Below are 115,343 nucleotides of genomic sequence, written 5' to 3'. Positions count from 1 at the left end.
CTGGTGGTGGAGCAATGGTAACACATACGAAAGAATTAAAAGATAAAGCGGTTTTTTTATCTACTCAAGCCAGAGACAATGCGCCACATTACCAACATTCAGAAATTGGTTATAATTATCGAATGAGTAATATTTGTGCTGGAATTGGTCGTGGACAAATGGAAGTTTTAGATAAACATGTCAATTTTAGAAGAGCGAATCATCAGTTTTATTGCGATATTTTTTCCAAGATTAATGATGTAGTACTATTAACAGAACCTAATTCTGATTTTTATTCGAATCATTGGTTATCTGCCATTTTATTAAAATCTTTCGAGCAAAGAGAAGCTTTAAGGTTAGCCTTCGAAGCCGAGAATATAGAAACAAGACCTTTATGGAAACCCATGCATTTACAACCCGTTTTTGAGAATGCACCTTATTATGGTGAAAAAGTTTCAGAAAGTTTATTTGAAAAGGGTTTGTGTTTGCCTTCAGGTTCTAATTTAACCGATTCAGACAGAGCAAGAATTTCAAATGTAATTGATGATTTCTTTACTTAATAAAATCGTAATGTTTGATTGGTTTTTATTACATTTGTAACCCAAATTTTAACAGTGAAAAACAATAAAACATCTAATAAATCTATATTTTCAGAAGTATTCTTAAAAGATAAGATGCTGCATTTTGGTTATTTACCAAGATGGATTATTTTTTCTATTGATATTTTTATTGTCATTTTCGCTAATATTGTAACGTATTTTTTAATTTCTCTATTAACGTTCAAATATTACAATACACTTGATTTAACAAGTAGAATAATAATAATTTTAGCCACACAGTCTTTTTTCTTTTTTGTGTTTAAAACCTATGCAGGAATTATAAGACATTCTACTTTAAATGATGGCTACAACTTATTTAAATCAACATTTAGTTCGTTTTTAGCATTATCAGCCTTAAATTATATTCATTTTTATTTAGCTGGTGCGAAAATATTTTTAATGCCCGCTTTGTTGCTTACATTTTTGTTTTCCTTCATTTTTTTATTGTTTTTTAGAATTGTGGTAAAAGTGGTGTATCAAGTTTATCTTGATGCTGGAAATCAGAATAATTTGGAGAATATTGTTATTTATGGTACAGATTCGAATGCCATTTCGTTAGCTAATGCCATAAATGCAGAATACCCAAAAAGATATAAATTGGTAGGTTTTGCTGATAATTCTAAAAAAAATGTTGCCAAACAGATTTTAGGATTGCCAATTTATTACCACAATAAAAATATTAAAACAATTCTTTCCGACTTAAATGCAAAAGTGCTTATTATCTCAAATAATGTTTTTTCTAAAAGTGAGCAATTAGTTTTGGTTGATGAATGTTTAGAAAACAATATTAAGTTATTAACTGTTCCTGTAATTGCAGATTGGAATTCACAAAAAAATATTTCTAAAAAAATTAAATCTTTTGAAATTCAAGATTTATTGAATAGGGATGAAATTGTTTTAGATACCATAAATATTTCTAATAAAGTTTCTAATAAAGTGGTGTTAATTACTGGTGCTGCAGGTTCTATTGGAAGTGAAATAGTAAGGCAAATTATTTATTTTTCTCCTTCAAAAATAATTTTATTAGATCAAGCTGAAACGCCTTTACATCAGTTGTCACTAGAGTTAAATCAAGTATATTTAGAAATAATTCCAGTAATTGCAGATGTGCGAAATAAAGAGCAGTTAGATGTTGTTTTTCAAGAATACAACCCAGAATTTGTATTTCATGCTGCAGCATACAAACATGTGCCGTTAATGGAGAAAAATCCAAATCAAGCAATTTTTACAAATGTATTAGGTACAAAAAATTTAGCAGATTTAGCGGTTAAATATAAAGTGGAACGTTTCGTATTAATTTCTACAGATAAAGCCGTTAATCCTAGTAATATTATGGGAGCAAGCAAACGTATTGCGGAAAAATATGTGCAGTCCTTGTCTATTTATTTAGATCAAATGGGCGAATCATCTACCAAATTTATTACCACTCGTTTTGGAAATGTTTTAGGTTCTAATGGCTCGGTTGTACCCTTGTTTACTAAGCAAATTAATGCTGGCGGTCCAATAACAATTACGCATCCAGATATAATAAGATATTTTATGACCATTCCGGAAGCTTGTCAATTGGTATTGGAAGCAGGAACAATGGGGAATGGAAGTGAAATTTTTATTTTTGATATGGGTGAACCCGTAAAAATTATAGACTTAGCCCATAAAATGATAAAACTTGCAGGTTTTATTCCTGAAGTGGAAATTAGAATAAAAGTTGTAGGCTTAAGACCTGGAGAGAAATTATATGAAGAATTATTGACAAACGCTTCAACAACTTTACCAACGTATCATCAAAAAATTATGATTGCAAAAGATAGTTCGGAAAATTATATTTCTCTAAATGAAGATATTCTAGAATTGATTGATTTGTCAAAAGAAAATAATTCAGATGCATTGGTAATTAAAATGAAACAGATTGTACCTGAGTTTGTTAGTTTAAATTCTAAATTTGAAAAGTTCGATAATTAGTCGAAAAAGAACATTTATCAGTAAAAAAATTATCTTTGTAAAAAAAGCACCTAATGAATAAGCATTTATACTGTCTCTTAGTAGTTTTCATAACATTAGTTTCTTGCACGTCGCCATCAAAAATGGTGTATTTAAATAGTACAGGTAACTTAGATTCGAATGTGAAATTCGAAACAACTTTACAACCTGATGATCAATTATTAATAATTGTTTCTTCTGAAAATGCGGAAGCAGCTTCGCCTTATAATTTAAAAACTGTTGCTTATCAAGGTAATTCAGAAAATATAATCGCACAAGAAAGAAATCAAGCCTACATTGTTGACCAAGATGGAAATATTGAATTTCCAATGTTGGGAACGATTAAAGTTGGTGGCTTAACACGAATTGAAACCACAAATAAAATAAAAGCTCTTTTAAAAAATGGACATATTTCAGATCCAATTGTAAATGTGAGATTGTTAAATTTTAAAGTTTCGGTTTTAGGAGAAGTGGCTAAACCGGGTGTCTTTTCTATTTCTGGAGAAAGAGTTACTTTAGTAGAAGCTTTGGCTTTGGCAGGTGATTTAACTATATACGGAAAAAGAAATAGCATTTTATTAATTAGAGAAAAAAACGGGGTCAAAACTTACGAAAAAATAGATATTACAAAAACAGATTTTATTAATTCACCAAATTATTATCTATCTCAAAATGATGTGATTTATGTAGAACCAAATAAAACTAAATTGAATTCTTCTGCAGTTGGACCCAACTTAACAATTGGTATTTCGGCACTTTCATTAGTAGTTACCATTTTGGCATTAACCTTAAAATAAAATATGCAAAAATACAGTCAAAATTTTGATGAAGATTTAGATCAAAACATCAATATTAGAGAGCAATTAGAAAAGTACTTAATCCACTGGAAATGGTTTGTATTTGGGGTAATTGTGTCCTTGTTTTTGGCATTTTTATATTTAAGATATGCGGTTCCGATGTACAACGCCACTTCTACTATTTTAGTAAAAGATGACAGGAAAGGTGGTCTAGCTTCAGAACTTTCGGCTTTTTCCGATTTAGGGATGTTAAAAGGTGCAAAGAGCAATGTTGACAATGAAATTGAAGTTATAAAATCCAGAAAACTAATTAAGAAAACACTTAACGAATTAGGTTTCAATGTTATTTACATCAATGAAGGAAGAATAAAAGACGGTGAAATTTATAATAATTGTCCAATTAAAATTTTATTCTACAACCAGAATTCTAATTTTTATAACGAGTTTCATCAGTTTAGAGTGATTTCTTTAACGTCAAATTCATTTGAAGTTTTTATTGGTTCCAAACTTTTCGGAACATTTAAATACGGAGAATCAATTAAATATTTAACTGGGAATTTCACTGTTGTTAAAGATAAAGTCAATACAAAAGATGCTTTGAAAGATTTTTCTATTCGTGTGGAAGTTTTACCAATTGAAGGTTTATCGGATAATTATAGAGGTCGACTAAAAGTCATGACGCTGAGTAAAAACACTAGTGTTATTGAACTGAATTTTGTAGACCCAATTCACTTTAGAGCCAAAGATTTCTTAAATGCTTTAGTGAAAAACTATAATCAAGATGCGATAGAAGATAAAAACTTCATTGCAGAAAATACCTCTAAATTTATTGAACAACGTTTGCGTTTAATTTATGGCGAATTAGAAGGTGTAGAAAAAGACGCAGAAAGTTTTAAGAAAACGAATCGTGTAACAGATATTACTTCTGAAGCTGGACTGTTTTTAGAAAATGCTAGCGAGTTTGAAAAACGTGAAATTGAAACCGAAACGCAATTGAAGGTTGTCAATACGATGATTGATTATTTAAAAGCGAACAAAGTAGAAAATTTAATTCCTGCAAATATTTTAACGGCTGATGTTGATGCTTCAGATGTTATCAATCAGTACAATAATTTAGTTTTAGAAAGAAACAGATTGCTAAAAACAGCTGGTGAAAAAAATGCAGTTGTTTTGGCTGTTGATAAAAAAATAGAATCGCTTCGTTATACCGTTAGTGCCAGTTTACAACAATTGAAAACATCGTTACAAATTAAAAAGAACGATTTAGCGCGACAAAATGCTATTGTTGAAGGCAGAATTTCTCAAATTCCAACGCAAGAAAAAGAATTTAGAATTATTGCCAGACAACAACAAGTCAAAGAAGCTTTGTATTTATATCTGTTAGAAAAAAGAGAAGAAACAGCCATTTCATTAGCAGTTACCGAACCAAATGCTAAAGTTATTGATGACGCCAATTCATCAAATAGTCCGGTTTCTCCTAATAGAACGGTGATTTATTTAATTGCATTGGTTTTAGGTGGACTAATTCCGTTTGGTGTTATTTACTTAATTAATTTCTTCGATAATAAAGTCAAATCAAGATTAGATATTGAACGAAATACTACGATTCCTTTCATTGGTGATGTGCCAAAAGCAGATAATCCGAATGAAATTATTCAATTAAATAGTAGAACCAATACGGCTGAAGCCATTCGTATCATAAGAACTAATTTAGAGTTTTTATTAAAAGATGTGCCCGAAGGTATTGCGAAAACAATATTTGTAACGTCTACTTTTCCAAAAGAAGGAAAAACCTTTGTTTCTGTAAATTTAGCTTCTACAATTGCGTTGTCTGATAAGAAGGTTTTGTTGGTTGGTTTGGATATTAGAAACCCAAAAATTGATAATTACTTACAAGTTCCAAATGTTGGATTTACTAATTTTTTATCGTCAAATAAATATAATTCTATTGATGAATTAATTGTAAAGATTGATAATTATTCTAATTTTTATGTGCTTCCTGCTGGAATTATTCCTCCAAATCCTGCTGAATTATTAATGGATAAGAAAGTAGGGAAGTTGTTTGAAGAACTTAGAACTAAATTCGATTATATTGTAGTGGATACCGCGCCTGTTAGTTTAGTTACGGATACGCTTATTATTGGTCACTTGGCTGATGCTTTTGTATATGTAACTCGAGCAAATTACCTTGACAAGCGTATGCTGAAATTACCACAACAATTATACAACGAATCGAAATTACCAAACATGTCTATTTTAATTAACGATACCGATTCTCAAAAAGGATATGGATATGGTTATGGCTACGGGTATGGGTACGGCGTTGAAATTGAAAAAAAATCTTGGTGGAAGAGGGTTTTGGGTAGATAGGTTGTGGGTTTTGGGTTGTGGGTTTTGGGTTTTGAGTTGTGGGTTTTGAGTTTTGGGTTGTGGGTTTTGGGTTGTGAGTTTTGGGTTTTGGGTTGTGAGTTTTGAGTTTTGAGTTTTGGGTTTTGAGTTTTGGGTTTTGGGTTTTGGGTTTTGGGTTTTGGGTTGTGAGTTTTGGGTTGTGGGTTTTGAGTTGTGGGTGATGGGGAGATTGGGTGATGGGGAGATTGGGTGATTGGAAAAGTGTTTTGTTTTCATAAGGACTTCGACAGGCTCAGTCTGACAGTGGTTGTGAGTTGTGAGTTTTGGGTTTTGGGTTTTGGATTTCTTGAGGACTTCGACTTCGCTCAGTCTGATTAAATTTACGATTTGAGATTTACGATTTTGGTTTCATGAGGTGTTCGGGTCTGCTCTGTCTGACTAAATTTTTGATTCCTATTATGGTGGTGGTGTTCCATTTTTTGTGTAAGGGTATTGCGTTTCTTCGTTCTTTATATGAAAATCCTATAAACAGATAGGCTATCCAAAGGTCTTTTGTTTGGAGTTGTTCTAATTTGAAGTCTATTGTTTTTTTTGTATTTTCTTTTTCTAAAATGATTTCGTTGCTGTATTGGTTTTCAAATTCGTCATCTTTGCAATTCCAATTTGCAATAGCTAATTGCAGGTGTATTTGATTGGCTTCTTGTTCTGGCCAAAGGATATCTTGTTCTACATTTATTGAAGTTAGATTGCATTTGTTTTGTTTCCAATCGAATGTGATTTCTTTCTTTAAAACCTTTTTTAATGGTCGTAATTTATTGCCTTCGAAATGCACAAGTATTTCGTCTATTTCTGGAATTTGTAGGCCGTTTTCTATTTTTCTTTCTCCAATTTTATTCGTAGTGTCTTCTTGTAAGATTTCAAATAGCAGTTTGTTTACTCTTCCTGCAAAGGATACTTCTTTAGCTTTGTCATAAAATTGTTTAGCCAGTAAACGAAATACTTTAGATTTTTGACTACAGCTGCCGAATTCGGAACTTTGTTGTCTGATTCTATCAAAAATTGGATTTTTAGCAAATTGTTCTTTGGTTATACCAGAATTGCCTTTTTGTCTCACTAGATTTTCTTCCGAAGCAATATAAAAACTCAAATCATCCAATGTGCCTTTAATCTTAAATGGTGCTTTTACTTTTGCCATACTTTTCTTGTTTAAATTTTTCTATAAATTTAAAATAAGATATTCATTTACACAAGGCATGTTTTGCATCGTTTTGTATTGTTTTGACTGGTTTTTATGGGTTTTTTTGGAGAGGGGAGGAGAGAATAGATGATTGGGAGATTGGGTGATTGGGTTGTGGGTTGAGGGTTTTGAGTTGTGGGTTTTGGGTTGAGGGTTTTGAGTTGTGGGTTGTGGGTTTTGGGTTTTGGGTTGTGGGTTTTGGGTTTTGGGTGATGGGTTTTGGGTTTTGGGTTTTGAGTTGTGGGTGATGGGTTGTGAGTTGTGGGTGATGGGTTTTGGGTTTTGGGTGATGGGTTGTGAGTTTTGGGTTTTGAGTTGTGGGTGATGGGTTGTGGGTGATGGGTTGTGGGTGATGGGTTGTGAGTTGTGGGTTGTGGGTTTTGGGTTTTGGGTTGTGAGTTTTGGGTTGTGAGTTGTGGGTGATGGGTTGTGGGTTTTGGGTTTTGGGTTTTGGGTTGTGGGTGATGGGTTGTGGGTGATGGGTTGTGAGTTGTGGGTTGTGAGTTGTGAGTTGTGGGTGATGGGTTGTGAGTTGTGGTTTTTGGGTTGTGAGTTTTGGGTTGTGAGTTTTGGGTTGTGGGTTTTGGGTTGTGGGTTTTGGGTTTTGGGTTGTGAGTTGTGGGTGATGGGTTGTGAGTTTTGGGTTGTGGGTTTTGGGTTGTGGGTTTTGGGTTGTGAGTTTTTGTTAGGACTTCGATAGGTTCAGTCTGACAACGTAATTTAATAGAATACCTGTTTTATGGGAGGTAAATTACTTACAAGAAAAACTGATTGTTTTCTATCGCAGTTTCAAAGGCTTTAGTTTCTTTAATAGCAACTTTTCTTGTGAAAGAATCTATGTGTTGTTTGTGGTGAATATCTGAACCTACAAAATCAATAAAGCCAGCTTTTAATAGGTTGTCTGAAGCTTTGGTTGCATCAGGACCGTAATAACCTACGCTTGATAACAAATTCATCTGAAATTTTAATCCCATTTTTTTTAGCTTTTCAAAATCTTTGAAGTTGGAATGATAAAATGAATAGCGTTCCGGATGTGCTAAAACGGGTTGGTAACCTGCTAGTTGTAACTCAAATAAGTATTCGTGAAGTTGAATTGGTGGATTTAAAAAAGACATTTCTACCAAAACATAATTGTCTTTAATTGTCAGTAATGGATTTGATTTGAAATTTTCAATAAAATTTTCGTCAATATAATATTCTGAAGCGGCTTTTAAATCTAATTTTTTTGCTAATTCAGGTAATTCATTTTCAACTCTTTCTTTGGCATTGTTTATAGATTCTATCGTGTTGTTGTACACATTTGCCATTGTATGCGGCGAAGTAATAGATTTTTTAAATCCTAAACTTAACATCGATTCCATTAAAAACTTACTGTCTTTAAGGTTTTTCGCACCATCATCAATTCCAGGTAAAAGATGCGAATGAATATCTACATAATTAGTAGGAATTAATGCTGCTAAAGTAGGCTTTGCTTTAAAAAAGGATAACATAACTATTTTTTTTGTAAAGATAGTTTTGTTTTTTGATTTTCGAATTACGATTTTGGATTTATGATTCGGGATTTGGGATTTGGGATTTACGATTTGGGATTTACGATTTGGGATTTATGATTTGGAAATTGGGTGATTTGGGGATTGGGTGATTTGGTGTGACTTCGACAGGCTCAGTCTGACAGTAGTGGTGAGTTGTGGGATTTGGGAATTACAATTTTGGATTCACTAATTTAGATTTTTTTGATTTAGAATATTGAAAATGTTTTAATGTTAGCGGCTTTCATTTTGTTGGTGTATTTAAAAAGGTTATTTTTGAATGATAATTATTAAACTCAACAAAGTATTTTTAGATGTTAAAAAAAATTAAAAAAGAAGTAAAACGATTATTTAGAGGTAAAAGCAAAAAATTTGTAATGAGTCCTAACGATATCATACAAACGGAAAGAGTTAAACCTTGGTTTGCTGATAACGGAGATCAAACTTTAAGATTAGATTATGATTTAAACGAAAATTCGGTTGTTTTAGATATTGGAGGGTATAAAGGTGAATTTGCCGTTGATATTTTTTGTAAATACAATGCTACTATTTATGTTTTTGAACCTATAGAATCTTTCTTTAAAATTATTCAAAAAAAGTTCGTTAATAATCCAAAGATTAAAGTTTATAATTTTGGCTTAGCAGGAAAAGACGAACAAATGGAGATTAGTATGACGGATAATGCTTCATCTGTATTTCTAAAAACAGAAGATTCAGAAACGATACAATTAAAATCAATTGTAAATTTCCTTCAAAAAAATAACATTCAATTTGTAGATTTAATTAAGATTAATATTGAAGGTGGTGAATATGAACTTTTAGAATCATTAATTGAAAATAACTTATTAAGTAATTTTAAAAATATTCAAGTTCAATTTCATGATTTCTTATTAGATGATGGAAAAGAAAGAATGAATAAAATACAAGAACACCTTGCTAAAACTCATACTATTACTTATCAGTATGAATTTGTTTGGGAAAATTGGGAATTAAAATAAGCAAGAATGATTGTAATAAAAATTAAAGGTGGATTAGGCAATCAACTCTTTCAATATGCCATTGCAAAAGCATTTTCTTTAGAAACAAAAAGAAAATTTAAATTAGATATTTCTATTTTTGAATGGTATAAATTGCACAATTACGGTTTACATCATTTTAATATTCGTCCTGAATTTTATACGCCAGAATCAAAATGGAAAATGAAATTAAAAAAACTTTTTAATAAAGTTGTTTTTTATAACGAAGACCTTCATCCCTTCCATCATAATCCTGATTTAATTCATACCAAATCCGATTTTTTATTTTTAGAAGGTTATTATCAATCACAAAAATATTTCATCAAATACGAAAAGGAAATACGAAATGATTTTCAAATCATCACTCCATTAAAGCAACAAACTTCAGACATGGTTGCTTATATGCAATCAGTAAATGCCGTTTCCATTCATTTCAGAAGAGGGGATTATGTTGGTAATGCAGTTCATGAAACGGACAAAACAGCATACTACAAAGAAGCCATGCAAATTATTGAAAGTAAAGTAGATAATCCTGTTTATTTTTTATTTTCTGACGATATTCCTTGGGTGAAAGAAAATTTTACCACCAATTTCGAAACGCATTATGTAGATTTTAATGATGCGTCAACCAATTTTGAAGATATACAATTAATGTCATCATGTAAGCACAATATTATGGCTAATAGTAGTTTTAGTTGGTGGGGCGCATGGTTAAATCCTAACCCCAATAAAATAGTTATTGCGCCTCAATTATGGTTCAATGATGAAAAAGTGAATACAAATGATGTAGTTCCAGAGAACTGGATAAGGTTGTAATGTTTTTTATCAGATAAATAGGGCTTTTTATATTGAAAACAAAAATATTAACAAAATGTTTTAATGATAATGAGTTTCATTTTGTTGGTGTATTTAAAAAGGTTATTTTTGGCCGATAATTAATATAATAAAAATGAATACAGGCAAATATTCAGAAGAGGAATGGTTGTACGAAATAAAACCAAAAGATAATTTCTTTTCCTTGAATTTAAAGGAAGTTTGGAATTATCGTGATTTGCTGTTTTTATTTGTAAAAAGAGATGTGGTAACCGTTTATAAGCAAACTATTTTAGGACCACTTTGGTATTTAATTCAACCTTTGTTTACAGCCATTACTTTTACTATTATTTTTAATAATGTTGCGGGAATAAAAACTGGAGAAACGCCTCCGTTTTTGTATAATTTAGCAGGTATTATTGTATGGAATTATTTCACCACTTGTTTAAATGAGACTTCTGATACCTTTAAAAAAAATGCAGGAATTTTTGGGAAAGTATATTTTCCAAGATTAATTATGCCTTTGTCTATTGTTGTTTCTAACTTATTAAAATTGTCCATTCAAATTTTAATATTTGTTGGGTTTTATATGTATTACTATTTCATTGGAGTAAATTTATCCCTTAATTCATTTGTGGTTTTATTTCCTGTTTTGGTTTTGTTAATGGGCGTTTTAGGCTTAGGACTTGGAATGATTATTTCTTCATTAGTCACAAAATATAGAGATTTGTCTTTTCTTATTGGCTTTGGAGTGCAGTTATTAATGTATGTTTCCGCAGTAATGTATCCAATTGCTTTAATAAAAGAAAAATTACCAGAATATGGTTGGTTGGTCGAATACAATCCGTTAGCTTATGTAATTGAAGCCTCAAGATTTATGTTACTTAACGAAGGAGAAGTTTCCTTATTTGGCGTTTTATATACAGTTAGTATTACTATTTTAGTGTTTTTTATTGGATTGCTAATTTTTAATAAAACTGAAAAAAGTTTTATAGATACCGTTTAGTCAATCCCGATTGCAACGGGACTAGTTATGCCAATTGGCAATATAAAAATTATAAAAATTAAATGAATCAAAATAAAGTAATATTAAAAGCGGAAAATATATCTAAACAATACCGATTAGGTACGGTTGGAACAGGTACGTTAAGTCATGACTTAAATCGTTTTTGGCATACTATCCGTGGAAAGGAAGATCCGTATTTAAAAATTGGTGAAACCAACGACAGAAGTTCTAAAGGAACCAGTCAATACGTTTGGGCCTTACAAGATATTAATTTTGATATTCATGCGGGTGAAGTTGTAGGGATTATCGGTAAAAACGGAGCAGGAAAATCTACTTTATTAAAAATATTATCCAAAGTTACTGCGCCAACAACTGGTGTGATTAAAACGAAAGGAAGAATTGCATCCCTACTTGAAGTTGGTACAGGATTTAATCCAGAACTTACAGGTAGAGAAAACATTTATTTAAATGGTGCCATTTTAGGAATGACCAAAAAGGAAATCACTTCTAAATTAGATGAGATTATTACTTTTTCAGGTTGTGAACGTTATATTGATACGCCAACTAAACGCTATAGTAGTGGAATGACCGTGCGTTTGGCTTTTGCAGTTGCTGCCTTTTTAGAGCCAGAAATTTTGGTTGTAGATGAGGTTTTAGCTGTTGGAGATGCCGAATTTCAGAAAAAAGCGATAGGTAAAATGCAAGATATTTCTAAAACAGAAGGAAGAACTGTTTTATTTGTAAGTCATAATATGGCTGCAGTGAAAAGTTTGTGTACACGTGGTATTGTTTTAGAAAATGGAAAACTAAAATTTGATGGTAAAGTTGATGAGGCTTTGGATGTATATTCAGATATAAGTAAATCACTAGAATATAAAGTTGTTTTTGATGCAGAAACGGTTAGAAGTGGGAATAAAAATATTGAATTTCAGTCTATTGAGATTTTAAATCAAAATAATAAAAACACTCAGGAATATTCTATTGGTGACGATTTAATTATTAAAATCAAAATTAAAAATAATTCTGGAGAAAAAAGAAGTGAAATGGGAATTCAGGTATTTACAACTGAAGAAATGCCTATTTTTCATATGATGCCGCGTGATTCTAATTTTGAAATTCATCATGAAAATGAAATAGAGGAATTTGAAATTAATTTAAACGATATCAGACTTTTTCCCGGCTTGTATTATATTACAATTACATCATCAAGTACAACAGGACATCAAGTTTTTGATTGTATTAATTACGCGATAACATTTGAAATTATTGACGGTGGAAACTATACAACAAGAAGTTTACCACGTGCTGCAGGTTTGTTTTTTATGAATCCAGAATGGAAAAAAATATAAAAAATGATTATTGTTAAGCTAACATATAATTATAATTGGCCATTGTTTAGACAAACGGAAAATAATTCTCAAGTTTGGGGTAATTATAAATTTATTATAGATGAAAATTTAAAAGAATGTGATTTTTGGATTGTTTACACCGATTATAATTTAAAAGCTGAAAAAATTAAGTGTAATCCCGAAAATATAATTTTTATACCAGCTGAATGTTTTAATACAAGTCCGAAATTTAACCAGAATTTTTTAAATCAATTCGGATTAATTATTACCGTTCAAAGAGAATTAAAACATAGAAATATAATATATACACATAATGCTAATCCCTGGTTTGTTGGCAAGTCTTATGATGAATTACAGAATAATTTAGTTTCAGATAAAACAAAATTAATTTCGGTTGTATCCTCTAATAAAGCGTTTACAGATGGGCATAGAAAAAGATTAGAATTTGTTCAAAAATTAAAAAATCATTTTGGAGATCAATTAGACATTTTCGGAAGAGGAATAAATGATTTTGATGATAAATGGGATGTTTTAGCAGATTATAAATACACTATTGCTATTGAAAATGATTTTTGTGAAGATTGGGTTACTGAAAAATATTTTGATTGTATTTATGCCAACACTTTGCCTTTTTATTATGGTTGTCCAAATTTAGAGGAAATTGTAAATAAAGATTCATTTATCAGAATAGATATTAATAATTTAGAACAATCAATAAAAATTATTGAATATGCAATTATTTCAAATGAGTTTGAAAACAGAAAAAATCTTGTTCAGAGTCAAAAAATAAAAAGTTTAAATGAAGATCAGTTTTTTCCTTGGATTGTTTCAATTTTAGAATCTAAAAATACTAATCTTAAAAAAAGAGTTGTCCAACTAAAATTAAATACTAAAAGAAAAAACGTTTTTTTTAAAGTAATGAAAAGTATATATTTTAGAATTAAATCAATAATATGATAACAAGAATTAAAAAAGCTTTAAAAATTCTTATCAATTATGATAATAAGAAAAATAAGAATAATTTAATTAATCAAAAATTAAATTATGTGATTATGCATAATTCGATTTTATCTGGTGAAAATTGTATTGGAAACGAAACTTATATTGGATTTAATTGTATAATTACAAAATCTACAATTGGCAGATATTGTTCGATAGCTAATAATGTAAGTATAGGAATTGGTGAGCATAAGGTTAAAAGAGTTTCAACTTCAAGTTTGTTTTATGAAACTCCATTTCAAACTTTAACAGAAAAAGATTGTATTGTTGGCAATGATGTTTGGATAGGAAGCAATGTTGTAATTCGAAGAGGAGTTAAAATTGGTAATGGAGCAATAATTGGAGCAAATTCATTTGTAAATAAAGATGTTAAAGATTTTGAAATTGTCGGAGGAATTCCTGCAAAATTGATAAAAATGCGGTTTGATGAAAAAACTATTCAGTTAATTAATGATTCCAAATGGTGGCTTTTTGACTTAGAACAAGCAAGAATGAAAATTTCAGAATTAGAAAAAAGTGGTTTATTCGAAACAAATAAAATAAATCTTTAATGATTGTAATAAAAATTAAAGGTGGTTTAGGCAATCAAATGTTTCAATATGCCATTGCAAAAGCATTTTCATTAGAAACGAAACGACCATTTAAATTAGATATTTCTATTTTTGAAAGTTATAAGTTACATGATTTTGGTTTGCATCATTTTAATATCCAATCGAACTTTTATTTGCCAGAATCTATATGGAAAATAAGGCTCAAAAAATTATTTCATAAAGTAGTTTTTTATAATGAAGACCATCATGCTTTTAATTTTAACCCCAATTTAATTCAAACTAAATCAGATATTCTGTTTTTAGAAGGCTATTATCAATCTCAAAAATATTTTTTAAAATACGAAAAAGAAATTCGTGCTGATTTTGAAATAGTTTCTCCTTTAAAACAACAAACCATAGAAACGGTTGCCTATATGCAAACTGTGAATTCAGTTTCTATTCATTTCAGACGAGGTGATTATATTGGAAACCCTGTACACGAAACGGATAACACAACATACTATAAAGATGCAATTCAACTTATTGAAAGTAAGATAGAACATCCTGTATATTTTTTGTTTTCTGATGATATTCCTTGGGTGAAAGAAAATTTTACGTCTAATTTTGAAACCCATTTTGTTGATTTTAATGACGCTTCTACTAATTTTGAAGATCTTAAATTAATGGCTTCATGTAAACACAATATCATTGCCAATAGTAGTTTTAGTTGGTGGGGTGCATGGTTAAATAAAAATCCAAATAAAATTGTTATTGCTCCTAAAAAATGGTTCAATACAGAAAAAGTAAATACGAGTGATATCCTTCCAGAAAACTGGATTCAATTATAAATCTATGAATAAGATTGAAACTTTTAATTCTACAAAATTTGTTACAGGTTTAAGAGCCTATGCAGCATTAAGTGTTTATTTAATTCATTCTGGTGGATTTGGATTAAGAGAAATGTCGGTTTTTACAAACAGAATAGTTGATTTCGGAAAATATGGTGTTACTGTTTTTTTTGTTCTTTCTGCTTTTACAATATGTATGAGTATTGATAGACTCAATAAATTTGAGATTAAAAATTATTTAATTAGACGGTTTTTTAGAGTTGCGCCATTATATTATGTTATTTTAATTATAGCTTTTTTATTAGGTGGAAATGACTATTATTTAAAATTATACAACGTTGAGAATAATTTTTCGTCTTTATTATTACACTTTTCATTTTTAAATGTTTTTACTTATAAATATCAAAATAATATTATTGGTTTAGAATGGACTGTACCAATAGAATTTTTTTATTATTTGATTATACCTTTTGTTTTTTTTTATTATAATAAAACTAATAGAATTATAATAGGTTTTTTAGTTTCCTCAATCCTAACTTTATTTGCTAGTGTTATTTATCAATATTTTTTCTCTCAACTTTTCTTTAACTGGTCAATATTTAAATATGTTTTTAGTTTTAATTTTGGAATTCTAATTTACATTTTATTTAAAAAAAATATTTTAGTCAGTACAAAGGATAACAATTTGATTTTAATTCTATTATTTTTGATTTTAGGAATATATATAGTATTTGATTTTGATTATAAAGATTTATTTGTAACCATTTTTACAGGAATTTTAATCTTATTGTTTCAAAATGAATCTAAAATAAAAGAAATGTTTTTTGAAAATAGAATAATATTATTTTTAGGTAAAATTAGTTATTCAATTTATTTAATTCACTTTTTGTTTTTTTATCATTTGAAAAATTATTTATATTCTAATAATCCAATTTTTATTCTAAGTTTGGTTATAGTAAGTAGTACCATTTCATACTACCTAATTGAGAAACCATTTATTAACTTGAGTAGTAAAATAATTAATAATAAATAAATGAATATTCCTAAAATATCTGTTTTAATGCCAGTATACAATTCTGAATTGTATATTAAAGAAGCTATTGATAGTATTTTAAACCAAACCTTTACCGATTTTGAATTGATAATTATTGACGATGCTTCTACAGATAAATCAGTAGAAATCATACAATCTTATACTGACTCAAGAATACAATTAATTGTAAAACCCCAAAATTCAGGCTATACAAATAGTTTAAATTACGGACTGACTATTGCAAAAGGTGAATATATAGCCCGAATGGATAGTGATGATATTAGTATGCCAGAGCGTTTTGCTAAACAAGTTGGTTTTTTAGAAGCAAACAAGGATGTGGTGGTATGTGGATCAGTATTTAATATTATTGGTACAGGTGAAATAATAAATGTTCCTGAAGAGCATGAAGATATTAAATTCGGAATGTTGTTAAGATGTCGGATAGGTCATCCTACTGTAATGATCCGAAAAAGAGTATTGATTGAAAACAACATAAATTATAATCATGAAATGGAACCAGCAGAAGATTATGACTTATGGGTTAGATTATCTGAAATTGGGAAATTATATAATTTAAAAGAACCTTTATTAAGTTATAGGATACACCAGAATCAAGTATCGACTAGTAGAAATGAAAAGCAAAAAGAGGCATCTAAAAAGGTGAAAATAAGGCAATTAAAAGCACTTGATGATTCTGTTAATCTAATTCAGCAAGAGGTTTTTGTGAAAGCAACAGATGGCTTACAAGAGATTGATTTTAATGATTTTAAGGTATTAGTTAGTTTGAAAAAGCAAATTATTTCAAAAAATAAGAGCTCTTTTAATACTCAGTTGTTTTTATTTTATTGGAGTCAAATTGAAGACAAATTTTTAAGATATTATTTCAAATATAGAGTGCAATTTAATATAAAAATATTTTTTCAGTATATGAATGTTTGCCATAAATTAGATTCAAAACTGAGTACTTATGAAATAATTAAATTGTTTGTAAAATCTTTAATAAATTATAGAGTAGTATGAATCCATTAATTTCTATAATAGTTCCATGCTATAACCATGCTAAATATTTAGAACTATCTTTGCAATCTGTATTATCTCAAACTTATACTAATTGGGAATGTATTATTGTAAACGATGGAAGTCAAGACAATACAGAAAATATTTCTGAGAAATGGTGTGGCTTTGATAGCCGATTCAGTTATATATACCAAGAAAACAAAGGTCCGTCATGTGCTAGAAATAAAGCAATTAAAGAGTCAAAAGGAGAGTTTATTCTTCCATTAGACGCTGATGATTGTATTTCTACTGATTTTTTGGAAAAGTTAGTCCCAGAGTTGTTAAACGATGCGTCTTTAGGAATTGTTTCATGTTACACTAAATTTTTTACTGAGACTATTGAGAAAACATTTTTTGATTTAAAACCTATGGGTACAGATTGGAAGTATCTATTATATACAAATCAATTAATAGCGACTTCATTGTTTAGAAAAAAATGCTGGGAAGAAGTTGGCGGTTATGATGAAATTATGAGAAATGGTTTTGAGGATTGGGAATTTTGGATAGCAATTACAAAAACAGGTTGGAACTATAAAATAATTCCAGATTTTTTGTTTTTTTATAGAAAAGCAAAAGTATCAAGACAGGTTAATGCTCTAAAAGAATACTTTGAATCATCAAGAGAATATATCTATAAAAAACATAAAGAACTTTATATTAAAGATTTTGATAATTGTATGACTGTTCTTTTTTTTGAAATAAATCAGCAAAGAGAAGGTAAATTAATTATTAAAAATTCTATCGAATATAAAATTGCAAAAGTAATAACTAAGCCATTTCGTATTTTGTCAAATATTTTTCATAAAGTTTAAAGTATGATTTCAGTAGTAATAAGAAATAAAAATGAACAAGAAGCGTTAGGTTTTTTATTAAAAAACCTAACCGAAAGATACCGTAATGATATTGGAGAAATTATTGTTGTTGATAATTTGTCTACTGATAAAAGTGAACAAATTACCAATAAATACGGAGCACGTTTTGTTACTATTGAAAAGTTTAGTTTTGGAGGAAGTGCAAATTTGTGTGCATCAGAAGCAAAAGGAGATATTGTAGTTGTTTTTAGTGCTCATTCCTATCCAGTTAGTCATGACTTTTTCTCATTGATTTCAGAAAAATTTAAAAAAAATCCTAATTTGGCCGGTGTAAGATGTCTGCATAGTCCAAATGATTATAAAAACTATATTAACGGAATTTCTGTAATGCAAGATCCTAATAAGTCCGGATTAATTTTTTCAGGTTCCGCTTTTAATAAAAATGTGTGGGAAAAAATTCCATTTCGTGAAGATGTACCCACTTTTGAAGACAAAGAATGGACTACTAGAGTTTTGAAGCAAGGATATGAAATTGATTTTGTTCCTTCGATTTTTTGCTATGAAGTTACACGAACAAAAAAACAGCTTTTTTTTAGATATAAAAATGATGTAGTGGGGAATTATCAATTGTGGCATCAAGACATTACTTTTAAAAATGTTATCAATACTACAGTAATGTCAATACTAAGATTGTTTAAAAACTTTTTTATTGACCTTTATTATATTTTTGCTAAAATTTATTTTCTTTTAAAATTTATTTTCAACAAACCTAAAAAATTTTAAAATGAAAAACAATAATAATTTTGATTTTTTACGATTTTTATTTGCCATATTAGTTGTTGTTTCACATTCATTTCCCTTATCAGGAAGTCCAGAAACTAATCAATGGATTTCGCAAGTTACTAATAATCAATTGTCTTATTCAGCAATAGGTTTAGATGGTTTTTTTGTTATAAGTGGATTTTTTATTTTTCAAAGCGTCCAAAAAAGTGAATCAATTTTAGATTTTTTCAAAAAAAGAATTTCTCGAATTTTTCCAGGTTTATTTGTAGCATTAGTTTTGTCTACAATTTTTGCTATTTGTTTTTTATATGAAGGAAAAACACCTTGGTTTAAAAATTTGGAAGTATATACTTATATTCCCTATAATTTATCTATGTTCCATTTTCAGTCAGGGATAAAAGGTGTTTTTGATACTAATTTCTATCATTCAATAAATGGCTCATTATGGACAATTAGATATGAATTTGCCTTATATGTTTTTTCATCGTTTATATTCTTTTTTAAGGACAAAATAAATTTAATAAGATGGGTATTATTTATAACATCTCTTTTCTTATTAATATGTTTTAACTTTTTTTTAGATGTTTTTGCAGGTGTTCAAAAGTTAGGTTTTTTAGGGATAAATGTTTTGAATTTAGGAACCTTTTTTGTTATTGGTAGTTTGTTGTCATCATTTAAAATTAATACAATTCCACACAAAAAAATATATGTTTTTGTTTTAATGATTTTGCTTTTGTTTGCCATTCATTTCTGTTTTTTTTCAAATGTGGTTCATGTTGTTCTATCGTTTGCTATCTTGTTTTTTGGGTTTTCACCTATAAAAGGCATAAAGGATTTTGGTAAGTACGGAGATCCATCCTACGGGATTTATATTTATAGTTTTCCAATACAACAAATTTTAGTTTATTATTTTAAACTAAATGCTATAAATTTGTGTATTATATCTCTTTCGCTTTCTATAATATTCGGTTATTTGTCGTGGCATTTAATTGAGAAAAAGTTTATAAAAAGATTGAAACTAAATGAAGTAATGAGATGAAAAAAAACGTTTTAATATTAGGACCAATTTCAGATTTTGGAGGTAGGGAAGTTGAAACTAAGATCATTGCATCAGCTTTAGTGTCAAGTTGTAATGTTTCTGTTTTGTCAACTATTAAAATGACGATTAATTCTGTTGCTTTACTTGATCATTCTAATTTTCAATGGAATACTATAGATAAAATTATTAGTGAAAATGTTTTAGTTTCTTTTGTTAATCAAGTTTGTAAAAAAAAATATTCCATAAACGAACCTGCATATTGTTTAACGAAAAATAAAATAAATAAAATTTATATTAATTTTCACCAACGTTATTTACAAATATTAGAGAAACAAGTTCAAAAAAATGATTGTATTGTTTTTATGGGTGAAGTGGATTCAAAGTGGTTAGCTGATTTAACTTTTTTTTGTAAAAAACATGATAAAAAAATTATATTGAGAACAACGGGTACTGTTTCTAATGTGCCTACTGAAAATGATTATTTAAAAAATATTGATACCATTTTAATTCATTCTCATTCTAATTCAATAAAACTAAAAGAGAATTTAATACATAATTTAACCCTAATAGATCAAACCACTTTAAACGAAGAAAAATTACTGAAATTGCCTATCGATAGCAATGTAAATAATCTGGTTTTTGGTTATTTAGGAAGATTTTCTAAAGAGAAAGGAATTTTAGAATTACTAAATGCCTTTTCTAAAATTGAAAATAAACTAATTATTGCTGGTAATGGCGATTTAAAAAATGAAGTTGATAGTATAGTTAGTACAACAAATACTATATTAAATCTGGGTGAATTTAAAGCGGATGAAATTCATTTGTTTTTTGATAAAATAGATGTTTTACTACTACCATCTTTGGAAGAAGCTGGTCCATTAGTTGGTATTGAAGCAATGGCTGCAGGTAAATTGATTTTATCAACTAAAGTAGGTGCTATGATGGAGCGTTTAACAGCTACTAAAAATCAATTTTGGTTTGATTCTAATGATGAAAATTCATTACTTAATTTAATACATAAATTATCTCTATTACATTCTGAAGAGCTAAATTTAATAAGAGAAGGTAATAGAAAAGTATATTTGGAAAAATATTCCATAAATTCTATTTCATCAAATTACATCCAACTTTTAAATAAAATTTAATTAGAAAGTTATATGAAAATCCTCATGGTAGCCATTCCAAATCATCATTTTTTTCAATGGGTCAACCAATTGGAACAGGCTGGTCATGAAGTGCATTGGTTTGATATTACTGATGGTGCTGGATTTTCAAATAAAATAAAATGGGTAAAACAATGTAATGGTTGGAAACTAAAATGGGATTTTCCTTTTCGTTCTACTATTAAAAATAAGCTGCCAAAACTTTATAGTTTTATTCAGAAATTTAACGAAAGAAAATTAGAATCCGTTTTTCAAAATTATTTAGACCAAATTCAACCGGATATTGTTCATTCTTTTGAAATGAAATTATCCTGCTTACCAATTTTAAACGTTATGCAAAAAAATACTATTCCCTGGGTCTATTCGTCATGGGGAAGTGATGTTTTTTATTATCAAGAACTTGGTGTTTCAACAGCTGAAGTAACTACTTGTTTAAAAAGAGTGAATTATTTAATTACTGATTGTAAAAGAGATTATCATTTGTTAAAACAATTGGGCTATGAAAATACGTTTTTAGGCGTTTTTCCAGGTAATGGTGGTATTTCTTTTGTTGATTATGCAATCCAGCCTTATAATCAAAGAAAATATATTTTAATTAAAGGTTATGAAGATGGAGTTGGAAAAGCCATTGCCGTTTTAAAAGCCTTTCAATATAACTTATGGCAACTTATTAGTACCTATGAAATTGTTATATTTAGTGCAGATAAAGCGGTCATAGATTTTGTAGAAAGCTCTAGATTTTACCAAGAGTTTCCACCTTTAATTTTTTCTAGAAATGAATTTATACCAAATGAAACACTTCTGAAAATGATGAATGATAGCGTTATTTATATAGGAAATAGTATTTCAGACGGTATGCCCAATTCTTTATTAGAAGCTATGGGAATGGGTGCATTTCCTATTCAATCCAATCCTGGGGGCGTTACTGAAGAAGTAATTACGCACGGGGAAAATGGTTTTTTAATATCGGATTGTTTGGATAGTGAGGCTCTTTCGAAATTGATTTCTGAAGCGTTACATAATGCAACTTTAAGACAAACTGCACAAGAATATAATACCCGTTTCATTTTAGATAATTACGATAGAAATCAACTGAAAAATAAAATTGTAACCTTATTTCATTCTTTGCAAAATAATTAATTATGGACGTTTCAATTGTAATAGTTACCAAAAATAGGGCAGAGGCCCTTGCATTTACTTTAGAAAAAATCCAAAAATTAATGGATCATTCTAAGCATGAAGTTTTGGTTTTTATTGATGGTTGTGAAGCTACAGAATTCATAAAAAAAGATTTTGCTTGGGTGAAATGGTTTGGCGTGACTAAAAGTATCGGAGCATCGCCAGCTAGAAATCAATTGTATAAAAATGCAACAGGAGCTATATTAATTGGTTTAGATGATGATGCACATCCCATTACTGCTATTTTTATTGAAAAATGCATGACTTTATTTCATGCCAATTCAAAACTAGGAATTATTGCCTTTCAGGAAGTTAGAGGTGTTTTTGAATCAGATGATTTAGCCTTAGAACAAGCCGAAAAAGAGGTAATTCACTATCAAACCAATGATTTTATTGGTTGCGGATTTGCCATAAAAAAGGAGGTGTACCAAAAAACAAATGGTTTTCCTTTATGGATGGATATTTATGGTGAAGAAACTTGTGTCGCTTATGAAGTTTTAGATGCTGATTATGAAATTATTTATGATAATTTTATTATTGTAAATCATAGAGTGAATAAATTACAAAGACAACAACAAGGTAAATATTACTTTAGGTTTCAAAAGCAATTGAAAAACACCATTTTCATTTTTCTGGTTTATCGTAAGCATCCTTTAAAACTGATTTTAAAAACAATTCTGCATAATTTTAGAAAGTATGCTTTAAAAGATTTAACCTATTTCAGATTGTTTTGGGTAGCCCTATTTCAAGTACTATTTCATTTTTTTTCCGTTTTAAAATATAGAAAACCAATAAAAAATGCAACTTTGCAAAAAATTAAACAATTACAAGGTTTAAAATATTAATATTCAAAAGCCTTTAACCCAAAACCTATAACCATTAACCCGACTTATGCTTTTTAACTCTATCAATTTTGCTATTTTCTTACCAATAGTTTTTCTATTGTATTGGTTTGTAGCAAAAAATAATTTGAAATTTCAGAATGTTCTATTATTGGTTGCCAGTTATTATTTTTATGCTTGTTGGGATTTTCGTTTTTTGTTTTTACTTATCTTTTCAACTCTTCTAGATTATTATTCTGGGATTAAAATTGAAAATAGCACTTCAGAAAAAAATAGAAAATTTTGGTTTTGGTTAAGTATAGGTATCAATTTAGGGTTTTTAGGCGTATTTAAATATTATAACTTTTTTGTAGATTCCATTCAGGATGTAGTTTCTGTATTTGGACATAAAATTGATATGTGGACTATAAAAGTAATTTTACCCGTAGGAATTTCTTTTTACACTTTTCACGGACTTTCGTATGTGATTGATATTTATAAAAAACGAATTGCAGCAGAGAGCAACTTTATCAATTATGCCGTATTTGTTTGCTATTTCCCCTTGTTAGTTGCTGGTCCAATTGAACGTGCCACACATTTATTACCACAAATAAAAAAGAAAAGAACTTTTAATTATACACAAGCTGTTGATGGCTTACGACAAATTTTATGGGGTTTGTTTAAGAAAATTGTTATTGCAGATAACTGTGCCGAGTATGCCAATTTAATTTTTAATACTTCTGACGATTATTCTGGTTCCACATTAATTATGGGTGCCTTGTTTTTTTCGTTTCAAATTTATGGCGACTTTTCAGGTTATTCTGATATCGCCTTAGGAACGTCTCGTTTGTTCGGAATGGAATTATTAAAAAACTTTAATTTTCCTTATTTCTCCAGAGATATTGCCGAGTTTTGGCGTCGTTGGCACATTTCCCTTTCTTCTTGGTTTAAAGATTATTTATATATTCCACTTGGCGGAAGTGTTGGTGGATTAAAAATGAAAATTAGAAATACATTTATCATTTTTTTAGTAAGTGGATTTTGGCATGGTGCCAACTGGACTTTTATTGTTTGGGGCGCTTTAAATGCCTTATATTTCTTACCCTCTTTATTATCAAATACGAATAGAAATCACATGGAAATTGTCGCGTTTAACAGAAATCTTCCAACTTTTAAAGAGTTGCTTTCCATTTTAGTCACATTCGGATTAACGGTTTTCGCTTGGATTTTTTTTAGAGCAACTTCTTTATCACATGCCATTTCATATATTAAAGGAATTTTTACAAAAAGCTTGATTTCATTGCCAGCAGTTAGACCTTCTTATGTTATTATTTTAATTTTAATTTTTGTGTTAATAGAATGGATTGGAAGAAGAGATAATTTTGCAATTGAAAAGTTGTTTTTGAAAAAAAACATACTGATAAGTTGGGTTTTTTATATAATTCTAATAATGCTTTGTTTTATCTTTAATACTAAAGAACAAGTTTTTATTTATTTTCAATTTTAACGATATGACGAAATTTTTTAAAACCCTAATTCTGTTTTTTATTCTATTTTTTATTGTTGATAAATTATTCTATTTTAAACTTAATAAATTACCAAATCAAGAAAATGATAAACGATTAGAATTGTTAATTAATGGAGAAATAAATAAAGAAATTATTATTTTAGGATCGTCTCGTGCTCAAAATAACATATTTGCCTATTTAATTGAAAAGAAAACAAATATGTCTTGTTTTAACCTAGGCTATCAAGGTTCAAATTTAGACTTTCAACTATTTGTTTTAAAAACATTGCTGAAATATAATGCAAAACCTAAACATTTGCTTTTAGTTTTAGACGATGAAAAGGAATTGTATAATGATAAGTCATTGAATTTTAGGTTTGATAGATTGTTTCCTTTAGTAAAGTATAATTATTATTATCAAGAATTGATTGAAAGAAAGCAAATTTCCCTTTTTGCTAATTTTTTTTATTCTGCAAGATTGAATAAAAATAGTTTTAAATTTCTTAGGTCTTTTGATCATATAGATAAACTTTTGCCATGCGGCTCTGCATCTTTAGATACGATTTCACCAAATCCTAATTTTAATTTTATAAAGAATAAAAATTATGATGAAAAACAAGAGCTTCCAGAAAAATTAATCCAGTTTCAAGAGATTCAACAAATATGTAAAAATAAAGGAATTAAGTTAACCTATATTTTTCCACCTAATTTTAAATATTTAAATAAACAATTTGAAAATCGTATTGATAAATTAAAATTTTCTACAACGAATAAATATGTTTATAATAAAAATGATAAAAGATATTTGGAAAAACCTTATTTTTATAATGAATCTCATTTAAACGATAGAGGTGCCAAAGTTTTCACTAATGAAATTGCTGAATTTTTAAATAAAAATCATGAAAAAAGTAGCCATTATACCCATAAGAAAAGGATCTAAAGGAATTCCAGGTAAAAACAAAAAGAAAATGTTAGGTCGTCCTTTGTTTTCATGGGTTTTGGGCGAAGCCATTTTTTCCGATTTAGATGAAGTATACGTTTTTACAGACGATGAAGAAACACTTGCTTTTCTTGCCAAAGAATATGCTTGGTCACCAAAAGTAAAAGGTTTACTTCGTAATGAAGATAACGCTAATGATACCGCTTCCACCGAAAGTGCGATGTTAGAATTTGCTGAAAAAATAAACTTTGATTTTGATATGTTGTGCTTATTGCAGGCGACTTCTCCGATGACAACTTCTGCCAATATTAATGAGGCTATTGCCAATATGTATGTTGCCAATACTGTTTCTGTTTTATCAGTAGTAAAAACACATCGTTTTACTTGGAATGAAGATGGAACTTCGCAAAATTACGATGTTTTCAACAGACCACGTCGCCAAGATTTTAAAGGTTTATTAATGGAAAATGGCGCCATTTACATGACTACTAAAGAAGCGTTTTTAGCTTCCAAAAATAGAGTTAGTGGCAAAATTGGCTTAATTGAAATGCCTGAAGAAACTTTACATGAAATTGATACACTTTCAGATTGGACTATACTTGAAAATTTATTAGCGAACAGACAAAAGAATCAAAAACAACAGCAACAAATTACCTATTTAGTTTTAGATGTGGATGGAGTTTTTACAGATGGTTGTGTGTATTATGGAGCTGAAGGTGAATTGATGAAAAAATTTGATATGCGGGACGGAATGGGCTTGGAAATTTTACGTCAGAATTCTGTTGAAGTTGTGGTAATCACTTCTGAAAACTCTGATTTAGTCGCTAAACGAATGCAAAAACTGCAAATTAAACACACTTTTTTAGGTGTTAAAGACAAATATTCTTTTCTTCAAAATTTTGTGAATGAACAAAAGACTACTTGGGGCAATTTAGCTTACGTGGGCGATGATGTAAATGATTTGGCTAATTTATGTACGGTTGGTTGGTCGTTTGCGCCCAATAATGCGACGTCGATTGTAAAACATCACGTGGATGTAGTTTTAAATAATAATTCCGCTGATGGAGCCATAAGAGAAGTTTGCGAATGGATTATGAAATATAATACTAGATTTTAGTTAATTCTTTGTTTTTATTGTCAAGCTGAGCTTGTGGGTTTTGAGTTGTGGGTTGTGGGTTGTGAGTTGTGGGTTGTGAGTTGTGAGTTGTGAGTTTTGGGTTTTGGGTTTTGGGTTGTGTGTTGTGGGTTGTGGGTTTTGGGTTGTGAGTTGTGAGTTTTGGGTTTTGGGTTTTGGGTTGTGTGTTGTGGGTTTTGGGTTGTGGGTTTTGGGTTGTGAGTTTTGGGTTTTGGGTTGTGTGTTGTGGGGTTTGAGTTTTGGGTTTTGGGTTTTGGGTTGTGTGTTGTGGGGTTTGAGTTTTGGGTTTTGGGTTTTGAGTTGTGGGTTGTGGGTTGTGGGTTTTGGGTTTTGGGTTTTGGGTTGTGTGTTGTGGGGTTTGAGTTGTGGGTTGTGGGTTTTGAGTTTTGGGTTTTATTGATTGTAAACATAAATTATAATTAATTGTATCATAATATTCAAGGCTATTAAAATTAAATAAATTTTTCCTATTTTTGCTTTTCTAATAAAATGAAAATGAATACATATAAAATACCTTATGTCATTGCCGAAATTGGTTGTAACCACAAAGGTGACATGGAAATAGCTAAAGAATTAATTAAAATAGCCAAGATATTTTCTAATGCTGATGCTGTAAAGTTCCAGAAAAGAAATAATATTGAATTGTTAACAGAAGAACAATATAATGCTCCACATCCAAATCCGTCTAATTCATACGGTGATACGTATGGCGCTCATAGAGAATTTTTAGAATTTGATGTACAACAACACGCGGAGTTAAAAGCGTATTGTGAAGAAATCGGTATTGTGTATTCAACATCAGTTTGGGATACTACTTCTGCAAAAGAAATTGCTTCTTTAGATCCAGAATTTATTAAAATTCCATCTGCTTGTAATAATAATTTCGACATGCTAACTTGGTTATGTGAAAATTATAAAGGAGAAATTCATATTTCTACTGGGATGACAACTAAAAACGAAACAGATGAATTAGTTGCTTTCTTCACTGAAAAAGGAAGAAACAAAGATTTAGTACTTTATAATTGTACTTCTGGTTACCCTGTTCCTTTTGAAGATGTTTGTTTGTTAGATATCAATTTATTAATTGAAAAATATGGTGATAAAGTTAAACATATTGGTTTTTCTGGACATCATTTAGGAATTGCTGTAGATATGGCAGCTTATACTTTAGGAGCCAATATTATAGAAAGACATTATACAATTGATAGAACCTGGAAAGGAACTGATCATGCCGCTTCATTAGAACCAGAAGGTTTGCGTAAGTTGTGTAGAGATGTTAGAGCAGTTCATAAAGCTTTAACCTTTAAGAGTCAAGATATTTTGCCAATTGAGCAAGTACAAAGAGATAAACTTAAAAACCAAAAAGTTTAATTGTATAGAAAAGTCCCTTTTACGAGGGATTTTTTTTGGGGGATGGTGATAGGGAGATGAGGAGATTGGTAGATGGGGTGATTTGTTTGAAATTAGTTTTTTCAAACTTTTTTGGCTTTGAAAAGGAAAATAATAAATACTATATTTGCAGGCATTTAATAGATAAAAATGAAGAAAAAAATATTTATATTTTTACCAGATGGTGTAGGTTTACGAAACTTTGCCTTAACTAATTTTAAACAGATTGGTGAGCAACACGGTTTCGATATTACGTATTGGAACAACACTCCCTTTTCTATTGAAAAAGAAATTGGTTTTAAAGAAATTAAGCTAGAAAATAATAAAACAAATCCGTTAACTACCATTTTTACTAGAGCTCGTAAAAGAGCCGAATTAAATTGGTTTGACAAGAAGTTTAACGAGAAAGTATATAACACCTATAACTTCCCGCAATCTTATGGTTCGTTAAAGGAAGCTGTAAAAAGTATCATGGTTGATGTTTTAGTAGCTACTTGTTCCCACGCTAAAGGTGTTTCGTTTATACGAAATCAAATTACGAAATTAGAACGTAAAAGTCCAAAATATAACTATTGTAAAGCACAATTGGCTGCGGAAAAACCAGATTTTATTTTCTGTACCAATCAACGTCCGAGTCAAGCTATAGCTCCTATTTTAGCCGCTCAAGATTTAGGAATTCCGACCGCCACTTTTATCTTCTCATGGGATAATTTACCAAAAGCTACTACTTTAGTAGAAACCGATTATTATTTTGTGTGGAGCGAACACATGAAAAAAGAAGTACTGATGTATTGTCCGTATGTGCCTGCCGATAAGGTTTTAGTTACTGGAACACCACAATTTGAAAGCCATTTTGATACAAGTTTATTATTAACCAAAGAAGCTTTTTTTGCGCAACATAATTTAGATATACATAAAAAATACATCTGCTATTCTGGAGATGACATTGTAACTTCTCCATTAGATCAGTTTTATGTGGAAGATTTGGCTATTTCGGTAAGAGAATTAAATGCAAAAGGATATAATTTAGGAATTATTTATAGAAAATGTCCTGTTGATTTTACTGATAGATATGAAGCTATCTTAAAAAAATATAGTGATGTGATTGTAAATATGGACCCATTATGGCGACCAGTGGGAACCAGTTGGAATGAAATTATGCCATCCAAAGAAGATTTTGCCTTACAAGCTAACATTTGCGAATATACAGAATTTGTTGCCAATGTGGCTTCATCTATGGTTTTTGACTTTGTGGCTCATAATAAATCATGTTTGTTTTTTGATTACGAACAACCACAATTGAAAAAAGGCATTCGTGATATTGGACAAAATTATCATTATATTCATTTCCGTTCTATGCCAAGTAAAAATGCTGCTTTGTGGTCTTTTGATAAAACAGGATTAACACAAACGGTTCAAGATATTATTGATGGTAAACTATCCAATGTTCCAGAAGGGCAACTTTGGTTTGAAACCATTGTGGGAAACAATCCAACAGAAGCTTCTCAGAATATTTGGAAGGAAATTAAAAACATAATTTGATGAAGCAATTTTGTTTTTATTTGTTGAAAATAATTTTCATTGTATTGCTTGTTTCAATAACTTTTGATAAGTTATATACTTATGTTTATTATGAATATACAAATACAAACAGGTTTCAATATTTTAGAAATCAAAAAAATAAAAAGTTTGATTATTTGTTTTTGGGTTCGTCAAGAGTTGTAAATGATGTTAATCCTAATATTATAGATAGTTTGTTAAATGTTAAAACTATAAATTTCGGAATAATGGATGCTCGTCCAAAAGATATTTTAACGATTTTAAAATTATTAAAAGCTTATAATATTCAATCAGATAAAGTTTTTATTCAAACAGATTACTATTACAATAATACGGGTAAATCAAATTTTTTATATGTTGAAATGTTGCCTTATATCAATGAAAATAATATTATATCCAATTATTATTCTGAGGATAATGATTTTTTCGAGTTAAAATATGTGCCTTTTTATAAATATTCTAAAAATAACTTTATTTTAGGTATAAGAAATTTAATTTCTTCCACATTAAAAAAGAAGAATGTTTTAAATGCAACTAAAGGTTTTGAACCACTTTTTGGAAATGAAACTTCTTTTTGGTCAAGGGAATTACCAAGAAAAATTGTGAAAAACAACAAGCATAATTCAGAAATGCTAGCGTATTTAGAAAAAAACAATACAAATCATCAGTTTTTTATTTCTCCTTTTAGAAGTGATACAAAGAATATTTCATATATCAATCTATTAAAAAAACAATATAACGAGATATGGGATTTTTCAACATCAATTTCTAATGTGAATTATTTTAAAAATGGTTATCACCTTAATAAAAATGGAGCACATAAATTTTCAGAACTATTATCAAATCACATAAAAAAAATAAAAAAATAAAACTAAAATGAATAAATTCACCAAACTATCTATAGTCATACCAGTGTTTAATGAAGGGGCAACTATTCATTTAATATTGGATAAAATTAAGAATGTTGTTTTGTTAAACAATATTGCTAAAGAAATTATTATAGTAAATGATTGTTCCTCTGATAATACAGAAGATTCTATTAATACTTATTTGAGTAACAATAGGGATTTAGATATTGTATATTTAAAACATAGTGAAAATAGAGGTAAAGGCGCGGCCCTGCATACAGGCATTGAAAAAGCTAGTGGTGAATATTTAATTATTCAAGATGCTGATTTGGAATATGATCCTCAGGAGTTTAATATTTTAATTAAACCTATTATTGATGGCTTTGCAGATGTTGTTTATGGTAGTAGGTTTATGGGAGGAAAACCACATAGAGTTTTGTTTTTTTGGCATACTATTGGAAATAAGTTTTTAACATTTTTATCCAATATGATGACTAATTTAAATCTAACAGATATGGAAACTTGTTATAAAATGTTTAACGTGAAGTATTTACAATCGTTAAAATTAACTGAAAAAAGATTTGGGTTTGAGCCTGAAGTTACTTCAAAAATTTCAAAAATTCCTAAAATTAGAATTTATGAAGTTGGTATTTCTTATTATGGACGTACTTATGAAGAAGGAAAAAAAATTGGTTGGAAAGATGGTTTTAGAGCTATTTATTGTATTCTTAAGTATAAAATAAAATAAACTGTGAAAAAAACTTTTATAATTTTAGCAATACTAGGAGTTGTATTTCGGTTTTATGTTCAATTTATTAGTCCTTATTTTAATGTAGATGAAATTTCATTAGGTAGTAATATTAAAGAAAATACTTTTTTGGAACTGCTCTTACCAATGGAACGAGGTCAAAGTGCACCTCCTTTGTTTTTATTTTTAGAGAAATTTATTATTAGTTTTTTTCCTTTTTCTTTCTGGGTGAATATAAAACTATTAAGTTTTTTTAGTTCTATTTTTATTGTTTTATTGCTTTATAGATTTGTAGAAAAATATAATTTTTCTAAAGAACTACTAATAATGTTTGTCATAGTTTTATTTAACCCCTTTTTTTTAACAAACACATTAACAGTTAAACAATATACATTTGATTTATTAGGTATTTTGTTTTTGATAAATTATTTCAACCATAAATGGTTTTTAAAATATAATATAATCTTTTTTTTTATTTGGAGTTTTTTATCAAATGTTGCTTTGTTTTCATGTGTGAGTTACTTAATGTATTTATATTTTGCAGTAAACAAAAAGCTAAGTTTATATTTAGTTTTAAAGTTTATTAAAAAAAATTTTTTAACAATATTGGCTCCTTTACCATATGTTTTTTATTTTATATGGTTTATGAATCAGGAAGGAGCAATTGAGCTAAAAAATTATATGACTTCTTATTGGTTTGGTAATTTTATGCCTTTAAATGGCGGGATTTTTAAGTTCTTAATTTCTTTGTTTCATAGTTTTTGGGTGTTTTTTTATAGTATGAATGAAGTTGTTGGTCTTTTGCTTTTTTTACTATCAATTTTATCTTTTTTTTATTTTAAAAAAGCTAATAAATATAAAGCAGAAGTTGTAATTATTGGAGGTACTATGCTAATACATTTATTGCTAAATATTTTACATTTATATCCTATTTCTGATAGATTATTTTTATATATGGGAATGTTTTTCTTGTTATTATTAAGTAGTACTATGAATTCTTTATCACAGATTAATAGGATTAGTAACTATTTAAATCATAGTGAAATAATTATATCTATTGTTGTTTTTGTTAGTTACTTTAATTATATGTTTTATAAAGAAAACGATGTGATATCTTTAAATAATTATTTAAATAAAATAAATTGTTCTGAAAAAATTTATACAACTGAAAAATCATTTAAAACAATTAATGATTTTAATACTTTTACGGATAATAAATTTAAATGTAAAAAGGAATTAAATAAAATATCAAGCAGTGAAAATTTTGAGAGTAGTTTTTATTTAATAACGCGTTTGTTTAATAAATTAAAACCAAATTCAACAAGTGACGAAGAATTGATAATTTCTCAATTAAGTAAAAAATATTCTATAAATAAAAGTATTACATTACAAGGCTATAATGTTTATAAGTTAAATAAAAAAAAATAAACTATGTTTTTCAATTCCCTTCATTTCGCGGCTTTTTTACCGATAGTTTTTATATTATATTGGTTTGTTTTTAATAAAAACAAATCTTGGCAAAATAGTTTGTTAATCATTGCTAGTTATTATTTTTACGCTTGTTGGGACTGGCGTTTCCTTTTTCTATTGGTGTTCTCCACACTTTTAGATTATTTTACAGGCATAATGATTGAAAAAAACGAAACCGATTCCAAACGAAAATTTTGGTTCTGGTTGAGTATTATTGTTAATCTAGGATTTCTAGGAATTTTTAAATATTATAATTTCTTTGCCACCTCTTTTACCGAATTAATTAACGGTTTTGGTTTCCAAGTCAACCCCTTATTGATAAAAGTAATTTTACCCGTTGGAATTTCTTTCTATACATTTCACGGATTATCTTATGTGATTGATATTTATTACAAAAGAATTAAAGCGGAAACTAATTTCATCGATTACTCCCTTTTCGTAAGTTATTTCCCTTTGTTAGTAGCTGGTCCGATTGAACGTGCGACACACTTATTACCACAAGTAAAAGTAAAACGAGAATTTAATTTTCAAAAAGCCAAAGAAGGTGTACATCAAATTATTTGGGGATTAGTCAAAAAAGTGGTGATTGCCGATTCTTGTGCGATGTATGCCAATGAAGTTTTCAATCATCAAGAAGACATGAATTCCTTATCCTTAATTTTAGGTGCGATTTATTTTGCTTTTCAAATTTACGGTGATTTTTCAGGGTATTCTGATATCGCTTTAGGAACTTCAAAATTATTTGGAATCGACTTATTAAAGAACTTTAATTTTCCTTATTTCTCTAGAGATATTGCAGAGTTTTGGCGCCGTTGGCACATTTCGTTGTCGTCTTGGTTTAGAGATTATTTGTATATTCCATTAGGCGGAAGCAAAGGCGGAAAATGGATGCAAGTTCGAAACACTTTCATTATCTTTTTAGTAAGCGGATTTTGGCATGGCGCCAATTGGACCTTTATAGCTTGGGGATTAATTAATGCGATCTATTTCTTGCCTTTATTGTTACTTAATAGAAATAGAAGCAACTTAGAAGATATTACTTTCAAATGGAATGTTCAGGGTTTACAAACCCTTTTACATATTCTACTTACTTTTTCTATCACCACCTTTGCTTGGATCTTTTTTAGAGCAAAATCCATTTCAGATGCGTTGTTGTACATTAAAAAGATGTTTACGAATTTAAATTTTGATATTCAATATTTATCGAACGAGCGATATGCCCCAGAATTATTAGCACTAATTGGTGTCTTTGTACTGTTTGAATGGTTCAACAAATATAAAACAGAACCTATTTCTGGAAAATATGAAAATGTAAAACTCTTGTTTTGTATTATGGCCATTTTAGCCTTAGGTGTTTTTTCTGATTATAAAGAATTTATTTATTTTCAGTTTTAACTAATGAGAACCTTCGTAAAATATATTCTAAAAATAGTACTTATGCTTACTGTAAGCGCTTTTGCGTTAGATTTTTTTTACACCACTGTTTTTGAAAAATCAGTACCGAGAACCAAGTTTCAAAATTTAAGAGCTTTAAAAAATCAAACTATTGATTATGTTTTTTTAGGATCATCCAGAGTTGAAAATGGAATTTCTCCAGAAGTAATTAAAAATAAAACAGGTAAAAAAGCTGTAAATTTAGGTTTTCAAGCTTCAAAATTATCAGATGTTTATATGATTTTTCAATTATTAGATTTTTATAATATTAAATTTAAGACAGTTTTCATTCAAGTGGATTACATTTTTAATATGGAAAATGGAAGTTCAAATGTTTTAAGTTATGAAATTCTACCTTTTATAAATGAAAATTTAATTGTTTCAAATCATTGCTTATTTAATGATTCTGATAATTATTGGTTTAATAAAAACATTCCTTTTTACAGATATAGTAGAACATCTCAAAAATTAGGAGTTAGGGAAGTTTTATCTAATGTCATAAAAAAGAAATCTAACGCTTTTGAAAATAATGGTTATGCTCCTTTGTATGGTCATTTTACAAATGACAAATTTGCATGGCCCAATACAATTGCTTTAAAAAACAAGTTTTATGATTCAATTGTTAATTATAAAATTAAAAACCACAAAGAAGTAGTTTTTTTTACAGCACCATATAGAAATTTAAATAACGATTTTAGCTTTGTTCATAAATTGGAAACAAAAATTCCAGCCTTAAATGACTTTTCTAACGAATTGCCACACAATAGATACTTTCAAAATAATAACCATTTAAATCATGATGGCGCAGTTGCTTTTACCAATGTTTTGATTCAAAAACTAAAATTATAAAATGAAAAAATTTGTAAATTATATTTTAAAATTAGCTCTGCTACTTATAATAAGCGCCAGTTTTTTAGATTTTTGTTATACAAAAATTTATGAAGTTTCAGTTCCTAGATCTAAATTTCAAAAATTAAGAACTTTAAAGCATGAGAAAATTGATTATCTTTTTTTAGGTTCATCTCGCGTAGATAATAGTGTTGTGATTAATAGTATTGAAAAAAAGACTAATAAAAGCGCATATAATTTAGGGTTTCAAGCGTCAAAATTGCAAGACATATACTTAATATTACAATTATTAAAAAAATATGAAGTCTCTTATGATAAAGTATTAATTCAAGTAGATTTTGCTTTTAATAATGAATTAGAATTTTCAAACGTATTGTTTTTTGAAGCATTACCATTCATAAAGGAAAATAAATTAATAGAAGATTATGTAAAACATAATAAACCAAATGATTTTTGGAAGTATAGATATTTGCCTTTTTATAAATTTATCATTTCTAATCCTAAAAACGGCTTTAGAGAAGTAGTTGCTAATGTTATTAAAACACCAACAAGGACCTTACAAAACAAAGGTTACTCTCCTCTTTATGGAGAGTTTAAAAACAATAAATTATTAAAATTACCGTCAAAAATAAACAATAAAAATATTTATTATAATCTTATTTTAAATTACTGTATTAAAAATAAAATTAATGTTGTTTTTTATACAGCACCTTGTAAAATAACTAAGAATAGTGTTTATTTTGATGAATTAGGTAGAAAAGTTACTAATTTAAATGATTTTTCAGATTTATTAAAAGATGATATTTACTTTTATGATAACTTTCATATTAATAATGACGGAGCAACAATTTTTACCAATGTTTTAATTGAAAAACTAAAATTATAAAATGAAACGTTTTTTTAAATTAACTATACTATTTTTAGGCATACTATTTCTAGCATCTTTGCTTTTAGATGTTATCTATACTTCAATACTATCCAACTCAGAAGTACGAAATAAAGTAGAAAACATCATTCATACTAAAAATAAAAAGTATGATGTTATTTTCATGGGAACTTCTCGAGCCAACAATCATTTTGTAACAAAAGTATTTGAAGATAAAGGTTATAAAGCTTTTAATTATGGTATAAGTGGCGCCCATTTATTCGAAACTTCATTGTTGTTAAAATTAATGATTGCCAACAAATATGAAATTAAAAACTTAGTTTTAGAAGCTGATTTGAGTATTTGTAATGAAAAAAGAGATGAAGGCACAACTGCTCGTTTCATGCCTTATATTCATGGTAATGAAATCATCAAAAATCATTATAAAAACGAACCAGATTTTTATCAAATTTATTATTTGCCTTTTTACAGATATATTAAGTTTGATACTAAGATTGGTTTCAGAGAAGTTTATGATGTTACTTCAAAGAAACCAACCAACACCTTGCATAATAAGGGCTATTATCCCTTGATTTCTGATGAAAAAGGAAATATGAAAAACGATATTTCTTCTTTAAAAGTGATTAGAAACAAGTATTATGAAGAAATAAAACAAATTTGTAAAGACAACAATATCAAACTAACAGTAGTAATGACGCCTATGTGCAAGAACACCAAAGGATTGAATTATTTTGATAAAGTACATCAACTCTATCCAGAAATTTATAATTTTGAAAATGTGGTTACAGATGACAAATACTTTGCTTCTTGTGGTCATTTAAATAATGAAGGTGCGATTCTTTACACAAATCATATTATAAAAACCTTTTTCAACTAATGCACATTGCTTTTTTAACTCCAGAATATCCTCATCCGAAAATTGTAAATTCTGGGGGTTTAGGTACTAGTATTAAAAATCTGGTATTAGCTTTGGTTCGTCAAAATGTAAAGGTTACGGTTTTTATTTACGGACAACTAAGTCAAGAGGTTTTTGAGGAAAACGGCATTACTTTTCATTTTATTCCTAATCAAAACTATCGTTTTGCGAAATGGTATTTTTATCGAAAATTTATTCAAAACTACATTAATAAAATTGTAGTTGCTGAAAAAATTGAACTTTTAGAAGCTCCAGATTGGACAGGAATAACTGCTTTTATGAAGTTTCAAATCCCTTTGGTTATTCGTTTTCATGGAAGTGATACTTATTTTTGCCACTTAGAAAATCGTAAGCAAAAATTAAAAAATTATTGGTTTGAAAAAATAGCCTTGCAAAACGCCGTTGCATTTATAGCGCCAACCAAATTTGCTGGTGAACTTTCAGCTAAATTATTTAAAATTAACGCACAAAAAGTTGCAACGATTCATTACGGTTTAGAATTAAATCAGTTTAAAAATGATTCGCCTGAAAAATTTGAAAACGGACTTTTGTTATACATAGGAACTATTATTCGTAAAAAAGGAGTTTTAGAATTGCCTGCTATTTTTCATAAAGTTAGAAAACAACATCCAAATGCACAACTCTTTTTTATTGGTGCTGATTCTTATGATATTCAAACCAAAAGCTCATCCACTTGGTCTTTGGTTGAAAATTTAATTCCTATTGAAGATAAAACTTATGTGCGATTTTTAGGAAAAATTCCTTATTCCGAAGTACAAGAGTTTATGAAAAAAGCACATGTTTGTTTGTTTCCCACATTTGCTGAAACTTTAGGAATGGTAACTATTGAATCCATGGCTTTGCAAAAACCTGTGGTAAATAGTAATATTGGTTGGGCTAATGAATTGCTTATTGATGGCGAAAGTGGTTATTTAGTACATCCAACAGATCATAAGTTATATGCTGAAAGGATTTTACAATTACTTGAAAATAGTGATTTAGCTAAGAAAATTGGACAAAAAGCCAACGAAAGAGTAGTTGCTACATTTAATATTGATGAAAAAGTATTGGAAAACATTTCATTTTATAAAAAGATACTTGATGGTAAAAAAGAGTAAACAGTTTTTAAGCAGCACGTTTAGTTTATTAAAAATTTATTTTCATTTATTAAGATCGATTCATTTTAGTAAATCAAATCGCTCCACTATAATAATTTGTTTTGATGGCGTGGTTTCTCATGGTGGCTTATTAGACAGATTAAAAGGTGTAATTTCTTTTTACGAAGTTGCTAAAATTAAGAATGTCGATTTCAAAATTCATTTTAATCATCCGTTTCATTTATCTGATTTTTTAGAACCCAATGAAGTTAATTGGCAAATTGAGAATTTTAAATTTAATCCTTTACAAGATGAAGTTTTGTATTTAATGAATAATTTCCATGTTAATCCATTAGAATTGATTCATCCAACAAAAAAGAAAAACTATTTTGTATATTGTAATATTGATTATTTAAAAACAATAAACTCGCAGTTTTCGGAAGTAGAAAACACTAATTTATGGCGAAACAATTATCAACAATTATTTAAAGAATCTTTGTTTTTAAAAGAATCTATAGCTAAACTTCCACAAGAAAATAATATAGTTTGTCATACCCGATTTACCACTTTAATGGGCGATTTCGCAGATACAACTTCTGCTGTTCTGAATGACGATGATAAAGAAACTTTGGCAAATAAAATCCTTGAAAGATTAAATGAAATTCATAAACAAAATGAGAATACGCCAATTTATGTTTTGTCTGATAGTGTAGTTTTTTTAAATATAATTAAAGAGAAAACAAATTTCAAAACACTTTCGGGAACTCCAAAACATGTGGATGTAAAAAGTAGTTCTTCTAGTCTTGAAGAACATTTAAAAACATTTACCGATTTTTATTTTATGTCGAAAAGTGAACGCGTTTTTTTGCTAAAAATTGATACAATGTACAACAGCGGTTTTTCTAGATATGCTGCAATCATAGGGAATAAGCCATTTAATGTTATAAATTAATACGAATGATTGTCATAATACATAATAACAAAAATGTAATTCAAGTAAAAAAGAATGCTGAAAATATAGAAAAATTTTCAACTTCTTTTGGTACAACCTTATTTCAGAAATCGGAAGAGTTTCCTGATGAAATAATTGTTTGGTTGCATGAAGAATTCGTTTCATTAGTTAACTTTAATGAGATAGAACAGTTATTAGGTAATAATGAATCGATTATTCATTTTAATCCTTTTGAAAACCAATATTTATCTGGTGATTTAGGTTTTGTTGATCAAAACAGTTTGTTTAAAATTCCTAAAAAAGTGAATCATGCTTCGTGGCAAATTTCTGCAAGTATTGGTGCAACAAAAGCAACTGTCTTAAATAAACTTAATTCGCAAATAAAAAACAAGAATGCGGATCCTAATTATTTATTGCATTCCATAGGATTTACTTTTAGTTTAATTGGTTTGTTTTGTAATTCGCAACCTTTATTGGTTCAAAATAGTGTTTCTAAAAAACAAAATCAATCAACTTTTAAATTGTATCAATTTGTAAAACAGCATTATAAGTTTCAATGGTTGTTTTTTCTTTTTTTTACTAGATTAATGAAAAGAAAGTCTTTCGATATATTTCCCTTGTTGTCAAGTTTGTTTTTTTTCAAGATTAAAAAGACAAATAGTATACCTTTTAATGTGTTTGAAAATAAGGAAGAACATTTCAATAATTCATTAAGTTTAGATGTAATTATTCCAACAATTGGAAGAGAAAAATATGTTTTTGATGTTTTACTAGATTTAAAAAAGCAATCATTCTTACCAAAAAAAGTGATAATTGTGGAGCAAAATCCACAACCTAATTCTATTTCTGGTTTAAATTTTATTTTTGATACCGAATGGCCATTTGAAATCGATCATACTTTTACAAATCAAGCAGGTGCTTGTAATGCTAGAAATATTGCGTTAAGTAAAGTTAGTAGTGATTGGGTTTTTATGAATGATGATGATAATTCTTTTGAATTTGATTTGTTGGAAAATGTATTTAAAGCGATTCGTTTTTATAACTTAAAAGCATTAATAACAGCCTATCCGCAATTAGGAGAAAGTATTTTTTATGATAAAATTCATCAAACTACCATTTACGGTTCAGGAAATTCTTTTATAAAATCAGAACTATTAAATCAAGTTAAATTTGATAAAAATTATGAATTTTGCTACGGTGAAGATTTTGATTTTGGAATGCAATTGCGAAACATTGGAATAGATATAATTTGTGTCCCGTTTTTAAGAATTCTTCATTTAAAGGCTCCAATGGGTGGTTTTAGAACTAGACCTATATTACCTTGGCATGATGAAGAACTATTTCCAAAACCTTCACCTACAATACTACTGAATCTATTAAAATATAGAAGCAATGAACAACTGCATGGCTACAAAATTTTATATTATATTCAATCTTTAAAGTGGAAAAAACCTTTTCAATCCTTAAAAGAAATTAATAAACATTGGAAGTCTAGTTTATTTTGGGCAAATAAATTAAAAAATATGTAAGCCATTTACAGAGATAATGTTATATTTGGACTTTCAATTCAAGAAGTTTCAAATTTTATGAAAATAGCATTAATTACAGGGATTAACGGGCAAGATGGTTCGTATTTAGCAGAATTATTATTAGAAAAAGGGTATGAAGTACACGGAATTATTCGTCGTAGTTCTACTTTTAATACAGAACGTATTGAGCATTTATATATAGATTCTTTAATTAAAGATTTACATAAAGACAAAAAAATAAAATTGCATTATGGTGATATGACGGATGCGACAAGTTTAATTCGCTTGGTTCAAGAAATTCGCCCTGATGAAATTTACAATTTAGCGGCACAATCTCACGTAAAAGTTTCGTTTGATATGCCAGAATATACTGCAGAAACAGACGGCGTTGGGACCTTACGCTTGTTAGAAGCGATAAGAATTTGTGGTTTGGAAAACACAACACGTATTTATCAAGCTTCGACTTCAGAATTGTACGGAAAAGTACAAGAAGTTCCTCAAACAGAAACGACACCTTTTTATCCTCGTTCTCCTTATGGTGTAGCGAAATTATATGCGTTTTGGATTACGAAAAATTACCGTGAATCGTATGGAATGTATGCCGTTAACGGGATTTTATTCAACCACGAATCAGAACGAAGAGGAGAAACTTTCGTAACCAGAAAAATTACGTTATCAGCTTCAAGAATCAAACACGGCATTCAAGATAAATTATATTTAGGAAACTTAGATTCACTACGTGATTGGGGTTATGCCAAAGATTATGTGGAATGTATGTGGTTAATGTTACAACAAGATACGCCAGAAGATTATGTAATTGGAACAGGTGTTCAATATTCGGTTCGTTATTTTTGTGAATTAGCGTTTAAAGAAGCGGGTATCGAATTGGTTTGGAAAGGTGAAAACGAAAACGAAATTGGTGTTTGTGCCGCAACCGGAAAAACAATTATTGAAGTCGATCCAAATTATTACCGTCCAGCGGAAGTAGAAAGTTTATTAGGTGATCCTACAAAAGCAAGAACGCAATTAGGATGGAATCCAAGTAAAACTTCTATTGAAGAATTGGTGCACATTATGATGGAACACGATTTAAAATACGTGGTTCGTTTTAAAGATAGAGATTCCTTAAATAAATACGAATAATTGATGCGAATTCTAATTACTGGTGGAAACGGAATGGTGGGTAAAAATATTTTGGAGCACCAAAAAGCTTCAAATTATGACATTTTAGCGCCTTCAAGTTCCGAATTAAACCTAAGAAATTTCGATTCGGTTGACAGCTATATCAAGCAACATAAACCAGATGTTATTATTCATGCAGCCGGTTTAGTTGGTGGAATTCAAGCCAACATGGCCCGTCCTGTAGATTTTTTGGTTTACAATTTAGATATGGGAAGAAATATCATCATGGCAGCAAAGGAAAATGGCGTGAACTATTTTTTAAACATGGCGAGTTCTTGCATGTATCCGCGAGAAGCACAAAATCCATTACAAGAAGAATTGATTTTAAAAGGCGAATTAGAACCTACAAATGAAGGTTATGCCATTGCGAAAGTAGTTGCCACTCGTTTGTGTGAATACATCGTAAAAGAAAATCCAGAATTGCAATACAAAACCGTTATTCCATGTAATTTATATGGAAAATACGATAAATTTTCGCCAGAACATTCACACATGGTTCCAGCGGTAATTAAAAAAATATACGAAGCCAAACAAAATAATGCCACAGAAATTGATATTTGGGGCGATGGTTTGGCAAGAAGAGAGTTTATGTATACCGGTGATTTAGCCGATTTTGTTTTTTACGCTTTAGATAATTTCGAGAAAATGCCACAAAATATAAATGTTGGTTTAGGTTTCGATTATACCATAAATGAATATTACGAAGCCATTGCCGAAGCCGTTGGTTTCACTGGTAAATTTGTACACGATTTGTCAAAACCCATTGGTATGAAGCAGAAATTAATTGACGATAGTAAGTTGAAACAATTTGGCTGGCAACACCAAACTAGCCTTAAAGAAGGAATAAAACACACATTAAATTACTTTAAAACAGAAGTTTTACATGATTAAGTATCCGTTAGCTTCGTCCACTTGGGACGAAAAAGAAATAGAAGCCATCAATGGCGTTATTGCCAAAGACATGTATACCATGGGAGCTGGCGTAAAACAATTTGAAGAAGATTTTGCAAAATATGTAAATTCTAAATATGCTGTTATGGTCAATTCGGGTTCTTCAGCTAATTTAATTGCTGTTGCAGCTCTGTTTTTTACTAAAAATCCTAAATTAAAAAGAGGAGACGAAGTTATTGTACCAGCTGTTTCTTGGTCGACAACTTATTATCCATTAGCACAATATGGTTTAAAATTGAAATTTGTGGATGTAGATTTACATACTTTGAATTTCGATTTAGAACAATTAAAAAATGCTGTTTCTGATAACACAAAAATGATTTTAGCCGTAAATTTATTAGGGAATCCTAATAATTTTGATGCGATTAACGAAATCATTGGTGATAAAGATATTGTCTTAATGGAAGATAATTGCGAATCGATGGGTGCTGAATTCAAAGGAAAACAAACTGGAACTTTTGGTTTAGTGGGAACGTATTCTACTTTTTATTCGCACCATATGGCGACTATGGAAGGTGGATTAATTGTTACGGATGATGAAGAAATGTATCATGTCATGATTTGTTTGCGCGCTCACGGTTGGACACGTCATTTACCAAAAGAAAATCATGTTTCTAACAAAAGTGATAACGCTTTTGAAGAATCGTTCCGATTTATTTTACCGGGTTATAATGTGCGACCAGTTGAAATGAGTGGAGTAATTGGTGTGGAGCAATTGAAAAAGTTACCATCCTTTTTAGAGTATAGAAGAAAGAATGCCGAATTATTCGTGTCCTTATTCGAAAACCATAAAGACTTTTACATTCAAAAAGATATCGACCACAGTAGTTGGTTCGGATTTAGTTTTATTCTTAAACCAGAATCGACTTTAGACAGAGCAGAAATTGTAAAAAAATTAGAAGCCAATCAAATCGATTGCCGACCAATTGTAACTGGAGATTTTACCAAGAATGAAGTATTGAAACATTTCGATTATGAAATTTTTGGTGAAATGAAAAATGCGCAATATTTAGATAAAAAAGGCTTTTTCGTTGGCAATCATCAAGTGGATTTAACACAAGAAATTCATCATTTGTTTGACGTTTTAACGTTTTAATGATAAAAATTTATACTGATACAAGGTATTTAACACCGGAATTTCGTAAAATAATTTTCCCGGTTTTGTTAGATATTCATTTTTTAAAAACAGCAAATGCTTTATCTAATTTTCAACTTGTTGATGAATTGGAAACTGCAGACGTTGTGCTTGTACCAGTAGCTATAAATTATTTTTTCAAGCATAAAAAACAACAAGAATTAAACCAATTTATTGATAAAGCTATTGCTTTAAATAAAAAAGTTTGGGTGTATGCAGCAGGTGATTTTGGAATTACTTTTAGAAAAGATGTTACTGTTTTTAGATTAGGCGGTTTCAAATCAAAACTATCTGAGAATGAAGAAATTTTGCCGTCCTTTGTTTCTGACGCTTATTCCACTATACTAACAAATAATTGGAAACCTTTACCTAAATCTATAAAACCTGAAATTGGGTTTGTGGGTCACGCCAATAATAGTAAAATACAACTAGTAAAAGAGTTTGTTTTGCATTTGAAATTTTCGGTAAATAGAAAAATTACTACCAGTTTAGGTGACTATCAATCTTTTTATCCATCAAGTTTAAAACGTTTTGAAATATTAGAAAAGATAAAAAAATCTGATGTAATTTCAACTAATTTTATTCTTAGAAAATTATATAGAGCAGGAGTTAAAAGTGAAGAGGATAAGCAAAAAACATCTTTGGAATTCTATAAAAATATTGAAAATAATTTATATACCGTTTGCATACGCGGTGCAGGCAATTTTTCAGTACGTTTGTACGAAACCTTAATGATGGGAAGAATTCCTGTTGTGATAGCATCAGATGCAAAATTACCTTTAGAAAATTATATAGATTGGGAGAAGCACATTGTTGTAACCAATTCTGAAAATATACTAAAAGATTTAGTTGTTTTTCATGAAAAGTCATCAAATGAAGCGCTTATTGAAATTCAAAAAAACAATCGAAATTTAATGTTAGAATTATTTCAAAGAGTGAATTATTTTGCAGCCATATATAAGTTTAAAAATGAATTTTAGTTTAATAATTTGTACGTATAATAGAAGAAAGGCTATTGAGATTCTTATGAATTCTATAGTCAATCAGTCTGTATATCCCAATCAAATTATTATAGTTGATGGTTCGTTAAATGAAGAAACAAATCTTTTTTTTTCAGAAACTAATTATGAAAATTTAGATTATTTTTTAGTTGATTCTTCTAATAGAGGTTTAACTAAGCAAAGAAATTTCGGAATTTCAAAAGTAAATGCGGCTTCAGAAATCATTTGTTTTTTAGATGACGATACTCTTTTAGATGAAAACTATTTTTCTGAAATTATAAATGCCTATAAACTATTTCCTGATGCATTTGGCGTTGGAGGTTGTATTACTAATGAAATTCATTGGGAAGAAAATGCAATTGACTATAAGAGAAGTAAAAGCTGTTATACCTTTGATGGCTTTCATAGAATTGAAGATAAAAGATTTATATTAAGAAAAAAATTGGGTTTAGATTCAGATGTTTTACCTGGTTTTTCACCACTATTTTCTCATGGTAGAAGTCTTAGTTTTCTGCCATTTTCTGGCAAAATTTATAAAGTAGAACAATTAATGGGAGGTGTTTCTTCGTTTAAGAAAGAAGTTCTTGCTACTCATAAATTTTCAACGTATTTTGAAGGTTACGGTTTGTATGAAGATGCAGAATTCACCATACGAATTTCTAAACTCGGACCGTTATATTTTAATACCAATGCCAAATTAGAACACCATCATGATGCAGCTGGTCGTCCAAATCAGTTCAGTTACGGAAAAATGGTTGTTAGAAATGGTTGGTATGTTTGGCGTACCAAAAACCCAAACCCTAAAATGATACATTGTGTGAAATGGCATTCGATTACTATTTTACTTACTTTCATAAGAATTGCAAATATTCTAACCACCAAAAAACGCAAAGAAGCTTTTACTGAAAGTTTAGGAAGAACCGTTGGATGGTTTTCTATCGTTTTTAATAAACCTATGTGAGTTTTGGGTTTTGGGTTGTGATTGGGAGATTGGGAGATTTGAGGAATGGGGGATTTGGTGTGTTTGATACTTTAGTTTTTTAATTTGATATTGCATTATTTTCAAGTTGAGTAGCGACAAAATTTTTTGAAAACTAGTTTTATAGGTGTGTAGGTTTAGAATTAAATGAAGTTATTACCTATAAAAAATTATTTAATTGGAAAGCAAGAGATATTATGTTATTTTTATCCCATAAAACTTCAGAATGAATTTCGTTATCATCACACATGTGCAGCATATTAAAGAAAATTCCAAGTATTATGGGTATGCGCCGTATGTTAGAGAAATGAATATTTGGCTAAAATATGTCAACGAAGTTACTGTTGTTGCTCCAATTGAAAAGTCTAAATTGGATAACATCCATTTGGACTATCATCATAAAAATATTAAATTTAAAGAAGTTTCAAATTTTAATACTACTAGTTTTTTAAATTTACTTCGAACACTTTTTAAATTACCGTTTATTGTATGGACTATTTTTTTGGCCATGAAAAGAGCAGATCACATACATTTACGTTGTCCTGGAAATATGGGGTTGTTAGGTTGTTTGGTTCAAATTTTATTTCCACATACTCCTAAAACTGCTAAATATGCCGGAAACTGGGATCCCAATGCGAAACAACCTTTTAGTTATAAAATACAGAAATGGATTTTAAACACTACTTTTCTAACCAAAAACATGCAAGTTTTAGTATATGGTGAATGGGCAGGAAGTTCTAAAAATATAAAATCCTTTTTTACAGCGACTTATTCTGAAATTAAAAAAGAAAGTATTCTTCCGAGAAGTTTAAAACAGAAAATTAACTTTGTTTTTGTTGGAACTTTATCAATTGGAAAACAACCTTTATATGCTATTCGATTGGTAGAAAAATTGAAAAATTTGGGATTAGATGTTCAGTTAAGTTTGTTTGGTGACGGTGTTTTGAGAAATGAATTAGAAAAACATATCGAATCAAATGGATTGGCAACTTTTATTTTTTTAAAAGGAAATCAAAACAAAGAACATATAGAGCAAGCTTATAAAGAAAGTCACTTTTTAATTTTAGCTTCTAAATCTGAAGGTTGGCCGAAAGTTGTTGCTGAAGCCATGTTTTGGGGATGTTTGCCACTAACTACTAATGTTTCATGTGTAAATTATATGATTGACTCTGAAAAAAGAGGTAAATTATTGAGTTTGAATCTTGAAGCTGATACGCAATTGGTTTATGATTTGATACATAATGAAACACAGTATTTAAATAAGTGTATTGAAGCGAGAAATTGGTCGCAACATTATACCACAGAATATTTCGAAAATGAAATTATAAAACTTCTAGCTGTCACATGAGAATTGTACAATTAATAGATAGTTTAGAGGCTGGTGGTGCTGAACGCATGGCGGTAAATTTCGCGAATGCCTTAACTGGAAAAGTTGCTTTTTCAGGCATTGTGGCTACACGTAAGGAAGGTGTTTTAAAACAAGAAATTAATCACATTGAAACCTATGCTTTTTTAGGAAGAAAAAGTAAATTCGACCTTAAAGCTATTGGTTTGATGTCGGTTTATATCAAAAAAAATCAGATTGAAATTGTTCATGCCCATGGTAGTTCTTATTTTTTTGGTGTTTTAGTTAAATTATTTAACCCGAATATTAAATTAATTTGGCATGATCATTATGGAAATAGAGCAGAAGATGATAAACAAAAAATGGTTTTGAAAATTTGTTCTTTCTTTTTTTCAAAAATTTTAACCGTTAATGAAGCACTAAGGACTTGGTCTTTGCAACATTTAAATTGTAAGGAGGTGTTTTTTGTCCCCAATTTTTCAGATTTAAAAACATCGGAAGAGAAAACAAATTTAAAAGGAGAAAATCATAAACGCATTGTGTGTTTGGCGAATTTAAAAAATCCAAAAAATCATGTTACATTGCTTACTGCCTTTATTTCTAGTGAAATTTATAAAGACAATTGGACTTTACATTTAATTGGAAAAGATTTTGATGATGCTTATTCTGATGTTTTGAAAGCTATGATTAAAAAAAACGGATTAGAAAATTCTATATTTATTTATGATGCTTGTCAGGATGTGAAATTTATTTTGAGTCAGGCAACTATTGGTGTTTTATCTTCTACTTATGAAGGTTTTCCTGTAACTTTGTTAGAATATGCTCAGGCTAAATTAACGGTGGTTTCAACAACTGCTGGTTATTGTCAGAGATTGATAACTCATGATTTTAATGGATTGTTATTTGATCCATTAGATTCGAGTAGTCTATCAAAGCATTTGACGTATCTTATAAATAATCCTGAAATTTGTGCTAAGTTTGCAATACAATTTCAAAAAGAAATAGAATCAAAGTATTCTAAAGAAGCCATTATAAATAAATACCTAAATCTAATTCCTTGAATTTTTTTAAATTAAATAAAATCACTTATTTACTCATACATGTTTTGTTAGGAGTGATTATTCATTTTATAGGTTCATTTGTGTTTGTTTATTATGCTATTTTTTTAACTGCTGGAACGTATTGGGTGGTTAAACATAATGATAGAGATTTTCAAGCTTTAACTCTTATGTTATATGTTGTAGGATTAGAGGTTTTGTTTCGAATGAAGTCTGGTGGCTCCTTGTATGATATTGGGAAATACTCCATTATTTATTTTTGTATTTTGGGCTTTAGTTTTAAAAGAATTAGTTTGAAAGCGTGGCCTTATTTTTTAATTTTATTGTTATTTATACCTGGAATTGTATTAACCGTAAATACTTTCTTTTTTGAAATTGATATCAGAAAAAAAATCATGTTTAATTTACTAGGTCCATTTTCTTTGGTTTTTGCTTCTTTGTACGCTTATAATAAAAACATCACTTTAAATAGATTGAATGAATTATTATATGTAATGTCAGGACCTTTGATTAGTATTCTTTCAGTAGTTATTATTTATACTCCTACGAATGTAACAAATATTTATGAGAATAATTCCTCCAGTTTTGCTAATTCTGGTGGTTTTGGGCCTAATCAAATATCTGTAATATTAGGATTGGGCGCTTTTCTCTTTTTTATTCAATTTTTCTTTAATAGGAAAGAAAAACGCTATTCTTATGTTTCGTTGTTTTTGTTTTTTCTATTTATCTATAGAGGCTTAATTACTTTTTCCAGGGGTGGGATGATGACTGCCTTAGCGATGGTTTTGGTTTTTTGTTATATGGTTTACAAATTGTTAAATAAAGAGGCGAGATCAAAAATTACAGGTGTTTTTACTTTGTTATTTGTATTGTCAATTGCAGCATGGATGTTTACCTCTTATCAAACGGGGGGGTTGATTGATAAACGTTATAATAATCAAGATGCTGCAGGAAGATTTAAAGAGTCGAAAATGTCAGGACGAGAAGATATAATGGAAACTGATTTGAAGTTTTTTTATGATAATCCTGTTTTTGGAGTTGGACCAGGAATTAGCAGTATGATGCGGGATGAAGATGGGTTAACAGGTGTACAAGCTCATAGTGAACCCACTAGACTTTTAGCAGAACATGGTTTTTTTGGAATGATCATTTTATTATTGTTGGTTTTTATGCCCATCATAAAGTACTTTAGATCTCGACAATTTCACCATATTTACTTTTTTCCATTTTTAATATTTTGGGGTTTAACCATTAATCATGCTGCTACCCGTATTGTTGCTCCCGGAGTTTTGTATGCTTTGAGTTTATTAAATGTATATATACCAAACAAAGAAGAGGATGAAGAAGAAGATTCTGTACCTAGGCAATAAACTTTCCAAACATGGTATAAATAAAACCACAGTTGAAACTTTGGGTGAAAATTTATCACAATCTGGTTTTACAGTAGTTTCTTATTCTTCCAAAAAGAATAGTTTTTTAAGAATAGTAGATATGCTTCTAGGTGTTCTTAAACATAGAGATGCCGCTTATATCTTAATTGACACCTATAGTACTTCCGCCTTTTGGTTTGCTTTTTTTAGTAGTCAGTTGGCGAGATTATTAGGTGTTAAATATATTCCCATTTTGCATGGTGGAAATTTACCGAACCGCTTGGCTTCTAATCCGAAGTTGTGTAAAACGGTTTTTATGCATGCACATGTAAATGTTTCTCCTTCGGAATATTTAAAATTTCATTTTGAAAACTTCGGAATTTCCAATGTGATGTGTATTCCTAATTCTATTAACTTATCCGATTATTCTTTTAAAGAAAGAAATGTTTTTGCTCCTAATTTACTTTGGGTACGTGCTTTTGCGGAAATTTATAATCCAAAAATGGCGGTTGATGTATTGCATTTACTTCAAAAAAAACATCCTGATGCCACTTTAACTATGGTTGGACCAGATAAAGATGGTAGCTTAGAAACTACTAAAAATTACGCGAATCAATTGAAGCTGAATGTTACTTTTACTGGGAAATTATCTAAAGCAGAATGGGCTAATTTGTCTAATTATCACGATATTTTTATTAACACAACTCATTTTGATAACACACCAGTAAGTGTTTTGGAAGCTATGGCGTTAGGTTTGCCTGTTGTTTCTACTAATGTTGGTGGTTTGTCTTTTTTAATTTCTCATCAAAAAAACGGCTATTTGGTTGCTAATAATGCTGCTTCAGAAATGGTTCTGCAAATTGAACAAATTATCAATTTTCCAGCTCAAACAATTGAAATTATTGGTAATGCCAAAAGTATGGTTTCTAAAATGGATTGGGAAGTTGTTGAAAATCAGTGGTTAATTTTATTACGATAATGCTAAAAAATAATTTGCTTTTTAAGCAATTATGATTATATTTAGTTTTCAAAATTGAGTAATGACCAAGCCTTATAAAAAACATTTCGAAATATCTGAACGCAAAATTCTTCTTAGGTTTTTTGATGTGGCTTTTGTTGTCGGTTTTTTGTTTTTATTACACACTTTAACTGATTTAAAGTATTTTGCAGATTTATGTGTTACTTATTATTGGATAGCCATATTAGCGATATATATAAATTTATTAGGCACCGTTTTTGAAATGTACAATTTAATAATTGTTAGTTTTGCTACTAAAATTACTAAAGGTTTATTGCTAACGGCCTTTTTTACGACTCTCTTTTTTATTTTCACACCTATTCTTACGCCTTCTTTTCCTAAAAAAAGGGTAGAGTTGTTTTTGTTGTTTTTAGTCATTCTTATAGCATTAACGGTTTGGAGATTGCTTTATATCTATTTATTAGCTTCAAAGCGTTTTTATAAACCAATAGTTTTGGTTTGTCGAAGTAAAGATTTTAATAAGTTATCCAAAGAGCTTATTATCAATGATCCACATATTCGAATAGTTAAATATATAGATGTTGATTTTAATAATCACAATAGTTTACTTTCAGAATTTCAATTGAATTTAATAGAAATTAATGGTTTTTTAGCCTCTCACTTTATTTCTGAAATTGTTGTGGCTAAATATTCTAAAAAAACCTCTATTGAAGTGTATAATAAGTTGCTTGAAATTTCAGAAAATGGCATTCCTATTACTCAATATGAAGATGTTTATGAAGATTTAACCAGTAGAATTCCCTTGCATTTAAAAGATAAATCGTTATATAAATTTTTCCCTTTTTCAAAAAAACAAAACCAACTGTATTTACTATTGGTTAGATGTATAGATATTGTTTTTTCCATTATTGGATTAACTGTTTTAATAGCCATTATTCCGTTGATTTTCTTTTTTAATTTAATTTGGAATAAAGGACCCCTTTTATTTCATCAAGAACGTATTGGTAGAAAAGAAGTGCCATTTAAAATTTTTAAATTACGTACTATGATAGTGAACGCCGAAAAAAATGGTGCTGTTTTTGCGACTGTAAATGATTGTAGAATTACACCTTTCGGAAAATTATTACGTAAAACCAGAATTGATGAATTTCCACAATTTATAAATGTACTTATTGGTGAAATGTCAATTATTGGTCCAAGACCTGAACGAAAAGTTTTTGTGGATCAAATTGCTAACGAAATTCCGTTATATCATACCCGACATATTGTAAAACCTGGTTTAACCGGATGGGCTCAAATTAATTATCCTTATGGGGAAACTTTGGAAGATAGTTTGATGAAATTAGAATACGATTTGTATTACATTAAACATCGAAATATTTTCTTAGATATTAATATTGCTGTAAAAACTTTCGGAACCATTTTATACATGAAAGGTCAATAATGTTGTAAACATTTTCTTTCTATTATAGCTCTCGTTTTTCTATTTTTCATACAAAATTCTTAAAATTTTATTAACAATTTTTTAAACTTAATCACTTGTGACTCAATGTGATTATAGCTGTTTTTATTGTATTGCAGGTTCTTAAAAAAATGTTAACAAGTTGATTTTCAGAAAAATAATAAAAAAAGTTGTATCTTTGCGCCAGTTAATTCAATTGGTGTTGTCTAATTTATGTCAATCAGACACCTTGTTAAAAACTTTTTTTTTGCCCAATTGAGAAATAAATTTACATGAGAAAAGACATTATTTATTTTGGAGTTGCCATTGCATTTATTGCCGTAATTAGTTCGGGTTTTAGAGCATTTAAAGATGAATCTGTAGACGGGTTTCATATTGAAAACACAGAAGTTTATGATTATCGGGTTCCTTCAAAAGATGAATCGGTAAAGTTAGATCACAACATTCCTTTCACGGGAAAAACATTTATCGGATTCAAACAAGCATTAGCTGTAAAAGAATCTGCAGGAATTTATGATTTAGTTAATGCTTACGGCTACATGGGTAAATACCAATTCGGAAGAAGTACATTGAGAAATGTTGGTGTTTACGATTTTAAAAATTTCCTTAATAACCCAGCTTTACAAGAACAAGCTATTGAAGCCTTATTAAGCATCAATAAATGGGAATTAAGAAAAGAAATTAGAAATTACTCAGGAAGAGTAATAAACGGAATCAAAATTACAGAATCAGGTTTATTAGCAGCTGCACATTTAGCTGGAGCCAGTTCTGTAAAAACGTATCTTAGAAGTAATGGTAAAAATGGATTTAGAGATGGTTTTGGAACTTCTTTAAAATCATACATTAAAAGATTTAATGGTTACGATACTTCAAATATCAATCCAAATAGATTTGCAAAAGTTACAATTTAACTTTTCTGAATCACAAAAATACAAGGTCGATTGTGTAATTTTACTCGGTCGATTTTAAAACTGTTTTACTGGCGTTCGCAAAGGTTAAAATTGTTGTTTTTGGTTAAAAACGTATTCGTTTGCTTTGAAAAAAACACGCTATTTTAGTGTGTTTTTTTTGTTTAAATTAAAACAAGTCGCTGTGTGTTCCTGTTCTTTCTAAAAATATTTCTTTTTCAATTGGATTAATTCGCCAAATTAATAACCAGTTTGCCTAATAAAATTAATTCAAACATTTTTAAGATTTTAATTCTTTCATTAAATCTTCAAAAGTTGTGTAACTACTATATTCTGACTTTCCAGCGATAGATTCGTCAAGTGCTTTTTTTGTTTCGGCATTTGGTATGTTTTTACTAACTGGATACTTTTTTAATTTAATGGTTTTCATAACTTTATTTTTTTGTTGTAAAGTTAATTTTTTTCTAACTTTTATGTATTACTTTAAAATAAATCGCTGTGTGTTCCTGTTCTTATAAGTTTTATTGTTTTTTCTTCGTTATCTTGCAGCCATATTAACAACCAATCGGGCTTTATGTGGCATTCCCAATGTTCTTTATAGTTTCCTTTTAAAATGTGAGGTTTGTTTTTTGTGGGTACTTCTCCTGTTTCTTCTAATAAATCATATATTTCATCGAATAGAGAAAAATCATATTTTCTTTTTTGGCAAAGTTTAAAATCTTTTTTAAACTGACTAGAAAAGATTATAGTAAACATTATAAATTCATTTTTTTATAAAAATCTGCTCTGTTTTTTACCTTTGTTAACCCTATCCCATTTTCTGTATCTGTCATTGCTTTTAGCGTTTCTGTATTTGGAATGTTTTTACTTACTGGATATTCTTTTACTTCTGTTTTCATAACTAAATTATTTTTTTGTAAAAGTAATTCTTTTTCAATCTTTTTTATAACAGATTGAAAATAAGTCATTTTTTCTTTTAAATTTTTATCATCATAAAAATTTACATAAACTAATAGATTTTCAATGTCTTTCAGTATTGGTCCAATATAGCGTAGTTTTAAAAGTAATTCATTTACTTCTTTCTGATCTAAATTGTGAACATAATTAAAATACCCCTCAAACAATAAAATTAAATCGGTTAAGTGATTATCGATTTTTATTTTTACAGTACTTATGATGCTGTTTTCTCTACGTATCTTTTTACTTTGATAAATCAAAGGCTGTATAGATTTCTTTATATCAAGTTGTAAATTCATAATCACTTAGTTAAAGTTATACGTTAGGTTTTTTATTTTATGGAAAAATATTTTATTAATTATCTGCAGGTCCGCTTCTTTTCATAGAACCCTCTAAATAGTCATTGCTTTCTAAAATCTCCAAATAAATAATACTCTTGTCTTCTGTTATTTTTATATTATACTCGGTATTATTTTTTAATTTGAAATCTTTTTTATTAATGAATTTACCTTCAATATAAAAGTTGTTAATCTGTTTAACTTTAACTTCGACTTTAACATCTAATGTCGTTATATATTCATTGTATAAAGCTACCTCTTTGGGAAAATTCGTATAAATATTTTTCTTTAATTTACTAGATATATGTACCGTTCTGTTATAGACCCTTTCTTTGGTAGATATCACAAGTCCTAATTTATTTAACTCATTTATTTTGGTGTTTATTATGTTTTTTTCTTCTTGCCCAAAAACATCACCTTCAATTGGCTTGTACAATTCTTTAAAAATCGTAGAATTTCCTTTGTCGTAATTTTCTATTATTATTAATAAAATTTCAACTAAATCTTCTTTTAACGACTTCCAATTGAAAGTATCGCAAATTTCATCTAACGTTTTATAATTTATGGTGCCTATCAATTACTATTAAAATTTATTTGTACTATTCTTAATAAGTTTTTTTTCAGATTCGCAATTTTCTAATTTTTCTGTTAGCGACTCTATTTTTTCTTTATAGAATTGTAATTGTTCTTCTTTAAATTGCAATAATTCTTCTGCCATATAATTATTTTCTGCTTTTTCTGCTTTTTTTTCTTCTATACCTCGCAACATTTCGCCCTTGCCAGTGAATAACCACTCCAAACTTAAATTAGAATATATTTCTAAAATCAATTCTAATTTATCTATTCCTATGCTTTTCTGCATATTATTAACATATCCATTTGAAACGTTTATTGACTTTTCAAATGTAGAAACTGATAAATTAGAATATTTTATGTAAATTTTCAAACGTTCTTTAACGCTCATTTTCAATAGTTTATAAATTAATTTTTAATAAATTAGAAAATCATTCTAATAATATTTTTTTATTTAGAATAAAATTCTAATATTTGTTCCCACAAAGCATAATAAAAAAAAATATATTGCCTTGTAAAAACATAACGCAAGATATAAAAAATTGCAATGCAATTGCAATTTATATAGTAATTATTGCAATTAAACAATGCAAAACAAGTGCCAAATGTTCATTAAAATACAGCAATAGTACCGCAGTTGCTAAATCAAAAGATCCAGATAGGCAATATTCTGCAATTTGTGAAGAAATAAGAGATTTTTTAAGAACAATAAACAAACCAAGTGTTATTGAAAACGTACTGCAAGCACCAATCCGAAATGATATTGTATTAAATGGCGATATGTTTTCTTTAAAAGTTATTCGCTCACGAAAATTTGAATTGAATAATTTTTTTATGATGCAACCATTAAAACCTAAACGATTAGGAACGGTTAAAAATGGTGATTATGCAATGTGTGTTGGCAAAGGTCAATTAAAAGTTAAAGGCGGTAAACGTTTTAAAGTTCCCGGTAATAACATTATAGAAGTTTGGAGCAATGCAATGGGCATTAACTGGATGAAAACACGTGATGAATTAAAAGAAGCAATTCCTCCAGCATACACGAGATATATAGGTTACGATTTTTTAAAAGCAAAGTAAAATGATAAGTACCGAAGAAAAAAGCGAAATAATTGATGTTATAGGGAAACACTATTCAATCCCGATCATTAAACATCTTGAAACGGTTGGCATAAGTCCAAAAAAAAACGGCGTTTTTACACCTGGATTAATTCAGCAAATTGTAAATGCACGTTATGAAAATGAAGAAGTGGAAATTGAGATTTTAAAGTTTGTAAAAGTTACCAAAAAACACAAAGAAAAACAAGCCAAAAAACGAAAAGCATTAATTAAATAATAATAAATATGCCAATTTTAAAAGAAGTTTTTATTGATTTAGATGAGTTTGAATTAGAAGAATTAATTGAATACGTTAAAAAATATCGTTACATTTTTCATAGCAAATCTTTAACAGATAGTCTTAAATATGAACATCTTGTAATGATAATTAATGATTACACTTTGAGAGAAATACAGGATTTATTACCTAAAAAATAATTGCAATTAAATTGCAATTGTATTAAACAATATTTTTTTATTAAAATGAACCCAAAAGTTTTAGCCATATATACCAACGCACAAGTATTTCTTTCTATAGAAGAAATGCAAGAATTGGCGGGTTATATAGCTGAAAATATAGGGACAAAAAACACAAAGCCAAAATCAAAAAGTAAAAAATTAACTAACTGGACGGTTGAAAATACCGTTGAGAGATTAATGGCAAATCAATTTAAAAAATAAAACGACCCGTATAGCATCTGCTACATTAATAGTTTCTGACGGGACGGTTTTATACCGTTCCTAAAGAACAAAACAAAAACAAATGGAAATAACAAGTAACCGAAAACAAGATATACCAAACCTATATAGCAATTTGTTTGGCAATATTACCCCATCTGAAAGCAATGAAAATCAATTGCAACAAAATTGCAATGGTTCATCTGTTTTATATGCTGCTTATCCCTGTATTGTGGATGAAGCCTTTTCGCTTACGATGGATTGTTATCGTAAGTATATTTCTGAATATAACAATTGGGTTAAAAACGAAAATTTAGAAATAAATAAATGGAATGCTACCCAAGAAGATTATACTACAGGTTCTGTGTCGGCTGTTTTTAGTGAAATATTTTTAAGAAAATATAAAAACCTTGCACCGAAGCAATATAATTTGCAGGTACAAAATTTATTTGACGAAAAAAACATTAAAATATCCAAACGAAAAATACAGTTTGTAAAATATCAAACCGAACTACTTTTTTCTTCTTTTATATCGGCTTACAATTCGCAATTAATTCATGTAAACGCTCAATATATGCGTTTAAAAGTTGAAGTTAAACGTCCAGTAGCAAATATTAAAATTAACTCATGGTTTATTACTCAAATGAAAAGAAACGGCGTACAAGCCTTAAATATTTGTGGTAAAACAGTTCGTAATCATAGAGATAGATTAGTAGAAGCAGGAGTGCTAATAAATAAACAATTTAGAGGCACAACCCATGCCGTAGAATATCAAATTAACCCAGAAATTTTAAACGTTTTAGAGTTCAAAACTCAAAAATTAACTAGCCTTGAAAATCAACAACTTAACCTTTCGAAAGGGAAAGATTTACCTGATAATGATGTAAATACAAGAACATTTAAAAAAGAAATAAAGAGGACAGAAAACGAACAAGTCGATTTTCTTTTGAATAGGAGTTCGGGGAAACCCCTCACTATTGTTTATTTTGGTACAAGAACACCCGCACGCATAAAAAACAATGAAACTGGGGGCGGGGGCGACGAAAAAACAACCCATTCTACAGTGCTTTTAGCCACTCTGGATAACGAACAATCTTTAGCTGAAAAATTAAATCAAAATGAATTTATTAACTATAAAAGCATTGATATTAGAATGTTATACAACGAAGCGCATTCTGGAACGTTAAGCAATGAAGAATTTAGACAGATTGTAATTCAAGATTTTTTTAAGCAGGCAAATAAATTATGGTCCAATCATCAAAACGTTTATGTAGGTTCATGGAAACTGGCTATAAACCAGTATTTAAAACATAAATTTATGTTGCATAATGGCAATCCAATGCAAAAAGTTTATTTAATTGAAAAAGTGCAAGAGTTACGCTGGCGATTAGAATACGCAAGAAAATGGTTTATTAAGAATGAGCATATAAAAACATTATACCCTAATGATTATTTTGATCCCACAAGAAAAAAATCATTTGAAATTGGTTTTGAATATACACAAGAATTATATAAAAATTACATTGTAAAATTACAAAACCAAGGAGTTGCTAAGGCTAAACAAGAAGCAAAAGCAAAAAAACGCGCCTTAACCTATAAATTTAATGCAAAGGTTAAGCAGTTTTTTAAAGATAAAATTACATGGGAACAATTAGCAACATCGATAAAAGCTAATTATCCTAAAGAGTTTTACGACAATTTAACCACTTCAGTAAATAAATTAAGAAAACAAGAACAAGCAAAACAATCACAAGTAGAAGTACAAAAGAAAATACTACCAATTCAATTAGATTTTAACGAATACACGTGTTAATATGGCTTTTTTCGACAAAAATATATCTCGTATTAAAATGGTTATTTTAACCACAAATACCGAAAAAAATGTAGTCTGGTATTCTCCAGTAAAACATAACACAAAATCTACCGATTATATAATTAATAATATGTTACGTAGGTTTTCTGAAAACCTATTACGTAATGTAACAAACAAAATACAATTTTACGAAAAAGGTTTTTTAATTGCTGAAGTTACATTATAAATAATAATTGATTTATGAAAAGAACAATAATAGCTAATTCAGAGGGAGTTTCTTCATTAAATAACTTGTTAGAAATTATAGTAGAAAGTCAAAACTATAATTTAAGTATTGAACAAAAAGCAATTAAAAATATTGCGTTTCAAATTTCAGATAAAATATATAAACTAAAACATAAAATTTTTAAGTCAACAATTGCAACCGAGAAAAAATATAAAATAAACTTACAATATTATGAGTGTTGGGCATTGCATCACTTTATTGTGAATTTAATTTATTTAGAAGAAAATGAATATAGAAAACTTCAATTGCAAACAATATCAAATGAATTATATAAAATTTTAGTATCTGAAAATTAACAAAAATGGAAAAAATATTATTAAATGCGTTAAAAATTTATTTGTCTAAAAAAGGAAATAAAATACATAATTTAAAAATAAAAGAAGAGTATGCAAAAGCATATTTTAATGGATTAAAACAATGGGAAATTAGAAAAAATGATAGAGATTTTAAAGTTGGGGATATTATAGAATTTAATGTAATTGACAAAGATATTATTTATCGTAGAGAAATAATTTATTTATTAGAAGGAGGGCAATTTGGTATTGAAAAAGGATATTGCATTTTATCACTTTCAGGATATGAATATATTTTATAAATAATATGGAAATAAAACACCTAAAAAAAATGCGTTTCAACTACAAAAAAAAGTTGATGCAATTAAGAACTTTTGGAAGAGAAAACGGAATTAATGGACGAATAAAAGAAACCGAAGATTCAATAAAACTTTTAGATTCTGAAATAAAAAAGCTAACCAATAAAAACATAAAAAACGATGAACGCACAAACTAAAGCACTCGCTAACAAAGTGCGTTCAGCAACTTTTGAAGCATATAAAAGAGCAAAAAAAAGCAACCTAATAATAATTTATGCAACAAAAGGCATACTATACAAAGAGCAAAATGGTTTAAAAACAATTATAAAAAAACTATGAAACCACAACTAATTCCAGCGAAAAAAGCAATAAATCGGACTAACGTTTTTATCAATAAAAACTTTGTAATTAGGGTAATTGAAAACCCAAAAGAGTGTAAAAAGTCTGTCTTAACAACTGCAAACAAACTTTCAAACTTTATAAATGACGAAGAATTGAAAATAAAGCTATTTAACAAGGTTTTAGCATCGTCAAAAGACAAAGTAACCTTTTTAATAAGAAATCGTCTTAAAATCGATTTTTGCTCAAAATAACTTTTAAAACAAATAAAATGAAATTTAAAAACCGCTTTAAAATAATACTTAACATGCTATTTATTTGGGTGTTATGCTTTGCAATTTCAATAACAACACCCTTGCAATTAATTGATTTTATAATTAATGGAAAAAATAGAATTTGGAAATATTTTGAAAACATTATTTTCAAAACATTATTCATAAATGATGATTTAAGAAAGAATATTTAAACGAACTATATAAACTATAAATTATGATTGAAACAATTAAAAAGCCATTGCCTCACGCAGTTAGTAAAAAGGAATTAGTAATAATGTACATCAACCAAAAACCCGAAGCAAGAATATTAAAACAGATAAACGAAATATTGCTAGAAAAAGGTTTCTCAAAAGACATAAAACAAATTGAACATAATGAGTTTATGGAATATGTAAAAACTTACGGAACGCCAAAAGGATATTATCAAACAGATAATGATTAATTGCAATGAAATTGCAATAATACCCTGCAATACCTTGCAATACCCTTGCAATCTCACGAATACCTCTTAATACCCTCGCTTACTCTAAAGCGAGGTTTTTTTATGTCTAATATTTGCAATCAAGTTACACAATAACCAAAATGACTAAAGGTGAAATAAATCAAGCATCGAAAAGAACTATCAAAAATGGCGAACGGTTTAGCAATTTAATTGCTAAACCAAGAAACCAAAAAAAACAACTAGAAAAAGGCGACACGTTCTATTCTGTTGAAATGATAAAGCAAATGACACTAACTTTTTATAAACAAGTGTCCCAGCTTTCACAAGTTCTTCAAGGCAAAACTTTAAAAACCACGTGCGACAATATTCATTTTTTCTTGTATAATCATATACAATATCAGGCGGATGGCGTTGTGCAAAATTTAAGAAGTCCAGCCAATGCTTGGTGGCATTCAAGGGAATCAGGAATAGACTGTAAAAGTTATTCAATTTTTGCAAGTTCAATCCTTACAAACTTGGGTTTAAAGCATTACATACGTCAGATAAAACAGCCAACGTTTAACCCGAAACAATTTACACACGTGTATGTAGTTGTTCCGATTAATCAATTAACTGGGAGTTTTGACAAAGGTCATTTGGTTATTGATGGAACTATAAAACAAACTAATGAACCAGTTTTCACAATAAAAAAAGATGTTTTTATGAGTAATAAGTTACCACATTTAGGGTTGAATTGTCCAGCTAAAAAAAGTACTACAAAAAAAAGTACTGGATTAAAAGGCAAGGCAAAAACAATAACAGCCAAAAAATTATGTAGTAGTGTCATTGTAAAAGATGGACTTAAAAAAGACGGAACATTAAAAAAAGGGTTCAAATACGCAAAAGGCGGAAAGATTGTTAAAGCAAAAACAAAAAAATAATTCACAATGATTATAGATGAAAACGAAATCGGTTTAGGCTATGGCTTAAACAAAGGTTTGAAAGTTGGAAAGTTTTTGAAAAAAAACGTAAGACTTAAAAATGTAAATCTTAAAAACGCTATTGCAGTTGGTTCAATTGCATCAACATTTATCCCAGGCGGTCAAGCAGTAGGTATTGCAACTAAATTAGCAAAAGTAGGTAAAGCGGGTAAACTAGCAAAAGGAGCAGTAAAATTAGCAAATACAAAAGTAGGCAAGTTTGTAATGAATAAAGCAAAACAAGGTCGAGCTTTAAATGCTAGAGAAGCAAATGTTGTTACTCAAATTGCAGTGGCTCAAGATGTAGATACTACAACTCCAAATGTAATGACACCCGATCAATTTAGTGAAGTTACTGCTGGTACTGGTGCGGTTCAAGCCGATGCACCTGTAAAAACTAATGTACAAAGTGTTCCAAACGAAGCACAATTAGAAACACTTTCAAACATTAAGGAAATTCCAGTTGATAATTTGAAAGAGGAAGCAGTAAATCAAATAACTGAAACCACTCCACCAACTGAAACAACAAAAAAAGATAATACTATGCTTTATGTTGGTATTGGTGCGGTTGCAGTTATTGGAATTGGTTTAGCGATGTCAAAAAACTCTAATCCAGCTCCAGTAGCTAAATAATAAAATTTCATTAACTGAAAAATTAAATAACAAAATGAAAAAAGAAGTAATACAAATTGGCTCGGGTGTTTTGGCTGGGGCTTTGTCAAGAGGTTTGACAGGAACAATGTTGGGAAAATCTTCTAATACAGTAAAAACAGCAGTTAGTGGTGTTTTGTGTGTAGGAATGGGATTTGCAGCAACAAAAGTAACAGGTACAGGAACTAAAGCCGATTTTTTAAGAGGTGCTGCACTTGGTGTTTCAATCGCACAAGGTTTTGAGGTTGTAAAAAGCATTTTCTCAAATGAAAAAATTGCATCAAAACTAAATTCAGAAACTGCATCAGGTAGATTTTTACAAAAAGCAACTGGACTTTCAGGTGCTGTAAACGGATTGAACGGTTATACTGACGTTGATGGAAACTATCACGAAGACGGATTAGGTGGGTACATTGACCCATACGGAAACTTAATCGAAGACGGATTAGGTGCATACGAAATCGAAGACGGTTTAGGTGCTTATGAAATTGAAGACGGATTGGGTGCTTACGAAATCGAAGACGGTTTAGCTGGTTTTGATGATGAAGACGGATTAGGTGCTTATGAAATCGAAGACGGTTTAGGCGTTTATGATGACGAAGACGGATTAGGCGGTTTTGAAGAACAAGAAGATTTATACTAAAAAAAACAAATTACAAATCCATAAAAAATAGGAAAAATGACAAGAGAATTTCAAAAAGCACAACAGGCTTTACAGGCTCAAAGAAAAACAGTTGTTAGAGATAAAAATCTGGCGGACTATGCTGACCAAGTTTATTATATTAATGCAAAAGTTGCTGGGGCTTCTAATACTATTAATTTAGTAGGTAGTAATACTAAAAAAGAAGTAGGTGTAACCAACCTTACAGGAAATTTTATTGCAATTGGAAAACAATTTCCAATTAGTGCAATTCGTGTAATGTTTTCAAAAAATGGAAATTCAGAAAAAGAAGCAAGTTATCAAGACGCTACTGGTTTACCAGCTGAATTGCAAAATGCTGAATTGAAATTAACGCAAGATAACAAAGTTATTTTTTCGTTACCAATGACGGTTTTACAAAACTTCAAAAATAGCGACTTTAAATTTTTAGGTACACTAGGTGTATTAAGAGATAAAATCCCTTTTGCTTTGACTATTGAAATGCCAGAGAACGTAGTATTACCAGCAGACAGACCAGCGTTTTTACGTGTGGAATTAATGGGTATTCAGCGTACAAACGTGTAAGCAAATATTAAAAAACAATAATATAAAAGCCGTTGCCTTAAATGGTAACGGCTTTTTTTCTTAAATCAAAAAAAATGAGTCAATTAAAACAAGTTCAGTTTAAACAAAAATTGGTATTTAGAGCAGGAAGTAATTCTATTGTTGAAAATTTCACTTTGCCAATTGGTTTTATTTCTCACGCCGTTGCTTATACAAACGATGTTGATAAAAAAAACGGTGTTATGTTATCATTAGCATTAAAAGATGATGAAAACCTAGAATTAGTACCATCAATAAATATTAGAAATTGGGAACAAAGAGCTGGGGGAACATACCTAGATAGTTTAAAACCGTTAGGATTTGATACCATGGGTAGAACATATAAACTTGAATGTTCACAAGGATCCAGAACTGTAAGCGGAATTGAAGTTGAAGTAGTTTTTTTCTATTCAAATTAATAAAATAAAAGCAAAATGTTAAGAACAGCAGTAATAAATACAGAGTACACAAAAAGTGGCGAAATACGTTTAAATAACATTACCGCATTAAAAGTTTTTAATGCTGGCGATACTATTGTGTTTGTTGCTGGGCTACCTGTATATCCTAACCAAAAGGAAATTATTGTTCCTGCTGATAATACAATATCAAACCTGGTTTTAGATGTTGAGTTTCAAAAGTTTTATTTAGAAAAAGAACCAACTAAAAAAGTAGTAAACGGTGTTGTAATTGAACAATATTTTGATTTTCAAGTTATTAATAAGGAGAAAGTGCCTTACAAAGACAAAATAGTAGTTATCTACAAACACATAATTTAATAATGGAGCAATTAGAAAAATTAATGGAAAAGTTGAATACCGATACTTTGTGTTCGGTTTCAATTTATGACAAAGTGCAAGGCGTTTATGTTTGTACAAATTTGTCGCATTTAAAAATACAAGAAGATTACGGATGTGCTGAGGATTATTTCGAGAGTATTTATTCTCAAGGACATACAAATTTGACTGTACAAGAACGAAGAAAAAACGGAAACTCAATTAAAAATATTGGTAGTCCGTTTGATGTTACTTTCGGAAATACTAACAACAAACAAGATGTTGAAACCAAACCCGAAAAGCAAGAAAAAGCAAAGAAAAAAAAAGATACACCTTTAAATGTTAATGAAATTATTGATTTAAAAATTGCATCGATTAGAGCAGTTGAACTTCAAAAAGAAAATGACGAACTAAAGGCTAAATTAAAAAAAAGCAAAAAAAAGCATAAAGTTCTTGAGCGTGAAAAATTAAATAGAGAGTTCACCGTTCAAAAAAGCGATTCTTTCAACAATATGCTTTTAGGAGCAATAAAACAAGCACCAACGATAATGGCTGGTTTAGGTATGAATGTTCCTAATGCAACCCCAATTAGTGGTTTAGGTGCGGTTTATGATGACGGCGATACAAGTGATTTTACAGATGTTAAAATTGAATTTTTAGAATTAATCAAAACGTTAGAAGACGACACCATAGAACTATTAAATACTATTTACAAAAAAGTAACCATAAATGACGATGATGGTGCGTTTTCAAACGAATTGGTAGAATTGCTACAAAAATATAATATGATAATTGTATAGAAATGGAGATACAAATAAAAATACCCGAAAACACAAATGCTTTTACAAAAGCAAAATTACAAGCACAATTAGAGGCACTGGCAACTTTAGACCAAGACACAATTACTAAACTAGTAAAATTGCGAAAATCTAAAAAAGCAGTTGAAATGCTAAAAGAAAATTGGGCTACAATTGAAATGATGATGATGTAGTAGTTAGAGTAGCTTGTTGGTTATCTCCATTCCCAGCAAGCGAAATAACTACAAAATACTGTATTGGTTTACTACAAATGTAATGCGTGTTAGTGGCAAAAAAGTTAAAATCTAGCAAAGATACTGTCTAAAAAAGTTAAAATACAAAAACAAGATTTTTCTTGTTCCAGGTTCTTTAAAAATATTAGACAAATTTAACTTCTACTAAAACTAACATTAAACGTATTACAGATGTGTAAAGGTTAGTGGCTGTTTATATTCAACTGAAAACCTAAATTAAATACTAACAGGAAATTTTCCTGTCAAGTTTTTTTTAACTATTAGATAAAATGAAATTACGCAAAAACTAACCTCTACCAATACCACAAAATATAACGATGAAAAAAGGATTAAGAAACCCAGCATTAATTACAGCCGTTGCATCAAGTCCGCAAGGGCAAAAAGCAATAAGTAGCGGTTTAGAAAACGCAAACGAAGCCGTGAGTACTTCTGTTTCAATTGTTAAAAGTGTTTTTGTATTAGGTGCTTTATTTGGAGTTGGAGTGTTTGCTTATAATAAAATTTTCAACGGATTTAAAAAATTACCCGAAGACAGAAAAATGAAAGCGACCATTTCTACTGCTATTGCAAAAAACAAAGCAACTGCTATTTTCAGAGCAATGTATGGAATTGGGAGTAATTTTTCTAAAGTATTAAAAATACTTAGCGGAACAAACGGCAACCGATTAAACGCTAACGATTTTGTTCGTATTTATAATCAGTTTGGCAAAAGAGCTGGAGCAACACCGCTTTCAAAAGGACAAAATATGATTGAATGGTTTACCGATTTCAATGAACGAGAATTACTGCAATTAAAAGCATTATTCCCAGACTTTTTTTAATTATGGAAACAAGAAAAATTATACCAATTACAATTATTGGTTTAGGAATAGGTTTTTTAGGCTATCAAATAATAAAATCGAGTAAACCAAATGTAACTTACTCTAACAACAATACTAATGCAAATGTTACATTATATGGCGAACCTTTTAATGCTAAACTAATTGCAAGAAAGCTAAAAGAAGCTATGTTGCCCGAAGAATATCTTGAAGGCACGTTAGAAGATGATATTTTGGAATTGCTTACAGGAATTACACAACCGCAATTTTATCAAGTTGTTGTAGCGTTTGGCAAACCAAAGTATAATTCTTATTTCGGAAGTCAAAAATTCGCTATAAATAATTATCCGTTACCTTATTGGTTGAAAAATGAATTAGGAGCAAATTCAGATGAATACAAAACATTAAAAACATTATTTCCTAAATATATAAAATAATTATGGCAACAATTTCAAAAAAACAGCCAATAAAAAAACCATTAACCAACGACGAAAAATTACTTTATGGTGGTGGTATAGTTTTGTTACTAGGTGGCGGTGCAATTTGGTACTTTAGAAATAAAAAAGAAAAAGAGCAAGAAGAAAGTACAGATTACGGTACTGTAAATACACAAGTTGAAGTATCCACTCCAGTAGTTCCAAAACCGCCAAAAAAACCAGTTTTAGCAACTCCAAACATTTCAAATGAAGTAATTCAAGTTCCAATAAGAACAAATGAAAATTTTGCTTATCCAATTGGTCAGCAAGTTATGGCAAACGGATATTATGGGACACAAACCTATGTTGCTAGAAAAAAAGCGGATGGATCATATTTTTCAAAAGGAGAAAAATATGTAAAATTTGAAAACGGTGATGCAATAGGTACAATTATTTGGGTTGGCAAAATGAGTAATGGAACATATAGATATGTTGTTAAACGTACTGGTAGTTTTGGGGTTGTTACATATTATTGGATTGCAGACACAAAGGTTATTAAGCCAATTAATAAAATATTACCAATAATAAACCCTAATGCTTCGCATTTAGATAGTAATAAACTATTAAAGCGTGGAGTGAAAGGCAATGAAGTGAAAGAACTACAACGTAGATTAAAAATTACAGCAGATGGGGATTTCGGTAAAAAAACAGAAACTGCATTATTGCATCAAAAAAAATTAAGTCAAATCCGCTTAAAAGATTGGAGATAATGAGTACAAATACAGGTTTATTAGTTGGTTTTGGTTTATTGGGTTTACTTTTTCTTGCTTCATTTGAAACTGAAGTAACTACAAAAGCAACTAAAAAAGCCAAACCAGCCAAACCTAAAAACCAACCAAAAAAAATAGTATTATAATGACATTTTTACTTACAAATAGCGTTTCTTTTTTAAAATGTTTTAAAAAATACGCAATAAATACACCTTTGCGTGTGGCTCACTTTTTGGCTCAATTAGATGAAGAAAGCGGTGGTTATACTCGCTTTGATGAAAATATGAATTATACAGCAGACCAATTAATTAAACTTTTTGGAAGTAGAATTTCACACGAGCAAGCACAAAAATACGGTAGGTCAAATTCTCTAAACGCAAATAAAGAAATGATTGCAAATATCATTTATGGAGGCGATTGGGGTAAAAAAAACCTAGGCAACACACAAACGGGCGATGGTTGGAAATTTAGAGGTCGTGGACTAATTCAAATTACAGGTAGAGCAAATTACCAAGCATATAAAAGTTATTCTGGAGTAGATGTAGTTTCAAATCCTAGTTTAGCATCAACACCAAGTATTGCAATTGATATTGCTGGATGGTACTGGACTGTAAGAACCAAGTTACACCCAACATCTCCAAACGGTTTAAACAAACTAGCCGATGATGATAAAATAAAAACAATTACCAAAATAATAAATGGCGGTCAGTTAAATATAGATAAGCGAATTGAAAATTTAGCAAAATACAAGAAAGCAGACACACTAACAATATTAAAAAAAAAAATCAAAGCGATTCGGAGCAAGTCAGTTTATAGGTCCAGTTATGATTATTGGGGCGGTTTATCTGCTATCAAAAACAAGCCTTTTCCATTTTAAAAAATAATTTATGCAATTACAAGATATACTAGCAATTTTAACCGCCTTATTTGGTTCAACTTCAATTTTTTCAATTTACTTATTATGGAAAACACGAAAATCAGAAATTAAAAAAGCAGAAGCTACAACATTAGATGCTATTGATTCAATTTATACAAAAATGACTTTAGCAACTGATAAAAAATTAGAAGAAATGCAGATTATAATCGATGGACACGTTAAAAAAATATCGGAACTAGAAAAGCAAGTAAAAGAATATTCAAAAAAATGCTCCAATTGTAAAATACATGAAAAAGCATATAATTAAACATTTAATCGAAGTTGTAGGGATTTATTACGGTGTGGATTTTTTACCAATAATCGATGTAACGACTCTTACAATTTTAAAAATAAAAAACAGATATGATTTATAAAAGAATTTTTATATGTATGAGAATAGTCGCTTTTTAAGTAGGTGTAAACGTTATTGGTTTGCCTGACTTTCACCAACATAAACACGCAATTTATAAAAATCAATTAGTAAAACGATGAAAAAATCAATCATATATTTATTACTTATTTCTACTTTTTTAGTTAGTTGTAAAACTTCTAAAAAAATGATTAGTACTGATACTATTGTATCAACAGAAACAAATAAAAAAGACAGTACAAAAACAGTTGTTGTTAACCAGGTAATAAACGACAAAGTTATTACTCCAGTAATACAAAGTAATACAGGGAAACGTGAGTTTGATAGTTTAGTAAATGCAAAAGTTGATGAAATTTTATTAAAGTTAAACACTTCTAAAAGTTCGGGCGATAATAGTTATCAATTGCTTTATAATAAACTAAAAAAACAACTCGAATTTTATTCAAAAATTGCACAAACAAAAAACGAAGACACTAAAACCAATAGTAGTAAGGCGAAAACAATTATAAGAATAAAAAAGATACCCGTATTGGTTGAAAAACCAAGGTCAAAGCTGGAAAAATTCGTGCTTTTAATGGGTTGTATTTTTATGATTTTTATTGTTTTCAAAATTTTCACATTCATTAGAAAAAAAGCAACACCATGGCAATTGTAAAAGACATATTTATAGGCACATTAATAGGCGGTTTAGCCTATGTGTTATTTCAAAAAAAAATGGATAATTGGAAATCGACTGTGAGTAAATTAAAAGCCTTTCCTACTGGTTTTCGTAATCTTAAAATTGAAAATTCTATAATCAAGTTTAATCTTGATATTAGTTTGCATAATCCAACAAATGACGATTTTAAGCCCGATGGTATTATTGCTGTTTTACAAAAAATCAACATTAAAGACAATGTAGGAAATAAGATAGCACAAATAAATGTTAACAGAAGTTACATTACTATTCCAGCAAAAAGCAACTATGTTTTAAAAGATTTAGTGGTAGAAATTCCAATAATGCCAAATCTTTTAAATTGGCAAAATTTAATTAAAATAAAATCGGCAAACGATATAAAAACCGAAGCAATTATTACGGTTTTAGGCAAAGAATATTTAATTACGAATTAGTATGTGCATCATTAACGAATTTAACAATTTAGACGGTAAAAAAGTTACTCGTTTACAACTTCAAAAACTTTTAGAAAAGGCAAAACTTCTAAAAGTTTTTGAAGTTTCTACTCGTTTGTCAAACGCATTGAAATTTAACAAAGAAAAAAGTTTCATTATTAGTATTGAAAACCCTATACAAACACCTGGATTAAATGCAGCAGACCAAAAACTTATTTTACCAAGTTTAGAATATATTTCAGAGCCTGATAGTGAAGGTTTAAATGGTGTTTCGCCCGATGATATTTATAGTTATATCACGGATTTAATTATTAATACCATTAAAAAAGTAGGGCATTTGCCTTGGCAAAAAAAATGGACTGGTGCTGGTTCTGGTGGCGGTGCTAAAAATTATGTTAGCAAAAAAGAATATACTGGAGCAAACTTTTTATTAAATTTTGATATAGAAATTGACGAAAATGGTAATGGTTATTTAGTGCCTAAAAGGTTTATCCAACCTTACTATTTAACATTTAATCAAATTAAAGATGCGAAAGCATCATTAAAAAAAGGAAGTAAAGCACATAGAGTAATTTATTACACTATGATTTTTGATTTTGATAACGGCTCATTAACATTTAAAACTTCTGACAAATCAAAGTTTGACGAATTTGTAAAGTCAAAACAGTTGACAAAAGATGATTTAAAGCGTTATTTAGCAAAAATCCCGGTGTTAAAGTATTACAATGTTTTTCTTGCTGATGATTGTATTGGATTAACATTTTCAGAAGAAAAACCAACTGAAAAAGTTGTTAATCCAATTGAAGAAGCACAAAAATTAATTGATGGCTACAAAGATGCACCTAAATATACTTTTGTAGGCGATAAAGCCTATTATCAACCATCAAATGACGTTGTAAATATGCCTAAAATTGATGCCTTTGAAAATGAAGCGTCATATTATTGTACCTATTTTCACGAAATAGTACACAGTACAGGTGCTAAAAAACGATTAAACCGTGATTTTTCAGGTACGTTTGGAAGTAAAAATTATGCTTATGAAGAATTGATTGCTGAATTAGGTGCAGTATTTATGTGTTCCGAAGCTGGAATTTTATTTCACACAGTAGAAAATTCTGCAAAGTATCTTTTTAGCTGGAATAAGCGATTAATTTCCGCATTAGAAGATGATAATCGTTTTTTCTTGAAAGCATCGGCACAATCAAAAAAAGCAGTAAATTATATTTTACAAAATGAAAATCCCGATCATACAGAAGAAACAAAAGTTGAAGAAGCTAAAACTGAAAAAGTAAAAATTAATCCAGGTGTTTCACTTAAAACTCCAGTTCGTAAAAGAAGTAAAGGAAATTCAAAAAATAATTCTCAATTAGAGCTATTTGCTGGTTTAGGCGCATCAAACAATAAAGATATTACAACAGATAAATTTTCTAAAATGACGGTATCGGAATTAAGAAAGTTTACACTTGACTATTACAACGAAAATTTAAAAGGTAAAAAAGTTGCAATTAAAAAGCATCTTAAAGAAGTTGTTTTTTTTAGAGGTGCTGGTAGAAAAATGTTACAACCTATGTATTCTGAAAAGGTAGCAGTTATTGAACATTTAGAAGATTTAATAAAAAATTCAACTTATAATAATTGGGGTAAACGTAAACAAACTGATAACCCAACAATTTTAGGCTACTTAAATTTCAAATCTAAAATAACAATAGATGGGATAAAAAGACACATAAGAATTTCTGTAATTTTAGATAATAACAGAAAAACATCGTTGAAAACTTTTGAAGTTGGTTATAATAAAAAAAGTGGAGATTTACCCAAGGTAGCCGTAGCGAGTCCTAAAGACGGGGATAAAAAACCACTTTCTAACAACAAAGATAACAAAAATAATACCAAAAAAACGGATTTATCTAAAAATGGATTAAATGCAGCTAAAAAAGTTATTGAAAAACCATCTGAAGTAAAGCCAGTTTCAACTGTAATAGATCTAAATAAAAATTCATTGGCTTATAAAATGGCTAACAAGTCAGAAAAAGTAGATTACTTTGATATTCAAGACGAAAATTTTAAGAAGTTTTTAGGACAAATTGAAGTAAAACCAAATGAAAGCGTTTTTATTTCATTAACTGGTGGAGAAGGTTCAATGAAAACACGAATGGCTTTTCAGTTTATGAATTGTTTTGCACAAAATTACAAAGTTGGACACGCAAGCATTGAAGAACATCCTGAAAGTGTGTTGTATTATGATAAAGCAAAAGAATACTTAAATACTAAGGCACTAAATAACATTCACAATCCTGAAGTAAAATCAATGACCGATTTACATAAATTAATCCAGGATAACGATGTAATTGTAATAGATAGTTTTACCAAAATGAAAGAGATTGAAAAATCTTTTGAAGTAGATAAAGATTTACGAAAAAAATATAATGGTAAACTATTTTTAGTCATTTTTCAACAAACCACAACCGGTGCAATGCGTGGCGGTAGCAAAAGTCAATTTGATGCAGATATTGTTTTGTTCACCGAAAAATACGAAGACTACACTAAAAACTATGTTTTTGCAACAAAAAACAGATACAATAAACAAACTGGATTGAAATATAATATTTTCAGTAAACAATTAATCGGGAACGTTCCAGCAGTTAAAAAATTATCATTCACAGTAAAATGAAATTAAAAGCAAAACATATAATTATTCCTGCCGTAGTAACCACTATAATATATTTAATTATGAAAAACACAAAAACAAAATTAGCAAAACTAACAACTTTAAATAAAATTCGTGGATGCGATGCGTTTGGTTGTGGAAATTTCGGTGCAAATCGTAGCGGACACAAACACCAAGGAATTGACATAGTAACTAATCCCGGTGAAACAATTTTTTCACCAATTGACGGTGAATTTAAAAGGATAGCCTATCCTTATGCAAATGATAAAAATTTTAAAGGAATGGTACTGGTAAATGATGAAATTGAAATTAAAATTTTCTACGTTACCCCTACTATCCCTGCTGGTTTAAAAATAAAAAAAGGGCAACCAATAGCCATAAGTCAAAATATTGCAAAAAAATACGGCGTTTCAATGGTAAATCATATTCATTTTGAAGTTAGAAACGGAAACGAACTAATAAATCCAACAAATTTATTTACATAATTTAGTAGTTTTGGTTAGTTGTTAAAAACGCTTTACAGAAATGTAAGGCGTTTTTTTGTTTCTCTTATTTGTTTTTCTATTTAAAAATACAATTTATTGATTTTTAATGTTTTGTTTTTGTATTAAGTATGAATAATCTTCTGGAAAAACTGCGTCAATATCTCTTAAATATTTTTCTAAAGCTGTCATTGTGTTATGTCCAGTAATAAGCATTAATTGGTTTTTAGCTTCGTTTGGCGTACGTGTTTTTACTAATTCTGCATAAACTTTAGTAATAAAAGTATGTCTAAAACTATATAATCCATAATCAGAACCAAGATTAAACTTTTCTTTTATTAAGGAAAAATCTTCACTATAAACATTTCTCCTGCTGGTTTCACTTACATTCCATTTTTCTCCAAAACTATTTTTTGAAAATAAATAGTTTTCTTCTTGTAATAATAATAAATCGGGTAATTCGTTTATTAAAATATCTGGAATTATCTTAATTTTTACAGGCTTATTTTTAGTTTTTAAGTATAATTTTTTGTTGACTATGTCAATATCTTTTATTCTTAATCTACAAACTTCAACAGGTCGCAAAAAATTATAACTAATAAATTTTATAAAAAGTAACAAAACAGGGTTTTCTATTTCAAGATATGAAAATATATTTTGTTCCTGTTCTAATGTGTATGATTTGTGTCTTTGAGGTTTAGTTTTTAGAATTTCTATTTTTGAAACTGGATTAAACAATATTATTTCATTACTTGCTAAAGTGGTAAAAAAAGAACTCAAACTCGCACGAGAATTGTTTCTATTCATTACGCTACTTTTTAATTGTACTTCGTTTAAATACGAATTTATTGCTTTTTTATTTATTTTATCAATTGTTTTTAAAGCAAAACCTTTGGTGTCAAGCCATTTTTTAAACTGCTTTACTCTACTGGAAAAATCTTTATAACTAACTTGTGAAAGGCTGTTTTTCTTTAAATTTAGAACAAATTCAAAGCAATAATTAATAGTATAGGTTTTATTTTCGTCCGAAAACTCGTCTTTGATGTATGGATTATACCCGTTTTCTAAAATTAATGAAACACTTTTTCTTAAAATAGTTATAGCTTCAGTTCTTACAGATTTTGTTTTTAACTCATTTACGCCAGCATAAACGGGTGCTTGTCTAACTAATAAATCACTTTTTGGGTCACGGAATGAATAATAAACATACCAACGCTTGCTTAAATCTCCATTAGCATTGTATATTTTTGGTGCTGAATATTTTTTTTTCATATATAAAAACGTATTCGTTTCCGTATTTTTTTTTATGCTTTTTATGATTTTTGACATTGCAATTATTTAAAATATGTTTGCAAAGCCTTTGTTTTATTCGACTTTTTGAGATTAACTACTTTTGAATTATAAAGATAGTTGGGCGGTTGTGTAAATCGACCTTTTGTTTTTTCCAGTCGTTTACCGTTTTTGTTTTGATGAATTCTGTTGGCAAAGTAATGTCACACGCCACACATAAATTCGTTTGGGGATGAAGCGTTCCTAAAATATCTTCTAAAAACTTATTATTTCTATAGGGTGTTTCCATGAAAATTTGTGCTTGATTTTTCTCCTGCGACCATTTTTCTAAGTTTCGCAACGCACTTTTCTTTTCGTTTTTGTCTATTGGTAAATAGCCTGTAAATGCAAAACTTTGGCCGTTCATGCCACTCGCCATTAAGGCTAGTAAAATTGAACTCGGCCCCACTAATGGCACTACTTGAATTCCTTTTTCATGTGCTAATTTCACAATCACAGCACCTGGATCTGCAATTCCTGGACAACCCGCTTCACTCATTAAACCTACATTTATTCCATTTAATAAAGGTTTAATCATTTCGTAATGTTCGCTAACTTCTGTATGTTTATTTAATAAAGATAGTTGTAAACTAGGTTGAGATTTTTCAGGTAAAATCGCTTTAATGGCTTTTCGAGCTGTTTTTTCGTTCTCTACAATGTAATGATCTATCAATTCTACACATCTTTTGATGGTTTGAGGTAACACATCATCAGGATTTACAGTTACTTCACCCGGATTAGATAAAGTACAAGGTATTAAATATAATTTACCAAGTTTTGAATTAATTGACATATAAATTGATTTTGAATTGCAAAAATACAAAAATAAAGAGATTATATGATTTATTTTGGATTGGGTATATTGGATATTTTATGGATATCATAGGGACAGGTCGCGACCTGTCCGTACGAGGGGTGATTTTTTTGGGATTTGGGATAGTTTGATATGGGGACAGGTCGCGACCTGTCCGTACGAGGGGGATTTTTTCGGGATTAGGGATAATTTGATATGGGGACAGGTCGCGACCTGTCCGTACGAGGGGGGATTTTTTTTGGATTTGGGATAGTTTGATATGGGGACAGGTCGCGACCTGTCCGTACGAGGGGGGAATTTTTTGGGATTTGGGATAGTTTGATATGGGGACAGGTCGCGACCTGTCCGTACGAGGGGGATTTTTTTGGGATTTGGGATAGTTTGATATGGGGACAGGTCGCGACCTGTCCGTACGAGGGGGAATTTTTTGGGATTAGGGATAATTTGATATGGGGACAGGTCGCGACCTGTCCGTACGAGGGGGGATTTTTTTTGGATTTGGGATAATTTGATATGGGGACAGGTCGCGACCTGTCCGTACGATTTGATAAATTGGAATATTTTGTTATTTTTGATTTGTTAAAGCCATTAAAATAGTATTTGCCATGAAAAATCGAAAAAGAAATCGAATGAAGGGATTCGATTATTCTAGTAATAAATTGTATTTTATTACGAATTGTGTGAAGGATAATTTGTGTTGTTTTGGGAATGTGATTTGTAAACCTTTTGATGATATTGATGATATTGATGTTTTTGATGAAGAATTGAGGACAGGTCGCGACCTGTCCGTACGGTATTTGATGGAATTAAATTCATTTGGTGAAATTGTTAAAAATCAAATTGAATGGTTAATGATTCAATATCCTTATGTGGAAATTCATAATTATGTTATCATGCCTAATCATTTTCATTTGATTCTTGCAATTGATAGTTCGCTAATGGATTTGAATTTGATAAAAATTAAGTCATTGTCAAGTTTGATGGGAGCTTTGAAAACAACTACGTCTAAACAAATTCGCGAATCAGGTTTTGAGGATTTTAGCTGGCATCGCTCTTTTCATGATCATATAATAAGAAATGAAAAAGCATATCATTCGATTTCTAACTATATAGATATGAATCCGCAAAAATGGTTTCAAGATAGGATTAAGAATTGTGAATATACAAAAAGCTAACTGTTTGTGATTTGCTTTTTTGTTTAACAGTCAACATTGCTAGAATTATTTAAGTGTTTGTTGTGTAATTGTAGAAATTATTTTGAAGAAATTTTGTTGTTTTACTGATGCAAAATAAATTCCTTTTCTTAAAAAGAAAGGGACTGGTTTAGGATTTTGTTATTTTTTCTGCAATCACTTCGCAAACTTCGTCTAACAATTTGTAAACGTGTTCAAAGCCGTGCATGTCGCCATAATACGGATCTGGAACTTCTAAGTTTTTATCGGGATGTAATTCGTTTAAAATTACTTTTACTTTCTGTTTGGCTTCTTCATTTGGCGCTATTGCCAAAACATTTTTGTAATTAGAAGTATCCATAACATAAATATAGTCAAATGTCTCAAAATCGGAAGTGCTAATTTGTCTGCATTTTTGTTGACTTATATCTACGCCAAATTTCTTAGCAGTTACCACAGAACGTTTGTCTGGAGCTGTACCTACATGGTAATTTGCTGTTCCAGCACTATCAACTATGTAATTATTTGGAAGTTTAGCTTGTAAAATGCCTTCAGCTAATGGCGATCGACAAATATTGCCTAAACAAACCATTAATACTTTAACAGACATGTTTAAATACTTAGCTTTTTGTTAATGTCTTCTACAAACTTTTTAAATTGTTTGTCTGTAGCTACCAAGTTATCAACTGTTTTAACAGCATGTAAAACCGTTGCGTGATCTCTATCTCCAATTTGAGAACCAATATTAGCTAAAGATGCTTTTGTGAATTTCTTAGAAAAATACATGGCTAATTGACGCGCTTGTACAATATGACGCTTTCTCGTTTTCGATTTCAAAGTTTCAGTGTCTAATTGGAAATAATCTGAAACCACTTTTTGAATGTAATCGATAGAAATTTCGCGTTTGATATTTTTTACAAACTTTTCTACAACTTGTTTGGCTAATTCTAAATTTACTTCACGTTTGTTGAAAGAAGATTGTGCAATTAATGAAATAATAGCCCCTTCTAATTCTCTAACATTCGATTTAATATGTTTGGCAACGTATTCTAAAATTTCATCAGGCATTTCCACGCCATCTCTGTACAAAATATTTCTTAAGATAGAAATTCTTGTTTCATAATCTGGTTGGTGTAATTCTGCAGATAATCCCCATTTGAAACGAGATAATAAGCGTTGCTCAATATCTTGCATGTCCACTGGTGCTTTATCTGAAGTTAATATAACTTGCTTTCCGTTTTGGTGTAAGTAGTTGAAAATGTGGAAAAACACATCTTGTGTACCTGCTTTACCAGACAAAAATTGCACATCGTCAATAATTAATACATCAATTAATTGATAGAAGTGAATGAAATCATTTCTAGTATTTTTCTTTACCGATTCGATATATTGTTGTGTGAAAATTTCAGCAGAAATATATAAAACAGTTTTTTCAGGATATTTATCTTTAATTTCTACACCAATTGCGTGGGCCAAATGCGTTTTACCTAATCCAACACCACCAAAAATTAATAAGGGGTTAAAAGAGGTTCCACCTGGCTTATTTGCAACGGCCATACCAGCGCTTCTTGACAATCTGTTAGAATCACCTTCTAGGAAATTATCAAAACTATAATTGGCATTTAGTTGCGATTCAATTTTAACATTTCTGATACCAGGAATAATAAACGGATTTTTTAATTCTGGATTTTTGTTAACAACTGGTACATCAATTTCTTGCGTTTTAACTGAACTACGGTGTGTACTTGGAATTTGCTCTGTAAATGGAAGTTTATTACCATAAGTGTTTTCCATTTTAATTTTATACACTAGCTTTGCTTGGTTTCCAAGTTCTTTAGTTAAAGCTGTTTTTAAAATTATAACATAGTGCTCTTCTAGCCACTCGTAGAAAAATTTACTTGGGACTTGAATGTGTAAAGCATTGTCTTCTGATAGGCTAATTGCCACAATCGGTTCAAACCAAGTTTTGTAGGCTTGTTCCTGAATGTTGTCCTTTATAAAAGACAGACAATTATTCCAAACAGATTTTGCTGCTTTAGTCATAGTTTATAATTTTTTTATAGTTTTTTGTAGTCTAATTCAGAATAAAAACTGATCAATTTTTATGTTGATAAGTGTTTCATATTAGGAAGGCAAATATGTGAACAATTTTCTGTAAAAAAAAATGAATTGCTATTGTAATTTAAAAATTAATGTTGTAAACAGAATTAAGAGTTGTTTAATAATTTTTTAACATAAAATTTTAGGATTTTAAATATAAAAAAAGTAGAATGAGAGAATACGAATTTAGTGTACGAGTTAGGTATGCAGAAACAGATCAAATGGGCGTGGTGTACCACGGTAATTACGCTCAGTACTTTGAAATGGGTAGAGTAGAGTGGCTGAGAAATTTAGGAATTTCTTATAAATGGATGGAAGAAAACGGGGTGATGCTTCCCGTAGTTTCTTTGCAAATGAACTATAAAAAACCGGCTCGTTATGACGATTTATTACGCGTAAAAACGATCTTAAAAAGTCAGACTTCTGTTAAGATAGAATTTGATTATGAGATTTATAATGAGCAAAATGACTTGTTAACAACTGGTTATTCTATGTTAGTTTTTGTGGATATGAAAACAGGTCGACCGATAGTTCCTCCATCGTATGTAACTGAAAAAATAAGTCAATTAGTTTAGCATGGATTTAACCGAATTTGACCGTTTATTCGATAAGGAAAATTACAAAAGACATCCCTAGGAAATTTCTAGACGAGATGTGTTATTTAAATTGTTGCATTCATCAAAAATTAAATTTCCAGTAAAACGAATTGTGGATATCGGCGGTGGTGACGGTTTTATCATTAACGAAATTTACAAACAAAATTTAGCAGAGGAATATTTTACGATTGATACGGCTTATTCTCCAGAAATTACTTCGCAGCTAAAAGTGAATTACGGTGAAAATCCAATTCAGTATGTGTAAAACTTAACGGATTATTTCGCTAATTATCCTTCAGAAGAAAATGTGTTGTTTTTATGTATTGATGTTTTAGAACATTTAGAAAAGGAAGATGAAATTTTAAAGCATCTAACTCAAAAAAACAATCAATTCTTATTTGCGGTTCCTGCTTTTCAATCTGTTTTTTCTAATCATGATTGTATTGCTCGGACATTACAGAAGATATAATTTAAAGCAATTGGAACGTGTTTTGAATCAACATGATTTCCAAATTCAAGATAAAGGTTATTGTTTTACGTCGTTATTATTGGTAAGATGGTTGGAAAGTATTTTTAATGCAAACAAAAAAGAAACTGTAACCAATTGGACAGGTAGTGCATTCAAATCAAAGATAATTACTTTGGTTTTACAGCTTGATTTCACACTTGCACAAGTCTTTCAGAAATTCGGAATTCGGATTTACGGATTATCGTGTTATTGTATTTGTAAGAAGTAATACTAGTTTTTGTCACAATGAGCGGAGTCGAAGTGGTTTGTATATCTTCGACTCCGCTCAGATTGACATCGTGTTTTAATTAGGCGTTAATTTTCTATTTCTTCAATTTCAATTTCAAATAAAGTAGAGAAAATGTCAAATATTTGTTTGGCATTTTTTTTTCGAGTAGCAATTTCAATTTCGCAGTTTAATTCCATTTTCTGATTGACGATATCAAGATTTTTCTCTTTTATAATTCGCATGACTTTATTCATGTTTTTATAATCAAAAGTAATTTTGAAGTGTTTGTCAATGGTTTTTTCAACTATTGTAGCTTCCTCTAAAGTAAGTTGTGCGGTAGTTTTGTAAGCGGAAATTAAGCCGCCAACACCCAGTTTTACGCCACCAAAATATCTCACCACTACTATTAAAACATTCGTAATTTCAAAAGATTGAATTTGTCCATATATAGGCATTCCAGCAGAATTACTAGGTTCACCATCGTCATTGGCTCTGAACTTAAATGTTTCCGTACCAATTTGATACGCATAACACCAATGGCGTGCGGAAAAGTGGTCTTTTTTTAAATTTTCTATGTGAGTTTTTACTTCATTTTCTGAAGTAATTGGATAAGCGTAACCTATAAATTTGCTGTTTTTTTCTTTAAATAAAATATTTTCTACAGCGTTTTCAATGGTATTATAAGTGTCTTTAATTTCGGAATCTTGCAATTTTATAATATTTTTTTATCAAATAAATTGGTTACATCATCTTGTCCCACAATTATTTGCCAAGTGTTTATGCCTAATCCTTTTGCCACTTCAATATGTTCTAATGTGTCGTCAACAAAAAGCGTTTTGTTTGGTTTTAGATTGTTCTGTTTTAAAATTAAATTAAACACGGCTTCGTCTGGTTTTCTGACTTTCATTTCGAAAGAAAAATAGATTTTATTAAAATGCGCATAAAATTCTCTGGCAAAAGTTAAGCCAACTCTATGCTCAAATTTATCTATATGTGTTTGATTGGTATTGCTTAATAAGAATAATTTGTATTTGTTTTGAAGTTTTTCTAAAAATTCCAATCTCTCCAATGGAAAATCTACAATTACAGCATTCCAAGCTTCTCTAATATCTTCAAAATTTTCATTTGGAATGTATTTTTGTATGGCAAGCATAAATTCGTATTCGTCTATTTTACCCGTTTCAAATAATATTGATTTGGTTTTTAACTCTTCATTCCAATCGTTTAAACCTAATTTTTTAAACGCATCAACACTTGCTTGATGATTCAAGTTTAAAAATACATCTCCTAAATCAAAAATAATAGCTTCAATCATAATTTGTATATATTTTTAATTGGTTATTTTTGATTTTAACTTTTAGATTCGAATTAAAATTAAAATCGGGTTTTTTTATACCTTCAATACTTTTGTTTTCAGAAATAAAAACTCGGGCTTCATCCCATAAATCACTATCTATAAATTGCTGTAAAGTGATTGCACCACCTTCAATAATTACAGATTGAATATTTTTCTTGTATAAAGATGTTAAAATATTCGAAATTAAAAGGGTATCAAATATAGTAAATTCGTAAATACAATTTTTCGAATTTACACAATTTTCTTCTTCTGTAAAAATTATTGTAGGATTATTTTTGTTTTTTACGTTAAAATCAGCTGGAATTTTATTGGTTCTGTCTAAAACGATTCGAGTTGGATGCGAACCAAACCAATCTCTAGCGTCTAAATTAGGATTGTCATTTATAACCGTATTCGTACCGACTAAAATAGCTTGTTCCTCGGTACGATATTTATGGACTAATTGTCGAGAATATTGATTTGAAATGGCAATCGAAGTCTTAGAATTATTAACCAAAGGCGCAATAAATCCATCAGCTGTTTCTGCCCATTTCAAAATGATATACGGTCTTTTTTTGTTGTGAAAAGTAAAAAAGCGTTTGTTGATTTCTAAACATTCTTTTTCTAAAACATTCAAAGTGACTTTACAACCTGCATTGGTTAATTTTTCAATGCCTTTTCCAGCGACTTCCGAATAACTATCGATGCAACCAATTACCACTTTCGGAATTTTATGTTCGATGATTAAATTCGCACACGGCGGTGTTTTTCCAAAATGACTACACGGTTCTAAATTCACATAAATGGTGCTTTCGGAAAGTAATTCTTTGTTTTTTACTGAATTTATAGCGTTCACTTCTGCATGAGGTTCGCCTGCTTTTTTGTGCCAACCTTCACCAATAATTTTTCCGTTGTGTACAATCACACTTCCTACTAACGGATTCGGATATGTAGTTCCCAAACCATTTTTAGCCAATTGCAAACAGCGTTTCATGTAAATTTCATGCTTGATCATCTTACAAATTTAGTACTTTTACATTTTATATTTGCAAATGAATTATACAATACGAAAAATCGAACCTAAAGATAACCTGAAAATCGCTTCCGTTATCCGAAATATTTTTGAAGAATTAGATGCGCCTAAAGTCGGAACCGCTTATGCCGATCCACATTTAAACACCTTGTTTGAAGTGTATCAAGCCGAAAATGAAATTTATTTTGTTGTAGAGACAAGTCGCGACTTGTCCGTACAACAAAATCAGGAGTCAATTATTTTAGGTGGTTGTGGTATCGGAAATTTAATGGATGCCGAATTTAAAATATGCGAATTACAAAAAATGTATTTGGCAAAAGAAGCCAGAGGTAAAGGAATTGCTCAAGAACTAATGCAGAAATGTTTAGAATTTGCGCAACAAGCAGGCTACGATAAATGTTATATTGAAACGTTGCCTTTTATGAAAGATGCACAAAAATTATATGTAAAATCGGGATTTACTTATATTGATGGTTCAATGGGTTCTACTGGACACAATGCTTGCGATGTGTTTATGATTAAAGATTTGTAAGAATATGAAAAAATTAGCTTTGTTTTTTATGGTGCTTTTTAGCTCTATTTTGTTTTCACAAAAAAATAAAAAAGAATATGATTACATAAAGGATTATTATCAATTGGTGTATGAAGCGCAATATAATTATGAAATTGGGAATGATACTTTAGCTTATAGCTTATTGAAAAAAGCTGAAAGTAATTGCCCGCTTTTAAATCAAGAAAATATTAGGGAAGTTAATATTTTAGCACAACTCTCGATGAAGTTAAATAAAGAAAAAGAGACTTTTAAATACATCGAGTTATTGTTAAAAAAATATGGTTACAGTTTTTTTTATTTTGAAGGTGATTCTATATATGATAGCTTGAAAAACAAATCAAGATGGAAAAAGTTAAAGAAAAACTCAAAAAAAATATTTGAGAAGTACAAAACAACTGTAAATTTTGAATTAAGAAATGAAATTAAGTTAATCACTGCGAAAGACCAAGAAGTTAGATTAAGAGGAATTATAGACTGGAAAGAAGTGGATAGTATTGATAGAATTCATGAAGATAGGTTAAAAGTTATCATTAAAGAATTTGGTTATCCCGATGATAATTTAATTGGAAGTTTTGCAATAGGTTCGTTTGATGAAATTCCTCCACATATTAGCACATTAATAATGCATATTAAAGATATTGACTATTGGAAACCCATTTTTTTAGATCTGATAAGAAGAGGAAAAGCGCCAGCAAATATCTATGGAAATTTAGTAGATAGTTTACAAAGACAAACTGGAATGTTTTATTATGGAATTTATCAAAATATTACACCTGAAAGAATTATAGATTTCGATAAAATTGATGAAAGAAGAATTGCTGTAGGTTTATCAACTTGGGATTTGCAGAAAAAAATGTATGATATATTAATGAAAGAATGGGAAAATGCAAATTAAAAACCTAAAATCACATTTTTTCTCTGAATTACAAACCATTCATGAGGCTTCAGAAATAGAAAGTTTCTTTTTTATTTTGACGGAATATTTGCATCATTTAAAACGCATTGATATTTCATTAAACCCTGATTTTGAAGTTTCTGAAACAGATTTAGAAAAATGGAACACCATAATTTCAGAATTAAAAACGGAGAAACCCATTCAATATATTACTAGTGAAGCTTGGTTTTATGGCTTTCGATTTGAAGTGAATGAAAACACGTTAATTCCACGACCAGAAACAGAAGAATTGGTGGAATGGATAGTTGAAAGTACGAAGCTGGAAGCTGGAAGCAAGAAGTTAAATATTCTTGATATTGGAACAGGTTCGGGTTGTATTCCGATTTCACTTAAAAAAGAAATTCCGAATGCGATTGTTTCAGCAATTGATGTTTCGGAAAAAGCATTAGAAATGGCGCGTAAAAACGCTGTTGATAATAAAGTGAAAGTCAACTTTATTTTGCAAGATATTTTAGAGTCCAAATTTCTTATTGAGAAATATGATATCATTGTTTCCAATCCGCCTTATGTTCGGAATTTAGAAAAACAAGAAATTAAAAAGAATGTGTTAGATTATGAACCGCATTTGGCTTTGTTTGTGGAAGATACAGATGCGTTACTATTCTACAGAAAAATAGCAGAACTAGCTTTAACAGGTTTAAGTCCAAACGGAAAATTATTCTTTGAAATCAATCAATATTTAGGAAAAGAAACTGTTGCATTGTTAGAAAACTTAGGTTTCAAGAATATCGAATTGCGTAAAGATTTTGTGGGTAATGATAGAATGATTTGTTGTGCTTTGTAATTTCAACATTCAACATTGATTATTCGTTGTTCCAAATTATAATCCATCACGTTTGATAGAATATTCGATGTATTTTTCATCAAATTCTAATTCCAAAGCAAGTCGAAGTAAAGCTGAATAGGAAAACCAAAATTTATTTTTGATTCTTTCGTTTACAAATTCCTCGCCAAATTCTTCTTTGTAGGAGTTAATTTCAGATTCCTCCAATTCTTCTGAATCTATTTCTAAAAGACTTTCTTTATGTTTAACTATTAAATTTTCTAAAGTAGTCTTAGTTTCAATTCCAAAATCAAATAATTCTTGTAATTCCTCAGTATAATCTGTTTCGAAAAAGTCATTTTGTTTCGGTAAGGTTTGCGATAGAACGGTATAAATATCGTTTTGATTTAATTTTTCCAAAATTTAAATATTTTTAATGATGATTAACGAATTTTGAAGTTTACTCATAACGCAACGCCTCAACAGGATCCAATTTCGAAGCTTTTATCGCTGGATATAATCCTGAAATAATCGTTACCACAAAAGTAGTGGCAAAAGCAATCATAATGGCCACCCAAGGTATTACAAATTCAAAACCTGCTAATGATGCAATTAAGGAACCAAGTAATAAACCTAAAATAATTCCAATAATTCCACCCATTTGGCTGATGATAAAGGTTTCGGTAAAAAACTGCCAAGCAATTGTGCCACTTTTTGCTCCAAGTGCTTTTCTAATTCCGATTTCTCGTGTTCTTTCTGAAACGGAAACTAACATAATATTCATTAAAGCAATTGTGGATCCGAAAATGGTAATCGCACCAATTGCAATAGCTGCAATGTTTATTACGGCGATATTTTCTCCTAGTTTCTGAATTAAATCGTCACTACGCTTAATTCCGAAATTGTCTTTTTCTACCGGATTTAATTTTCTAACACGGCGCATCGCTAAAATGGCATTATCTACACCTTCGTCTAATAATTGTTTGTTACTGATTTTAACATCAATGTCATAATTAATATTTGGTTGAGAAAATATAGAACGCGCAATTTGAATTGGAATAATTACTCGTAAATCTTGATTATTTCCGAATGTTGCTCCTTTTTCTTTCAATAAACCAATCACTTTAAATTTTGCACCACGAACAGATATCGTTTTGTCAATTGGATTCACTCCTTCAAATAAACCATCTTTAAAATTGGCACCAACAATACAAACATAATTGTTGTTATCTACATCAAAAGAATTAAAATTTCTACCCGATTCTAATTCGAAACCATTATTTGGAATAAAATTTTCATCAGCACCCAAAATGGTAATTTCTGGATCCGTTTTTTTATTGTCGAATTTCACTTCAGCATTTGCAGAAGCAGTAAAAGATAGAGAAGTAGAAGTAAAAGGGAATTCAAATTTGTCTTTAAAACCTTTGGCTTGCGGGTAACTAATAATCGGATTTACTTTTTGTTCACCATCATTTTGGTTAATTTGTTCCGAAAAATCATATTGACTTATCGAAAAAGTATTCGCTCCCATAGAAGCGAAATTTCCAAATAAATTATTTTCTAAGGCTTTGGTTAAGGTTAAAATACCTACCAAAAAAGTAATTCCAATAACAATAATAAATACTGTTAAAAACGTACGTAATGCCTGACTTCTAATAGAGTCGATAGCAATTTTTGTATTTTCTTTAAATAATCCAACCATGACTATTTGTAGTTCATTTTGTCTTTTTGTTACAAAAAATTTTAAAGAACCAAGTAAAAAGTAAAAAGGTAAAAGTTTTGGTTTGTAATTTTATAGAAATTGCTTTTTGTTCCCACTTTTTACTTGTTTCTTTTTACTTGTTTCTTTTTACTTTTTCCTTGGCTCTTTTTCTTTATGTCATTTAAAAGTAAGATATTTGCACCGATTACAAATTATATTACACAAAGTACACTTTACAATCCTAACAAAATGGCTCAAAAACCAAGTATTCCTAAAGGAACTCGCGATTTTTCTTCTACAGAAGTAGCAAAAAGAAACTACATTTTTTCTATTATAAAATCTAATTTTGAACAGTTTGGTTTTCAACCTATTGAAACCCCTTCTTTTGAGAATTCAGATACTTTAATGGGAAAATATGGCGAAGAAGGTGATCGATTGATTTTTAAGATATTAGATAGTGGAGATTATTTTAAAATTTCAAAAGTATTTGAAATTGAACAAATAAATAAAGCTATAGATACTTTTTTTTGTGATGAAGTTATTTCAGATGCATTTGATAATAAATTAGTTAGTTCATTTGATTCATATGATATTGTGAAATGTCAAAATTTCATTCAGAATAGATTATCGACTTTAAAAGATACAGAATCACATTCTTGTTTTTTAATTTTAAATAAATATTCAAAAGAAGTATTAGATGTATTGATTGAAGTTATTAAAAGTAAATATTTCATTCAATATGTTGATGAAAATCTTAAAGAGTTAAATATTAGAAAAAACAAAGAAAGATTGTTATCAAAAATAATTTCTAAAAATTTGACATCTGCTATCTCAGAAAAAGCCTTGCGTTACGACTTAACCGTTCCATTTGCGCGTTATGTCGTGCAACACCAAAATGAATTAGAATTTCCATTTAAGCGTTACCAAATTCAACCGGTTTGGCGTGCAGACAGACCACAAAAAGGACGTTTTAGAGAGTTTTTTCAATGTGATGCCGATGTCGTAGGAAGTAATTCGCTTTGGCAAGAAGTAGAATTCGTACAATTATACGATACGATTTTTACTGCTTTAGGTTTGAAAGGCGTAAATATAAAAATTAACAACCGTAAAATATTATCTGGAATTGCAGAAGTGATTGGTGCTTCAGATAAATTAATTGATTTTACAGTTGCCTTAGATAAATTAGATAAAATTGGTGAAGACGGTGTGAAGAAAGAAATGCTTGAAAAAGGTATTTCGGAATCGGCAATTGAAAAAGTGCAACCACTTTTCAACTTCACAGGAACAATCAACGAAAAAATTGAAAAATTAGCGACACTTTTAGCGGCTTCAACAGAAGGAACTAAAGGTGTGGAAGAATTAAAATTCATCTGTAATGCGATTCACGAATTAGGTTTACAATCGGCAAATTTAGATTTAGATGTAACGTTAGCACGTGGTTTAAATTATTATACTGGTGCGATTTATGAAGTGGGTGCGCCAAAAGGTGTAGCGATGGGTTCTATTGGTGGCGGTGGTCGTTATGACGATTTAACTGGTATTTTCGGATTGAAAAACATGAGTGGTGTGGGAATTTCTTTCGGATTAGATAGAATTTACTTGGTTTTGGAAGAACTTGGTTTGTTTCCAGAAACAGTTTCAACTACATCAAAAGCAGTATTCATCAATTTTGGAGAATCAGAAACGTTATTTTCATTAAAAGCCATTTCGCACTTAAGACAAAACGGAGTTAAAGTGGAAATGTATCCTGATAAAGCAAAAATGGACAAACAGTTTAAATTTGCTGAGAAAAAAGGAATTCAATTCGCCGTTTTAGTGGGTGAAGAAGAAATCAAACAAAACCAGTTTAAAGTCAAAGATTTAGTTTCTGGAGAACAAGTAACGGTTTCGTTAGACCAATTAGTAGAAAAATTAAAATAAGATATAACGCAAAGATTCACAGAGAATAAACACAAAGATTCACAAAATTATTTTTTTGAATTTTGCGTAGCTCTGCGAATTCTTTGCGAAACTCTGTGTAACAATCATGAAAAAATACTTTCAAGAATTCAAATACAACTTCAATTTAGCTTTGCCTGTGATTTTAGGTATGGTTGGACATACTTTAGTTGGAGTAGTAGATAATATTTTCGTAGGACAATTAGGTTCAACAGAATTAGCAGCGGTTTCTTTAGGAAATAGTTTCATATTTATTGGTATGTCTATTGGAATTGGATTTTCAACTGCCATAACGCCGATTATTGCCGAATTTGACAGCACGAAAGACAGAGAAGGCGGAAGAAGCGCTTTTCAAAACGGATTAATTTTGTGTACCATTTTAGGTTTTGGATTGTTCTTTTTGTTGTTTTTTGCGAAACCTTTATTGTCGTACATGAACCAACCTGCTGATGTGGTAAAGTTAGCGAAACCCTTTTTAGATATTGTTGGTTTTTCATTGGTTCCACTTGTGATATTTCAAGCTTACAAGCAATTTGCAGACGGAATGAGTGAAACGAAATATTCTATGTATGCTACAATTTACGGGAATATTATCAATGTAGTAATTAATGCTTTATTGGTTTTTGGATTGTTCATGTTTCCAAAAATGGGCATTGTAGGTTCCGCTATTGGAACGTTAGTAGCTCGTGTTTTTATGGTAATTTATATGCACTATATTTTATCTAAAAACGAAAAATTTAAATCCTTTTTCAAGGATTTTGGATGGCAATCTTTTCAAAAAAGTATGTCGGATAAAATCATTAAGTTAGGAATTCCTTCTTCTATGCAAATGTTTTTTGAAGTAGCGTTATTCACCGGAGCCATTTGGTTGTGTGGAATGATTGGGACTACGAGTCAAGCGGCTAATCAAATTGCCTTAAGTTTGGCTTCGTTGACGTTCATGTTTGCCATGGGATTAAGCGTAACAGCAATGATTCGAGTGGCGAATCACAAAGGTTTAGATGATTACAAAAAGTTAAATACGGTAGCACATTCTATTTTCTTGATGGCAATTATTGTTGAAATTGTTTTTGCTGCTGTTTTTATGTTGGGCTATCAGTTTTTTCCAGCGTTTTTCGTAAATGAAGAAATGGCTTTAAATGCAAATGAGATTAAAGAAGTGCTTTCTATTTCTTCCAAATTATTAATTGTTGCAGCATTTTTCCAAATCTCAGATGGAATTCAAGTCGTGGTTTTAGGTGCTTTACGTGGTTTACAAGATGTAAAAGTACCTATGTATTTGACTTTTGTAGCTTATTGGATAGTTGGTTTTCCGATATCCATTTATTTAGGATTATATACAGATTTAAAAGCAGAAGGCGTTTGGATAGGTTTGTTAGCTGGATTAACGGCAGCAGCGATTATGTTGTATTTACGATTCAGATTTCTACTGAAACATCACAGATAATTTTATTAAGCTAATAGAATTTGTACATTTACAAAACATTTTAGAATTTACTATAAAACATAATACACTATAAAACATGGAATTACCAAAATTTGTAACAGGCGATAACACTGATTTTCCGGATGATATTTTTGTCATCCATTTAGAATATCCTAGATTTTTCATCAATTTAAAAGATGATTCAGTTGAGTTTTTAGAAGATATTGAAGAAGAAGATCAAACCGAATTAGAAGCAGAAATGGAACATTTAATTACGCTTGCTGGCGAATTTTATGACCGTGAAATGGAACGCTACGAAGAAGCTTAAAAGAATTTAAACCGATATGTGAAAATGTATCGGTTTTTTTATGAAATAATTATATATTTGATAATCAACTAAATTAAATCCAACAATTAAAAGTTATAAAGTATTTCTACGACTATTTTTTATCCAAATTTTTCTATTTTTTGGAAACTTATCTATTGCTCAAGATTATTCATTATCTAATACTTTTACTACTGAAAATGGTTTGCCAAGCAATCATATTTATGAAATAATCGAAGACAATAATGGCTTTTTATGGATAGGAACAGATAACGGTATTTCTCGATTTGACGGTAAACGTTTTGTAAATTACACTACAAAAGATGGTTTGCCTTCTAATGATGGGATTCAAATTATTAAAGAAAAAAATGGTACAATTTGGGTAAATTGTTACAAGCAGCCACCAAGTTATTTTGATGAAAAAAACAACAAATTTGTTTCTTTTGAAAAGGATGTAATTGTAGTTAAAAATAGTAGTTCATTATTATATCCATATAATAATTTAAATGGTGGTGTTTATTTTTCAAACACTAACGGTTCTATGTTTTTTAATAACAAGAAGTTAGCGGCAATTTATAAAACAAGATTTAATAATTTATTTATTGAGAGCAAGCAATTTTACTTGCAATCAGAATTTAGTATAAAGAACGGATTTACTAATAAATATTCAATTTATAATTCAAATAATAAATTGATTGGGCAAATTATTTCAAAGAATCAATTTCCTACTTTTAATCTCAAAATAGAAGGTAATTTAATATTTGAGATTTTTAAAAATGAAATTATACTTTATGAAATTATACAAACCAAACCCTTTCAGTTTGTTAAGAAAAAAATATCTTTTAAAGAAACTCTAAAATGGTATTGTTTGTCTGAGTCTGAATTATCTGTAATAACTAATTTAGGAAAAGTTTTAGTTTATGATTTGAATAAATTTAATTTAAAACATACTATTTCTACGAATAAAGAAATAAATTATTCCTATAAAGATAGTAAAGGTACAATTTGGATTTCGACTTTAAATAATGGTTTGTTAAAGTTTAATAGAACCACAATTAAAACTATAGCTGATGTTTCTATTGATCCAAATTTTTTAAGTATATATGTTAATGATAGTAATACCCTTTTTGCTGGAAATTTTAAAGGTGATATTTTAGAAAAAAGTAATAAAACAAATAATAAAAGTATTAATGATAGAAAAAATACCACTTGGATTAGATTTGTTTCAAGTTTTAAAAATAAGATAATTACTGTATCAGATTTAGGATATTGTATAAATTATGGTTCAAATACTATTATTTTTAATACTAACAAACAATCGGTTTCTTTAAAAACGGCACTTAAATTAAATGATAGTATTTTAATACTTGGTAGTAATACAGGTCTGTTTAAGCTTAATGTGTTAAAAAACAAATGCGAACATATAAAAAGTCCACATGAACGTGTTTTGTCAATTGCTAAAATTGACAGCAAAACGTTTTATTTCACTGCAAATTCTGGTGTTTATAAATATCACTTAAATAAGGAAATCTATTCTGTTATATTTTCAAATTCAAAATTAAAAAATGATAATATTCAAAGTATAACTTTAGGTAAAAATGGAAGTTTATGGTTTAATACTTTTAAAGGAAATTTATATTTAATTAAAAATAATATACTACAATTTTGTATCATAAATTCTGATAAATTACCTATTAATATTACAAAAATTCAAGAAATTGACAAGCAATTATGGATAGCCTCAAAAGATGGAATTTATATTTTAGATATTTCAGATTTACCAAAATATTCCATAAATAAAATTTCAAAATCAGACGGATTAACTTCAAATTTTATAAACGACTTTACTTGTAAAAATGATAGTGTATATATCGCTACAAATAATGGAATTTCTATACTTTCTAAAAATATAAAAAGCAATACTTATAGTATTTTGCCAATAATAATTTCTGCAAAAATTAATAATTTAAATGTACCAATTCAAACCATATATAATTTAGATAAAGAACAAAAAAATATTATTTTAGAATTGGCTGGTGTTGATTTAACTGGTCATTTTAATAGATTCCAGTATGCCATTAACAATGAAAATTGGTATGATATTGAAGGTAATATTTTAAATTTATTATTAAAAAGCGGCGAAAACAATATAAAAATTAGAGCTGTTGATGAAAACAATCACATAAGTAAAAGAGTTCTTCAAGTTAATTTTAATGTGGCTATTCCTTTTTATAAAAAGATAGGTTTTCAACTGTTTTTACCTTTTTTATTGTCTGGGATTTTATTTTTCTTTTATAATAGACGAAAGTTCGAAAAACAAAAAATAGCCTTTACTCAACAATTAGAATTAGAAAAGCAACGAAGCAAGATCACTGCTGATTTACATGATGAAATTGGATCTACATTAAGTAGCCTACAAATCAATAGTACAGTCGCTAATAAGTTAATGGAAAAAGATATTCCTTCCGCTCAAAAAGTACTACTAAAAGTAGAAAGTCAAGCTAAAAGTTTAGCAGAAAAAATAGGAGATATTATCTGGAGTATGAAACCGGGTAAAGATGAATTTATGACTTTAAGTACGAGAATTAAAAACTTTTGTAACGAAGTTTTAGGCTCAACAGATATTAATTACGTAATTGAAATTGATAAAAAAATTGACTTTGTAATTACTGATTTCGCGGCAAGAAAAAACATTTTATTAATTACAAAAGAAGCTGTAAATAATGCTTTAAAATATAGTAAAGCAACCAACATATTAATTTCTATTCAATATGAAAACAATATGGTTTTACTAGTAATTTCAGACAATGGAATTGGTTTTAAAACGAACGAAATAATAGGAAATGGGATTGGTAATATGAAAAGTAGAGCTAATGAATTAAACGCTAGTTTTGAAATTATTTCAATTGAAATTACAGGAACAACAATACAACTAGAATTTAAAGTTATCCCTTAATTTAGGGATGCTTTTTCAAATTTTACTTAATTACCTTTGTGAAATGATAATTAGAATTTTTATTTATGACGATAGTGCTGAAAGACGGGATAGTCTTAAAGCGTTGCTAATGTTAAATGATGAACTTAAGTTTGTTGGAGAAGCCATGAATTGTAGTAACGTATTAAAAGATATTGATACTTTTTATCCTGATTTGGTTTTAATGGATATAAATATGCCTGAAGTTAATGGTATTGAAGGTTTAAAGCTAATAAAAATGCATCATCCAGAAGTAAAAGTATTAATGCAAACTGCTTTTGACGACTCCGACAAAATTTTCACCTGTATTAAAAATGGAGCCAGTGGTTATATTTTGAAAAACGATAAACCACAACGTATTTTACAAGCGATAGAAGAAGTAATGCAAGGAGGAGCAGCAATGAACCCAGCGATTGCTCAAAAAGTATTAAACTACTTCAAACCAAAGGAAATTGAAAATCCACTTTCTCCAAAAGAAAACGAAGTTTTAGCAAAATTAGCGGATGGTTTGTCTTATAAAATGGTAGCCGATGTATTAGGCGTGAGTTATTCTACCGTGAATTCACATACCAAAAAAATCTATGAAAAGTTGCATATTTCTTCATTAGGTGAAGCTATTGCGTATTATTATAAAAACTTAAAAGAGTAGTTTTATCTTAATTATTGTCAATCTTAACTTGTTTCAGATTCTCTAAATTCCCACCATATCCTCATCCCTATATTTAGGGATTTTTTTATGCTGTAAATACTTAAACTTTGTCATGTGAAATTTAAATAAAAACATGATGAAAAACACAAAACTATTTTTAAAATTGCTATTTTTTATAGTATTTCTCACGCAAACTACACAAGCACAAGAAACCGCTAAGAAGGGTAAAAGCCTTACTATAAAACCAGACCTACCAACTACTTTTAAAGGAATAAAAGACCAAGGAATTAAAACACATCAACACAAAAATGGCTGTTGCCAATACAAAGTGATTTATCTTGGTGGTGGTTTCAACAATCCTTCTGCAAGTAATAATCAAAGGCTTTATGGGAATTATTCTTGGAAAACATTGGGCTTAACTTTAGATTATTCTCAAACTATACTTCGTAAACCTGGATTTTCTATTGGGTTTAATTTAGGGGGTCAATATTTTACTGGAAGTGGTAATCCGTTTGGTGGCACTTTGCCAGAACCTTATAAAGTGATTGGGCAAATATCTAACGAAGTAACGGGCTCTGGTGATACTAAAAACTCGGGCTATTTTGCAGGAGTAGGCCCGCAATTTAATTTTCATTTTGCCAATCGTTTTGTATTCAGTCCTATTTTTCAGGTTGGTTATTTGAATGTGACCCAGAATAATTTTAAAGCTACACAAACGGTTTTAATGCAAGGTTTTGCACTACCAAATTATACAAAAACTTACGATTTAATTTCTCAAACCGAAACCAAAACCAGTGGATTAGGAATTATTCCTAAAGCTCGATTATCATATATGATTAGTAGAAATATTGGTCTTTGGGCAGAAGCTAGTTATTTGTTAGGACCAACAGTGAAAAATAACGTTACTACATTTAAACCCCAATCAGATCCAACATTACCACCACCAAGTTCATATACTATTGGGCAAATGGACGCAGGAACTTATAAAACGGTTGTTAATGAATCCAAATATAATGCTTTAGGGTTTAATGCAGGATTAGTTTTTAGTTTTAAAGGTAAATCGAGTGTGATAAAATTACCGCCAGATTATGAACTTAAAAAGAAGAATACCCAATCTAAATCATGTTTTGCTAGTGCTAATTTAACGGTTGATAAATTTAAATGTTGTAATGATACATTAACACTTCAAGGTCATTTTGATCTAACTAAATCAGTAAATACAATTGTCGATAATATTATAATTTCAAAAATTACAGACAGTAAAGGAGTTGTAGTTAAAAACTTCTTAGCGCTACCTTTAACAATTAAATCAAACGGTATAAAATCTAAATTTGATTATTTTTTTGATATTAAAATAGATGGTAGTTCTTGTAAAAAAGATTTACATATAGAATATGAAATTAATACGACTTGTACAATAAAAGGACTTAAAGAATCATTTGAAAATATTGAAACTAAAATAATCTTAGAAAAAGATATCCCTTGTTGCAATTGTGACAAAACGAAAGCCATTTCAGATGAAAGTACAGAAAGAAACATACATCAATATCCTGGAGGTGGTCATGCGGTAGTTGGAAACGAAAATACTAGAAAAAAGGCTTGTTTTGCAGAAGCGACTTTAATAACAAATAAATTTAAATGTTGTGAAAATCAAATTCTAATTGAAGGATTTTTTGATGTTTACAATTCAATAAATACAGTTGTAAACAATATTACTATTACAAAAATTACTGATAATAAAGGAAATCCTTTTAAAAACACGTTGACTTTGCCTTTCAAAACAAATCCTAAGGGAATAAGTAAAGGATATAAATTTCCAATAGAATTTAAATTAGACAATAGTGCTTGTCAAAAAGATGTTGTTATTGAATATCAAGTAAATGCCATTTGCACAATAAATAAAATTGAAAAAGTAGTACAATATACTTATACCAAAACAATACTTGAAAATGAATTGCCATGTTGTGGTTGCGATAATGGAAATTTATCTGATACAAGTGAAGATAAATGCGAAAACAATCCAATTGTAAACGGAGACTTTTCAGATACTGGTATTATCAACGGAGCAATGCCAACAGCAAAACTACCAAAATGGGATAAAGGATATGGAAGTCCAAAAGTATTTGCTTCTCAAGGCTGTTTAGATAATGGATATGTAGAATTATCAGGTAATAAACTTTCAGGTAATGCTATTTCACAAATATTGGATTCCAAAATTATTGCTGGCAGAAAATATAAGGTAACAGTTGCTGTAAAGTTCAATAAAGTAGGGCAATCTTTAGATTACGGAAAAATTAGAGTTGTTGCATTTAATGGCGTTTTACCAACTGGAAATTCCCACCCTATACCGCAAACAAATATTGCAATTATAGGTAGAAGTCCGCAAGTACAAGACTGTGGTGATTGGGCTTTTATTGAATTCCCAATATGGAAAGCCAATAAAGATTTTGATAATATTGCAATTAATGCATTTACTAATGAAGATAACGTTTCATCAATAATTTTAATTGACAATATTTCTTTTTGTGAAACCTTAGAAAGCGGATGTCTAGAATTAGAGGTTGACGCATTAGGAAACCCATTAAATCCTACAAACTTAGGAACTGTTCCGTCTAATTTTACCTGTACAACTTACGATGATGAAGATGAATATTTTAATGGAAACTTAACAGACTTATATGAATACGATGGGACTTTTGGGATGTACGAACAAAATTTTTCTGAAGATTCTGGAAATTGTTTCAATTTAGGTGGAGATGAAATACCTGATGAAACAGCAGCCGATTGCGATGCTATACTTCAAGCGGCAGGTATAACAGAAACTTGTGCAGAAGTACAAGCATTAATAGATAGTGTTACAGGAATTTCGCAACAAGTTCATAATTATCCATTAATTCAACCTTTGACAAACATACCACCAGGAGAATGTAAGTCCAATAACTTAAAAGGCGATATGGCTTTTGGAGGACGAGATATCATATTTGTAAATGGTCTTATGATGTCGCATATTTTAGATAGAGCTAAAGGTATTAGTGGCGCTATGGCAGACTGGCCAGTAAAAGCTGAATTTCAATCTGGTGGTTATTACAAAGAAGCCGCAGAAACGAACTTTGCACATCACATAGAGAATTATTTATTAAAAAAAGGATATTCAAATAGATATTTAGTGGTTTCTTACAATTGTTCACAAGATGCAGAAACTGGGGCGAATGCTATTGCATCACAAATTAGAGATGCTATGGAAACTGGCCTTGGTGTAACGATGAATGTTAAAGATTTAAGGTTTAAGCTTGATAGTGATGGTCAAAAAATCGCAACATGTTTTGGCAAAGAATATGTTATTATTTCTCATTCTACAGGTGGCATGGTAGCCAATATCATGTTATCTCTTGCTAATAAAACCAAAAAAGCAGGAACTGTTGAAAACATAAAATACGGAGATATTAGTTATTTATCGGACAGATGTTCGGGACATATAGCAATGCATTCTGCTATAGCTGGAAGTAATGTTGCTGCATTGGCAGTGGCGATAATACCAAAGATGGCATTAGGAACAGGACTTAGTTTAGGTGTAAGTGTTATAAGTGCCTTATCAAACACTACAATTAATACTAATATCATTAATCCTGCAATTTTGGCCATAAACATCCCAAAAAGTATTTTGGTTGATTTATCTCCGAAGATAATGTACCCAAGGTGGGGGAATTTAATAAATCAAATAACAGTTCCTGTTTTAACAGTTTCAGGGAATCATCCGTCTGGAGTTTATGATGGTATTACTAAACCTATGCTATACGGATTAGATGATGGTGTGGTAAATACGGAAAGTTCAAGTGGAAGAAATCAAATAAGTCCATCAATATTTTCGTTAGTTGAAGTGAGTAAAAAAAGAAGTGTTTATGATATGGGAATTCCAACACTAAGAGCTATTAGATTTTACCGTGACCAACACGAATCTAATAAATCATTTTACTCTAATAGTTCACCTTATATATCAGCAACAGGAATGGTTTATTCACTTTCTTCAAAAAACATTAATAATCAATTTAATAATCATTTTACATTTTTGCAAGCAGCTGATCAACACATGATTGGAGAAAATTCAAAATGGTTTGATGGAGATTATCCAAAAACTTTTATTGGTGGTGCTAGAAATTATGAAGAAGAACTGGTAACTAACAGCAGAAATCTTTACAAAAACGGTACAATAAATCCTTTAATTTTAAGTGAAATGGGAGAATTTATTAAAAGCAAAAGTAAAAGATTTCCAAAATTTAGTGTTAAAACAGTCAGAAAGGGTATATTAATTTATCCTAAAATTTGCTGTACTTGGATTCCTCGAATAATATGGAAACGAACCTATCACCGCCTAAAAGATGATAATCTTTATGATATGGATTATGCATACAAATATCTATTTACAAATTAGTTTTTTTGGTTAAAAAACAACAATCAATTAACAGAAGAACCGAATTTAAAGTTATCTGTCCGAAATAATATACAATAATTACAATGCGTTAGTTTAAAGAGTTGTTTGGTAGCACTATCATTCAGCTCTTTATTTTTTAGCCAATTGTGAATATCTAATTTGCGAAACACTTCATTACTTTTTTTGTAAATCTTACCTTTGTTTTTTTAATTAAAATAATAAATTATGAGTGCAATTTGGTTTGAATGTAAGGTGAAATATAGAAAAATGGATGATTCTGGTGTACAAAAAGTAGTCACTGAACCTTATTTAGTAGATGCTTTATCTTATACGGAAGCGGAAACAAGAATTAATGAAGAAATGTCCGCTTATGTTAGCGAGGAATTTAAAGTGACTTCAATCAAATTTGCCAACTATTCAGAAATTCATCCTTTTGAAAATGCTGATCGCTGGTTTAAATCGAAAGTTTCATTGCTAGCATATGATGAAGAGAGTGGAAAGGAAAGAAAATCGAATATCAATATTTTGTTACAAGCAAATGATATTAAAGAAGCTTTTGATAATACCGTTTCTGTAATGAATGGTACGATGGGTGAATATACCATACCTATGATTTCTGAATCGCCAATTATGGATGTTTTTCCTTATTTTAATGGAGAAGATGAAAAATTAGAGCAATTCGAAAAGTTTAATTTATTAAAATTATCTAAGCCTGAGATTTCAGAAGAAATTATAGATAATATGGAGTTTGATGAAGCACTACTTCAAGAAAGAGCATAAAAAAAAGTCCCAATTTGAATATTTCAAATTGGGACTTTTTTAATTTATCACGGCATTGATTTTTTGCCAAAGTACATTGTCAAAATCTGATAGCGCAAAATTTGAAGCATCTGCAGCATCTCCCATTCTGATAATTACTAATTTTTTACTTGGAACCACATATATTTTTTGGTCGTTTTTACCTAAAGCACAAAACAAATCAGAGGGTGCGCTTGGAATTAAACTTCCATTAAGTTGTAATTGACTTTGTGGTATATGGTAACTTGTTTTCCCATTTAGCCACCATAAATATCCATAAGCTAAATTGATATTTTGTGAAGTATTAGTTGCTGTATTTAAATAATTTGTATTAATAATTTGTGTGCCGTTCCAATTTCCTTTCGCTAAAGCTAATAAGCCAAAACGTGCCATACTTCGCGCATCACTACTGTAAACACTTAATCCTTGATACGGAAGCCAATATCCTGTCATACCAATTTTATCTCTTAATTTAGTGTTGAAATAAGCATTCCATGTTTGTCCAGTTGCTTGTGCTACCACATCTTGTAATTTTACATATACATTATGATACGCCCAACGTGTACCAGCATCAGCTACATATTGTAAATTTGCAGGAGAAACATCATCTCCTAACGCATCATTTAGACCAGAATTCATGCTTAATAAATTTTTACAAGTAATTAGATTTTCTTTGGCTAATGGTGCACTTGTCCAACCCGTTCCTAAATAATTTGAAACTTTAGTATTGATATTTAAAAAACCTTCTTGTTCCGCAATTCCAGTCACAGTTGAAGTTAGTGTTTTTCCAGCACTAGCCCAATATCTTGGTGTAATAGCATCATGACCGTTAAAATATTGTTCCATAACAATTTTTCCGTTGTGTAATACTATAAAACTTTTTGAGTTTTTATCACTTAAATAAGTATTTAAAGCGGCTATATTGGCTGTATTCCAACCTAAACTTTCTGGTGTTTTAGTTTCCCAAGTTGTACCAGTTATTGGTGGAAAATACATTGCTTCTTCAGTTGGAGTAGGATTAGTTTCTGAATCATTACTGCAAGAAATGAAAAGGGATAAGCAACAAATTAGTAGTATTTTGATTTTCATAGTTTGTCTTTTAGGTTGTTAGAAAAACGGTTTAATGTTTAGACATTTAGAACTGAGAAAGGTTTAATGGTAGACTACATTTTTTTTGCTTCTTCCCAAAAAACATCCATTTCTGCTAAAGTCATATCGGATAAAGATTTACCTAATTCGGAAGCTTTGCTTTCTAAATACATAAAACGTTTGATGAATTTTTTATTGGTGCGTTCCAAAGCATCTTCCGGGTTTACTTTTAAAAATCTAGCATAATTTATCATAGAAAATAAAACATCACCAAATTCTGCTTCAATTTTATCTTGATTGTTTGCGGCAATTTCCACTTGTAATTCGGTAATTTCTTCTTCTACTTTTTCCCAAACTTGATGCGATTCTTCCCAATCAAATCCCACACCTTTTACTTTATCTTGAATTCTACTTGCTTTGACTAACGCAGGTAAACTTTTCGGAACACCTTCTAAAACGGATGTTCTGCCTTCTTTTAGTTTTAGTTTTTCCCAGTTTTGTTTCACTTGTTCTTCATTTTCCACTACAACATCTCCATAAATATGTGGATGACGATCAATTAATTTGTCGCAAATACTATTGGCTACATCGGCAATATCAAAAGCTTTTTTTTCTGAACCAATTTTCGCATAAAACACTATGTGTAACAACAAATCGCCTAATTCTTTTTTGATTTCTGGTAAATCGTTATCTAAAATGGCGTCGCCTAATTCGTACGTTTCTTCAATGGTTAAATGACGTAAACTTTCTAAGGTTTGTTTTTTATCCCACGGACATTTTTCACGCAAATCGTCCATGATATCTAATAATCTTTCAAAGGCTTGTAGTTGTTGTTGACGTGTGTTCATTTTGATAGTTTAAAAGTTTAAAAGGTTTATGAGTTTAAAAGGGTTTGTGTTGTTAAAAATACGGATAAAATATGATTTGAAAAAATATGCGTGTAATCTAGCCGTGGTTGTAGCGGCATCCTTTTATTAATTTTTTTTAATTCATAAAAGATATAGCGGAAGACGCGACATAAGTGTTTTGAAATGAAAAGTATCTGCTCCAAAAAAAAAATCCCACTCTAAATAAGAACGGGATTTACTATATAATTTTTGAACAGTAATAAATTACTCAGCAGCAGTTTCTTCTTCTTTTGCTTCTGTGTTTAACGCTTCCACTGAAACATAACCTTTTGGTTGTAAAATGTTATACCAATTGAATATTTTTTTGATGTCTGAAGTATATACTCTGTCTTCATCAAATTCTGGTAAAATTTCTCTGAAATAACTTCTTAATTTATCGTCGCTTTCTTTATGAGAAATAGTTGGTTCTCCATTTTCTTTTGCAGCAATAGTTTTGAAGATTTCGATTAATTTTACTTCTTCATTGTATGTGTAAACGGCAATTTCAGATAATAAACTTACATTACTTCTTAATCCAACAGTAATTTTTTTACCGTCTAATAAAGCTTCAGCAACAAATCCAGAACGCGTTTGTACTTTTAATTCATATAATCCTGGTTTTCCAGAAATGGCTAATATTTTTTGAAAACTCATAGTTTTTTAATTTTTAAAGGATGGCAAATATATATTTTAATATTTCAAAAACAAACTTGAAATTCTTAATTTTTACTTAATTTTTAAATTGGCAAATTTCATGCGGTAATCTGGTCTGGCTTTACCTTCCATAATATTTTGCAATTTCTTACCTACTAATTTTTTCTTTAACATTGAAAGATGATCTGTAAACAAAATTCCTTCAATATGATCGTATTCGTGTTGAATTACACGGGCAATTAATCCGTTATAAACTTCCGTTTTTTTAACGAAATTTTCATCAAAATATTCAATTGTGATGGTATCATGACGAAAAACATCTTCACGAACATCAGGAATACTCAAACAACCTTCATTAAAACCCCAAATTTCACCTTCTTCTTTTATAATTTTTGCATTAATAAAAGTTTGTTTGAAATCTTTTAATTGTTCTGCTTCTTCTTTTGAAATATCGTCGCTATCTGCAAATGGAGTAGTATCAATTACAAATATTCGAACAGCTAAACCTACTTGAGGGGCAGCCAAACCAACACCATAAGCATTATACATGGTTTCATACATGTTGCTTAAAATTTCTGTTAAGTTTGGGTGATCTTGTGGAATGTCAACGCAAACTTTTCTTAAAACTGCTTCGCCGTATCCGTATATTGGTAAAATCATGATTCAAATTTTTTGCAAAATTAGGAAATAAAAATTTAAAATTCTAAAATCAATTCGTAATTCCCAAATCCCAAATCGTAAATCATTAATCCCAAATCGTAAATTCTATTTATTCATTCGCACCACCAACTTCACTATTGTCTAATTTTATGGGATATTTGGGATTAAATAAAGCAATGAACTTTTTAGTTTGATAGGTTTTATGCGTCATTTTGTTCGACAAAGCAATTATAGTTAGTGTGTCAGTTTTTTGGGTGATATACGATGAGGTATTTCCATGCCACCAACCATTATGGTAAGTTAACGTAGGTGCTTCCTTCCATTCGCGTAAACGAATCCCTAAACCGTAGTTTCTTTCACCTTTAGATTCGTAGCTATAACCTTTAAAAATTTCTTTTCGAAGTTTTGCACTAAAGAATTTATCAGAATACGTAGCCAAATCAAATTTTAGCAAATCGCGAGCTGTGGAATAAATATTTTTATCACCATACACTAAATCTAAATGATCAAATGCCAATCGCAATTTGCTGGCTTTATAAGTTTGACTCACCGTGTCGTGATGTTTTTCGTAATCAAAAACAAAACTATTTTTCATGCCTAATGGTTTAAAAAGTAATTTGTCCATGGCTTCATGATAACGCATTCCTGAAACTTTTTCAATAATTAAAGCTAATAAAGAATAGTTAGTGTTACAATATGCAAAACGTGTTCCTGGTTTGCTTTCCAAATGAATTTTTCCGGAATTAATCAAATCTAAAATATCCTGATTGGTAATGCGTTTCGATTTGTCCCATTTTACATCACGTTCAATAAAATAGCCATAATGACGTAAACCACTTCGGTGATTTAACAACATTCTCACGGTAATATCGTCGTGATAAAAACCTTTTAAATATTTAGAAACTTTATCGTCTAAACCGATTTTTTCTTGGTCGACCATTCGTAAAATAACAGCAGCTGTTAATACTTTACTTACTGAAGCAATATGTAAGGGTTTGTTTTTTCTGTTTTTATCGTCTTTTTCTTTGTAGGCAAAACCTTCATAATCTTCAAATAAGATTTTCCCGTTTTTGGCCACTAAAAACTGACCATAAAAATCATTTTTGTTGATTAATTGGTTATATCGATATTCAATTTCTTTTTTCTGTTTGTTACAATATGTTGAATCTAAAGGATTGAATTCTACAAAAAATTCTCCCTGATCTTTTTGAGTGCCGTTTTTTTGAGAAAAGTCTTTTTCTTTGTCTTTGCAAGCTATAGTTAAAAAGGTAAGTGATATAAGTAAAAAGCGTATGTTCATTATTTTTTTATTTCAATGTTGGGGTTGATTTCTAGTAATTGGGCAATAAATTGTTCTCTTTTTTCAGGTGAGATAAAAATGTCATCGTATTTATGATACATAATTTCTATTCCTTTTTCATGAAACCCGGGCTTATATAAATTCGTTTTTATTATTGAATTAGAATATTTAAGTGTTCTTATTTCAGAAATTTTAATTTTTGTTTTATAAAAAAACATCGAAATTATTAAAACTTCTTTTTGTATTTCATAATAAGTTGTAAAATATAAAATTGTAATTATCAAAAACAAAAGTGTCAAAATACCCAAAGGCGGAAAAATGATTAATTTGCTATCCTCTTCAGTAAAAACACTAATAGTTAACACCAAAAGTGCTGGTATTAAAAGTATTATAATATTGAATGTACTAAAGGCGGATTTGAATTGCATAAAAATATGTACTGCTTTTGCAAATTAAAGTATTTTTGAAGTATTTTTGATAAAAAATTATTCAAAATGTCAAATATCAACTGGAAAATCGTAAAAGAATACGAAGATATAACGTATAAAAAATGTGATGGCGTAGCCAGAATTGCTTTTAACAGACCTGATGTGCGTAATGCGTTTCGACCAAAAACCACAAAAGAATTAATTGATGCATTTTATGATGCACAAGAAGACACTTCAATTGGAGTTGTTTTACTTTCGGCTGAAGGGCCAAGTTCTAAAGATGGGATTTGGAGTTTTTGTAGTGGTGGCGATCAAAAAGCACGTGGACACCAAGGTTATGTAGGTGAAGACGGTTACCACAGATTGAACATTTTAGAAGTGCAACGTATGATTCGTTTCATGCCAAAAGCTGTAATTTGTGTAGTTCCAGGTTGGGCTGTTGGTGGCGGACATAGTTTACACGTTGTGTGCGATTTGACTTTAGCCAGTAAAGAACACGCTATTTTTAAACAAACGGATGCCGATGTAACTAGTTTTGATGGTGGTTATGGTTCTGCTTATTTAGCCAAAATGGTAGGTCAGAAAAGAGCTAGAGAAATTTTCTTTTTGGGAAGAAATTATTCTGCGCAAGACGCTTATGAAATGGGAATGGTAAATGCGGTTATTCCTCATGCAGAATTAGAAGACACCGCTTACGAATGGGCACAAGAAATTTTAGAAAAATCACCAACTTCAATCAAAATGCTAAAATTCGCTATGAATTTAACCGATGATGGAATGGTGGGACAACAAGTTTTTGCTGGTGAAGCCACTCGTTTAGCGTATATGACTGACGAAGCGAAAGAAGGTAGAGATGCATTCTTAGAAAAACGTAAACCCAATTTTGAAAAGAAATATTTACCATAATTATGAAGTTATTTATAATAAGTAGTTTTTTGTTTTTTTTAAGTTTTGGGATGGCTCAAGCTCAAGAAGAAATAATTGATACAAAGAATAAACCTTTTTCGATTGGATTACATTATACAGGTAATTTTAGAAATGATAACCTAATATCCGATTCTTATAATGGAGTTTTTGGATGTGATGCAAGATATACCTTACTCACGAATGATGTTTTGAATTTTCAAGGAGGATTATCTGTTGATTACTTAACTGGAAGGGATTTTAAACAAAAATCAAGTGTAGAATATAATAGCGCATGGTTTTTTAATCCGAATTTAGGAGTAGAATTTAATGTTAAAAATACTGGATTCAAACCTTTTTTTAATCTAGGATATAGCTTTATTACTTATAGCTACACGATTTATGGTAGTAGTTTTTCTCTTTTTGATCCTTCAGACCCTGCTTTTACAGGAATGAAACAAAATAAAACAAACAATAATAAAAACTCAATTTCTCTTCAGCCAGGTGCTAGGTTTTATTTTAAGAATAAGATTTATTTAGAAACATCTTACAGGTATTTGCCAATTGAAAAGAATTTTAATGTTCATTTGTTCAACCTTGGGTTAGGTTATAATTTCTAAGCACTACAAAAATGAAACACTGGATTCAAGCTGCACGATTAAGAACCTTACCACTTTCTATTTCTGGAATTTTGGTAGGAAGTGCGTATGCCTATTATCAACATAAATTCGAATGGATTATTTTTGTTTTGGCTTTATTAACCACATTGTCTTTTCAAATCTTATCTAATTTTGCGAACGATTATGGAGATGGAATAAAAGGAACAGATGCCAACAGAATTGGTGAAAAACGCTTGGTGGCTTCAGGAGAAATTACTTCTGCTCAAATGAAACAAGCGATTATTATCAACGGAATTATTGCTTTTATTTTAGCAGTTGCCTTAATTTATTTCGCTTTCGGACAAGAAAATTTTGTGTATTCTCTAACTTTTTTAGTGTTGGGAATTGCCTCAATTGCTGCTGCCATAAAATATACGGTTGGAAATAACGCCTACGGATATAGTGGTTTTGGAGATGTTTTTGTTTTTATTTTTTTCGGATTAGTCGCCGTTATCGGTAGTAATTTTTTGTATTCGAAAAGTATTGATATCAAATTATTTTTACCAGCCATTGCGATTGGAATGTTAAGCACAGCAGTGTTGAATTTAAACAATATGCGAGATATTGAAAATGATAAAGTAGCAGGAAAAAATACTATTGTGGTGAAAAATGGATTAAAATGGGCTAAGAATTATCAGCACTTTTTAATTTTAGTTCCATTTTTATGTTTATTTGTTTTTTCAATAGGAGTAAACAAAATGATCTTATTTAGTTTTTTAGTTTTTATTTTCTTTTTAAAACATTTAGAAAAAGTTAGAAAATCTGAAAAACATGAAGACTTTGATCCCGAATTGAAGAAAGTAGCTTTAGGCACATTTGCTTTGAGTATTTTAATTTGGATGAGTTTTTTATATAAGTAAACACATACTATGTTCTCTATTTTAAGCGTAGCATCTAAGTATAAAATCTATGAGCCTATGTGTTTTTTAATTTTGAACAACGAATTTTGAATAACGAAAAACATTGAACTATGAAAATCACCTTTTACGGACATGCTTGTTTAGGCATTCAAATTAATGATATTCATATTTTGGTAGATCCCTTTATTTCGGGAAATGCAAAAGCGTCTCATATTAATATGGATGAAATTGAAGCGGATTATATATTACTAACACATGCGCATCAAGATCATATTTTAGATGTAGAAACCATTGCAAAAAGAACGGACGCCGTTATAGTTTCGAATTATGAAATTGCTACACATTATGGAAATAAAGGTTTTCAATTCCATCCTATGAATCACGGTGGAAGTTGGGATTTCGAATTCGGAAATGTAAAATATGTGAACGCGATTCATACTTCTTCTTTTCCTGACGGGAGTTATGGTGGACAACCTGGCGGATTTGTGATTGAAGGCGAACATAAAAATATTTATATCGCAGGCGACACCGCTTTGACCATGGATATGAAATTAATTCCAATGCGAACTAAATTAGATTTAGCCATTTTACCAATAGGAAGTAATTTTACTATGGATGTGGAAGATGCGATTATTGCTTCTGATTTTGTAGATTGCGATAAAGTTTTAGGCTATCATTACGATACTTTTGGTTATATCGAAATCAATCATGAAGAAGCTAAACGTAAATTCTTCCAAAAAGGAAAAGATTTAATGTTATTAGAAATCGGTCAAAGTATAGATTTGTAAACTTTGGTATAAAAATTGCTTAACAAAAGAAAAATTATTTAATGAAAAAAATTCTTGCCCTACTATTATTTACAACTTTAACCTTCGCTCAAAAAGATGGGTTTTGGGATAAAGAACGCGCTTTTACTAAAGAAATTAAGCTATCATCGGGCAACCGAACTTTAGTCAAAATTGATGATTTACCAGAAGGTGCTTCAGAATTTGTTTTCCGAATTTTATTAATTGACGAAAACGGAAAAATCACTACAAGTTTAGCTTCGATTTTAAAAGCGATTCCAGATCCAACTGGAATTAGTCAAGGCACAGCTGGTGCCATTACGTTAACCAATTCGCTTTCTGGCGACGATACGTGTTTATACGGAATTTATACTTCTGAAAAGGCTGGAAATCAGTTTTTAAAAGATGGGAAATTAGAAACGGCATGTTATTTCATAAAAGAAGCAGTAAACAAAGACAGTAAACTAATCTCCATAAAAAACACAAAATGTTTTGATAATGCGCCAAATATTTGGTTTGCTTTCGAAAATAAAAACTGGGTAATGAGTACCAAAATTGTGTTGGAAGTGGTTTCTTGGGTCGATTATAATGCAAGTCGTGGTTGGAATGCTACCACTAAAAAAGAACTTTTAGCAGAAGCAGAAAAATTAGCTACAGTTAAAATGGTTTCGAATAAGAATAATTACTTAGCTACATTTTTAAAAGTTTTCGCAGCGAAATATAAATATAGTGAGTACAAGCAATTGTTGGCGATTGAAAAAGCAAATGTGATGCAAAGCATTGCTACAGAAAGTTTAACACAATCTGGAGAATTGCAAAACTATTTAGATAAAATTAGAACTTCTTCTTTTGAGTTGTTTAAGAAAGGAAAATCGGATGAAGCTATTGCTTTAATTCAGAAAGAAATTATAGAGAAAAAATATGCAAAAGATAATGATTATAGTGCGTTAGGTGATATTTATTTATACAATAAGCAATTTGTAAAAGCTGAAGAGCAGTACAAAAAAGCGATTGACAAAAATTCTTCAGAATTGCATTATCAATTAAAATTAGCGCACGTTTATCTGTTTTCTAATAAAGTTGGCGAAGCAAAAGCGATTCATAAATTGTATAAAGACAATAATATTTCAGCCAATAAAAGTTGGATGGATCAAACCAAATTTGATTTTGAAGATTTCGAAAAAAGAGGATTTCCAACCGATAATTTTAAAAAGATTTTAAGGATTTTAGAATAAATTACAATGTCAATAGCAATTTCAATAGTCAATATTTAATGTTATAATTTTTAATTGATATTGATTTTTGAAATTGTTATTGAATTTTGATATTGATTTTTGCCATTGAAATGAAAGCAACCTACAAAAAATACATACTCAACTTTAAACGTCCAAGCGGTACTTCTCGTGGTGTGATGACGGAAAAAGAAACTTGGTTTTTACTATTAGAAGAAAATGGTAAAATTGGAGTAGGTGAGTGCGGTTTGTTGCGAGGTTTGTCTATTGATGACCGGCCAGATTACGAAGAAAAACTACAATGGGTTTGTCAAAATATTCATTTAGGAAAAGATAAGCTTTGGCAAGAATTATTAGAATTCCCTTCGATACAATTTGGAGTAGAAATGGCTTTTTTATCACTTCATTCGGAATCAACTTTTGAATTGTTTCCTTCAGATTTCACCAAAGGAAAAGATTCGATTACAATTAATGGTTTGGTTTGGATGGGCGAGGAAGCCTTTATGAAACAACAAATTGAAGAAAAATTAGCGGATGGTTTTACGTGTATCAAACTAAAAATTGGCGCGATTGATTTCCAGCAAGAGTTAGACTTATTGGCGTTTATTCGAAAACATTTTGATGCGAATACGATTGAAATTCGTGTCGATGCAAACGGTGCTTTTTCTCCAGAAGAAGCTTTAGAAAAACTACAATTACTTTCAGAATATAGCTTGCACAGTATTGAACAACCTATAAAAGCGGGTCAATTTGAAGCGATGCTGCAACTTTGTAAACAAACGCCATTTCCAATTGCTTTGGACGAAGAATTAATTGGTGTTTATACTTACGAAGACAAAGTGAAACTTTTAGAAACCATACAACCACAATATATTATTTTGAAACCAAGTTTTATTGGTGGTATAAAAGGTAGTTTAGAATGGATAGAAATTGCCGAAAAAATGAATATTGGTTGGTGGATAACTTCCGCTTTAGAAAGTAATTTAGGTTTAAATGCGATTGCGCAATTTACCTACACTTTAAACAACAAGATGCCACAAGGATTAGGAACTGGCGGATTATATACCAATAATTTTAATTGCCCGTTAGAAATTAAAAAAGGACAGTTAATTTACAATACGGATTTGAATTGGGATTTTGTGGTTTGATTTACATTAAATTTAATTTTCTAATATACAAACCTGTTATAACACCAAGTTTATCTATATATAATTCCACTGAAAGATTTTCATTTTCAAAAGTTCCATTATATCTATAATAGGTATAATTCGGCTTTTCTTTTAGTTCTAATAGTTGAAGAAAATTTATTTTACCAGAATGACTTTTCACCATTTCAAAGAATTTCGTTTTAGAATTTCGTTTATCTAAAACGTATTTTTGCATTTTTGCAGAATATTGATTGAAAATAGCTTCGAAATTCTCTTGGTTAAAATTAGTAATAAAAGTATCAATGGTTTTCTGATGTATTTCATTTTGAGCAAACAAAAAACTAGAGGTACATATTAAAAATAAAATTACAAATATTTTTTTCATTATTTTGTTTTTGTAAAATGCAAAATTCACACAAAAAAAGCGACTAAAATAATTCAGTCGCTTTTGGTTTATTTACAAGTGGTTTTATAGCTTTCGGTAAGTATCACAAATGGTTCTAAATAATAGTTTGCAAAAACATCTCCTTCAAATTGTTTCTTTTCTTTTTTTGTTTTGAGTTTTTTCTTTCCTTCATTTACATCACTTTGCATTTTATTATATCTCTGCATAGCGTCTTTTTTCATTTCTTCTGTAATAGTCATTTTTTGATCCAGTGTTTTTTGAAATTCTGGACAATCTTTTGTAACTATTTTAACTGCATTTACTACTTCTTGAGCTATTCTGTCTTGGTTTTTAAATAAATCTGACATGCTAAAATCTAAAGGATTAATAGCTAAATTATCTTTTGAATTGTTTAAATAAAAAACAGTTCTGACATATTTACCTTGTAATTCCATATTGTAACCATAGAAATTAATGGAATCTTTTTTGATTAATGGTAAAAAAACAACTCGATCGGTTTCTTCAATTTCTCCATTGTTCTTAGTTTTCAAAATTTTTAATCTTTTGAATTCTTTGATTTCTTTTGTTTCGGTATCAAAATGTGTGATATAGTTTATGGAATCTGCTGGAATTTGAATAGATTCGTCAGTAGCATTCTTTCTAAATCTTATTTTTTTTCTATTGTAATTCACATCATTTTCAAGATCACTTGGTTTAAAACCGAAATCTCTAATTTCAACAACATTTGGAGAATCAAAATCTTGAACTTCGCCCAATAATGTTTTACCATTTGATAATTGAACAGTTGCAGGTATAAACTCTTTTTTACCAAAATAGAATTGAATATCAGATGATGCTTGACTTCGATTATTTGGGTTTTGTGAAATACAATTTAATGAATAAGTGAAAAGAACTAAAAATAATACTTTTTTCATTTTTACAACTTATTCATATTGCTTGACAATGTTTCAATAAACTTGGTAATTGGTCCTTTAATCATCATGGCCATCATAGGGTTAAAATCACCTTCAAAAAATAATTGGATGTCAGTTGAGTTTTCTGAAATTGCGTCAATATTTGCGGTCAAAGTAAACGGTAATTTACTTGATGCAGCACCTAATACTAATTTTGAGTTGGGTGTAGCTTCTTTTTTAACCAATTTAATTTCTGGCATACCTTTTAAACCAAATTCGAAACAATTTTCGTCAATGACTTCAAACTTTGCAATGTTTTCTGGCATTAATTTTTCGAAGTTTTTAATATCTGTTAACGCATTAAAAATATATTCTGCTGATTTTTCTACGTTTGTTTTTGGGCTTTCTAAATTCATTATGTTTTTGTTTTTGTTTCAGGTTTCAGGTTTTAAGTTTCGTAAATCTAAACTCGTAAATCTTAAATTCAAATTTACTATTTATTTCTTGTAATTCAAATAATCTTGTAAGAGAATTGTTGCGGCAATTTCGTCAATTAAACCTTTGTTTTGGCGTTGTTTTTTCTTTAAGCCGCTATCAATCATGGTTTGAAATGCCATTTTTGAGGTAAATCGTTCATCCACACGTTCCATTTTCATTGTTGGGAATTCGGCGTGAAATTGCACAATGAATTTCTCAATAATTTCGGCACTTTCGCTTGGTAAACCGTTCATTTGTTTGGGTTCGCCGATAATAACAGTTTCTACGTTTTCTTTTGAAAAATAGGTTTTTAAGAACGAAATTAATTCTACAGATGGAATAGTTGTTAAGCCACTTGCAATAATTTGAAAATCGTCTGTAACCGCAATTCCAGTTCGCTTTAGTCCGTAATCTATTGATAAAATTCTTGCCATTGTTTAAATTTAATTACAAAAGTAAGCAAATACAATGCCTTTTTTATAAATTAGTAAAAACTTTAACCTACAAATTATGAAAAAAACAGCCATTCTACTTTTAGTGCTATTTGTTAGTTTATCCTGTGATAAAAAACAAGTGTATAGAAATTTTGAAAATGATATTACCGCGCAACGTTGGAGTGAAAGTGATGTGAAAACGCATGCTTTTGAAATTTCAGAAGATGATAAAACCTATAATGTTTTTATTGAAATAAGTCATGTATTGGGTACAGAAATGAATGAGTTTCCGGTTAACTTTGAAGTTGCCAAACCTGATGGATCTATTGAAAAAGAAGAAATAATAGTGAATTTTAAGAATTCAGAGTGTATGGGAGATATTTGTGATGTGAAGTTTTTAGTGAAAGAAAAAGTAAAACTAAAGAAAGGAAAATACAAAGTCAGTTTTTCTCCAAAATCCAAATATGGATTTGTACCCAATATAATTGGTGTAGGTTTAACTGTTGAAATAAAGGAATAGTATTTAAAATAAAAAATCTCATCTCGTACTAAAACAAGATGAGTTTTTTTTTATTTATTATAGATTTTATTGTTTTACAGCATTTGGTGATGCAGGTAAATTTTCTAAAATTTCTACTTCAAAAATAATATTGCTATTTGGTGGAATTACATTTCCAGCTCCTTTTTCTCCATATCCTAAATTTGAAGGGATAAAGAAAATAGCTTTATCATTGAAATTCATATTGTTAATTCCTTCTAAGAATCCTGGGATCAAACCACCTTTGTTTCCGTATTTAAAAGGGAAAGGTTGGTATCCATTTTGATTGGCTCTATTTTGATCAAATTTTCCGTAAATTTTATTGATGGCTTCATAACTACTATCAAATAAAGTTCCGTCTTCTAAATAACCAGCGTAATGCACATAAATATCTTTTCCTTCTGTTGGTTTAACACCAGAACCTTTTTTCAAAATACTGTATTGTAAGCCTGAAGCAGTAGTCGTAGATTTTGCTTTTAACGCTTTAAATTCAGCAACTTTAGCGGCTAAAATCGGACCTATTTTAGCTTTAGTTTCTGCATCTGCAATTGCTTTTGCATCTGCTTCTTTTTGTCTTCTTTCTGAATCTAATTTTGCTTGAGCGTCTGCTTTAGCTTTAGTTTCTTCAGCGATTTTTTTGTCTAATTCTGGTTTTAGTTTCATGTAATCAGAAAATATTTTAACCGCATCAAATTTTTTGGCTAATTTTCCTTTTCTAATAATAACAACTTTTTCAATCATGTCATCTTGAACAATTGCATCAACTACTTTTTGACCTTCTATAACATGTCCAAAAACACTGTGTTTGTTGTCTAACCAAGGCGTATCTTTATGAGTAATAAAAAACTGAGATCCATTTGTTGCTGGTCCAGAATTTGCCATAGAAAAAATTCCTGGTTTATCGTGTTTTAAACTTGGGTCAAATTCATCTTTAAATTTGTAACCTGGATCTCCAGAACCATTTCCTAATGGGCAACCACCTTGAATCATAAAGTTAGCAATTACTCTATGGAATTTTAAACCATTATAGAAAGGCTTTCCTTTTCTGTCGTTTGTTACGAAAGTATTTGTTCCTTCTGCTAAAGTGATAAAGTTAGCGACTGTGATTGGTGTTTTTTGATATTCTAATTGTAATGCGATTTTACCTTTATTGGTATAAATTTCTGCAATAATAACATCTTCAACTGTTTTTTTAGGTTTTGCTTTTTTTGTTTGTGCTGTAGTTGCTGTTAACGTTAAAGCACAGAATAGTAATAGTAACTTTTTCATTTGTAAATATTTATTGTTTTTCTAATAGTTCAATTTCAAATAATAGGGTTGCATTTGGAGGTATAGCTCCATAGCCTTGTTCGCCATATCCTAAATGACTTGGGATAATTAGGGCCATTTTGTCTCCAAATTTCATATTTTCTAATCCTTCAATAAATCCTGGAATTAAGCCTTGTTTGTCTCCATATTTAAAAGGAAATGGAGCATAACCATTAGCTTCTTTTCTTGCTAAATCTAAAACGCCGTTTTCTTCAGCTACAGCTTCGTAACTGGTATCAAATAAAGTACCATCTACAAAAAAACCAGCATAGTGTACAAAAACATTTTGTCCAATATTTGCTTTTTTACCTGCTCCTTTTTTAAGAATTTTAAAGGTTAATCCAGATTTTGTTTTCGTTCCTGTTGATTTAATCTCTTCGATTAACGCTACTTTTTTTGCTTTAACTGTTTCAAGTACTTTTTGTAATTCGGCTTGTTTTTCAAAATATTCTTTAAATACTTTTACAGCGTCAAATTTTTTCGCAGCATCTCCAATTCTAACAATTTTAATTTTGTTTATTTGGTCTCCAACCACTATGGTGCTTGCAATATCTAAACCTTCTGTTACTTCTCCAAAAACAGAATGTTTTCCATCTAAATAGGATGTTTGATCCGTTGTGATGAAAAATTGAGAACCATTTGTGTTAGGTCCAGAATTAGCCATAGATAAGATCCCAGCTTTTCCGTGATTTAATTCAGGATGAAATTCATCTTTAAATTTATAACCTGGTCCGCCTTGCCCTGTAGCCATAGGATCTCCACCTTGAATCATAGGTGGATTTGATTCTACTCTGTGAAAAGTTAAACCATCATAAAAATGAACGCCTTTGTAATTTGGACTTACATAATTATTTTTTCCTTCTGCTAGGGTTACGAAATTAGCAACAGTGAATGGAACTTTTTCGAATTCTAATTTTGCGGTTATATTTCCTTTTGATGTTTCAATTAAGGCATATAAACCATCTGACAATTCACCATTTTCTACTTTATTATTGCAAGAAAGCAATATGAAATTTAAAAAAAATAGGGCAATTAAAATCTTTTTCATTTTAAAATTTAATTATTCTGGGGTTACTGTTTTAATATCGTTTAAAGTTACAATACAAATTATAGGTTGATTTGTACCGATTTTTTTGTCATCACCATGATAACCATAAGCAGATTGAGATGGGAAAATAAATTTCACTTTATCACCTATATGCATTAATTTGATACCATTTCTTAAGCCACTCATGATGTTTTGTTTATCAACATGATACGTTTGTGTTTTTAATTCTTCCGCAGAATAAATGCTATTTCCGTATAAATCAGTTACTTCGTAATCAAAACTAACTACGTCGCCTTTAACGGGAAATACATTTGCTGCACTTTTAGTTTTATAGGCATACCAAAAACCTTTTTCTGAAATGTTATAAATATGAGCGGTATCTTTTTTGATGATTTTTGCAATGGCTTCTTTTTCTTGCGTGTTCATTTTTTTGTTTCTATCAATTGATTCTTTCATGAAAGTACCTGAAGAATGTGAGATAGGTTTGCGAGCTTGTTGTTCTGAACATGAAGTTAAGAACGCGCCAATAGCAACAAGCAATATATGTTTATAGATTTTCATCTGCTGTGAAATTTATTTTTTTTCGATTGCTAAAATAGCAATAAATTTAGTTATTGTATCTTCTAAACTATCAAAAGATTTTCCGCCGGCTGCATTTTTATGTCCGCCTCCATTAAAATGGTTTCTTGCAAACTGATTTACATCAAAATTTCCTTGTGAACGGAAAGAAATTTTAACCATGTTTTCTTCTTTTACTTCCGTGAAAAAGGCTGTAAAATCAATGTCTTTTATTGTTAATCCGTAATTCACAATTCCTTCAGTATCTCCTTTTTTTACGTTTAAAGTATTTTGTTCTTCTTGCGAAAGCGTGATGTAACTTGTTTTGTATTCTGGTAAAACTTTTAAATTGGTTAAAGCTTTTCCTAAAATTTGCAATCTGTTATAATCGCCATTATCGTATAAATTGACATGAATTTGCGAATTATTTACCCCTTTATCAATTAAATCCGCTACAATTCGGTGTAAATTCCCTGTAGTTCTTGGGAAACGAAATCCGCCAGAATCAGTAGCAATTCCAGTGTATAAACAAGTTGCTGCGTCTAAATTAATGTATTGACCGATTTCTAATTGTTGAGCAAAATCGTAAACCATTTGACAAGTAGAACTGTATTCAATATCAGAAAACATATATTTAGCGTAACCATCTGGTTTTTCGTGATGGTCAATCATTACGAAAGTCGATTCTAATGTTTTTAAAACACTTTCCATTTGTTCGCCTGCACGATGAAAGGCGTTGAAATCTAACGTGAAAATTAGTTCAGCTTCCTTTAAAGTTTTTATTGCTTCACAAGTATTGGCACCTTCATAAACTAAAGTTGCTTCTTTTGTGCCCGGAATCCATTGTAAATAATCTGGAATTTCATTCGGAACAACTACTGTAATATTGTGATTTAATTGTTTTAAAATATGATATAAACCTAAAGTCGAACCCATTGCATCTCCATCCACATTTCTGTGAGGTATAATGGCGATTTTTTTCGGGTTTGCTAAAAGTTGTTTTAACTCGGTAATTTGAGTTGCGTTTAAATGTGTCATTAATTGAAAAGTTTATAACCTATTATAACAGCCAAAAGTCCTACAAATAGGGAAGCTAACGTGTAAATAATGGCTAAGTTATAATTTTGATTTTGAATGAATTGTATGTTTTCTAAACTAAATGTTGAAAAAGTGGTAAATCCACCACAAAATCCAGTTATCAATAAAAGTTTAAGTGTTTCGTTTTGTAAATTGTTTTTCTGTATATAACCAAAAAGTAAGCCAATTATTAGACAGCCTAAACTAT

At 29.6% G+C, this 115,343-nt stretch carries 126 protein-coding genes (2 of these 126 cut by a window edge); 95 read left to right on the top strand and 31 right to left on the bottom strand.

The features are described from left to right. The 4 genes in view from UEQ13_RS03665 to UEQ13_RS03650 are tightly spaced (at most 54 nt apart) and all read left to right on the top strand, a layout consistent with a single transcriptional unit that may run on beyond the window. A protein-coding gene (locus tag UEQ13_RS03665) for a DegT/DnrJ/EryC1/StrS family aminotransferase (RefSeq protein ID WP_329805054.1) crosses the window boundary here: on the top strand, nucleotides 1-539 show its 3' end. It extends 589 nt beyond the left edge of the window; 539 of the gene's 1,128 nt are visible here — the last part of the coding sequence; the start codon falls outside the window, past its left edge; its stop codon occupies nucleotides 537-539. Nucleotides 540-593: 54 nt separating this feature from the next. Then, the gene (locus UEQ13_RS03660; protein ID WP_329805053.1) at nucleotides 594-2,537 is read left to right on the top strand and encodes a polysaccharide biosynthesis protein; all 1,944 of its coding nucleotides are present in this window, start codon (nucleotides 594-596) and stop codon (nucleotides 2,535-2,537) included. A gap of 53 nt (nucleotides 2,538-2,590) precedes the next feature. Beyond that, the gene (locus UEQ13_RS03655) at nucleotides 2,591-3,352 is read left to right on the top strand and encodes a polysaccharide biosynthesis/export family protein (protein WP_329805052.1); all 762 of its coding nucleotides are present in this window, start codon (nucleotides 2,591-2,593) and stop codon (nucleotides 3,350-3,352) included. Nucleotides 3,353-3,355: 3 nt separating this feature from the next. Beyond that, nucleotides 3,356-5,722, top strand: coding sequence for a GumC family protein (locus UEQ13_RS03650; RefSeq protein WP_329805051.1), 2,367 nt, complete (start codon nucleotides 3,356-3,358; stop codon nucleotides 5,720-5,722). Nucleotides 5,723-6,095: 373 nt separating this feature from the next. On the opposite strand, the gene UEQ13_RS03645 is transcribed toward UEQ13_RS03650, so the two are convergent. Both UEQ13_RS03645 and UEQ13_RS03640 read right to left on the bottom strand, forming a co-directional pair. Further along, complete coding sequence (locus UEQ13_RS03645; protein WP_329805050.1) at nucleotides 6,096-6,896, bottom strand: hypothetical protein; 801 nt, start codon at nucleotides 6,894-6,896, stop codon at nucleotides 6,096-6,098. Nucleotides 6,897-7,693: 797 nt separating this feature from the next. Then, nucleotides 7,694-8,428: a tyrosine-protein phosphatase gene (locus tag UEQ13_RS03640; RefSeq protein WP_329805049.1), complete on the bottom strand. Its 735-nt coding sequence runs from the start codon at nucleotides 8,426-8,428 to the stop codon at nucleotides 7,694-7,696. A gap of 353 nt (nucleotides 8,429-8,781) precedes the next feature. Between UEQ13_RS03640 and UEQ13_RS03635 the strand changes: the two genes are divergently transcribed. From UEQ13_RS03635 to UEQ13_RS03435, 41 genes are all read left to right on the top strand, one after another. Continuing rightward, the gene (locus UEQ13_RS03635; protein ID WP_329805048.1) at nucleotides 8,782-9,465 is read left to right on the top strand and encodes an FkbM family methyltransferase; all 684 of its coding nucleotides are present in this window, start codon (nucleotides 8,782-8,784) and stop codon (nucleotides 9,463-9,465) included. A gap of 6 nt (nucleotides 9,466-9,471) precedes the next feature. After that, nucleotides 9,472-10,299 (top strand): alpha-1,2-fucosyltransferase, encoded by an 828-nt coding sequence (locus tag UEQ13_RS03630; RefSeq protein WP_329805047.1) that lies wholly within the window; start codon nucleotides 9,472-9,474, stop codon nucleotides 10,297-10,299. 133 nt (nucleotides 10,300-10,432) lie between these two features. Beyond that, nucleotides 10,433-11,302: an ABC transporter permease gene (locus UEQ13_RS03625; RefSeq protein ID WP_329805046.1), complete on the top strand. Its 870-nt coding sequence runs from the start codon at nucleotides 10,433-10,435 to the stop codon at nucleotides 11,300-11,302. Nucleotides 11,303-11,364: 62 nt separating this feature from the next. After that, nucleotides 11,365-12,651: an ABC transporter ATP-binding protein gene (locus tag UEQ13_RS03620; RefSeq protein ID WP_329805045.1), complete on the top strand. Its 1,287-nt coding sequence runs from the start codon at nucleotides 11,365-11,367 to the stop codon at nucleotides 12,649-12,651. 3 nt (nucleotides 12,652-12,654) lie between these two features. Beyond that, entirely contained in the window at nucleotides 12,655-13,608 is a 954-nt protein-coding gene (locus tag UEQ13_RS03615; protein WP_329805044.1) for a glycosyltransferase family 10 domain-containing protein, read from the top strand. Then, nucleotides 13,605-14,201: a CatB-related O-acetyltransferase gene (locus UEQ13_RS03610; protein WP_329805043.1), complete on the top strand. Its 597-nt coding sequence runs from the start codon at nucleotides 13,605-13,607 to the stop codon at nucleotides 14,199-14,201. The genes UEQ13_RS03615 and UEQ13_RS03610 overlap by 4 nt, the downstream gene beginning before the upstream one ends. Continuing rightward, complete coding sequence (locus UEQ13_RS03605; protein WP_329805042.1) at nucleotides 14,201-15,028, top strand: alpha-1,2-fucosyltransferase; 828 nt, start codon at nucleotides 14,201-14,203, stop codon at nucleotides 15,026-15,028. Before UEQ13_RS03610 ends, UEQ13_RS03605 begins: the two co-directional genes overlap by 1 nt. Nucleotides 15,029-15,032: 4 nt before the next feature. Beyond that, the gene (locus tag UEQ13_RS03600) at nucleotides 15,033-16,061 is read left to right on the top strand and encodes an acyltransferase family protein (protein WP_329805041.1); all 1,029 of its coding nucleotides are present in this window, start codon (nucleotides 15,033-15,035) and stop codon (nucleotides 16,059-16,061) included. Continuing rightward, nucleotides 16,062-17,081 (top strand): glycosyltransferase family 2 protein, encoded by a 1,020-nt coding sequence (locus UEQ13_RS03595; protein WP_329805040.1) that lies wholly within the window; start codon nucleotides 16,062-16,064, stop codon nucleotides 17,079-17,081. After that, entirely contained in the window at nucleotides 17,078-17,929 is an 852-nt protein-coding gene (locus UEQ13_RS03590; protein ID WP_329805039.1) for a glycosyltransferase family 2 protein, read from the top strand. Before UEQ13_RS03595 ends, UEQ13_RS03590 begins: the two co-directional genes overlap by 4 nt. Nucleotides 17,930-17,932: 3 nt before the next feature. Next, nucleotides 17,933-18,712 carry a glycosyltransferase gene (locus UEQ13_RS03585; protein ID WP_329805038.1) on the top strand — a complete coding sequence of 260 codons (780 nt, stop codon included), beginning with the start codon at nucleotides 17,933-17,935 and terminating at the stop codon, nucleotides 18,710-18,712. A 1-nt stretch (nucleotide 18,713) separates the two neighbouring features. Then, nucleotides 18,714-19,751, top strand: coding sequence for an acyltransferase family protein (locus UEQ13_RS03580; protein ID WP_329805037.1), 1,038 nt, complete (start codon nucleotides 18,714-18,716; stop codon nucleotides 19,749-19,751). Next, nucleotides 19,748-20,896, top strand: coding sequence for a glycosyltransferase family 4 protein (locus tag UEQ13_RS03575; RefSeq protein WP_329805036.1), 1,149 nt, complete (start codon nucleotides 19,748-19,750; stop codon nucleotides 20,894-20,896). The genes UEQ13_RS03580 and UEQ13_RS03575 overlap by 4 nt, the downstream gene beginning before the upstream one ends. Nucleotides 20,897-20,908: 12 nt before the next feature. Beyond that, the gene (locus tag UEQ13_RS03570; protein WP_329805035.1) at nucleotides 20,909-22,054 is read left to right on the top strand and encodes a glycosyltransferase; all 1,146 of its coding nucleotides are present in this window, start codon (nucleotides 20,909-20,911) and stop codon (nucleotides 22,052-22,054) included. 2 nt (nucleotides 22,055-22,056) lie between these two features. After that, complete coding sequence (locus UEQ13_RS03565; RefSeq protein ID WP_329805034.1) at nucleotides 22,057-22,938, top strand: glycosyltransferase family 2 protein; 882 nt, start codon at nucleotides 22,057-22,059, stop codon at nucleotides 22,936-22,938. 46 nt (nucleotides 22,939-22,984) lie between these two features. After that, nucleotides 22,985-24,421, top strand: coding sequence for an MBOAT family O-acyltransferase (locus UEQ13_RS03560; protein WP_329805033.1), 1,437 nt, complete (start codon nucleotides 22,985-22,987; stop codon nucleotides 24,419-24,421). A 121-nt stretch (nucleotides 24,422-24,542) separates the two neighbouring features. Then, the gene (locus tag UEQ13_RS03555; protein ID WP_329805032.1) at nucleotides 24,543-25,361 is read left to right on the top strand and encodes a hypothetical protein; all 819 of its coding nucleotides are present in this window, start codon (nucleotides 24,543-24,545) and stop codon (nucleotides 25,359-25,361) included. Then, nucleotides 25,321-26,478, top strand: coding sequence for an acylneuraminate cytidylyltransferase (locus UEQ13_RS03550; RefSeq protein ID WP_329805031.1), 1,158 nt, complete (start codon nucleotides 25,321-25,323; stop codon nucleotides 26,476-26,478). Before UEQ13_RS03555 ends, UEQ13_RS03550 begins: the two co-directional genes overlap by 41 nt. Nucleotides 26,479-26,991: 513 nt before the next feature. Next, nucleotides 26,992-27,867 (top strand): N-acetylneuraminate synthase family protein, encoded by an 876-nt coding sequence (locus UEQ13_RS03545; RefSeq protein ID WP_329805030.1) that lies wholly within the window; start codon nucleotides 26,992-26,994, stop codon nucleotides 27,865-27,867. Between the two features lie 168 nt (nucleotides 27,868-28,035). Then, a complete protein-coding gene (locus UEQ13_RS03540) occupies nucleotides 28,036-29,427 on the top strand; it encodes a glycosyltransferase family protein (protein WP_329805029.1) in 1,392 nt (463 codons plus the stop codon). After that, nucleotides 29,427-30,314, top strand: a complete 888-nt coding sequence (locus UEQ13_RS03535; RefSeq protein WP_329805028.1) for a hypothetical protein — start codon at nucleotides 29,427-29,429, stop codon at nucleotides 30,312-30,314. Before UEQ13_RS03540 ends, UEQ13_RS03535 begins: the two co-directional genes overlap by 1 nt. A gap of 7 nt (nucleotides 30,315-30,321) precedes the next feature. Then, the gene (locus UEQ13_RS03530) at nucleotides 30,322-31,041 is read left to right on the top strand and encodes a glycosyltransferase family 2 protein (protein WP_329805027.1); all 720 of its coding nucleotides are present in this window, start codon (nucleotides 30,322-30,324) and stop codon (nucleotides 31,039-31,041) included. A 3-nt stretch (nucleotides 31,042-31,044) separates the two neighbouring features. Continuing rightward, complete coding sequence (locus tag UEQ13_RS03525) at nucleotides 31,045-32,469, top strand: hypothetical protein (RefSeq protein WP_329805026.1); 1,425 nt, start codon at nucleotides 31,045-31,047, stop codon at nucleotides 32,467-32,469. Between the two features lie 3 nt (nucleotides 32,470-32,472). Beyond that, a complete protein-coding gene (locus UEQ13_RS03520) occupies nucleotides 32,473-33,906 on the top strand; it encodes an MBOAT family O-acyltransferase (RefSeq protein ID WP_329805025.1) in 1,434 nt (477 codons plus the stop codon). A gap of 42 nt (nucleotides 33,907-33,948) precedes the next feature. Further along, nucleotides 33,949-34,794 (top strand): hypothetical protein, encoded by an 846-nt coding sequence (locus UEQ13_RS03515; protein ID WP_329805024.1) that lies wholly within the window; start codon nucleotides 33,949-33,951, stop codon nucleotides 34,792-34,794. 1 nt (nucleotide 34,795) lies between these two features. Beyond that, complete coding sequence (locus UEQ13_RS03510) at nucleotides 34,796-35,680, top strand: hypothetical protein (RefSeq protein WP_329805023.1); 885 nt, start codon at nucleotides 34,796-34,798, stop codon at nucleotides 35,678-35,680. A 1-nt stretch (nucleotide 35,681) separates the two neighbouring features. Then, nucleotides 35,682-36,557, top strand: coding sequence for a hypothetical protein (locus tag UEQ13_RS03505; RefSeq protein WP_329805022.1), 876 nt, complete (start codon nucleotides 35,682-35,684; stop codon nucleotides 36,555-36,557). Next, a complete protein-coding gene (locus UEQ13_RS03500; protein ID WP_329805021.1) occupies nucleotides 36,557-37,714 on the top strand; it encodes a glycosyltransferase family 4 protein in 1,158 nt (385 codons plus the stop codon). Before UEQ13_RS03505 ends, UEQ13_RS03500 begins: the two co-directional genes overlap by 1 nt. Next, nucleotides 37,698-38,645, top strand: a complete 948-nt coding sequence (locus tag UEQ13_RS03495) for an O-fucosyltransferase family protein (RefSeq protein ID WP_329805020.1) — start codon at nucleotides 37,698-37,700, stop codon at nucleotides 38,643-38,645. Before UEQ13_RS03500 ends, UEQ13_RS03495 begins: the two co-directional genes overlap by 17 nt. 5 nt (nucleotides 38,646-38,650) lie before the next feature. Continuing rightward, nucleotides 38,651-40,174, top strand: coding sequence for a glycosyltransferase family 2 protein (locus UEQ13_RS03490; protein ID WP_329805019.1), 1,524 nt, complete (start codon nucleotides 38,651-38,653; stop codon nucleotides 40,172-40,174). 57 nt (nucleotides 40,175-40,231) lie between these two features. Then, nucleotides 40,232-41,317 (top strand): GDP-mannose 4,6-dehydratase, encoded by a 1,086-nt coding sequence (gmd, locus tag UEQ13_RS03485; RefSeq protein WP_329805018.1) that lies wholly within the window; start codon nucleotides 40,232-40,234, stop codon nucleotides 41,315-41,317. A gap of 3 nt (nucleotides 41,318-41,320) precedes the next feature. Next, the gene (locus UEQ13_RS03480; protein WP_329805017.1) at nucleotides 41,321-42,247 is read left to right on the top strand and encodes a GDP-L-fucose synthase family protein; all 927 of its coding nucleotides are present in this window, start codon (nucleotides 41,321-41,323) and stop codon (nucleotides 42,245-42,247) included. Further along, entirely contained in the window at nucleotides 42,240-43,403 is a 1,164-nt protein-coding gene (locus UEQ13_RS03475; protein WP_329805016.1) for a DegT/DnrJ/EryC1/StrS family aminotransferase, read from the top strand. The genes UEQ13_RS03480 and UEQ13_RS03475 overlap by 8 nt, the downstream gene beginning before the upstream one ends. Beyond that, nucleotides 43,403-44,422 (top strand): exostosin domain-containing protein, encoded by a 1,020-nt coding sequence (locus UEQ13_RS03470; RefSeq protein ID WP_329805015.1) that lies wholly within the window; start codon nucleotides 43,403-43,405, stop codon nucleotides 44,420-44,422. Before UEQ13_RS03475 ends, UEQ13_RS03470 begins: the two co-directional genes overlap by 1 nt. Next, on the top strand, nucleotides 44,412-45,404 hold the full coding sequence (locus UEQ13_RS03465) for a glycosyltransferase family 2 protein (protein ID WP_329805014.1): 993 nt from the start codon (nucleotides 44,412-44,414) through the stop codon (nucleotides 45,402-45,404). The genes UEQ13_RS03470 and UEQ13_RS03465 overlap by 11 nt, the downstream gene beginning before the upstream one ends. Before the next feature lie 244 nt (nucleotides 45,405-45,648). After that, the gene (locus tag UEQ13_RS03460) at nucleotides 45,649-46,770 is read left to right on the top strand and encodes a glycosyltransferase (protein ID WP_329805013.1); all 1,122 of its coding nucleotides are present in this window, start codon (nucleotides 45,649-45,651) and stop codon (nucleotides 46,768-46,770) included. Next, nucleotides 46,767-47,828, top strand: a complete 1,062-nt coding sequence (locus UEQ13_RS03455; protein WP_329805012.1) for a glycosyltransferase — start codon at nucleotides 46,767-46,769, stop codon at nucleotides 47,826-47,828. Before UEQ13_RS03460 ends, UEQ13_RS03455 begins: the two co-directional genes overlap by 4 nt. Then, nucleotides 47,825-49,195: an O-antigen ligase family protein gene (locus UEQ13_RS03450; protein ID WP_329805011.1), complete on the top strand. Its 1,371-nt coding sequence runs from the start codon at nucleotides 47,825-47,827 to the stop codon at nucleotides 49,193-49,195. The genes UEQ13_RS03455 and UEQ13_RS03450 overlap by 4 nt, the downstream gene beginning before the upstream one ends. Continuing rightward, on the top strand, nucleotides 49,164-50,174 hold the full coding sequence (locus UEQ13_RS03445) for a glycosyltransferase family 4 protein (RefSeq protein ID WP_329805010.1): 1,011 nt from the start codon (nucleotides 49,164-49,166) through the stop codon (nucleotides 50,172-50,174). The genes UEQ13_RS03450 and UEQ13_RS03445 overlap by 32 nt, the downstream gene beginning before the upstream one ends. A 61-nt stretch (nucleotides 50,175-50,235) precedes the next feature. Continuing rightward, the gene (locus UEQ13_RS03440) at nucleotides 50,236-51,618 is read left to right on the top strand and encodes an exopolysaccharide biosynthesis polyprenyl glycosylphosphotransferase (RefSeq protein WP_329805009.1); all 1,383 of its coding nucleotides are present in this window, start codon (nucleotides 50,236-50,238) and stop codon (nucleotides 51,616-51,618) included. A gap of 290 nt (nucleotides 51,619-51,908) precedes the next feature. Next, nucleotides 51,909-52,547: a peptidoglycan-binding protein LysM gene (locus tag UEQ13_RS03435; protein ID WP_329805008.1), complete on the top strand. Its 639-nt coding sequence runs from the start codon at nucleotides 51,909-51,911 to the stop codon at nucleotides 52,545-52,547. A 277-nt stretch (nucleotides 52,548-52,824) separates the two neighbouring features. On the opposite strand, the gene UEQ13_RS03430 is transcribed toward UEQ13_RS03435, so the two are convergent. From UEQ13_RS03430 to UEQ13_RS03410, 5 genes are read right to left on the bottom strand one after another with little or no spacing between them, the layout of a single operon-like run. After that, nucleotides 52,825-52,974, bottom strand: coding sequence for a hypothetical protein (locus UEQ13_RS03430; RefSeq protein WP_329805007.1), 150 nt, complete (start codon nucleotides 52,972-52,974; stop codon nucleotides 52,825-52,827). Between the two features lie 53 nt (nucleotides 52,975-53,027). Beyond that, nucleotides 53,028-53,300, bottom strand: coding sequence for a type II toxin-antitoxin system YafQ family toxin (locus tag UEQ13_RS03425; protein ID WP_329805006.1), 273 nt, complete (start codon nucleotides 53,298-53,300; stop codon nucleotides 53,028-53,030). Then, nucleotides 53,300-53,800, bottom strand: coding sequence for a hypothetical protein (locus UEQ13_RS03420; protein ID WP_329805005.1), 501 nt, complete (start codon nucleotides 53,798-53,800; stop codon nucleotides 53,300-53,302). The genes UEQ13_RS03425 and UEQ13_RS03420 overlap by 1 nt, the downstream gene beginning before the upstream one ends. A 55-nt stretch (nucleotides 53,801-53,855) precedes the next feature. After that, nucleotides 53,856-54,416: a hypothetical protein gene (locus UEQ13_RS03415; protein WP_329805004.1), complete on the bottom strand. Its 561-nt coding sequence runs from the start codon at nucleotides 54,414-54,416 to the stop codon at nucleotides 53,856-53,858. Nucleotides 54,417-54,422: 6 nt separating this feature from the next. After that, the gene (locus tag UEQ13_RS03410; protein WP_329805003.1) at nucleotides 54,423-54,803 is read right to left on the bottom strand and encodes a hypothetical protein; all 381 of its coding nucleotides are present in this window, start codon (nucleotides 54,801-54,803) and stop codon (nucleotides 54,423-54,425) included. Between the two features lie 116 nt (nucleotides 54,804-54,919). Here UEQ13_RS03410 and UEQ13_RS03405 point away from each other — a divergent pair, with 116 nt between their 5' ends. The 29 genes from UEQ13_RS03405 (at nucleotide 54,920) to UEQ13_RS03265 (ending at nucleotide 72,165) form a co-directional block, all read left to right on the top strand. Continuing rightward, nucleotides 54,920-55,492 carry a hypothetical protein gene (locus UEQ13_RS03405; protein ID WP_329805002.1) on the top strand — a complete coding sequence of 191 codons (573 nt, stop codon included), beginning with the start codon at nucleotides 54,920-54,922 and terminating at the stop codon, nucleotides 55,490-55,492. A 1-nt stretch (nucleotide 55,493) separates the two neighbouring features. Then, on the top strand, nucleotides 55,494-55,748 hold the full coding sequence (locus UEQ13_RS03400; protein ID WP_329805001.1) for a hypothetical protein: 255 nt from the start codon (nucleotides 55,494-55,496) through the stop codon (nucleotides 55,746-55,748). An 8-nt stretch (nucleotides 55,749-55,756) separates the two neighbouring features. Next, on the top strand, nucleotides 55,757-55,948 hold the full coding sequence (locus UEQ13_RS03395) for a hypothetical protein (protein WP_329805000.1): 192 nt from the start codon (nucleotides 55,757-55,759) through the stop codon (nucleotides 55,946-55,948). Nucleotides 55,949-55,993: 45 nt separating this feature from the next. Continuing rightward, on the top strand, nucleotides 55,994-56,191 hold the full coding sequence (locus tag UEQ13_RS03390; RefSeq protein WP_329804999.1) for a hypothetical protein: 198 nt from the start codon (nucleotides 55,994-55,996) through the stop codon (nucleotides 56,189-56,191). An 82-nt stretch (nucleotides 56,192-56,273) separates the two neighbouring features. Then, on the top strand, nucleotides 56,274-58,001 hold the full coding sequence (locus UEQ13_RS03385) for a hypothetical protein (protein WP_329804998.1): 1,728 nt from the start codon (nucleotides 56,274-56,276) through the stop codon (nucleotides 57,999-58,001). Nucleotide 58,002: 1 nt separating this feature from the next. Further along, nucleotides 58,003-58,227, top strand: a complete 225-nt coding sequence (locus UEQ13_RS03380; RefSeq protein ID WP_329804997.1) for a hypothetical protein — start codon at nucleotides 58,003-58,005, stop codon at nucleotides 58,225-58,227. A gap of 14 nt (nucleotides 58,228-58,241) precedes the next feature. Beyond that, nucleotides 58,242-58,583: a hypothetical protein gene (locus UEQ13_RS03375; protein WP_329804996.1), complete on the top strand. Its 342-nt coding sequence runs from the start codon at nucleotides 58,242-58,244 to the stop codon at nucleotides 58,581-58,583. A 5-nt stretch (nucleotides 58,584-58,588) separates the two neighbouring features. Continuing rightward, nucleotides 58,589-58,882 (top strand): DUF3850 domain-containing protein, encoded by a 294-nt coding sequence (locus UEQ13_RS03370; protein ID WP_329804995.1) that lies wholly within the window; start codon nucleotides 58,589-58,591, stop codon nucleotides 58,880-58,882. Between the two features lie 56 nt (nucleotides 58,883-58,938). Next, a complete protein-coding gene (locus UEQ13_RS03365) occupies nucleotides 58,939-59,076 on the top strand; it encodes a hypothetical protein (RefSeq protein ID WP_329804994.1) in 138 nt (45 codons plus the stop codon). Next, nucleotides 59,060-59,218: a hypothetical protein gene (locus tag UEQ13_RS03360; protein WP_329804993.1), complete on the top strand. Its 159-nt coding sequence runs from the start codon at nucleotides 59,060-59,062 to the stop codon at nucleotides 59,216-59,218. The genes UEQ13_RS03365 and UEQ13_RS03360 overlap by 17 nt, the downstream gene beginning before the upstream one ends. 489 nt (nucleotides 59,219-59,707) lie before the next feature. Continuing rightward, nucleotides 59,708-59,935: a hypothetical protein gene (locus UEQ13_RS03355; protein ID WP_329804992.1), complete on the top strand. Its 228-nt coding sequence runs from the start codon at nucleotides 59,708-59,710 to the stop codon at nucleotides 59,933-59,935. Nucleotides 59,936-60,075: 140 nt separating this feature from the next. Then, nucleotides 60,076-60,855 (top strand): hypothetical protein, encoded by a 780-nt coding sequence (locus UEQ13_RS03350; protein ID WP_329804991.1) that lies wholly within the window; start codon nucleotides 60,076-60,078, stop codon nucleotides 60,853-60,855. 6 nt (nucleotides 60,856-60,861) lie between these two features. Beyond that, entirely contained in the window at nucleotides 60,862-61,527 is a 666-nt protein-coding gene (locus tag UEQ13_RS03345; protein ID WP_329804990.1) for a hypothetical protein, read from the top strand. Nucleotides 61,528-61,561: 34 nt separating this feature from the next. Next, nucleotides 61,562-62,188, top strand: coding sequence for a hypothetical protein (locus tag UEQ13_RS03340; protein ID WP_329804989.1), 627 nt, complete (start codon nucleotides 61,562-61,564; stop codon nucleotides 62,186-62,188). 36 nt (nucleotides 62,189-62,224) lie between these two features. Beyond that, nucleotides 62,225-62,770 carry a hypothetical protein gene (locus UEQ13_RS03335; protein ID WP_329804988.1) on the top strand — a complete coding sequence of 182 codons (546 nt, stop codon included), beginning with the start codon at nucleotides 62,225-62,227 and terminating at the stop codon, nucleotides 62,768-62,770. 74 nt (nucleotides 62,771-62,844) lie between these two features. Continuing rightward, complete coding sequence (locus UEQ13_RS03330; protein ID WP_329804987.1) at nucleotides 62,845-63,207, top strand: hypothetical protein; 363 nt, start codon at nucleotides 62,845-62,847, stop codon at nucleotides 63,205-63,207. A gap of 15 nt (nucleotides 63,208-63,222) precedes the next feature. Further along, on the top strand, nucleotides 63,223-63,564 hold the full coding sequence (locus UEQ13_RS03325; protein ID WP_329804986.1) for a hypothetical protein: 342 nt from the start codon (nucleotides 63,223-63,225) through the stop codon (nucleotides 63,562-63,564). A 2-nt stretch (nucleotides 63,565-63,566) separates the two neighbouring features. Continuing rightward, nucleotides 63,567-64,361 (top strand): hypothetical protein, encoded by a 795-nt coding sequence (locus UEQ13_RS03320; protein ID WP_329804985.1) that lies wholly within the window; start codon nucleotides 63,567-63,569, stop codon nucleotides 64,359-64,361. A 2-nt stretch (nucleotides 64,362-64,363) separates the two neighbouring features. Continuing rightward, complete coding sequence (locus UEQ13_RS03315; protein WP_329804984.1) at nucleotides 64,364-64,552, top strand: hypothetical protein; 189 nt, start codon at nucleotides 64,364-64,366, stop codon at nucleotides 64,550-64,552. A 377-nt stretch (nucleotides 64,553-64,929) separates the two neighbouring features. Continuing rightward, nucleotides 64,930-65,433, top strand: coding sequence for a hypothetical protein (locus tag UEQ13_RS03310; protein ID WP_329804983.1), 504 nt, complete (start codon nucleotides 64,930-64,932; stop codon nucleotides 65,431-65,433). Between the two features lie 2 nt (nucleotides 65,434-65,435). Beyond that, nucleotides 65,436-65,867, top strand: coding sequence for a hypothetical protein (locus UEQ13_RS03305; protein WP_329804982.1), 432 nt, complete (start codon nucleotides 65,436-65,438; stop codon nucleotides 65,865-65,867). A gap of 2 nt (nucleotides 65,868-65,869) precedes the next feature. Further along, nucleotides 65,870-66,616: a peptidoglycan-binding domain-containing protein gene (locus tag UEQ13_RS03300; RefSeq protein ID WP_329804981.1), complete on the top strand. Its 747-nt coding sequence runs from the start codon at nucleotides 65,870-65,872 to the stop codon at nucleotides 66,614-66,616. Continuing rightward, nucleotides 66,616-66,762, top strand: a complete 147-nt coding sequence (locus UEQ13_RS03295; protein WP_329804980.1) for a hypothetical protein — start codon at nucleotides 66,616-66,618, stop codon at nucleotides 66,760-66,762. The genes UEQ13_RS03300 and UEQ13_RS03295 overlap by 1 nt, the downstream gene beginning before the upstream one ends. Continuing rightward, nucleotides 66,762-67,493, top strand: coding sequence for a glycoside hydrolase family 19 protein (locus UEQ13_RS03290; RefSeq protein ID WP_329804979.1), 732 nt, complete (start codon nucleotides 66,762-66,764; stop codon nucleotides 67,491-67,493). Before UEQ13_RS03295 ends, UEQ13_RS03290 begins: the two co-directional genes overlap by 1 nt. Before the next feature lie 10 nt (nucleotides 67,494-67,503). Next, the gene (locus tag UEQ13_RS03285; protein WP_329804978.1) at nucleotides 67,504-67,800 is read left to right on the top strand and encodes a hypothetical protein; all 297 of its coding nucleotides are present in this window, start codon (nucleotides 67,504-67,506) and stop codon (nucleotides 67,798-67,800) included. Between the two features lie 220 nt (nucleotides 67,801-68,020). Continuing rightward, on the top strand, nucleotides 68,021-68,557 hold the full coding sequence (locus UEQ13_RS03280; protein ID WP_329804977.1) for a hypothetical protein: 537 nt from the start codon (nucleotides 68,021-68,023) through the stop codon (nucleotides 68,555-68,557). After that, nucleotides 68,545-69,012 carry a hypothetical protein gene (locus UEQ13_RS03275; RefSeq protein WP_329804976.1) on the top strand — a complete coding sequence of 156 codons (468 nt, stop codon included), beginning with the start codon at nucleotides 68,545-68,547 and terminating at the stop codon, nucleotides 69,010-69,012. The genes UEQ13_RS03280 and UEQ13_RS03275 overlap by 13 nt, the downstream gene beginning before the upstream one ends. Before the next feature lies 1 nt (nucleotide 69,013). Further along, nucleotides 69,014-71,683: a zincin-like metallopeptidase domain-containing protein gene (locus UEQ13_RS03270; RefSeq protein WP_329804975.1), complete on the top strand. Its 2,670-nt coding sequence runs from the start codon at nucleotides 69,014-69,016 to the stop codon at nucleotides 71,681-71,683. Beyond that, nucleotides 71,680-72,165 carry a M23 family metallopeptidase gene (locus UEQ13_RS03265; RefSeq protein ID WP_329804974.1) on the top strand — a complete coding sequence of 162 codons (486 nt, stop codon included), beginning with the start codon at nucleotides 71,680-71,682 and terminating at the stop codon, nucleotides 72,163-72,165. The genes UEQ13_RS03270 and UEQ13_RS03265 overlap by 4 nt, the downstream gene beginning before the upstream one ends. Before the next feature lie 93 nt (nucleotides 72,166-72,258). Here the strand turns inward: UEQ13_RS03265 and UEQ13_RS03260 are convergent, their stop codons facing one another. Together UEQ13_RS03260 and UEQ13_RS03255 are read right to left on the bottom strand one after the other, a co-directional pair. Then, nucleotides 72,259-73,491, bottom strand: coding sequence for a tyrosine-type recombinase/integrase (locus tag UEQ13_RS03260; protein ID WP_329804973.1), 1,233 nt, complete (start codon nucleotides 73,489-73,491; stop codon nucleotides 72,259-72,261). A 58-nt stretch (nucleotides 73,492-73,549) separates the two neighbouring features. Next, nucleotides 73,550-74,284, bottom strand: coding sequence for an SAM-dependent methyltransferase (locus UEQ13_RS03255; protein WP_329804972.1), 735 nt, complete (start codon nucleotides 74,282-74,284; stop codon nucleotides 73,550-73,552). A gap of 650 nt (nucleotides 74,285-74,934) precedes the next feature. Here UEQ13_RS03255 and UEQ13_RS03250 point away from each other — a divergent pair. Beyond that, complete coding sequence (locus tag UEQ13_RS03250) at nucleotides 74,935-75,480, top strand: transposase (protein WP_329804971.1); 546 nt, start codon at nucleotides 74,935-74,937, stop codon at nucleotides 75,478-75,480. 148 nt (nucleotides 75,481-75,628) lie between these two features. On the opposite strand, the gene UEQ13_RS03245 is transcribed toward UEQ13_RS03250, so the two are convergent. Together UEQ13_RS03245 and dnaA are read right to left on the bottom strand one after the other, a co-directional pair. Then, complete coding sequence (locus UEQ13_RS03245) at nucleotides 75,629-76,087, bottom strand: low molecular weight protein-tyrosine-phosphatase (protein ID WP_329804970.1); 459 nt, start codon at nucleotides 76,085-76,087, stop codon at nucleotides 75,629-75,631. A 2-nt stretch (nucleotides 76,088-76,089) separates the two neighbouring features. Then, complete coding sequence (dnaA, locus tag UEQ13_RS03240) at nucleotides 76,090-77,520, bottom strand: chromosomal replication initiator protein DnaA (RefSeq protein ID WP_329804969.1); 1,431 nt, start codon at nucleotides 77,518-77,520, stop codon at nucleotides 76,090-76,092. A 227-nt stretch (nucleotides 77,521-77,747) separates the two neighbouring features. Here dnaA and UEQ13_RS03235 point away from each other — a divergent pair, with 227 nt between their 5' ends. From UEQ13_RS03235 to UEQ13_RS03225, 3 genes are all read left to right on the top strand, one after another. Then, a complete protein-coding gene (locus UEQ13_RS03235) occupies nucleotides 77,748-78,152 on the top strand; it encodes an acyl-CoA thioesterase (protein WP_329804968.1) in 405 nt (134 codons plus the stop codon). A gap of 94 nt (nucleotides 78,153-78,246) precedes the next feature. Then, on the top strand, nucleotides 78,247-78,438 hold the full coding sequence (locus UEQ13_RS03230) for a hypothetical protein (protein WP_329804967.1): 192 nt from the start codon (nucleotides 78,247-78,249) through the stop codon (nucleotides 78,436-78,438). A 169-nt stretch (nucleotides 78,439-78,607) separates the two neighbouring features. Beyond that, the gene (locus UEQ13_RS03225; protein WP_329804966.1) at nucleotides 78,608-78,910 is read left to right on the top strand and encodes a hypothetical protein; all 303 of its coding nucleotides are present in this window, start codon (nucleotides 78,608-78,610) and stop codon (nucleotides 78,908-78,910) included. 86 nt (nucleotides 78,911-78,996) lie between these two features. On the opposite strand, the gene UEQ13_RS03220 is transcribed toward UEQ13_RS03225, so the two are convergent. Genes UEQ13_RS03220 through ribD form a run of 3 tightly spaced genes read right to left on the bottom strand, consistent with a single transcriptional unit; the run spans nucleotide 78,997 to nucleotide 81,261 of the window. After that, entirely contained in the window at nucleotides 78,997-79,620 is a 624-nt protein-coding gene (locus UEQ13_RS03220) for an IMPACT family protein (RefSeq protein WP_329804965.1), read from the bottom strand. A 2-nt stretch (nucleotides 79,621-79,622) separates the two neighbouring features. Next, nucleotides 79,623-80,225, bottom strand: coding sequence for an HAD family hydrolase (locus tag UEQ13_RS03215; RefSeq protein WP_329804964.1), 603 nt, complete (start codon nucleotides 80,223-80,225; stop codon nucleotides 79,623-79,625). After that, nucleotides 80,218-81,261, bottom strand: a complete 1,044-nt coding sequence (gene ribD, locus UEQ13_RS03210) for a bifunctional diaminohydroxyphosphoribosylaminopyrimidine deaminase/5-amino-6-(5-phosphoribosylamino)uracil reductase RibD (protein WP_329804963.1) — start codon at nucleotides 81,259-81,261, stop codon at nucleotides 80,218-80,220. Before ribD ends, UEQ13_RS03215 begins: the two co-directional genes overlap by 8 nt. A 37-nt stretch (nucleotides 81,262-81,298) precedes the next feature. Here ribD and UEQ13_RS03205 point away from each other — a divergent pair, with 37 nt between their 5' ends. From UEQ13_RS03205 to prmC, 3 genes are read left to right on the top strand one after another with little or no spacing between them, the layout of a single operon-like run. Next, nucleotides 81,299-81,811, top strand: coding sequence for a GNAT family N-acetyltransferase (locus UEQ13_RS03205; RefSeq protein ID WP_329804962.1), 513 nt, complete (start codon nucleotides 81,299-81,301; stop codon nucleotides 81,809-81,811). Between the two features lie 4 nt (nucleotides 81,812-81,815). Next, nucleotides 81,816-82,727: a hypothetical protein gene (locus tag UEQ13_RS03200; protein WP_329804961.1), complete on the top strand. Its 912-nt coding sequence runs from the start codon at nucleotides 81,816-81,818 to the stop codon at nucleotides 82,725-82,727. Next, a complete protein-coding gene (gene prmC, locus UEQ13_RS03195) occupies nucleotides 82,717-83,571 on the top strand; it encodes a peptide chain release factor N(5)-glutamine methyltransferase (RefSeq protein ID WP_329804960.1) in 855 nt (284 codons plus the stop codon). Before UEQ13_RS03200 ends, prmC begins: the two co-directional genes overlap by 11 nt. Before the next feature lie 36 nt (nucleotides 83,572-83,607). Here the strand turns inward: prmC and UEQ13_RS03190 are convergent, their stop codons facing one another. Both UEQ13_RS03190 and UEQ13_RS03185 read right to left on the bottom strand, forming a co-directional pair. Further along, nucleotides 83,608-83,970, bottom strand: a complete 363-nt coding sequence (locus UEQ13_RS03190; RefSeq protein ID WP_329804959.1) for a hypothetical protein — start codon at nucleotides 83,968-83,970, stop codon at nucleotides 83,608-83,610. A gap of 40 nt (nucleotides 83,971-84,010) precedes the next feature. Next, nucleotides 84,011-85,252 (bottom strand): ABC transporter permease, encoded by a 1,242-nt coding sequence (locus tag UEQ13_RS03185; RefSeq protein ID WP_329804958.1) that lies wholly within the window; start codon nucleotides 85,250-85,252, stop codon nucleotides 84,011-84,013. 249 nt (nucleotides 85,253-85,501) lie between these two features. On the opposite strand from UEQ13_RS03185, the gene hisS reads away from it, so the two are divergent. The 7 genes from hisS to UEQ13_RS03150 all read left to right on the top strand — a co-directional run bounded on the left by hisS (nucleotide 85,502) and on the right by UEQ13_RS03150 (nucleotide 97,773). Next, a complete protein-coding gene (gene hisS / locus UEQ13_RS03180) occupies nucleotides 85,502-87,172 on the top strand; it encodes a histidine--tRNA ligase (protein ID WP_329804957.1) in 1,671 nt (556 codons plus the stop codon). A 106-nt stretch (nucleotides 87,173-87,278) separates the two neighbouring features. Beyond that, nucleotides 87,279-88,637 carry an MATE family efflux transporter gene (locus UEQ13_RS03175; RefSeq protein WP_329804956.1) on the top strand — a complete coding sequence of 453 codons (1,359 nt, stop codon included), beginning with the start codon at nucleotides 87,279-87,281 and terminating at the stop codon, nucleotides 88,635-88,637. 76 nt (nucleotides 88,638-88,713) lie between these two features. After that, the gene (locus tag UEQ13_RS03170) at nucleotides 88,714-88,944 is read left to right on the top strand and encodes a hypothetical protein (RefSeq protein WP_329804955.1); all 231 of its coding nucleotides are present in this window, start codon (nucleotides 88,714-88,716) and stop codon (nucleotides 88,942-88,944) included. A 202-nt stretch (nucleotides 88,945-89,146) separates the two neighbouring features. Then, complete coding sequence (locus tag UEQ13_RS03165) at nucleotides 89,147-91,897, top strand: sensor histidine kinase (protein WP_329804954.1); 2,751 nt, start codon at nucleotides 89,147-89,149, stop codon at nucleotides 91,895-91,897. A 43-nt stretch (nucleotides 91,898-91,940) separates the two neighbouring features. Beyond that, complete coding sequence (locus UEQ13_RS03160; protein WP_329804953.1) at nucleotides 91,941-92,564, top strand: response regulator transcription factor; 624 nt, start codon at nucleotides 91,941-91,943, stop codon at nucleotides 92,562-92,564. Between the two features lie 133 nt (nucleotides 92,565-92,697). Next, nucleotides 92,698-96,993, top strand: coding sequence for an autotransporter outer membrane beta-barrel domain-containing protein (locus tag UEQ13_RS03155; RefSeq protein ID WP_329804952.1), 4,296 nt, complete (start codon nucleotides 92,698-92,700; stop codon nucleotides 96,991-96,993). 225 nt (nucleotides 96,994-97,218) lie between these two features. Next, nucleotides 97,219-97,773, top strand: a complete 555-nt coding sequence (locus UEQ13_RS03150) for a DUF4494 domain-containing protein (RefSeq protein ID WP_166124619.1) — start codon at nucleotides 97,219-97,221, stop codon at nucleotides 97,771-97,773. A 39-nt stretch (nucleotides 97,774-97,812) separates the two neighbouring features. Here the strand turns inward: UEQ13_RS03150 and UEQ13_RS03145 are convergent, their stop codons facing one another. The 6 genes from UEQ13_RS03145 to UEQ13_RS15375 form a co-directional block, all read right to left on the bottom strand. Continuing rightward, nucleotides 97,813-98,880, bottom strand: a complete 1,068-nt coding sequence (locus UEQ13_RS03145; RefSeq protein ID WP_329804951.1) for a serine hydrolase domain-containing protein — start codon at nucleotides 98,878-98,880, stop codon at nucleotides 97,813-97,815. A gap of 74 nt (nucleotides 98,881-98,954) precedes the next feature. Further along, nucleotides 98,955-99,728, bottom strand: a complete 774-nt coding sequence (mazG, locus tag UEQ13_RS03140; RefSeq protein ID WP_329804950.1) for a nucleoside triphosphate pyrophosphohydrolase — start codon at nucleotides 99,726-99,728, stop codon at nucleotides 98,955-98,957. Nucleotides 99,729-99,992: 264 nt separating this feature from the next. Further along, nucleotides 99,993-100,421 (bottom strand): DUF5606 family protein, encoded by a 429-nt coding sequence (locus tag UEQ13_RS03135; protein ID WP_329804949.1) that lies wholly within the window; start codon nucleotides 100,419-100,421, stop codon nucleotides 99,993-99,995. A gap of 72 nt (nucleotides 100,422-100,493) precedes the next feature. Next, complete coding sequence (gene def / locus UEQ13_RS03130; protein WP_329804948.1) at nucleotides 100,494-101,081, bottom strand: peptide deformylase; 588 nt, start codon at nucleotides 101,079-101,081, stop codon at nucleotides 100,494-100,496. Between the two features lie 109 nt (nucleotides 101,082-101,190). Continuing rightward, nucleotides 101,191-102,381: a serine hydrolase domain-containing protein gene (locus UEQ13_RS03125; protein WP_329804947.1), complete on the bottom strand. Its 1,191-nt coding sequence runs from the start codon at nucleotides 102,379-102,381 to the stop codon at nucleotides 101,191-101,193. Beyond that, nucleotides 102,381-102,809: a PH domain-containing protein gene (locus tag UEQ13_RS15375; protein WP_407934645.1), complete on the bottom strand. Its 429-nt coding sequence runs from the start codon at nucleotides 102,807-102,809 to the stop codon at nucleotides 102,381-102,383. The genes UEQ13_RS03125 and UEQ13_RS15375 overlap by 1 nt, the downstream gene beginning before the upstream one ends. Before the next feature lie 66 nt (nucleotides 102,810-102,875). Here UEQ13_RS15375 and UEQ13_RS03120 point away from each other — a divergent pair, with 66 nt between their 5' ends. The 6 genes from UEQ13_RS03120 to UEQ13_RS03095 all read left to right on the top strand — a co-directional run bounded on the left by UEQ13_RS03120 (nucleotide 102,876) and on the right by UEQ13_RS03095 (nucleotide 108,396). Continuing rightward, nucleotides 102,876-103,715 carry a 1,4-dihydroxy-2-naphthoyl-CoA synthase gene (locus tag UEQ13_RS03120; protein ID WP_329804946.1) on the top strand — a complete coding sequence of 280 codons (840 nt, stop codon included), beginning with the start codon at nucleotides 102,876-102,878 and terminating at the stop codon, nucleotides 103,713-103,715. 2 nt (nucleotides 103,716-103,717) lie between these two features. Continuing rightward, nucleotides 103,718-104,332: an outer membrane beta-barrel protein gene (locus tag UEQ13_RS03115; RefSeq protein ID WP_329804945.1), complete on the top strand. Its 615-nt coding sequence runs from the start codon at nucleotides 103,718-103,720 to the stop codon at nucleotides 104,330-104,332. Between the two features lie 11 nt (nucleotides 104,333-104,343). Next, nucleotides 104,344-105,231, top strand: a complete 888-nt coding sequence (gene menA / locus UEQ13_RS03110) for a 1,4-dihydroxy-2-naphthoate octaprenyltransferase (RefSeq protein ID WP_329804944.1) — start codon at nucleotides 104,344-104,346, stop codon at nucleotides 105,229-105,231. Nucleotides 105,232-105,341: 110 nt separating this feature from the next. Further along, a complete protein-coding gene (locus UEQ13_RS03105) occupies nucleotides 105,342-106,019 on the top strand; it encodes a metal-dependent hydrolase (RefSeq protein ID WP_329804943.1) in 678 nt (225 codons plus the stop codon). Between the two features lie 41 nt (nucleotides 106,020-106,060). Further along, nucleotides 106,061-107,251 carry a tetratricopeptide repeat protein gene (locus UEQ13_RS03100; RefSeq protein WP_329804942.1) on the top strand — a complete coding sequence of 397 codons (1,191 nt, stop codon included), beginning with the start codon at nucleotides 106,061-106,063 and terminating at the stop codon, nucleotides 107,249-107,251. Nucleotides 107,252-107,361: 110 nt separating this feature from the next. Then, the gene (locus UEQ13_RS03095; protein WP_329804941.1) at nucleotides 107,362-108,396 is read left to right on the top strand and encodes an o-succinylbenzoate synthase; all 1,035 of its coding nucleotides are present in this window, start codon (nucleotides 107,362-107,364) and stop codon (nucleotides 108,394-108,396) included. Between the two features lies 1 nt (nucleotide 108,397). Here the strand turns inward: UEQ13_RS03095 and UEQ13_RS03090 are convergent, their stop codons facing one another. From UEQ13_RS03090 to ruvX, 4 genes are all read right to left on the bottom strand, one after another. Further along, entirely contained in the window at nucleotides 108,398-108,781 is a 384-nt protein-coding gene (locus tag UEQ13_RS03090; protein WP_329804940.1) for a DUF3887 domain-containing protein, read from the bottom strand. A 68-nt stretch (nucleotides 108,782-108,849) separates the two neighbouring features. Continuing rightward, on the bottom strand, nucleotides 108,850-109,716 hold the full coding sequence (locus UEQ13_RS03085; protein WP_329804939.1) for a hypothetical protein: 867 nt from the start codon (nucleotides 109,714-109,716) through the stop codon (nucleotides 108,850-108,852). A gap of 2 nt (nucleotides 109,717-109,718) precedes the next feature. Continuing rightward, complete coding sequence (locus tag UEQ13_RS03080; RefSeq protein WP_329804938.1) at nucleotides 109,719-110,111, bottom strand: SRPBCC family protein; 393 nt, start codon at nucleotides 110,109-110,111, stop codon at nucleotides 109,719-109,721. Nucleotides 110,112-110,192: 81 nt separating this feature from the next. Beyond that, the gene (gene ruvX / locus UEQ13_RS03075) at nucleotides 110,193-110,606 is read right to left on the bottom strand and encodes a Holliday junction resolvase RuvX (protein ID WP_329804937.1); all 414 of its coding nucleotides are present in this window, start codon (nucleotides 110,604-110,606) and stop codon (nucleotides 110,193-110,195) included. A 76-nt stretch (nucleotides 110,607-110,682) separates the two neighbouring features. On the opposite strand from ruvX, the gene UEQ13_RS03070 reads away from it, so the two are divergent. Then, entirely contained in the window at nucleotides 110,683-111,126 is a 444-nt protein-coding gene (locus tag UEQ13_RS03070) for a gliding motility lipoprotein GldH family protein (protein ID WP_329804936.1), read from the top strand. Nucleotides 111,127-111,192: 66 nt separating this feature from the next. Here the strand turns inward: UEQ13_RS03070 and UEQ13_RS03065 are convergent, their stop codons facing one another. The 5 genes in view from UEQ13_RS03065 to crcB are tightly spaced (at most 12 nt apart) and all read right to left on the bottom strand, a layout consistent with a single transcriptional unit that may run on beyond the window. Then, nucleotides 111,193-112,413, bottom strand: a complete 1,221-nt coding sequence (locus UEQ13_RS03065) for a peptidylprolyl isomerase (protein WP_329804935.1) — start codon at nucleotides 112,411-112,413, stop codon at nucleotides 111,193-111,195. Between the two features lie 10 nt (nucleotides 112,414-112,423). After that, entirely contained in the window at nucleotides 112,424-113,500 is a 1,077-nt protein-coding gene (locus UEQ13_RS03060; protein WP_329804934.1) for a peptidylprolyl isomerase, read from the bottom strand. Between the two features lie 12 nt (nucleotides 113,501-113,512). Continuing rightward, entirely contained in the window at nucleotides 113,513-114,061 is a 549-nt protein-coding gene (gldI, locus tag UEQ13_RS03055; protein ID WP_329804933.1) for a gliding motility-associated peptidyl-prolyl isomerase GldI, read from the bottom strand. Nucleotides 114,062-114,073: 12 nt separating this feature from the next. Further along, nucleotides 114,074-115,096 (bottom strand): DHH family phosphoesterase, encoded by a 1,023-nt coding sequence (locus UEQ13_RS03050; protein WP_329804932.1) that lies wholly within the window; start codon nucleotides 115,094-115,096, stop codon nucleotides 114,074-114,076. Next, nucleotides 115,096-115,343 carry the 3' portion of a fluoride efflux transporter CrcB gene (gene crcB / locus UEQ13_RS03045; RefSeq protein ID WP_329804931.1) on the bottom strand. The gene runs 124 nt beyond the window's last position, so the window shows 248 of its 372 coding nt (coding positions 125-372); the start codon falls outside the window, past its right edge — the gene reads right to left on this strand; the stop codon is at nucleotides 115,096-115,098. The genes UEQ13_RS03050 and crcB overlap by 1 nt, the downstream gene beginning before the upstream one ends.

Origin of the sequence: Flavobacterium facile (assembly GCF_036321945.1) — a bacterium.
GTDB classification, from domain to species: domain Bacteria; phylum Bacteroidota; class Bacteroidia; order Flavobacteriales; family Flavobacteriaceae; genus Flavobacterium; species Flavobacterium facile.
This window is presented reverse-complemented; position numbering and strand designations above follow the sequence as displayed.

Coding starts and splice junctions, on each gene's coding strand:
- UEQ13_RS03380 (WP_329804997.1), top strand. CDS start 58,003: ATGGCTTTTTTCGACAAAAATATATCTCGTATTAAAATGGTTATTTTA.
- UEQ13_RS03600 (WP_329805041.1), top strand. CDS start 15,033: ATGAATAAGATTGAAACTTTTAATTCTACAAAATTTGTTACAGGTTTA.
- UEQ13_RS03490 (WP_329805019.1), top strand. CDS start 38,651: ATGATTGTCATAATACATAATAACAAAAATGTAATTCAAGTAAAAAAG.
- UEQ13_RS03640 (WP_329805049.1), bottom strand. CDS start 8,428: ATGTTATCCTTTTTTAAAGCAAAGCCTACTTTAGCAGCATTAATTCCT.
- menA (WP_329804944.1), top strand. CDS start 104,344: ATGAAACACTGGATTCAAGCTGCACGATTAAGAACCTTACCACTTTCT.
- UEQ13_RS03290 (WP_329804979.1), top strand. CDS start 66,762: ATGACATTTTTACTTACAAATAGCGTTTCTTTTTTAAAATGTTTTAAA.
- UEQ13_RS03650 (WP_329805051.1), top strand. CDS start 3,356: ATGCAAAAATACAGTCAAAATTTTGATGAAGATTTAGATCAAAACATC.
- UEQ13_RS03390 (WP_329804999.1), top strand. CDS start 55,994: ATGAACCCAAAAGTTTTAGCCATATATACCAACGCACAAGTATTTCTT.
- UEQ13_RS03590 (WP_329805039.1), top strand. CDS start 17,078: ATGAATCCATTAATTTCTATAATAGTTCCATGCTATAACCATGCTAAA.
- UEQ13_RS03300 (WP_329804981.1), top strand. CDS start 65,870: ATGGCAACAATTTCAAAAAAACAGCCAATAAAAAAACCATTAACCAAC.
- UEQ13_RS03440 (WP_329805009.1), top strand. CDS start 50,236: ATGACCAAGCCTTATAAAAAACATTTCGAAATATCTGAACGCAAAATT.
- UEQ13_RS03285 (WP_329804978.1), top strand. CDS start 67,504: ATGCAATTACAAGATATACTAGCAATTTTAACCGCCTTATTTGGTTCA.
- def (WP_329804948.1), bottom strand. CDS start 101,081: ATGATTTTACCAATATACGGATACGGCGAAGCAGTTTTAAGAAAAGTT.
- UEQ13_RS03435 (WP_329805008.1), top strand. CDS start 51,909: ATGAGAAAAGACATTATTTATTTTGGAGTTGCCATTGCATTTATTGCC.
- UEQ13_RS03455 (WP_329805012.1), top strand. CDS start 46,767: ATGAGAATTGTACAATTAATAGATAGTTTAGAGGCTGGTGGTGCTGAA.
- UEQ13_RS03105 (WP_329804943.1), top strand. CDS start 105,342: ATGAAAATCACCTTTTACGGACATGCTTGTTTAGGCATTCAAATTAAT.
- ribD (WP_329804963.1), bottom strand. CDS start 81,261: ATGATCAAGCATGAAATTTACATGAAACGCTGTTTGCAATTGGCTAAA.
- UEQ13_RS03235 (WP_329804968.1), top strand. CDS start 77,748: ATGAGAGAATACGAATTTAGTGTACGAGTTAGGTATGCAGAAACAGAT.
- UEQ13_RS03160 (WP_329804953.1), top strand. CDS start 91,941: ATGATAATTAGAATTTTTATTTATGACGATAGTGCTGAAAGACGGGAT.
- UEQ13_RS03355 (WP_329804992.1), top strand. CDS start 59,708: ATGATTGAAACAATTAAAAAGCCATTGCCTCACGCAGTTAGTAAAAAG.
- UEQ13_RS03215 (WP_329804964.1), bottom strand. CDS start 80,225: ATGATTGAAGCTATTATTTTTGATTTAGGAGATGTATTTTTAAACTTG.
- UEQ13_RS03625 (WP_329805046.1), top strand. CDS start 10,433: ATGAATACAGGCAAATATTCAGAAGAGGAATGGTTGTACGAAATAAAA.
- UEQ13_RS03385 (WP_329804998.1), top strand. CDS start 56,274: ATGGAAATAACAAGTAACCGAAAACAAGATATACCAAACCTATATAGC.
- UEQ13_RS03330 (WP_329804987.1), top strand. CDS start 62,845: ATGAGTCAATTAAAACAAGTTCAGTTTAAACAAAAATTGGTATTTAGA.
- UEQ13_RS03100 (WP_329804942.1), top strand. CDS start 106,061: ATGAAAAAAATTCTTGCCCTACTATTATTTACAACTTTAACCTTCGCT.
- UEQ13_RS03365 (WP_329804994.1), top strand. CDS start 58,939: ATGCAATTAAGAACTTTTGGAAGAGAAAACGGAATTAATGGACGAATA.
- UEQ13_RS03505 (WP_329805022.1), top strand. CDS start 35,682: ATGAAACGTTTTTTTAAATTAACTATACTATTTTTAGGCATACTATTT.
- UEQ13_RS03620 (WP_329805045.1), top strand. CDS start 11,365: ATGAATCAAAATAAAGTAATATTAAAAGCGGAAAATATATCTAAACAA.
- prmC (WP_329804960.1), top strand. CDS start 82,717: ATGCAAATTAAAAACCTAAAATCACATTTTTTCTCTGAATTACAAACC.
- UEQ13_RS03375 (WP_329804996.1), top strand. CDS start 58,242: ATGAAAAGAACAATAATAGCTAATTCAGAGGGAGTTTCTTCATTAAAT.
- UEQ13_RS03125 (WP_329804947.1), bottom strand. CDS start 102,381: ATGAACATACGCTTTTTACTTATATCACTTACCTTTTTAACTATAGCT.
- UEQ13_RS03535 (WP_329805028.1), top strand. CDS start 29,427: ATGAAGCAATTTTGTTTTTATTTGTTGAAAATAATTTTCATTGTATTG.
- UEQ13_RS03570 (WP_329805035.1), top strand. CDS start 20,909: ATGAAAATCCTCATGGTAGCCATTCCAAATCATCATTTTTTTCAATGG.
- UEQ13_RS03585 (WP_329805038.1), top strand. CDS start 17,933: ATGATTTCAGTAGTAATAAGAAATAAAAATGAACAAGAAGCGTTAGGT.
- UEQ13_RS03265 (WP_329804974.1), top strand. CDS start 71,680: ATGAAATTAAAAGCAAAACATATAATTATTCCTGCCGTAGTAACCACT.
- UEQ13_RS03145 (WP_329804951.1), bottom strand. CDS start 98,880: ATGAAAATCAAAATACTACTAATTTGTTGCTTATCCCTTTTCATTTCT.
- UEQ13_RS03445 (WP_329805010.1), top strand. CDS start 49,164: ATGAAGAAGAAGATTCTGTACCTAGGCAATAAACTTTCCAAACATGGT.
- UEQ13_RS03495 (WP_329805020.1), top strand. CDS start 37,698: ATGGTAAAAAAGAGTAAACAGTTTTTAAGCAGCACGTTTAGTTTATTA.
- UEQ13_RS03115 (WP_329804945.1), top strand. CDS start 103,718: ATGAAGTTATTTATAATAAGTAGTTTTTTGTTTTTTTTAAGTTTTGGG.
- UEQ13_RS03070 (WP_329804936.1), top strand. CDS start 110,683: ATGAAAAAAACAGCCATTCTACTTTTAGTGCTATTTGTTAGTTTATCC.
- hisS (WP_329804957.1), top strand. CDS start 85,502: ATGGCTCAAAAACCAAGTATTCCTAAAGGAACTCGCGATTTTTCTTCT.
- UEQ13_RS03335 (WP_329804988.1), top strand. CDS start 62,225: ATGACAAGAGAATTTCAAAAAGCACAACAGGCTTTACAGGCTCAAAGA.
- UEQ13_RS15375 (WP_407934645.1), bottom strand. CDS start 102,809: ATGCAATTCAAATCCGCCTTTAGTACATTCAATATTATAATACTTTTA.
- UEQ13_RS03320 (WP_329804985.1), top strand. CDS start 63,567: ATGGAGCAATTAGAAAAATTAATGGAAAAGTTGAATACCGATACTTTG.
- UEQ13_RS03280 (WP_329804977.1), top strand. CDS start 68,021: ATGAAAAAATCAATCATATATTTATTACTTATTTCTACTTTTTTAGTT.
- UEQ13_RS03460 (WP_329805013.1), top strand. CDS start 45,649: ATGAATTTCGTTATCATCACACATGTGCAGCATATTAAAGAAAATTCC.
- UEQ13_RS03580 (WP_329805037.1), top strand. CDS start 18,714: ATGAAAAACAATAATAATTTTGATTTTTTACGATTTTTATTTGCCATA.
- UEQ13_RS03610 (WP_329805043.1), top strand. CDS start 13,605: ATGATAACAAGAATTAAAAAAGCTTTAAAAATTCTTATCAATTATGAT.
- UEQ13_RS03515 (WP_329805024.1), top strand. CDS start 33,949: ATGCTTACTGTAAGCGCTTTTGCGTTAGATTTTTTTTACACCACTGTT.
- UEQ13_RS03465 (WP_329805014.1), top strand. CDS start 44,412: ATGAATTTTAGTTTAATAATTTGTACGTATAATAGAAGAAAGGCTATT.
- UEQ13_RS03310 (WP_329804983.1), top strand. CDS start 64,930: ATGAAAAAAGGATTAAGAAACCCAGCATTAATTACAGCCGTTGCATCA.
- mazG (WP_329804950.1), bottom strand. CDS start 99,728: ATGAACACACGTCAACAACAACTACAAGCCTTTGAAAGATTATTAGAT.
- UEQ13_RS03095 (WP_329804941.1), top strand. CDS start 107,362: ATGAAAGCAACCTACAAAAAATACATACTCAACTTTAAACGTCCAAGC.
- UEQ13_RS03510 (WP_329805023.1), top strand. CDS start 34,796: ATGAAAAAATTTGTAAATTATATTTTAAAATTAGCTCTGCTACTTATA.
- UEQ13_RS03520 (WP_329805025.1), top strand. CDS start 32,473: ATGTTTTTCAATTCCCTTCATTTCGCGGCTTTTTTACCGATAGTTTTT.
- UEQ13_RS03540 (WP_329805029.1), top strand. CDS start 28,036: ATGAAGAAAAAAATATTTATATTTTTACCAGATGGTGTAGGTTTACGA.
- UEQ13_RS03150 (WP_166124619.1), top strand. CDS start 97,219: ATGAGTGCAATTTGGTTTGAATGTAAGGTGAAATATAGAAAAATGGAT.
- UEQ13_RS03170 (WP_329804955.1), top strand. CDS start 88,714: ATGGAATTACCAAAATTTGTAACAGGCGATAACACTGATTTTCCGGAT.
- UEQ13_RS03050 (WP_329804932.1), bottom strand. CDS start 115,096: ATGACACATTTAAACGCAACTCAAATTACCGAGTTAAAACAACTTTTA.
- UEQ13_RS03250 (WP_329804971.1), top strand. CDS start 74,935: ATGAAGGGATTCGATTATTCTAGTAATAAATTGTATTTTATTACGAAT.
- UEQ13_RS03630 (WP_329805047.1), top strand. CDS start 9,472: ATGATTGTAATAAAAATTAAAGGTGGATTAGGCAATCAACTCTTTCAA.
- UEQ13_RS03655 (WP_329805052.1), top strand. CDS start 2,591: ATGAATAAGCATTTATACTGTCTCTTAGTAGTTTTCATAACATTAGTT.
- UEQ13_RS03360 (WP_329804993.1), top strand. CDS start 59,060: ATGAACGCACAAACTAAAGCACTCGCTAACAAAGTGCGTTCAGCAACT.
- UEQ13_RS03605 (WP_329805042.1), top strand. CDS start 14,201: ATGATTGTAATAAAAATTAAAGGTGGTTTAGGCAATCAAATGTTTCAA.
- UEQ13_RS03500 (WP_329805021.1), top strand. CDS start 36,557: ATGCACATTGCTTTTTTAACTCCAGAATATCCTCATCCGAAAATTGTA.
- UEQ13_RS03470 (WP_329805015.1), top strand. CDS start 43,403: ATGATAAAAATTTATACTGATACAAGGTATTTAACACCGGAATTTCGT.
- UEQ13_RS03395 (WP_329805000.1), top strand. CDS start 55,757: ATGCCAATTTTAAAAGAAGTTTTTATTGATTTAGATGAGTTTGAATTA.
- UEQ13_RS03315 (WP_329804984.1), top strand. CDS start 64,364: ATGGAGATACAAATAAAAATACCCGAAAACACAAATGCTTTTACAAAA.
- UEQ13_RS03085 (WP_329804939.1), bottom strand. CDS start 109,716: ATGAAAAAAGTATTATTTTTAGTTCTTTTCACTTATTCATTAAATTGT.
- UEQ13_RS03480 (WP_329805017.1), top strand. CDS start 41,321: ATGCGAATTCTAATTACTGGTGGAAACGGAATGGTGGGTAAAAATATT.
- UEQ13_RS03340 (WP_329804989.1), top strand. CDS start 61,562: ATGAAAAAAGAAGTAATACAAATTGGCTCGGGTGTTTTGGCTGGGGCT.
- UEQ13_RS03205 (WP_329804962.1), top strand. CDS start 81,299: ATGAATTATACAATACGAAAAATCGAACCTAAAGATAACCTGAAAATC.
- UEQ13_RS03530 (WP_329805027.1), top strand. CDS start 30,322: ATGAATAAATTCACCAAACTATCTATAGTCATACCAGTGTTTAATGAA.
- UEQ13_RS03225 (WP_329804966.1), top strand. CDS start 78,608: ATGATTGTATTGCTCGGACATTACAGAAGATATAATTTAAAGCAATTG.
- UEQ13_RS03550 (WP_329805031.1), top strand. CDS start 25,321: ATGAAAAAAGTAGCCATTATACCCATAAGAAAAGGATCTAAAGGAATT.
- dnaA (WP_329804969.1), bottom strand. CDS start 77,520: ATGACTAAAGCAGCAAAATCTGTTTGGAATAATTGTCTGTCTTTTATA.
- UEQ13_RS03560 (WP_329805033.1), top strand. CDS start 22,985: ATGCTTTTTAACTCTATCAATTTTGCTATTTTCTTACCAATAGTTTTT.
- UEQ13_RS03575 (WP_329805036.1), top strand. CDS start 19,748: ATGAAAAAAAACGTTTTAATATTAGGACCAATTTCAGATTTTGGAGGT.
- UEQ13_RS03425 (WP_329805006.1), bottom strand. CDS start 53,300: ATGTTTACTATAATCTTTTCTAGTCAGTTTAAAAAAGATTTTAAACTT.
- UEQ13_RS03430 (WP_329805007.1), bottom strand. CDS start 52,974: ATGAAAACCATTAAATTAAAAAAGTATCCAGTTAGTAAAAACATACCA.
- UEQ13_RS03370 (WP_329804995.1), top strand. CDS start 58,589: ATGGAAAAAATATTATTAAATGCGTTAAAAATTTATTTGTCTAAAAAA.
- UEQ13_RS03410 (WP_329805003.1), bottom strand. CDS start 54,803: ATGAGCGTTAAAGAACGTTTGAAAATTTACATAAAATATTCTAATTTA.
- UEQ13_RS03545 (WP_329805030.1), top strand. CDS start 26,992: ATGAATACATATAAAATACCTTATGTCATTGCCGAAATTGGTTGTAAC.
- UEQ13_RS03090 (WP_329804940.1), bottom strand. CDS start 108,781: ATGAAAAAAATATTTGTAATTTTATTTTTAATATGTACCTCTAGTTTT.
- UEQ13_RS03635 (WP_329805048.1), top strand. CDS start 8,782: ATGTTAAAAAAAATTAAAAAAGAAGTAAAACGATTATTTAGAGGTAAA.
- UEQ13_RS03645 (WP_329805050.1), bottom strand. CDS start 6,896: ATGGCAAAAGTAAAAGCACCATTTAAGATTAAAGGCACATTGGATGAT.
- UEQ13_RS03615 (WP_329805044.1), top strand. CDS start 12,655: ATGATTATTGTTAAGCTAACATATAATTATAATTGGCCATTGTTTAGA.
- UEQ13_RS03065 (WP_329804935.1), bottom strand. CDS start 112,413: ATGAAAAAGTTACTATTACTATTCTGTGCTTTAACGTTAACAGCAACT.
- UEQ13_RS03275 (WP_329804976.1), top strand. CDS start 68,545: ATGGCAATTGTAAAAGACATATTTATAGGCACATTAATAGGCGGTTTA.
- UEQ13_RS03295 (WP_329804980.1), top strand. CDS start 66,616: ATGAGTACAAATACAGGTTTATTAGTTGGTTTTGGTTTATTGGGTTTA.
- UEQ13_RS03420 (WP_329805005.1), bottom strand. CDS start 53,800: ATGAATTTACAACTTGATATAAAGAAATCTATACAGCCTTTGATTTAT.
- UEQ13_RS03155 (WP_329804952.1), top strand. CDS start 92,698: ATGATGAAAAACACAAAACTATTTTTAAAATTGCTATTTTTTATAGTA.
- UEQ13_RS03245 (WP_329804970.1), bottom strand. CDS start 76,087: ATGTCTGTTAAAGTATTAATGGTTTGTTTAGGCAATATTTGTCGATCG.
- UEQ13_RS03595 (WP_329805040.1), top strand. CDS start 16,062: ATGAATATTCCTAAAATATCTGTTTTAATGCCAGTATACAATTCTGAA.
- UEQ13_RS03270 (WP_329804975.1), top strand. CDS start 69,014: ATGTGCATCATTAACGAATTTAACAATTTAGACGGTAAAAAAGTTACT.
- UEQ13_RS03135 (WP_329804949.1), bottom strand. CDS start 100,421: ATGAGTTTTCAAAAAATATTAGCCATTTCTGGAAAACCAGGATTATAT.
- UEQ13_RS03325 (WP_329804986.1), top strand. CDS start 63,223: ATGTTAAGAACAGCAGTAATAAATACAGAGTACACAAAAAGTGGCGAA.
- UEQ13_RS03350 (WP_329804991.1), top strand. CDS start 60,076: ATGACTAAAGGTGAAATAAATCAAGCATCGAAAAGAACTATCAAAAAT.
- UEQ13_RS03185 (WP_329804958.1), bottom strand. CDS start 85,252: ATGGTTGGATTATTTAAAGAAAATACAAAAATTGCTATCGACTCTATT.
- UEQ13_RS03200 (WP_329804961.1), top strand. CDS start 81,816: ATGAAAAAATTAGCTTTGTTTTTTATGGTGCTTTTTAGCTCTATTTTG.
- UEQ13_RS03400 (WP_329805001.1), top strand. CDS start 55,494: ATGATAAGTACCGAAGAAAAAAGCGAAATAATTGATGTTATAGGGAAA.
- UEQ13_RS03260 (WP_329804973.1), bottom strand. CDS start 73,491: ATGTCAAAAATCATAAAAAGCATAAAAAAAAATACGGAAACGAATACG.
- UEQ13_RS03080 (WP_329804938.1), bottom strand. CDS start 110,111: ATGAATTTAGAAAGCCCAAAAACAAACGTAGAAAAATCAGCAGAATAT.
- UEQ13_RS03565 (WP_329805034.1), top strand. CDS start 22,057: ATGGACGTTTCAATTGTAATAGTTACCAAAAATAGGGCAGAGGCCCTT.
- UEQ13_RS03060 (WP_329804934.1), bottom strand. CDS start 113,500: ATGAAAAAGATTTTAATTGCCCTATTTTTTTTAAATTTCATATTGCTT.
- UEQ13_RS03345 (WP_329804990.1), top strand. CDS start 60,862: ATGATTATAGATGAAAACGAAATCGGTTTAGGCTATGGCTTAAACAAA.
- gldI (WP_329804933.1), bottom strand. CDS start 114,061: ATGAAAATCTATAAACATATATTGCTTGTTGCTATTGGCGCGTTCTTA.
- UEQ13_RS03255 (WP_329804972.1), bottom strand. CDS start 74,284: ATGTCAATTAATTCAAAACTTGGTAAATTATATTTAATACCTTGTACT.
- ruvX (WP_329804937.1), bottom strand. CDS start 110,606: ATGGCAAGAATTTTATCAATAGATTACGGACTAAAGCGAACTGGAATT.
- UEQ13_RS03305 (WP_329804982.1), top strand. CDS start 65,436: ATGGAAACAAGAAAAATTATACCAATTACAATTATTGGTTTAGGAATA.
- UEQ13_RS03120 (WP_329804946.1), top strand. CDS start 102,876: ATGTCAAATATCAACTGGAAAATCGTAAAAGAATACGAAGATATAACG.
- UEQ13_RS03175 (WP_329804956.1), top strand. CDS start 87,279: ATGAAAAAATACTTTCAAGAATTCAAATACAACTTCAATTTAGCTTTG.
- gmd (WP_329805018.1), top strand. CDS start 40,232: ATGAAAATAGCATTAATTACAGGGATTAACGGGCAAGATGGTTCGTAT.
- UEQ13_RS03475 (WP_329805016.1), top strand. CDS start 42,240: ATGATTAAGTATCCGTTAGCTTCGTCCACTTGGGACGAAAAAGAAATA.